Source organism: Hippea jasoniae (assembly GCF_000744435.1).
GTDB classification, from domain to species: domain Bacteria; phylum Campylobacterota_A; class Desulfurellia; order Desulfurellales; family Hippeaceae; genus Hippea; species Hippea jasoniae.
The window spans coordinates 1-115343 of the sequence record NZ_JQLX01000013.1; the positions used below are offsets into that span (position 1 = coordinate 1).

The following is a 115343-nucleotide window of genomic DNA, read 5'->3' on the forward strand; positions in this document are numbered from 1 at the left end:
CGGGTATCAAAACGTCTTGGACGATAACCGCTAAAATAGCTCTTTCGGTTACTATTATGCTCGTTCTTTTTTGCACCAACCTTCTGCTCTGATTCAATCTCCATCAATTGATCCATTACCCACTTCAACATACTCAGTATAGGGTCTTCTTCTGCCACAAATTTTGTTAGTAATTCTTTAAAAATTCTGCTATCTTTCCTCATGGGATAGGCTTCTCCTTTCCTTTTTTAGCTTACCGAGAAGTCTATCCTTTTCTTTTGGAGATTCAACAAAATTGCGAAGGTTTTTATACAATATCTAATGATTGATCCTATTAATAATAAAAATAGATATTTATATCTATTTTTTAAATTTTCTGTCCATATTAAGTTAGTTCGCTGAGCTAACAATATATTTCCAAATTTGTTTCCAGAGTTTGAAACAGGATACCAATTATTCAGACTTTCTGTATTTCCTTTGAACTTTTTTTCTCCATTGCTTATTTCTTCTGGAGTAGGCTCCTTAAAGAAGCAAATTTTATTTTTTTCTATGCCAAAAAGTTTTGTATCAAATTCTTCTTGAATTGCAGCTCCAATTGAAATATACCTTTTTTCAAAATATTTAAAAACAAAACTTAAAGCCACCCATAATAAGGAAATAGACACTACCCATGGTAATTTAACCCATGCGAAAGAATCTCTGTAATATTCAAATTCATTTAATAATTTCAATTTGGCAATTACAAAAAGAATTGGAATCAATATACTTATTAAAAATCTACCCATCTGCCATCTTTTTGCTACTTTATAATAGTATCTTTGAGCTTTTAATAGTTTTATAAATTCCTCATTATTCTGCTCTGGGAAAGCATAATTAATATTATCACTCATAGTCTGGAAACTCCGTTCCAAAAACTTCTTTAAGATTGCTTATAGCTTTTTTATGTTTTTGTTCTTTTTCAAATCTATCTGCTTCATAAATTTTTAATTTATCTGTTTTTGCTTTTTCAGAAACTTTATATTTAGTTTTAAAATCAAGATTATTAATATTCCCTTGAATTCCTTTAGGGTCATAAACTGGGTTATAGATAGCAGATTGAAGATAATCAAAAAACATACATAAATCTAATAAGTTATCATCTGTCAAATTTTTTTCTTCTAAGAAATTTAATACTATATTTTCAAATAGGTAAGAGCTTATAGAATTTAAATTTTTTCTCTTCCAATGTTTTAATAATCTTATGAATTCAAGAGCTTTACCATTTTGTTTTTGGTTTATATTTGTTACTCTTTCTTGGTCTATTCGTGGATCTGTTTTTTTCCAATTTCCATTTCCATCAGGTATTAGATAATAATTTCTTCCGTTTTCTTCCTTAACTGTAAAAAAAGCGGGAACAATATCAAAATTCCATGGATAAAAGGATAGCTTTAATGTAACTGCTTCTTGTCTTCTATGTATTTCTGCTTGACTATACTGTGGTATTTCAGATAAATAGGACTTTAATTTTTCTAATATTTTTCTTGAGTTAAGATATCCATTTTCGTCGCAGAATCTTCTTAAGGTTTTATGTTCTTCAGGGACAAAAATATAACAAGTTCCACTATAAGAATTACAACTATATGTTGCTCTATTACCTTCATCATCAGATGCTGAAAAAGTAATAATTAAATCAATATCATCTAAAGGTCTTATTTTTGTTCTTCTTGCAAAAGAACCAAATTTTATATGTCTTTCTTTGTATAAAAACGGAAAATCATCAAATTTAGAAGGTAGATTTTTATTTGTTCTATTAACCAATCTCTGCTATTTCTTGCCCTTTTTGTTTCTTCTGGGTCAAGATTTACTTTCGCTTTTATAAATTCTTCTAATGCTTGTTTAGTCGTTTTCAATTAACAACTCCTTATAGAAGTTCATACCAACTCCCCTCTAAATGCTTTATTTAAAATGCTTTCTTTTAGCTGTTTAAATTTTTCAAGTTGTATTTGTTGTAATTCTTCTAATTGTTTTATTTTATTATGCAAATTATCTAAATAAGCTGCAATTTGTTTTTGTTTTTCAAGGTCGGGTTGATTGTTTTTAATGGGGATTGGGATTAATCTTTTGATTTCCTCTCTTTTAGACAAATTTTTATATCCCTCCATATTTTTTAGCCATAGAGGATATTTAAACTTTAAGTAGAAAGCAACATATTTAACATAAATTTTATCTTTTAAAACAACTGCTAATATGTTCTGATTGGTCGTTATAGAAATTTTGTTAATACCAACTAGCCCTAAACTTCCTCCTATTGTTATAAGTAGAGAGTTTGGAGGAACCAACCATGTATTAGAATTTTCAAATCCTTCTCTTGTGATAATTTTCCTATATGAGGATATAAACATATTTTCAAAGTCATTCTTGTTTATGTCCAACCATGGATAAGTATTTTTATAGTCTACAAAACCATTACTTGCCCAATATTCTTTGATTTTAGTTGAAGGTGTTCCCCCTGCTTTTATTTTTTTTGCTATTTCCCCCAACTTTAACCACTTCCAATTATCCTTATCTTCCTCTGCTTCTTTGAAGATTTTATTTAATACACTTTCAAAGAGTTCTTTTGTTTTTTCTAATGCTTTTTGCCGAATTGTTATAGCTTTGTCTATTTCTTTAAAAATGGTTTCTATTTTTTCTACTATTTGTTTTTGTTTTTCAAGGTCGGGTTGGTTGTTTTTGAAGGGGAGGGGGATTAAAAGATTTTTTAAAATTTCTTTGTTTAAAGTTTTTCCTTTTATTGCTGTATTTAAATATTTTGAGTAATCTAATGTTGGCAGTATCCAATACAAATAATCTCTATAAATGTTTTCTTCTAGGAAAATGTGAATAATCGCTTCATTATGAAAAGCTGGAATATCCAATATAGCTGTTCTACCTATTGTTAATTTGAAACTCATCAATAAAGTTCCTTTTGGTATAAGTTTACCTCTAAAAATTTCATCAAAAGCCCTTTGTGAAACTTTTTCTTTAGTAGTTTTTATATACTTATTCTGCATATCCGAGATAGAAACCCAATAATATTTCCCATTTTCCCAATATTTTTTTTCACTTCTTTTCGGTGTTTTTCCCATTCCAAATTTAATAATCTCACCCAACCTTACCCACTTCCACCCTTCAGGCAAAGGATAAGGCACATTTTTTATTTCTTCAAATCTTTCTTTATTTTCAGCTTTTGCTTTTGTCTTACTCATTTTTTTTAATCCCTTAAACCATAGCTTTTATATCTTTTAAGATTTTTTCTATTTCATAATCTAAATTTTCTATCTCCAATAATATCTCTTTAGGCTCTTTATACTCAATTTCTTCTTTTTTATTTGGATTTTTGGCAGTTAAGTCATAGTCTCTTTTTATAATTTCATCAATAGAAACTACCCAGCTATTTTCTGAAATTTCTATTTTTTCTATCTTTTCTAATACATCTTTAAAATGCTCATCTTTTATTTTTTGGGTTTTTGTAAATTTTCCTTCAAGGTCATAATACCAAATCTCTTTTGTTGACTCTCCTGTTTTTTCAAAAAACACTAAATTTGTTTTAACTCCTGCTCCCATAGAGGAAAAAACACCCTGAGGAAGTGAAATAATAGCAAAAACATTAAATTTTTCTAAAAGTTCTTTTCTTATCTCTTCAAATTTTCCACTACCAAACATAATTTGTCCTTCTGGTAATACCATTCCAACCCTACCACCATTTTTAAGTTTTCTCATTATATATTGAAGTGCAAGAGCCTCTGTAGATGCTATTGGATAAGGAAAGTTATTTTGAACCTGTCTGTTTTCTTTTCCTCCAAATGGTGGATTTGTAATAATAATATCAAATTTTTCATCATCTTGAATATTATGAACATCTTCCATTAAAGTATTTTTTCTATAATAATTGGGATTTGTTATACCATGCAGAATTAAATTCATTGTTCCCAGCAAAAATGGTAAAGGTTTCTTTTCATGTCCATATAATGTTTTATTTTTTAAAATATCAGTATCTTTAACAGTTAAATTTTTATTATGTTCAATAATATATTTATATGCTTCTACTAAAAATCCAGCAGAGCCTCCAAATGGGTCAAGAATCTTTTCTCCTATTTTTGGTTTTATTACATTAATAATAAACCTTATTACAGGTCTTGGAGTATAAAATTCTCCTCCCCATCCTGCTTCTGAGCCCATTTCAAGTAGAAGCTCTTCATATACTTGAGATAAAATATGTGTATCTTCATAGTCTGAAAAATTAATTTTATTTATTTTTTCAATAACATCTAAAAGATTAAAAACAGATTTTATTTTATTTCCAGATATCTCTTTAAAAATTTCTGATATTTTTTCTTTTTCAGGTGTTCCAGAAAGATTTTTCAAATATGGAAAAAGTATATTATCAATAAAATGAATTAATGTATTTTCGGGATTTATGATTTTTTAAATTCTTCATCAACATCATCCACAAAATTTTTTAATGATTCTTTAGGTTTGCCTATCCAGTCCCTATTTTTAGCCCAATTTGACCATCTAAATTTTTTGTCAATTATAGGTTTATATTCTTCTCCTTCAAGAATAGCTAATTCTTTTTGTTGATTTTCAACATCTTCAAATATTCTTAAAAACAAAAGCCACGATAATTGCTCCATATAATCAACTGTTGCATTCGTTCCGTCATCTCTACGCATTATATCGCAAATGGTTTTAATTTCGCTCTTTACTATTTGTTCTTTTTTATTCATACTGAGCTCCTGATTTAATTTTTTATTACTCCAGTATTGTTTAAGATTACAATTTGCTTTTTGCATGGGGTAAATATTTTTTCTCTCAAGCCTCTGTTATTTTGAGTGTTTCGATGCTTGAAAAAATCTAATATGAGCTGTCCTATTTTTGAACGGAAGAAATTTAGAAGGTCGTCAGTATAATTCTGATGCTTTGGTCTTATTGCAATTAAAGTTTTAGTATCTGCATACCAAGTTTCAATTGCAAGTATGTTATCAATAACCCTTATTTTCGAATCTTTTTTCTTCCCCATGTAGATAATTATATCATAAAATTTAATATTGTTAACTATTTAAGTAATACAAGAATGATTGCACTATGTATTAATTTGAAAACTTTTTTACACCATCAACCCCTGATTATTATTTCACTTTTTCTTCTTTGATTTTTACTTCAAGTTCATTTCTGAAGTGTATATCGTTTTGCGGAAATGGAATCTCGAAGCCGTTATTTATAAGAGTTAGGTAAATAAATTTCAAAAATTGTGATTTTGTTCTTCTTGGAGTTCTTGCATATTTACCTTTTACCCACACAAATAATTCAAAGTTAAGGCTGCTGTTTCCCATCTCTATAAAAACGATTTTTGGGGATGTTTCCTCATCTTTGTTTTTAACAAAAGGCAGATTGGATTTTAAGAGGGCTTCTATTAATATTTTTTCCATTTTTTCGATATCTGTTGCATATGCTACCCCAAAGGGCACTCTGAATCTAACCAATTCATCGGTCATTGTCCAGTTTATAACCTGGTTCTGCACAAATGTTTGATTTGGTATAATCAAATTTATGTTATCGTTGGTTTTTAAAATTGTTGAACGCATTGAAATATCCATGACTTCTCCTCTTGTATCATTATCAATTTCAATATAATCTCCCACCTTTATGCTTTTTTCAAACATTAAAATAATGCCGCTTACAAAGTTGCTTACAATGTTTTGCAATCCAAAACCTATACCCACAGATAAAGCACCTGCAATAATGGCTAAAGAGCTTAAATCAAGTCCGATGACTTTTAGGGCTATTAGAAATGAGAGCGTGAGTATAAAATAATAACCCGTATTTGTTAAAAGGGTAAGAGTGGAAAAATTAATCTCGTATGTTTTACCTATGGATAGTATTATTTTTTTGTAGTATTTTCCTACTAACCACCCAGTTATTAAAATGAGTATAAAAATAATCAAATCAAAGGGTGTTATTTCCTTTTTGTTTACGCTAAAAAGCGGAAAGCTGAGAATGTGAAATATTTTTCTTATTACATTTTTAATTTCTTCAGATGAGTTGTATAGGTAATAGCTTTTTTTGAATGTTAATTTCTCAAAGTCTGAGGTGACATTACTAAAAGCCGCCTTAAAAAGCGGATCGGAAGTGTAGATTAACAGTGTTTGGGTATATTTAAATACACTCTTGTCTTTGTTTTTTAGTTTTTCAAGCCATATAATCAGAGAATTTTTTAAAAGGTTTAAGTTTATCTCTTTTCTGGTTTCTATGTATTTATTAATTAAATCATGTGTCTGATCGATCATATTTTTGTTTTCAAGTAATTCCCATTTTTGTAGGTCAATTTTGAGTTTTTCGATTTTTTTGTTTATTTCGAAAAGTTTTTTATTCCACTCAGAAATACCATGCAGGGCTGTTTCTAAATTAAAATTTATGTTTTTTAGCTGATTGTAGAGGGTTTTTTCCCATTCAGGTATGTTGTTTATCAGGTCGGTTTTTTGTTTTGTCAAGATTTTGAGGTATTGTGTGTAGTAAATTTTCTGTAGCTTTGCTATTGGAGTGTTTTCAAGTACATTGATTTTATCAGTGAGCTCAATTATTTTGTTGTTTAGATTATATATTTGCTTTTGAAGCCCAACTATCAGTAAAAACTTTTCTGCTGCTTGATTTTGATTTTTTATATTGCAGTTACATGTAATTTTAGCGGGTTTGAGTTGATTTATTTTATAAACCAGGATTTTTGCATACGAGTAATCCAGTGAATTTTTGTTTATTTTGTTAAGGATGTTGTTTAGGGAGGTATCTGCATGAGCATTTATAACAAAAAGCGATATTATGATGACAAACAGCAGTTTTCTTAGCTGAATCATTAAAACCTAACTATCACAGTTTTATAGGTTAGTCAATTTAAATAGACTGATGAGTAGTTTTGTTGGGTGGGATAAGAAGGAATTATTTTATGTAATCATAGTGTAACCTCACCAGGTGGTTAGTGTTGCTGATGGTAGGTTAAAATAGGAATTTTTGACGATTTAGGGTGTAACCATTGTGTAACTTCGTCGGCATTTTAAGGGGCTTAATCAATAAATTTTATTAATTAAGAGTTTTATTGTCTCCTTGAGATTGGCCTCAAATCAACAAAAAATGGTGCCGAGACGTGGAATCGAACCACGGACACAGGGATTTTCAGTCCCTTGCTCTACCGACTGAGCTATCTCGGCACCCGCAGAATATATACCCAAAGATAGCCAAAAAGTCAATAGCGTTTGTTAAATTTTTTGACATATTAATTTTAAATATTGAAAAATAATTACTTAATTGATAACATAAGACAATGAACAGAATTGTTTTAAAAGTATTATACGGCCTTACTTTTATACTAATGTTTTCCATATATTGTTCGAAAGCTTCTTATGCTATAGATACTGCTTCTTTTATACCGTCAACAAAGGAAATCTCAACAATATACAAAAGCAAATTTCATATTTCAAAAAACGATTTTTATCCATCATACACAAATATTGTTAAACCCGATTTTACGGGCTCTGCTGTTTTGCTAACCGACAACCACCACAGAATCTTGTATATCGAAGTTGGCAAATATAACGACATAGACAAAGAGTGGCAAAAAAGAAAAAAGATTGTGCAGGAGGTTGCTGGTAGAAATCATCAACATATATACCATCTGAATGTCGGGGATGATGGATTTAAAAAGGATGGCAGCTGGAGTGAGTATTATGCACGATATAAAGATTACCTAATCTGGGTTATGATGGATCAGTATTACGATGGGGAAATCCTTTTAAGAAAAATCGTTGATAATATTAAATACAACAAAAAAGCAAAAAGAGGCAAAACGCAGCTGGTTATTAAGGGTTTGTATTACGATAAATCAAACTGGCTTAAAAAGAAAAAGCTAAAGACAAGAATTGAGATATTCAAAGATTTTAAAAAGATTTACGATAAAACATTAAATGTAAAGGTTAATCTGAAAGATGAGGGCTCTGTATACACTCTAACTGTCTCTATCTTTGCGGATAAAAAATTAGAGGGAATTCTCAATAAGGGTGGGAAATTTTTATTCAGCCTCGGAATTGAAGGCTATAAACCGTTTCTTTTTTATGTTGACAGAAACGATATTTCTCATGCTCAAAACAATATTGTTATTTTTAAAAACCTCTCAGAAACTGGTGAAGTTTTTTCTCGACCAAATTATTGTAAAAAGAGTGGTAGCGTTTATAAAGCTGTAGTTCATAATATAAAAGAGCATAAATATTACTGGCTGGGGAAGGCTTTTTCTAAATATGTTTTGAAAGAATATAACGAAACAGATAACCTTGGCGGTGTAGAGTTTATAGAATCAGTTAAAGGATTATCAACGCCGCAGCTTGAGCTTTCTTCTGATGGTAGGCTCATTATAGTCGATTATAGCGGCATCTATAAAATAGAAAATGGATCTTTAAAATTACTCGATAAACCAACGCTTTACAACGGCAAGCCCGTGCCTTATGGCTTAAAAGATATCTATATTTTTAAAGGTGAGGTTATAGCAAACGGCGAATGGGCTGTTCCAACATATTTTAATGGAATTGATAAAAAACCCATTATGCGTTCTCAAAGCTTTAATTATAGCAGGCATTTTAACTGTGATGTTGAGCTTAAGCTAAAGTGTGGATCTACGATAAAAACAGTCAAAAGAACCGTTAAATTTGTAACCGAAGGCAGGATTATTCCTGACTGGAAAGGGTATAAAATAGAGGGTAATCTTGCAATGTATCCATCTATAGATTTTTCTAAACTATACGATAAAAACATTTGCAGCCTTGAAGATGAAACCCATGACTGCGGATTTGTTGACTATCTTGACGGCAGAAAGGTAAAGGAGTTTTCGGGCACTTCCGATTACCATGCTGGTATGGAGGATAAGGGTCCTTATGAGTTTAATATTCCTATAGATTTTGGTTTGAGGCTGCCGGTTTTTAAGATGGATCAGATTATCAATAGATTTGAAGGACCTTATAGAGTTTTGAAGCTGTGCAGGAGGACAGGTGAGGTTGTTGATTTTGAAGTCTATAATACAGGTTGGTTTAAATTTAAAAAAGCAAAAGAGGTAAAGCTTGATATCACTGTTTTTAAAAAGGGCTACTTGAAGCAGTCCAGTCAGTTTTTTGTTAGAGTAGACAATACATCAAAGCTTGTTATCTACGGCAGGGTATTTGACAAAGATAGCTCAAAACCGATAAAAGGCGCTATTGTAAAGATAAATTCACAGAAGGCTTTAACCAACGATAAGGGTTTTTATAGAGTTTCTTTAGCAATCAACAATAGCGGAAAGGTTAGCTTTGTAAGTCAGAGTTTCCATCTAAAGAAAAAAGCATCGTCGTTTGAGGTAAAGCTGGATACCCCGCCTCTTTATCCAGACAACAGGGATTATAAAATAAAACTTACACTCTTTGATGATAATGGAGCGATTAAAAACAGCCGTGTAGATGTGAAAGAGATAAAAAACTTTACAACAAAAGATGGCAAAAAAATTATTCTGTCTGGTGATAAAAAGTATATGCCCGTATATAAACAGGTTGTTACAAATCAGGCAGGAGAGGCTTTTGTAAATATCCATATTAGCGACATAAACATTAAAAAACTAAAGCAAAACCATACTGATTATTTTCCAGTTAAAGCTGATTTATATGTTTGCATCCATGAAACGGGTGTCTGCAGGAATGTTGAGCTAACCTTGCTTGATCCTGCCCCTGAATTTAGTTTGCGTATTCCGGGTGGTATTGAAGAAGGTATCTGGCAGGAAAAATCCAGCAGAATAGATATAAAAGACCCTGATAGTAGAGAGTTTGAGATAACGATTAAAGCCGTTGGCAGGATAAAGTCAAAAGGTGAAAATGATATATCCTCTGTGCATTTTCATAAAAAGATTCAATCTGATAGTTTTGAGTTTTTCTATGAGCCTGCAAAATTTGGCAGCGATATAAATGACCTTCCAGATGAGTTAAATGCATACTTTACAACAAACCTCAATGTGCTTTACGGCCTTGTGGGTTTATTTGGTGATAAAATCAGCGAAGGTAAGGTTGCAGGCATAATGCTCAAAAGCGAGGCTATGAAGAAAACACTGAAGTTTGGCGGAAGAAGCACAGCTTATCCGGCAATTTATCTTTCCACTCAATCGATGGCTCAAGGCACAATTAAGGCAGATGTTCCAACGGCGATTAATGTTATGGATTACAGTCTTGGAATGGTGGATTTTGTAAGTGGTGTGCTTAATGAAACAAAGGCAAGTAAATTGTTGGGCGAGAAGCAGTTTAGAATTATAAAGAACCTCAGATTAGGTAAACTAAAAAAGGTAGCAGATGCAGTTGAATTAAGTTCTATACCGATTGAGGTGTTGAAAGCTGTTTATGCAAATGCCAAAACAACCTACGATCTATTTGGTCAATACAGAGATATTGCCTATGCATACAGGGATATTATTTTTCTGCCTGTTGAGGTTGAGGTTGAAGATGAGCTTGGCTATAAAACAACGAAGGTGGTAAAGGTTGGTGTCAGGGTTTATAAGAAAAATAGCGAGTAGCTTTTTTATCGTCATACTGCTTGTTTCTGTGTCTTTTGCCAATCAAGATAGGTTTGTAAGAGTTGTTGAGGAATACTACCATGCCTGTCAGAATAAAGATATAAATAGCATAGCTGGTCTGCTTTCAAACTCAAATAATGGGTTTTATCATCAGTTGATAAACCTGCATCTTTTGATGTTTAAAAGCTTGAATATTGAGTATCGCGATTTTGCTGTTGATAGGATTGTGGTTTTGAAGGATCATGTGCTTGTTTTCACAAAGGCTAAACTTGTAGTCTATAATTTAGACAAATCTGATCATTTTAAAAGGGTTGCACAAAATGTTTTTGTTCTATCCAATACGGATAATCCCAAAATTGAAAGAATCTTTAATAAAACAAACTTTGATCTGCTGAAAAAAATGCTTATTTATGAAAAAGCGCTTAAAATGCTTAAAAAAGGCAGGATCGAGATTACACAGAACAGTAAACAGAAAAAGAAAAAAACTATCATTGATAGTTATTTTTCGCTGCATGATTGCCGAATTTATCAAAAGGGATCTCATACAGATAAAATTTTAAGCTCTATTAACAGAATAAACCTCACCTGCACAATGGAAAATGCACCCAGAGGCACATTTATTGTTGTGAGGTGGTATAAGGTTAATGAAGATAAAGATATGTTTTTGATAGCCCTGAAATTAACGGTTCAAAAATACACCAATGAGGGTAAAACAAATTTTGAAATTCACCTTCCTCAAAACAGCAAATGGCCTGAAGGCGATTATAAAGCCGTTGTGTATGTAAACGAAAAACCCTATACAGAATTGAAATTTTCCGTTTATTGAGTAATATCTATAAAAAATAAGGAGGCCATATATGATTGAAGCCCAGCTGAAGCGGATGGGTATTATTAATGTGCGTATCAAAAGAAACCTTGCATCTCCCATTCTTTATGAGGAGATTGTAAAAAATCAGGAGGGTCTTGTTGCCCACCTTGGCCCGGTTGTTGTAAGAAGCGGCAAATACACGGGTAGATCCCCTCAAAACAGGTTTATAGTAAAACAAAAGCCGTCAGAGGATTTTATATGGTGGTCTGATGAGAATAAACCGTTTGAAAAGGATAAGTATGAGATTCTTTATGACCGTGTGGTTGCCTATCTTCAAAATAGAAAGCTTTATGTGATGGATGGATATGCCATAGCTGACCCCAAATATCGCATGCCTGTGAGAGTTATTAGCAGGTGGGCGTGGCATTCACTGTTTGCCCGTAATATGTTTTTAAGGGAGCTTGATGAGCAAAAACTCAGCCGTTTTGAGCCTGAGATTAAACTGATTGTTGTGCCTGAATTTAACGCATCCCCCAACATAGATGGCACAACTTCGGAGGCTTTTGTCATCTTAAATATGGAAAAGAAAGAGGTTTTGATAGGTGGAACAGGATATGCTGGTGAGATCAAAAAAGCCGTTTTCAGTATGGTTAACTATTTTCTGCCACATAAAGGTGTTTTGACATTACATTCAAGTGCCAATATGGGCAAAGATGGTGATGTTGCTTTGTTCTTTGGTTTATCTGGGACGGGTAAAACAACACTCTCAAGTGATCCGGATCGATTGCTAATAGGAGATGATGAGCATGGCTGGAGTGATAACGGGGTTTTTAATATAGAGGGTGGTTGTTATGCCAAGGTAATAAGGTTATCAAAAGAGGATGAGCCGCTGATTTATGAAACAACAAGGAAATTTGGCACAATCCTTGAAAATGTTGTTATAGACCCCATCTCAAGGCGGATTGATTTGGACGACAATTCTATTACTGAAAATACACGGGCAAGCTATCCCATTACCCATATACCCAATATTGTTGAGGGTTCGTTTGCCTCTCATCCGAAAAACATTATTATGCTTACATACGATGCTTTTGGTGTTTTGCCGCCTGTCTCTGAACTGGATCCATCGCAGGCGATGTATCATTTTTTGAGTGGCTATACGGCAAAGGTAGCAGGCACAGAGGAGGGTGTAAAATCACCTAAAGCCACATTTTCCTGTTGCTTTGGTTCGCCCTTTATGACTCAGAAGCCCAATGTTTATGCTAAACTGTTAGGTGAAAAAATCAAAAAACATGGCGTAAAATGCTGGCTTGTAAACACAGGATACATAAAAGGCGGCTACGGTGAGGGAGAAAGGATTTCTATTGAGTACACCCGGGCGATAATTAATGCGATATTACAGGGCAGGCTTGATAGGATAGAAAGGGATATTTTGCCTGTATTTGGGCTGCGATATCCGCGCTACTGCCCCAATGTTCCAAACGATATTTTATCTCCTCAAAAACAGTGGAAAGATAAAGATGCATACTTAAAACAGCTAAAAAAATTGGCAATTGCATTTGTTGAGAATTTTAAAAAATTTGAGAAATATGTGGATGATGATGTAAAAAAGGCTCAGCCGGTTTTTTAGGAGGGAGCAATGGAGCTGTTTAGCTATCCAATAGATGAAAAATATTCAACAAAGGTTGCCTATTTTTCAATGGAGTTTGCCATAGATCAGGCACTTAAGACGTACTCAGGCGGACTTGGCTTTTTAGCCGGTTCACACATGCGCAGCGCAAACCATCTCAGACAGGCAACAATTGGTGTTGGTATGCTGTGGAGTTTTGGATATTACGATCAGGTTAGAAACGAAGATAATACAATGAAGGTGGATTTTAGAAGAAAATTTTACTATTTCATCGAGGATACTTCAGTTAAAGTTGAGGTTAAGATAAATTCAAAGCCTGTTGTTGTAAAATCCTACTTTCTGCCATCAAAGGTATTTGAAACAGCACCTGTCATTCTGCTTACAACAGATTGCTTAGAAAACGACTATCTTTCACGCACAATCAGTCATAAACTATACGATGTAAACGAAAATACGCGTATTGCGCAGGAGATTGTTTTGGGTATTGGTGGCGTTAAGATGCTTGATGCTTTAGGCATAAAAATCGATGTATATCACATGAATGAGGGGCATTCACTGCCTCTTGTCTTTGAGCTTATGAAAAAATATCCCGATCTGGATGAGTTAAAAAAACATGTTGTATTTACAACGCACACGCCAGAGAAGGCTGGCAACGAGGAACATAGCGCAGAATTACTTGAACAGATGGGGTTTTTTGGTGATTTTTCGTTGCAGGAGATTCAGCAGAAGCTCAATTATCATGAAAGTAATTTTTCTTTGACCGTTGCTGCTTTGAAGGTTTCAAAAAGGGCTAATGCCGTATCAAAAATCCACCATAAGGTTTCAAACGAAATGTGGGATTTTGTTAAGGATAGATGTGAAATCATCAGTATTACAAACGCACAGAACATGCATTACTGGGCTGATAAACATATGTTGACATACCTGCAGGAGCATGAGGATTATCAGCTTGTGGCATACAAGAAACATCTAAAAAAACTCCTCTTTGAAGAGGTGGCCGATCAAACAGGCAAACTGTTTGATCCCAATGTGCTTACCATTGTTTGGGCAAGAAGATTTGTTGAATACAAAAGACCGTGGCTGTTGATCCTTGATATGGACAGATTCAGACGGTTTGTTATGAATAAAGATTACCCTGTTCAGATTATCTGGGCAGGAAAGCCTTATCCTTACGATTACCGCGGTATCGGTATGTTTAATGAGATAGTGTTGATGAGTAAAGAGTTTAAAAATGTTGCCGTTTTGACAGGATATGAGCTGAGGCTTTCAAAGATGTTAAAGCAGGGTGCTGATATATGGCTGAATACGCCCAGGTGGGGCAGGGAGGCAAGCGGAACAAGCGGCATGAGTGCAGCTGCAAACGGGGCGATCCACTTTTCCATAGACGACGGCTGGCATGCAGAGTTTGAAAAGGATGGCATAAACTCCTTCACAATTCCCCATGCAGACCCAGGTTTGCCTGTTGAGGAGATCGACAGAAGGGATTATTTGAGAATGATGGAGAAGTTTGAAAATGTGATCGTGCCGATGTATTACGATGATCCAAACAGGTGGATTGAGATTGTAAAAAACGGTATGATCGATGTGATGAACTATTTTGATTCTGCCAGAATGGTTGATGAATATTATAAAAAGCTTTACGATTTTGGTTTAAAGTAAAGAACGCTTAATGGTGGCAGGTTTAATTGAGCTGAGTAGTTAAATCCATGATAGGAGATGGGTTGAGCCTGTAGGGTTCTTTGTTTGCTTTTATCCCATCCTCCAAACTGTAAAGACTGTGAGTTTAAAATTTCTATCCAGTCTGTGTTTTTTGAAAGTCCAACCCTGTAGTTTTGCTCAATCCCTGAAAAATTGCAGATTATCAGGATTTGCTCATCCTTAAAGATTCTCAAAAAGCTTAAGATGTTTGATGGGGCGTTGTTGACATCTATCCATCTAAAACCCTGAGGCCTTGTATCCCATTTATGAAGTGGTTTGAGTGTTTTATAAAGGGTGTTTAGGGTTTTTAAAAGTTTTCTTATGCCTTTGTGCTTGGGGTATTTTAACAGATGCCAGTCAAGGCTTTTTGCATAATCCCACTCAGAAAATTGGGCAAACTCAGATCCCATAAACAGTAGCTTTTTACCCGGATGGGCAAACATATAGGCAAATAAAGCTCTTAAGTTGGCAAATTTTTCCTCATAACTACCAGGCATTTTGTTTATGAGAGAGCCTTTCATGTGAACCACTTCATCGTGGCTTAAAGGTAAAACAAAGTTTTCACTAAACGCATACCAGATACTGAATGTGAGTTTGTTGTGGTGGTGAGCTCTGAAGATCGGGTCGTATTTGAAATAACTCAAAGTATCGTGCATCCATCCCATATTCCATTTAAAACCAAAGCCCAGTCCGCCTTCATGGACAGGATGGCTAACCTTAGGATAAGCAGATGACTCCTCAGCTATCGTCATTATGCCTTTAAATTCCGAATAAACGGTTTTGTTCAATGTTTGTAAAAATTCAATGGCCTCTAAGTTTTCTCGCCCACCGTATTTATTGGGAATCCAGCTGCCGTTTTCTCTGCCAAAATCGAGGTAGAGCATACTCGAAACACCATCAACCCTCAAACCGTCTATATGGTATTTGTCAAACCAGTAAACTGCATTACTTAAAAGAAACGCCTTTACTTCATATCTGCCGTAGTTGAATATTGCGCTTTTCCACTGGGGATGATAGCCAAGGCGGGGATCCTGATGTTCATACAGACATGAGCCATCAAAGTTCAATAAACCGTGGCCGTCCACAGCAAAGTGGCTAACTACCCAGTCAAGTATAACGCCGATGCCAAATTTGTGCATGATGTCAACAAAAGCCATAAATTCTTCTGGCCTGCCAAATCTTGATGTTGGGGCGTAATAGCCTGTGACTTGATACCCCCACGACCCATCAAACGGGTGTTCCATAATGGGCAATAGCTCAATATGAGTAAAGTTCATCTGTTTTAAATATGCGGCTAATTTCTCTGCTGCCTCGGTATACGATAGATAGGAGTTGTTCTTTTCAACCCTTCTGCGCCATGAGCCTAAATGCACCTCATATATCGATATGGGGTTGTAGATTGGTTGATATTTTTCTCTGTTTTTCATCCATTCCTGGTCATGCCATTTGTAGGTAGTATCCCATATGATGGATGCGCTTTTTGGTGGTGTTTCTGCATATATGGCAAACGGATCAGCCTTTAGCCTTGCCTGTTTATCTAAATTTGAGACGATGTAGTATTTATAAGTTTGCCCTTTGTGAGCGTTTTTTACCACACCCTCCCATATACCGCTTCCATCATTTCTCAAAGAAAGGGGATTTTTAGTTGGGTCATAATTATTAAAATCTCCGACAACACTGACATAGCTTGCATTGGGTGCCCAGAGTGCAAAATAAACTCCATCTTTTGTGATGTGTGAGCCCAATTTTTCATAAAGCCTTGTATGGGTGCCCTCTTTGAAAAGATAGATATCAAAATCGCTTAATAGGGATTTCATCTGCAGCAATCCGATAATTTTTTTGCAACAGTGGCAAATCTATAAACATCTAAATAATGCTCAGCTACCTTTTCCCAGCCAAAATTTAACTGCATTGCCCGTTTTTTTAATAAAGTGAATATATCGGGGTTTTTATAAACATCAAAAGCCCACAGGATTGTGTTTAGTAAAGCGGATGGACTAAATTCATAAAACTTAAAACCCCAGCCACTTTTGTCTGAAGGGGTAAAATTTTTAACTGTATCATCCAGACCACCCACAGCCCTTACTATAGGGAGAGTGCCGTATTTTAAAGAATATATCTGATTTAAACCGCACGGCTCAAAAAGGGATGGCATAACAAAGAAATCACTGCCAGCCTCAATCTTATGGGCAAGTTTTTCTGAGTAACCTATATGCACACCGACCTTGTACGGGTATTGAGCTTTTTTGCTTAAAAAGAACTCCTCAAACTCCTTTTTGCCACTTCCAAGCAAAACAAACTGAACATCCTCCTGCATAAGCCTATCGAATATATCGATAATCAGACCGATGCCCTTTTGCTCATAAAGCCTGCCGATAAAACCTATAATAGGGGCATCGTTTTGGCTAAGACCAAATTCTTCCTGCAAATCCTTTTTGCAAAGCTGTTTGTAATCCAATGTTTCAACTGAATAGTTCTTTGCAATAAATTTATCCCTCTGGGGATTCCATTTTTCGTAATCAACGCCGTTTAGAATGCCAAAAAGCTTTAAGTTTAAAGCTTTAAAATGCTCATTAAGTCCAAAACCAAATTGAGGTGTCTGGATTTCTTTAGCGTATTTTCTGCTGACTGTTGTGATAGTATCACAAAGGGCTGTTGCTCCCTTTAAAAGATTTAGATGCCCCAAAGCCTCAAACTGAAACGGATTGAAGTATTGCCAGCTGCAGTTTAAAAGTTCAAATCTATCCTTTTTAAAAAATCCCTGATGTTGAAGGTTATGAATTGTAAAAACCGTCGCTGTATCTTTAAAATAGTTGTCCTCTTTGATTTTTACTGCTGCTGCAGCTGTCTGCCAGTCGTTTAGATGAATAATATCGGGCTTAAATCCTATAACCTTTGCTGTTTCTAAGGCTGCAACACTGAAGAATATAAACCTTATGTCGTTATCTAAGAAACCTTCGCCGTTTTTATCTGTATAAGTGCCGTCTCTTCCAAAAAACTCCTCATAATCAACAAAATAGACCTCCACGCCGTCTATAATCTTTTTGTATATGGCAAAAAAGTATTGTTTATCTTTTAGATACACAAAGGGCAGGGCATCGATTCTGGTAAGCGTTGAAGGGTTAATTGAGTAGTAGCGTGGCATTATGACCTTTACATTTACATTTTTTAAAAGCGCCTTAGATAGACCAGCCACGGCATCTGCAAGACCGCCTGCTTTTGCAAGCCCCTCAAATTCTGCTGTCAGTATCAATACATTCATACCATACCCGCCAGAATTCTTGCTCCCTCCAAAGAGCCGTTTTTGAGTTTTGATAGTTCGATAGGTGTGTTGGATAGTGGTTTTATTGTAAGCTGTTTTACTTTTTCTTTAAGTCTTTTAACAATAAAACTGTTTGATTGAATAATGCCTCCTCCTAAAACGACAAGTTGGGGATTTAGCATGTTTATAACAATTGATATGGCAAAACTCAACGCCTCTATAAAATTTTCCACAATAATCGGTTTTTCTTTTTCTATTTCATTTAACTTAAAACCGTGTATATGGTAGTATTCTATCCACTTTTTTAAGCCGCTGCCGCTTGCAAACAGTTCGATACAATCGTTTTTGCCGCAGCCGCATACAAAGGGCGCTTTTTTAAAACTTATATGTCCAAGCTCACAGCTTATGCCTTTATCACCCTTTAAAAGGTGATTGTTAACCACTGCACCGCATCCAAGTCCGCTACCGCTGTAGATTGCTGCTATGTTTTTTGAGTTAAAATATTTAGACTCAGCCAAAGCTGCACAATTAAGGTCGTTTTCAAGAATGATTTCAGTATCCTTTTTTCCAATAGCCTCTTTTAAATTTATATTTTTTATGTTTATGTTTGGTGAGTCTATTATTGTCGTATTATACACATAACCTGCAAAACTTATTGCAATGGTGTTAATGTTGTATGTTTCTATGAGATTGTTTAAAAAATTCACTATTTTTATGTCTTTTGTTTTGATGGTTTTTTCTTCTGTGTTTTCAATTATGTATCGAGTGTATGTTGCACCAATATCAACGGCTGCCTTAGTCATACAGCTTTAAGTATTTTTGAGCAGTTTGAGCACACGAAAAATCGCACTTCATATTAAAGCGTCTAATTGAGAGGAGTTTCTGTTTGTTTTTGTATAGATCTAAAGCCTCATCTACTGCAGTTATTAATTCATCTTCAATCTGATTGTTATAAACGATGCCCATGCCACACTGTTTTTTATTGATAGGATGTATCGTCTGCTTTAGGCCTCCTGTTGCATGTGCAATAGGAATTGCTCCGTATCTAAAGGCTATCAATTGCACAAGCCCGCAGGGCTCAAAAACAGATGGTATTATGATGAAATCGCTTGCAGCATAGATTAATCGTGCCAAGCCTTCTTCATATTTTTCTATTAAAACAAAGTTTTCCTTTTTTATTGTGCTGAGTTTTGTGAAGTACTCACTGTTTCTGTCGCCAACCATAATGAAATTTAGGTCTTTTTTTAGCAGGTCCTCAATAGCATCGATAATCAAATCCAGCCCTTTCTGGTGCGTAAATCTGCCAATGAAGGCAAACAGCGGTAGTTTTTTATCTTCTAAAGAGAATTTTTTCATCAAAAAAGCTTTATTAAACCACCTGTTTTTTATATTTGCACTATCAAAGTTTTTCTTCAAAGCCTGATCTGTTTGGGGATTGAAATCGTCGTAGTCTATACAGTTTAGAATGGATGTGAGTTTGTCTTTATGAGATGATAAAAACCCCTCAAGCCCAAAGCCGCTGTTTAATGATTCTTTTAGAAATTCATCCGATGGAAAGACCACTTTGTCGCTGTAGGCTATGCCACCTTTTAGAAGATTGACTTTTGAGTAGTATTCAAATGTGGTTATATCAAAATCTTTTTTATCGATGCCTATGGATTCTGGTAAGCAGTTGCAGATGCCCTGATATGCAAGATTGTGAACGGTTAAAATCACTCTTTTTTTCATTGTCTTTTTTATCAGATATGCGGCAAAAGCTGTGTGCCAGTCGTTTAGATGAATAACATCGTGATTGTGTTTGAGGGCTATTGTGTAAATAGCTTTAGAGAAGATAATAAATCGCTCTACATCGTTGTCTGTATAAATTGTGTCAGTTGAAGAAAGCGTTTTTTCTTCCACGCATAGAAGCTCAACATCATCTAATTTGGCTTTATGCAGCAAAAATTCTTCGTAATCTTCCGTTGAGGCTATTTTGAGTTTGTTTTTTGCAAAATTATACAGAGGAACAACCACATCCACATCGATGTGTTTCTTTAGCTGTTTTGTTAAGGAATATGATATGTCAGCCAGACCGCCTGCTTTGGCATATCCCAGAAACTCTACTGTTGCAAACAGTAGTTTCATTAAAGGCCTCCTATTGATGTTTTAAGAAAATGTGCAGCCTCCTCAGGCGACACCGGATTTATAAATATGCCGCTTTCTATCTCAAACCCACCTATACCAAAGATACGAGGCGTTATGCGTATATGGAATCTGAAAAATTTTTCAAACAAACCAAAAAATTGCTCGGTTTCTTTAGTTTTATTTATGGGCGGAATGCAAAAAATCAGGTTGAAGTCAAAATCCTCAAGCTGTTTGTACATGGCAGTAATAACCGTTTTTAATATTTTTGCTAATTTGTTTAAAGCTGCATCGTTTAAATCGATGATTGATGGTGTAGAAGCTATTTTGCTTGCAATTATCACCTCGAATGCAAATTTTGAGGCAAAAGGTGCAAAAGCAATAAAGCATTCATTCTGGGTTATGAGTCTATCGTTTTCGGTTTCCCTTTCTATTATTAGATCGAATATGTTTTTTGAGTTATTTTTGAAGAAATTAAAGCAGTTATTGAGCAGATTTAACCTGCTTTTTGGCATCACAGGTGTTGCAATGAGTTGAGTATGAGGGTGGCTTTGGGTTGCACCGGCATAAAAACCGTGGTTTTTGAAAACCGAAACATGTTTAAGTTTTTTGTCGTTTTGCAGATCTGCCACTCTGCATTTTATTACATTAAGCCAGTTGAAGATTTCATCTTTTGTAAGTTTGTTAAGCTGGGTTATGTGTCTTGGTGTGTCGATTATAATCTCGTGTGCCCCGTATCCTCCAGCTGCTAAGTAGATTTCATCGTTTTTAAATGTAAGCGGTGTTTCTATCTGAACCGCTTTGTAAAGATTGGGAATAACACGCACCTTCCATCCTGCAGTGTTGGGTTGATTGTTTCTTATTGCATAGATCTCAGGCGGTGTGAGATGCTCATGCCCCTCACAAAAAGGGCATTTGCTTAATTCTTCTGATAGGTTTCTGTTTTGTTTTGAGTAGTAGTTGGGTCTGTGAAGCCTCTCAGGTGATATAATTACATAATCGTCATGGATAATGTCGTATCTTATTTCAGACATTTTCTATTTTTAACTCCCCTGATATTGATAACGATTGATTAAATGTTTCTTTAAATGCAAGACTGATACCCTGTGTCGTTAAATCAAAGCCTTTTTCGCTTTTTGATAGGGTTTTTAATAAGAAATAGTAGATTTGCATTGGTTTGTCAAAGTTGATTGACACTGTTTTTTTACTGAATTTATCAAAAATTCTGAGTGAAGTTGTTTTGAGTGTTCCTGTATCTTCTGCCTTTTTTGAGTTGATAAGGAAATCCTCTGCAAAGTGAAAATTAAATTCAACTATATAGGCAAATGTTTTTTTGGTTTCGCTGTTTATAAAAATGGAAAACTCTATGCCGTTTTTAATTGGTTTAAATACTTTTTTGAGTGTTGTGTTGTATTTTTTCTCATCGTAGATGCCGCCATCCCTTTTAAATATCACCCCATCGTTGTTTAAGGTGATTTCAAAGGGTTGATTTGCAAAATCTGAATATTCCTTAAAATTGCATCTGTAAAAGGAGTGTTGATCAAAGCTCTCATCGCTTATGTGATCGACAAAGGAATTCTTCTCATACCAGTCATAGATCAATGCATTTTTAAGCGTTTCGTTAACATTTGTGTTTATCTCATGAATAGATTTTACAGCTTCGCTGTCGTTATTGCCGCTATTTATTTGATGATAAACCTCTCTTTTTCTGGTCATTGTATTTTGGAAATTGAATTTATCTTCTATTGAGTCAAACTCAACAAGTTGTCCTGAGTATTTTGAATCAAAAATAGCTATGATTTTACCTGTTTTGAACTTTGCCTGTCTGTATCCTTCTAAAAATATATCCTCAACTGTTATTTTTTTCTCTTCTAACATGCTATCGCAGCTGATTATATACCTGTATGCGTTATCCCTTAAATTGGGTAGATATATGCCACCAAAGATTCCATGCCACAAAACATCGTTAGTCTGGCTTTTGTAGAGGTTTTCTTTAAAAACCCTGTTTTTTATCTGCTTTTTTGACATCTCAAGCATTCTTTTATGGATGCGGTTTGACTGAGGATATTTATTGAAGAAATTTTTCCAGTTGCCGTTTTTGATTAAATGTGAAATTTGCGGGTCGTTCTTTATGATATCTTGAGCCTTTTTTGAATCATCATAAAGCATGCTCCACAAACCCATCTCCTCGTAAGAAACATTGTTTGGATATACAAGCCCAAGCGGTTTATTTTTTTCATAAAACTCGCTGTAAAGTGCTGTTTTTACATCGCTTTTTAATAGAGCCTCTAAAAATCTTTCAAGCCATTTGTCTTTATAAACCCATTGATAGGTTGTGGGCCACAAGCCAAACTTTTCAAGGTCGTCAAATACAATAGCTGTTTCAAACGATTTTATGGTATCAATGGCAACATCGGGTTTGCTAAAAGGCAGGGTATATCTGAGTTTGCGATTAATGGGAAAAAGGGCTATTGTCTGGGTGTTGTATTCGCTTAAGTAATATCCGTTTAAATTTAGCTGGCTTAATCCGCTATTTATAAAGTGATTGTCATCAACCATAACATACTCTATGCCACATTGCTTCAGGGATGGTATAATAGCACCATCCCAGACCCTTTCTGCAAGCCATAATCCTTTCGGTTTATAGTTGAGCTGCTTTTTAATGAATTCGTTGAGGAGCTTTATCTGGCCTATGCGGTCTTTTTCGGGGATTGAAGCAAGAACAGGCTCATAAAAGCCACCGCTAAAGATCTCTATTCTGCCTGAATCACTCAATAGCTTTATTATTCCAAAAAGATCTTTGTATTTATCTTTTATTCTTTCAAATAGCCAGCCGCTTACATGAACCGAGAATCTAAAAGCATCGTATTTTAAAACGGTTTCAAAAAACGGCTTATAGCATTTATTGACGGCTTTATCCACCGCAAAATCAAAATTATCTACGGGTTGATGTAGATGAACGCCAAACAGCAGTGTTGTAGCCATCACACAAACCAGTTATGTGAAAAATCGTCTTTTATGTTTAGTTGAATCTCACCAACGCCGGGTAGTATCTGTATCGTTTTTTCATCAACAGATAACTCTATTCTCAAATTTACTTTGTCTTCATTAAAGAGTTTTTTGTTTAATGCCAATTCTATAATCTCATAAGCTGCAAGAAGCACATCTTTGTTGAAGATTGCAATGTTAAGCGGTAGCGATATTTCTTTTGTTAGCTGTGGACTTAAGATTTTTAAATAAGCTTTTCTTTTTAGATCTTCAATATCTCCATCAAGCCTTATGTAGATAAAATTTTTATCCATACCGTAGAATATTTTTTTTATCGGTTTAATTGATGTATCCATTGCAGAATAGCTAACCGCCTCATCAAAAAATCCACTACCCAGCCACTCAAAAAATGTTGTTATCTTGCCATCTATTTCGGGTTTTAGATAAAATTTAGGTCTTGTTGAGAAAGCCTCTATGTCCTTTGTATCGGTTATTGGTATAAACAACGCTTTTGGGGGTTCGATATCCATCAATTTGTAGATGTTGATAAGGTTTTCTCTAAAAAGTTCGTCAAAATCGTATTCATATTCACTGTGATGGCCGCTGCCATACCACCAGAACCAATCCGAAGCCTCTGCCTTTAAAAATAGCTCATCGATTTTATCGCATACATCATTATTTAATCGGGATTTGTTGTTTAGATAGTGCTGTTTTGCCTCAAATAACATCTCCCAGGCTCTGTTTTTCTTTGGATCTCCAACCCATGTTGAAAAATTGCCGTATATCCAGCTGCCCGCTTTTATCTCATTTAGTGTTTCTTCTGGATTGGTTTCTGAGATAGTTGTTGTTTCTATAAAGCTTGTACCAACCAGTCGCTCATATAACATATTCAAAAAATCCCATCCGTTGTTGGGGTAAAACTCCCATGCATTTTCTCCATCTAATATAACAAAAACTTCCGCCCCTGGAAAATTTTTTTCAATTTCTGATAATCTCTTTATAAAATCATCAACTGCATCCTCTGGTCTAATTGCCTTATAAACAAAACCTATAGCATCGCTTAAACCTTTATCTCTAAAAACAATTTTTAAACCTTCAAAGGAATAGCTTTTATAATGGTTTTTGTCGATTAAATCTTGATCTGTTGCAATCCATGATATACCAGCATCTTGAAAAAGTTTGATAGTTTTTTTATCAACGGCGCCCTCTGCTGGCCACATCCCTTTGGGTTTTTCTCCAAAGTAATTTGAAAATATCTCTATTGCTTTGAATATCTGTTTTTTTGCATCATCTATGAGGCTAAAGTGATTTTTGGGAACGGGCAGGTTAGCTGCTGCATTCATATCTATCAAAAGCGGTAAAATCGGGTGGGTGTACGGTGTTGTTGAAAGCTCTATTGTGCCTTGCCTGAATAGTTTTTTATAAAATGGAATAATTGTGTTTGTAAATTCTACTAACTCATCAACCAAAAGCAGTTTATCCTCGTAGGCAAACCTGTCTTTTTTTAATAAATCCTTTACTATTTGAGAGTTGTTTTTTAAAAAAATCCCGCAATAGCTTAAAAGAGACCACACCTGCAGGTTTTCTAACTCACTATCGGTATAGTTGTTTTTGTTGAATAGTTCTAAGTAGCCTTTTAGTGGTTTAACCATTGTTTCAAATACAGCCGATTTTGATATTTTAACAATAAATTTTCTCTCAGATTCACTTAAAGCAGATGCTTGCTTTAAAAGCAGTTTTATAAATCTATCGTGTTTTTTGGCATCTTTTGAGTAAACTGCAAGCTGATTTAAAAGCGTTGGTGTGATATTAAATGTGGCTTTGAGAGGATAGTTGCTTAAGATAAACGGCATATCATAGTAATCCTTAACTGCATGCAAAAAAACCCACGGAAGAATAATTTCACCTTCGCTATTTGTATAATATGGTTGATGCATATGCCACAAAATTGATAGCTTCATCTAATTCTCGTTTATCCAGTTCTGGATGAGCTTTTTGTAGTGTTTTAACAAAACTTCTCCTGCTTTGTTGTCTATCGCCTGGACATATAGGTTTAATTTTTCCTGATATGCATCGGGTAGAATCATAACCCAGTCGGTGTTTGTTTCGTTTATTTTGACACCATCGATGGTGGAATAGGGCTTATCCTTGGCGTGCTCTATAAAGCGTTTTAAGATTTTGCCTTTTTTAAGCTGCGGGCAGTCGATAGAGATATGCCTGTAGAAAAAGTTTTTTAGGTTAGATGAAAGCTTGGAAAGTTTTATTTTGTGCCTGCTTAATAATTCCATGATTTTGAAAGAGGAGAATACCGCGTCCCTGAATAAAGAAAAGCTCACAAATGAGCAGTTGCCATCTGTCTTGGCGATTAAGTCAAATTCTTTAAGCTGTTCTATTGTAAAAAACTCCATCCTGCCGCGCTTAATATCTAAAAACTCAAACTGATTATCTAAAAGATCAGCAGACCAGCTTGGCAGAAGCACCTTTATTTTTCTTGAGAGCCTTTTACCTTCTAAATTCATAAGATTCAATATGCAGTGAACGGCTGTTGATGTATCAAGTGGGTTGCCCTTCTCATCTATCAGTCTTAGTCTCTGGGAATGTGGATAGATCACAATGCCCAAATCAAAACCCAATTTTTTGACTATATTGCTCAGTTCATTTAGCGATTTTTTTTCGTAAAATTCAATGTTTTTTAGCTTTGATGGATCTGAGTAGGCGTTAAGCAGTATGTTTTCTATCTGCATTTGCGTTATAATGTAGGGGAAGATATCTTTCGCAATACCAAACATCAGATCTACAGCAACCCTGAAATGGGAATCCCTGATTAGTTTAAAATCTATCAAATGCTGAATAGCCGTTATGTAGTTGAGAAGTTTTTCTTCCTTTATTATTGAGTAGTCTATAATTTGCCCTATTTTGGATGGCTCAACCCGTCTGAATTCCTCTTTAAAATAACATTTATCAACGGCTTTTGAGCTGTTAGAACTGAGTTTTAAACCATGCTCGTTGAACAATAAAATCTCAATACTGTTTGGATCATATAATGCTCTTTTGATATATGCGCCACCGGCGATTTGAGGATCGTTTGCTATAGACCACCTCAAAAGTGTAGGTGGTGTTGCTTTAAAATCTATAACCTCAATTCCTGTTGCTAAAAGGCCGCTTACAAAAGCCCTTTTTATCATCCTTGGTGAGTTTTCATAATCCCTTCCTACAATAACCCTGCTACCTTCTGGTAGCTGAGAGCCAAAAGCCTCTCCAATTTTGCAGGCTATATCGCAGCTGATTTCCACATTACTTTTGCCCGTTATGATATTGTTTTCAAAAAGCGAATTTTTATGTCTGCTGCCCCAGATTACATTGTTTTTTACAATACTTGCCGCATCTATTTTTTTATTGGGCCATACAACCACATCCTGCTCAAATGTTGTTAGGTTACCAACCTCGCAGCTTTCCGATAATATTAATCCGTATTTTGCAACAACATTTGAGCCTATTTTGCAGTCGTTGCATATAACGGCGTTGTCTAAGATTGTATTACTTCCTATCGCGGTTTTTTGCCAGATAACGCTGTTTCTTATACTGCATGAGGAGCCTATAGAAACATTATCACCTATTGCTACATTGCTTAAAATCGCGTTTTTTTCTATTGTTACATTTTCGCCCAGAACAACCGTATCGATGATTTTTACACCCTCTGGTGGCTGTTGGTTTTCTGGCAGGTATAACACGCCATCGGGATATTCAATTTTTTTACCACTGAACTCTATATTGACCCTTCCGTAAAATATGTCATTGTGCACGGCTCTGTAGCTGTCTGGATTGCCTACATCACGCCAGTATCCTTCCATATTAATTCCCATCAGTTTTATGCCATTTCTCATAAGCAGTGGAAATAGATTTTTTGCAAAATCAAAGCTTTCAGATGTTGGAATGAATTTTAATATCTCAGGCTCAATAATATAAATACCTGTGTTTATTGTATCGCTTATGACCTCACCCCAGGTAGGCTTTTCAACGAATTTTTCGATTCTGCCTTGATTGTTTGTTATTACAACGCCAAATTGAAGGGGATTTTCAACGCTTGTAAGTGCAAGTGTTAAGGGAGATTGGTTTTTTATATGAAATTCAATAATGCGTTCATAATCGAAATCGCAAACAACATCGCCGCTTACCACTATAAATGTTGTATCCAAAAATTTTTCTGCCTGCTTTACTGCTCCTGCTGTGCCAAAATCCTTATCGGGTAAAACATAATTTATGTTAACGCCCCATTTTGAGCCATCTTTAAAATAGTTTTTTATAATCTCAGGCTTAAAATAAAGGAGAATAACAATGTCTTTTATGCCGATTGAGCTTAATCTTTTTATTGTATGTTCCATTATCGGTTTGTTTATAACAGGCACCATCGGCTTTGGTATTGAATAGGTTAAAGGCTGCAGGCGTGTACCAAAGCCACCTGTCATAATGACAGCTTTTATGTTTTTCATCTATCTCCCCGTTTGTTATATTTTATATAAATGTAGGATTAATTGTATACATTGTCAAGCTCTTTATATTGCTTTTTTTTGACCTTTTACTATACTTAACAAAAAAACAGGGAGGTTGGCCATGTGCGTATTTTGCGATATTGTTGAAGGGAAAATTCCATCAAGTAAGGTTTATGAGGATGAGAACTATCTGGCTTTCAAAGACATCAATCCAAAGGCACCTGTGCATATCTTGATTATACCCAAGAAACATATAGGTTATCTGTCTGAAGTTGATGAGTCAAATAAGCATATTATAGGAGATATGGCAGTTATCGCTAACAAGATTGCAAAGGATTTAGGTATTGCCGAAAGTGGTTATAGAATAGTCATAAACAATGGGCCTGACTCAGGGCAGGAGGTGTTTCATCTGCATATGCACTTACTTGGCGGCAAAAAGATGTCTTTCAGTGTATAAGATTTTGGAATTGAAACATGACAGATATTGAAATCAAGTTTTTAAAAGAAAAATACAACTTTGAACTGATTGAGACGCATATATCATGGGTTTTGCTGGGCGAGGATTATGTATACAAGATTAAAAAGCCGGTGGATTTTGGTTTTCTTGATTACACCACACTGGATAAAAGGCTTGAGTTTTGCAAAAAGGAGGTTGAGCTAAATAAAAGGCTTGCTGATGAGATTTATCTTGGCGTTAGCAGAATTGTTAAAAAGAATAACGAGCTTTTAATTGATGAGAATGGCAAAACAGTCGAATATGCGGTAAAGATGAAAAAAATGCCTCAGAACAGAATGATGGATGTATTGATTGAAAATAATAAAATTGAGCTATCTTATATCGATGCACTTGCTCTAAAAATAGCAAATTTTCACAAGACAGCCAGAACAGATGAGTATATATCATCCTTTGGAAGCGTTGAGGCCAACAAATTTAACACAGATGAAAATTTTAGTCAGACAAAAGGCGGAGTTGGCGAGTATATAACCCAGTTTCAATATGATGCAATAAGGCAGTACACAGATGAATTTTATAAAATTAACGCAGAGTTGTTTGAAAAACGGATCAGGGAAAAAAAGATCAGGGACTGCCACGGTGATATGTATTCAAAAAACATCTGTATAATTGACAGCGAGCATATCTATGTTTATGACTGTATAGAATTTAATGAACGGTTCAGGTACTCAGATGTTGCAAGCGATGTGGCTTTTTTGCTAATGGATTTAGAAAACTACGGTAAATGGGAATTATCAGAGGCTTTTTTGAATGCTTATTTAAACTATTCGGCCGACAAAAGCATGGCAGAGGTGCTTGATTTTTACAAGGTTTACAGGGCTTATGTGCGGGGCAAGATCGCTTTTTTTCAATCGAATGCTTTTGAGGCAAACAGGTATTTTGATTTAGCGTTTGGTTATCTACCTCAAAAGTATAAACCCACAGTGATTGTGATGTGTGGTTTAACAGGAAGCGGCAAATCTTTTATTGCTGAACATTTGAAAGAGAAGTTTAATCTTGCACATCTAAATACAGATATTATAAGAAAAGAACTTGCGGGTATAGACTCACACCAAAAAATAATTGTAGATTACAATAGCGATATATACTCCCAAAATTTTAGCAAAAAGGTTTATGAGGAAATGATAAATCGGGCTTATAATTTTGTTAGAGAGGGTAGGGGTGTTATCCTTGATGGCACATTTTTGATGGAGTCTTATAGAAAAAAGGTTTTTGATAGGTTTAGGCGCCTTGGTATTGAACCTGTTGTGGTTTGTGTTGAAATAGAAAAAAATGAGGCAATTAAGCATTTTGAACAAAGAAAAAAACAAAAATCGGTTAGTGATGGCAGACTTGAGATATTTGAAAAACAAAAAGAAATTTTTCAGAAACCCAAAGAAGCCATATTTGTCAACGGTAGCTGGAGTATAGATGAAATAATGAATGAAATTGAAAGTGGTTTAGGGGGTGGGGTATGAGGCTTGGCGTAAATATCGACCATGTAGCAACAATAAGGCAGGCAAGAAGAACGGTTGAGCCAGAACCCATTTATGCTGCCCTGCTTGTTCAGGAGGCTCTGGCAGATGGCATAACTGTGCATTTAAGAGAAGACAGAAGGCATATCCAGGATCAAGATGTTTATCAGATTAAAGAGATTATAAAGATTCCGCTTAATCTTGAGATGAGCTTAAATGAGGAGATTGTGAATATAGCCCTTGATGTTAAGCCGCATCAGGCTACACTTGTGCCAGAAAACAGACAGGAAATCACAACAGAAGGCGGTCTTGATGTCGATCAAAACTTTGACAGGGTGAAAAAGGTTGTTGAACGCCTGCATAAAAAAGGGATCATAGTCAGTTTATTTATCGATCCTGTTGAGTGGCAGATAGAGCAGGCAAAGCAGACAGGTGCAGATGCTATCGAAATACACACGGGAAGCTATGCAAACGCTAAAGTAGATAGGGAAAGAGAAATAGAGCTTGAAAAGATTATAAATGCTGCCAAATATGCCTCATCTCTGGGATTGCATGTGCATGCAGGACACGGCCTAACATATGAAAATGTTAAACCTATTGCAGCAATAAAAGAAATAGAAGAACTCAATATAGGTCACAGCATTATTGCAAAAAGTGTTTTTGTGGGCATAAAAGAGGCTGTGAGACTGATGAGGCAGTTGATTTATGAGGCAAGATGGAAGTTGGTATAGATATTGAAGAATTGCAGAGGATAAAAAGCGCATACGAAAGATTTGGCAGAAAATTTTTAGATAGGTTTTTGTCCAAAAAAGAGATCGAATACTGCTTATCAAAAAAAAGGATTATTGAATGTTTGGGCGGAAGGTTTTGTGCAAAAGAGGCCGTAATAAAAATTTATGATGGTAGGATTGGTTTTAAGGATATTGAAATTATCAGTGATGGAAAGCCTGTGGTGCTTGTTAAGTCTAAAAAATCAAATATAAAACTATCAATCAGCCATACAAAAAACTACGCAACAGCTGTTGCTATACTGCCATGAATGAAATTGAAGCCTTTAAAAAACTCAATGCTATCTTGGAAAACCTCAATCCTTATGCTATGGATCTTTCGCTTGATAGAATAAAACACTTTCTTGATAAAATCGGCAATCCGCAGAACAGGTTTGAAAGTATTTTGATCGGTGGTACAAACGGCAAGGGTAGTGTGGCAAAGATGCTTCATGATAGTTTTTTATGGGAGGGCTACAACTGCGCACTTTATACATCGCCTCATCTTGTTGAACTCAAGGAGCGGTTTGTAATTAACGGAAAGTTTGTTGGCTATGCTCAACTGCTTGAGTATGCATCGTTTATAGATAAACTCAATTTTGAGCATCTCACATACTTTGAGTTTCTTACAGCGCTTGCATTTCTTATTTTTAACGACATGCGGGTGGATTTTGCAGTGGTTGAGGTTGGGATGGGTGGGGAGTTTGATGCAACAAATGTGCTAAATCCCATTTTAAGCGTTTTGACATCGATTTCATTTGACCATACTGAGCATTTAGGTAAAACCATTTATGAGATTGCTTTAACAAAATCAAAAATTATAAAACGGCTGGGTGCTGTTTCGGATAGCTCAGAAGAGGTAAAAAAGGCAATTGCAGATAGCATAACAGCGCCTGTTTATTTTGTTGATGATGCTTATTTAGATGAAGCAAAACTCATAAAGCCCGATAGCATAAACTTTTCAAATACGGCTTTAGCGCTGCTTTGTATAGACCTTCTCAATAAACATTACGGTTTGAGTTTAAGTAAGCAACCTTTATCAAAGAGTTTCTGGCCCGGTAGATTTGAAGTGATTCTGCTTAACGGTAAACATATAATTTTTGATGGTGCACACAATCCTGCAGGCGTTGATAACCTTTTGAGTCTGCTTTTTGAAAGGGGCTATTTTTCAAAAGACGGGATATTGATATTTGCCGCCCTAAAGCATAAAAATTGGCGTTATGCAATTGATAGGCTAAAGGAATACTTTAAGGAAATTTTCTTGCCGCATTTAACTTACAGGCTTGCAGAAGACCCTTGCAGGATAAAAGAGCATCTAAAAGAAGAAGCTTTAGAGGCTAAAATATTTGATTGTGTGAATGGTGTAATTGACGAAGCTTTAAACCGCCACTGCGATTATTGTTTAATTACAGGCTCGTTATACCTTGTGGGGGAGGCTAAGGCATCTAAAATAATATAAAAAAGCCCGGGGGTAAGACCCTCAGGCTTATTCGCCGTATGCTATGCCGCATTCCTCTCTTTTGAGTAGCCACTCCCAGTGTGCATCAACCTGACGCTGGAACTCCTCAATTAAATGTTCGTTGCCTTTTTTGAAGAGGTGGGCAAATCTTCTCTGCGGTTTTAGATACTCCTCAACAGGTAGTTTTTTCTTTGGCTTGTAGTTTATAACCACTTTGCCTTTAATGACCTCATACAGCGGCCATACACATGTATCAACTGCAAGCTGAGCCATCTCTATGGCTTTATTTGGAGGAAATCCCCAGCCAGTTGTGCATGGCTCTATAACATTGATGTAGGTTGGGCCGTTTACATCCAATGCTTTTTTGATTTTATTCATCAGGTCTCGCCAGTTTGAAGGTGAAGCCTGAGCTATGTATTCAAGATGATGTCCCTCAAGAACACTTACTATGTCTTTTCTCGGTTGTTCTTTACCAAATTTTACAGTACCATTTGGCGATGTTGTGGTTGATCCACCAAACGGTGTAGCAGATGATCTCTGGTTTCCTGTATTCTGGTAGGCGTTGTTGTCATTACAGATATAGAGGAATTGATGCCCTCTTTCGATGGCTCCAGAAAGTGCCTGCAGACCGATATCGTATGTTCCACCATCACTTGCAACCGCAATAAATCTTATATCCTTATTAATTTTTCCCTTTTTCTTTAAAGCCCTATACATCGACTCAACGCCTGCAATTGTGCTTGCTGCGTTTTCAAAAGCCGTGTGAATCCAGGGAACATTCCAGCTTGTGTATGGATATAAACCTGTTGAAACCTCAAAACAACCCGTAGCAGCTGCCACTACTATGTCGTATTTATCTGTTTCTGCTGCTGCAAATACCTGTCTCATTATAACCGAGTGTGTACAACCCGGGCATAATCTATGTCCACTAACAAGACCCTCTTTTTTCTTTGCAAGTTCGTTTAACAGTGCCATATACTACCTCCATTCTCCCCTTAGGTTCAGACAATCGAACTGTTTTTCAATCTTACCCGTTTCAACTATTTTCTTCAGCGTTTCATAAACGGAGTTTATGTGTTTAGGCTGAGTGTCTCTACCGCCAAGTCCGTAAGTGTAATTAATTATCGGAGCCCTTGTGGATGTATCATACAGCGCACTTCTAACCTCACTAAAAAGTGGACCACCCTGTGCGCCTGCTGGTGAAACCCTATCTAAAACCGCTATGGCCTTTGCTGACTGAAGAGCCTCAGCGATTTCTCCAAATGGGAACGGTCTAAACAATCTTATTCTCAATAGACCTGCTTTAACTCCATTTTCACGCAGGTTATCTACCACATCTTTTGTTGTTCCACAAACTGAGCCTGCAGCCACTATTACATATTCTGCATCGTCAAGTTTATATGCCTCATACAAGCCGTATTCTCTTCCGAAAGCCTCTCCAAACTCCTTGCCAACCTGTTTAACCACATCCTTTGCATTAAGGAGTCCTTTTAACTGATTCATTTTATGCTCAAAATACCAGTTTGGTGGAGCCCATGCACCGTGCGTTATAGGCTCATCTGTATTCAAAAGTGGATATAAAGGCTCATAATCGCCAATGAATTCCTTTACTTTGTTATCGTCTTCAAGTTCCCATATCTCTATTGCATGGGATATATTGAATCCATCCTGTGCAACAAGAGCGGGTGTCATAACATCTTTATGTTCTGCGATTTTTACAGCCTGGATAAGTGTATCGTATGCTTCCTGAGAGTTTTCAGCTATTAGCTGTATCCAGCCTGTATCTCTACCACCCATGATATCTGAATGGTCTCCGTGAATATTTAAGGGAGCTGAAAGTGCCCTTGCAACAACCGACATTACGATGGGTAGTCTCATACCGCTGGCTATATATAACATCTCCCACATAAGAGCGTAACCATTTGCGCTTGTTGCCGTCATTACTCTACCGCCAGCTGCTGCTGCTCCTATACATGCGCTCATTGCTGAATGTTCACTTTCAACCGTAACAAGTTCTGTGTCCATCAAACCATCTGCTATGAACTGTGCAACTGCTTGAGGAATTGGGGTTGATGGAGTGATAGGAAAAGCTGCTATAACATCTGGATTTATCTGTCTTATGGCATGAGCTGCAGCCTCATTACCTGTTAATGCTACTTTTTTACCCATTTATCGCCTCCTGTTTTACTTTGAAAAAGCTTCTTTTCTAAGCTCTTTTAATGTTTTTCCTTTAGCCTCAGACTCAAGAATCATCTTTAGGGATTTTGGCTTGGTTGGGCACTGCTCAACGCAAATACCGCAACCCTTGCAGTGATCGTAATCTATGCCAGCCATTTTGCCGTTTTCGTCTACTAATATTGAGCTATCGGGGCAATAAACCCAGCAGAACATACATTGAATACATGTATCTGGATTCCAGACAGGTCTTTCAACTCTCCAAGAGCCTGTTTCATAACTTTTTGAATTACCCGGATCTTTGATTGTTGCTCCTATTAAAACCTCATCCCAGTTTAGTAGTTTTTCAGCCATTACTTTACCTCCTCATAGGCTACTTCTATTGCCTTTCTATTGCCCTCTATGATTTTTTCTGGAAATTTACCTGTTTCTTTTAGTAGTTCTACGACACCCTTTGATACATCTTCTTTGGAGAATAAACCTGCAACTTTTGCCAAAGCTCCGATCATAGGTGTGTTTGGAATAGCCCTTCCCAATGCTTCGATGCTTATTTTGTTTGCATCAAGTACATATACCTCATAGTCTTCAAGTCCCAGCTCTTTGACGACCTCATCCTTACTAAATGCTGTGTTTATTATAACCTTACCTGTTGGTTTCAATCCTTCTTTTACATCAACAAGTCCCATTAAGGTTGGGTCAAGTAGCAAAACAATATCTGGCTCCATATACTCTGAATGATCTCTAATCGGTTTTTCATCAACCCTTGTAAATGCAACAACTGGTGCTCCGCGCTTTTCAGCACCGTAAACTGCAAAACCCTGAGCATAAATTCCCTCTTCTTGGGAGATGAGTTCAGCTAATGTTTTAGCTGCAGTAACTGCTCCCTGACCGGCTCTGCCGTGCCATCTAATTTCTAATTTCTTGGTCATCTTCTAACCCCCAACGATTTTTTATAGCAATGTCCTTTTTGAGAATGCCTCTATAAGTGTTTTTCTGTCTATGTAATTAATGTTTGCCCCAACAGGAATACCGCTTGAGATTCTTGAAAGTTTTACATCGCTGTTTTTTAGTTTATCTTTTATATACTGAGCTGTTAAATCACCCTCTGTTGTTGAACTGATAACAAGTATGATTTCTTTAATATTTTCCTCTTTTACTCTACTAACCAAGTAATCGATCCTCTTTATAGCGGTTTCTATGCCGTATATAGGTGAAAAGAGCCCCCCCAATATAAAATATAGCCCATTATACACAGATGCCGTTTCAATTTCAAGGAGATTTTCAGTGGATTCTAATACGCAGATGGTTGTTCTGTCTCTTTCGGTGTCTTTGCAGATGTTACAGATTTCATCGGTATTTGTTGTGATATTGAAACATTTTTTACAGATTCTTACCCTGCTTATGATATTCTCCAAAGATTCCTTTATATTTAAGGCTACCTCTTTGTGGGTGGCAAGCCAGTAAGCATACTTTAAGGCATTTTTCTGACCCACGCCAGGTATATTTGTAAATTGTTGTGATAGATCATTTAATAATTTCTCAGATTCCATTAAAACATTCCGGGAATATTCAAACCTCCAGTTATAGCGGAGATTTTTTCTTCCATCTTTTCCTTTGCCTTTCTTATTGCCTCATTAACACCTGAGAGCACTAAATCCTCAAGTGTTTCGATATCGTCTGGATCAACTATCTCTTTTGAGAGTTTTATGTTAACCACCTCGCCAGCTCCGTTTGCCTCAACGGTTACCATGCCACCACCAACAGTTACCTCAACTGTTTCTTTTGCTGCTTCTTCCTGTGCCTGAGCTATTTGTTTTTGAATTTTTTTTGCCTGATTAAGTAGGCTGTTTAAATCCATTCCACCAAAGTTTTTTGCCATCTTGCACCCCTTTCTTCGATTTAATTATAGATTAATTTTTTATTTTTTCAATATTTACTATTTTACCCTTAAATATAGTAAGGACTTCATCTACTGTGGATTGATTGTTTTTTTGTGGGATATTGCTATGTTTTGATGTTTCTTTAAAAGAGGAGTTAATAGGCTCACTTGATGGTTTATTGTTTAATACTGCAGATGTTTCAAAACCTAAAAGCTTTTCTATAACCTTTTCTATACTCTCAAGCTCTGCAGCTGCAAAAGATTTATAAGTTGCTACGATCAATGCATCTAAGGGGTCAACTTTTCTTTTTATATCGCCCAACGCTTTGTAAAATATATTTAAAAGAGCTACCTTTTTTTCTAATGATATTTCCTGCTTTATAAGGTTTTCTATAATCTGGGAGCAAAACTGTTCAAGGTTTACCGAATTTTCATACAGTGTGTATATTAAATCAATTGCCGAGCGATTTTTGTTGATAACAAATTCGATAAATTCCTCTATTTTTTGTGTAGTGGAGATACCTGCTACTAAAGAGGCATCATCGGCTGTAATGTTGCCTTCTAATTTAAAGGCTATGCATCTATCAAGCAGGCCTTCTGCAACCCTCAAAGATCCCATACTTGCTTTAGCTATAAGCTTTATAGCTTCACTTTCTATGTCTATTTTTTCGTTTTGAGCAATTTGGGTTAGTTTTTTTTCAATTTCTTTTTCAGGAATTCTTGTTAGTGTCAATATTTGACATCTTGAAAGTATTGTTTCTGGAATTTTTTCAATTGCCGTGGTGGCAAAGATAAATTTTACATATTCTGGGGGCTCCTCAATGGTCTTAAGCATGGCATTGAAGGCTTCCTGAGTGAACATATGAATCTCGTCGATTATGTAAACCTTAAACCGTCTCTTTAGTGGTGGATATTTAATACTTTCTATGATTTCTCTTGCGTTTTCAATTTTTCTGCTTGATGCACCGTCGATTTCAATAACATCAATATCTCTGCCTTTCTGTATAGCGATGCATGCTTCGCATTGATTGCATGGATCTGTTGTAGGCCCTTTTTCGCAGTTGATTGATTTTGCAATAATACGCGCAAGAGAAGTTTTGCCCACTCCCATCGGGCCTGATAGAAGAATGGCATGATGCAATTTATTTGATTGGATTGCGTTTCTTAAGATTGTTGTGGCAACAGGCTGACCAATAACTTCATCTAACTTTGTAGGTCTGTATTTTCTGGCTAATACCTTGTACATCGTTTCCCCTTAGCGATGCTCATCAGGGCAGGACACTGAACGCTCACACAACCAGACCTACCGTTGCTCCCTTCCGGGCCTGGCGGGGTTCAGCCTGGCGTGTGTCGCCCAGGCCCACCCGATGAACATCGCTAAAAGAAAATGGCGCGCCCAAGAGGATTCGAACCTCTGACCCCAAGAACCGCAATCTTGTGCTCTATCCAACTGAGCTATGGGCGCCCCTTGTTCTTTTTAGATGGCGGAGAGGGCGGGATTCGAACCCGCGGTAGAGCTTGTGGCCCTACACACGATTTCCAATCGTGCTCCTTCAGCCAGACTCGGACACCTCTCCGACTGCGCTTTGATACTAACACATTTTTAAAAAAAGTCAAGATGGCTTAAGAGTATATGCTATCTGCGAATTCTACAGCATCAAGGTAGCAGGAGTTTATGCATCCTGTATCTATGTTAAGAGAGGTAGATATTTTTTGGGCATCCTCGAAATTGGCTTTCTCGTATTGCTTTATAAAGTTCAATAAATTTAAATATGGTGATGGTTTGTTCAATAATGCATTCCTGATTTCTTCATCAAGAAAATTTAATTCTTTTAAAATTTTATTCATCGGTTTAGAAAGCATTGTATCCATCAGTGAAAATAGCCCTGTAAAGTAGGCTTTTTCTTTATCGAGCTTAAAATGGTCTGAAAGGTTTTGAGCAAATTTTGCCCTTATTGTTGCTAAAACGGCCAACTCTTGAGGTTTTTCTTCGGCTAATTTTGACATGTAGATGATGTTCAGCCATTCTTTAATTTTCTTTTCACCCAAAAGATCGACAGCCTGTTTTATGGAGGTAACCTTTCTTTTTAAGCCGTAAAAGGGGGAATTTATTAGCGATAAGAGTTTTGTTGAAAGGTAAATGTCTCCGCTGATTAGTTTAATCAATTCCTCTTTGGATGTGTTTGGGCCGTTTATGACTTTGATAGCTTTGATAATTGTTGTCTGATACGGTGCAATATCTTTTTTTACTTCTATTGTAGGTTTTTCAAAAAAGAACCCCTGAAAATACTCAAAACCCAACTGTTTGGCAAACTCAAAATCCTCTTTTGTTTCAACCTTTTCTGCTAAAAGTTTTAATTTATACGGTTTATAAAGCTCAACCTCTTTTTTTATCTTTTCCTTTGATAATTCCAAAAAATCAACCTTTATAATATCTGCAAGTTTCACAAGCTCTGAGAGATTTTCCTCAAAAACAAAATCATCTAATGCAATTAGATAGCCTTCTTTTTTTGCCTCTTTTAGCGCCTCAACGACTTCCTTGTCTGCTTTTACATCCTCAAGTACTTCAACCACTATTCTTTCTTTAGGTAGAACATCAAAAACCCTTTCTGTAATTAAATCTTTTGTGAAGTTTATAAATAGTCTGCCTTTTTTTGCTATTCTATCAAGACCGATATTTAAAAATGCGTTAATTATAACCCTCTTTGTTGAAACTTCACCATCAAAACTGGTTGTGCTTACATTTTTTGATTTGTTTTCTCTGTATAATAATTCATAACCAAATGTTTTGCCGTTTGCTTTAAGTATCGCCTGTCTACCGATAAGAAAGTCCATTTATTTATTTCTCCTTTAAGGCGTTGAGAGATACTCTTTAAGGCTCATTGTTTTGTATGCTTTTGTGTCGACATACGATAACACCTTAACAAAAGTGTCAGGCGGCAAATATCCTGGAACAATGGCTATAGCCTTTAGGTTTTTATCCGTTATAACAACATAAGGCGTTGAGCCCATAAAACCATACATAATAGCTAAATCTATCGCTTTTAGTTTTAATTGTCCATTTTTTGAGGGTATTAGATATTTTTTGTTTTCGTCTGTATGGATAAAATACACGCTCATTTTTTTGAGGTATTTTTTCTCTATTTTAGAATGTTCAAAATCGTTTTTAAGCTTTTTGCAGTAAGGGCATGTTGTTGAATCAAACACTAAAACCGTATATCTGCCCTTTGTTTCTATTTTTACTGTTTTTGATGCGTGATTGCAGGATGATAACACTACTGCAAATGCAAATAAAGCAAGAAAAATTAAAAACCTTCTCATAAAACCTCCAGGAATAAATTTTATCACAAAACTAATTTGTGTCAAAAGAAATAATGAAACACCCAATCAAGCCTGCCATGCTTTAAAAAGTACATTCCGCTAAATTTCATAACCTCCTTAATTTTCAGTCTCATTTGTGGCTTGTAGCAATGGATTTTGCAGTGTTTGCATTGAGGTTTGGGATCAAGAGGGCAGGCATATAACCTTTGAAGCGAATACTCAAGTAGTTCATAACATTCCTTACAATAGCCATCTTTATATTCTTTTCTGCCTTTTCTTAGATGATTTTCCCTGCAATAGACAGCTATAAACTTTTTTAATATCTTTTCATCTTTTTTTATGCGTTTCTGTTTGTTCACAGATACTTATATGCTTTATTGCCTATGTCTTTTCTATAGTGCATTTTATCAAAATGAATCAGTTTTATAGCCTCGTAGGCTTTTTGCTGGGCTTTTTTAAACTCTTTATCAATAGCAACAACATTCAAAACCCTGCCGCCGCTTGTTAAGATTTTGCCATTTTGCATTTTTGTGCCTGCATGAAATATTATAATGTCATCTAAATTTTGTACCTCTGTCAATCCTTCAATGGGTATATTTTTTTCATATTTCAGTGGATAGCCTCCGCTTGATATAACCACGCATACAGCATAGCTGTCTTTCCATTTAAGGTTTATTGAGTTTAGTGTGCCTTCTGTTGATGCAAGCATAACCTCAAGCAGATCACTTTCAAGTAAAGGCAGTATGGCCTGGGTTTCTGGATCTCCAAATCTGCAGTTAAATTCAAGGACATAGGGGTTATTATCTTTTATCATTAAGCCTGCATATAGCACGCCTTTGTAGGGAGCACCTTCATTTTTTAAGCCGTTGATTGCTTTAAGCATTATTTCATTTATGATTCTTTCTTTTAATGTGTCGTTGATGATGGGGGCTGGTGCATATGCACCCATTCCGCCAGTATTTGGACCCTCATCATTGTCAAATACAGGTTTATGGTCCTGTGCAGCTATCATTGGCACGATATTGTCTCCATCACTAAAAATCAAAAACGATGCCTCTTCACCTTCTAAAAATTCCTCAACAACGACTCTTTTGCCTGCATCACCAAATCTTTTATTTATAAATATTTCCTCTAAAGCTTTTATAGCTTCCTCTGTGCTTTTTGCTACAGTTACGCCTTTTCCAGCTGCAAGACCATCTGCTTTAACAACAATGGGGGCGCCTTTTTTTACCACATACTCTTTTGCTTTGTTAAAATCCTCAAAAACCTCGTATTCTGCTGTTGGTATATTGTATTTTTTTAAAAAGTTTTTGGTGAAGGATTTACTTGCCTCGATTCTTGCTGCCTTTTTGGTTGGTCCAAACGCCTTTATACCTGCTTTGTTTAGTTCATCTACAATGCCTTCTGCTAAAGGATTTTCTGGACCTATAACAACATAATCTATTGTTTCTTCTTTGCAAAATTCCACTATGCCGTTTATATCCTCTGCCGAGATAGGAATATTTTCAGCTATAGATAAACTGCCTGCATTCCCAGGTATGCAATATAGCTTTTTACATAGCGGTGATTTGCTTATTGAGTGGGCTATTGCATGCTCTCTGCCGCCTCCGCCAACGATAGCAACCTTCATTTTTCCTCCTACAATTTTTATAGAGTATGCTTTTTAGAGTTTAAATTTATTTACCTCCTGAGAAACCTTTTCAGCTATCTCTTTTAGCTCAACCGATGCTCTTGATACATCCTCTGCTGCTTTAGCATTTTCCCTTGCTGCCTCAACAACCTCTTTGACCTGAGAGTCGATCTCTGCCACTGTTGCTGAAATCTCCTCAATGGCAGCGGATGTTGAGTTTATCTCATCAATTGTTTTGTTGGTTCTATCTACAACATCGTTGATATGGTCTTTGTTTTTCTGAATGGCGTTTGCCTCAGATAGTATGCTTTCTTGCGTTTTTTTGGTTTTTTCAATGGCTTTTTCAACATCAGCCTGCATCTTTACAATCATGTTTCTTATCTCTTCTGTTGAACTCTGCGTCTTTTCTGCTAATTTCCTAACCTCATCTGCAACCACAGCAAAGCCTCGTCCTGCCTCACCGGCTCGTGCTGCCTCAATTGCAGCATTTAGAGCAAGCAGATTGGTTTGATCAGCGATTTCACTAATCACATCAACAATTTTTCCGATACCTTGAGATGATTCGCCAACTATATTGATCTGCTCCATTGTCTCTTCTGCTAATTTTGCATTTTTATCCATATTCTTTACACGCTCTTCTATATCATCAATCATCTTTTCGTTTACTTCTCCAATTGCATTTGCAAGGTGGGTTACATTTTCTGCAGCCCTTGCAATATCATCGATTGCCTTTGCAGTATCGTTGATGGCGTTTACTATTTCATCCATGCTGCGCGTGGTTTGTTCGTTTGTTGCTGCCATTTCTGTGGCGGCTGATGATAGGCTTGCAGAATGGGAAACCATAACATCAGAGGCGTTTTTAATATCCTGCACCATTTTTTGCAGTTCTTTTGCCATATCGTTGAGGTCCCTTTTTAGTTTGCCGATCTCGTTGTTTTCTATCGACTGAAATCTTATATTTAGTTCCCCATGTTTAAATCTTTCAATAATAATTGAGACTTCTTTTAGAGGTTCTAATAGATAATTTTTTACACTAAAGAATATAATTAAAACAATTCCAAAAAGAATGATATAAATTAAGACCATTACCATATCTGTGGTTTTAAAAGAGTTTTCAAGCTTTGATATTGTGTTTTTTACCAAAGCTATTCTGCTGTCTGTTAGAGATTCTATCTCATTTTCGATTTGGATAGTTTTACTATCTATTTTGTTAATATCGGCTGTATTGTTATTTTCTATTGCTTTTTTGATTTCATCTGCTGCGATAACAAGTTGCCTTTGAATGAGGGAGTTCAGGTTTCTCAATCTTTCAACTTCAGAGTTAGATAGAGTTTCTCTGTGATGCGAAAGGTCTTTATTGATCAGGTTTGCTATAGTAGAGAAATTATTTTTTGCCCTTTCTAATAAGTTGGAATCTTTTAAAGAAAATGCTTTAAACAGAAGTTTTTCACCTTTTGCAAAATTGCTTTCTATTTTGTGGTATAGACTCAGCTGTGCAAGATCTCTTTTATAAACCCTATCAAGGTGTCTTTGGTAAGATTTTAATACAGAAAATGTATAAGCAGAAGCAATGAGTAAACCTACAAGTATCAGCAGAACCCCACCCAGACTCAATGTTTTGACCGATAAATTTCTCATTGCTCACCTCCTTTTTTTGCCTTAATAAATAGTCCAGCTTTTTTAGCTTTCAAGCCTAAAATCCCCCGTTGTAGATTAAGTATGCGCCAGCTATCATTAATAAAACACCGGATATTTTTTGCAGTAGATCCAGTCTTTTGAAGGTTTTTGAGATTTTAAAAAAGTAGTTGATTGAGAATGCAAAAATAAGAAATGGAAAACCTACACCTAAGGAATAGATGAGCAACAAAAGACTGCCCTGTTTCACAGAAGCTGTGTCTGCTGCAAGAATTAAAATAGAGGAAAGCATCGGCCCTACACATGGACTCCATCCAAAGGCAAAAATCACACCAAAAATAAAAGAGGATAGATAGCCAGGTGTTCTATTACAGGTTGTTAGTCGTTTTGTTCTATTTAGAAAATCGATTTTTATTACCTCAGATAGCTGCAATCCAAAAAGAATAAGAATAACACCAGAAATCCTTGCAAGTATAACTTTATTGGAGAGCAAAAAAATACCTATGGAGCTTGAAGCTGCACCCATTGTTATAAAGATTAAGGAGAAACCAAGAATAAACAGTGTCGTTTTGATAAAAATTATATGTGGCTGGGTATTTGCCCCGCTTTTTAACTCCTCAAGCGTATGTCCTGTAACAAAGGAAAGATAAACAGGGATTAAGGGGAAAATGCAGGGTGAAAAAAAGCTTGCCAAGCCGCCAAAAAAAGCTCCCCAGATTAAACTTAAACTCATCAGCCTCCTCCAAACAGCGACGCAAAGAAACGCGCAATGGGATTTTCTCTGACTTTTAAATTCTCTTTAAACATTGCATTTATAAACTTTTTCATCGATATTGTAAAGTTAGAGTTGGGATAAAGCTCAGCAATGAGTTTTTGGGATTTTACTGCCTGCAGGAGATTTTTATCATACAAAGCCCATCCCATGGGTTTAAACTCTTTTTCTATAAATTTTTTGGAGATTTTGTTTATGTTTGTAATTGTATTTTCTGCTTCCTGCGGATTTTTTGCCATATTGACAAAAATATATAGGTTTTCTTTTTTATAGTTCTTTGAAAGAATTTTAAGTATGGCATAGCCGTCAGCTATAGCTGTTGGCTCTGGTGTTGTGATAACAACGATCTCTTCTGCGTTTTTTAAAAAGAATGTTACTTTTTTAGATATACCTGCGCCTGTATCGATTAGTAAAACATCCGTTTCTTTGGCGATATCTAACAGCTCATCCTTGATCTTTGAAAAAATAGGTTCTGTGATGTTTGCTATCTCCTCTATACCGCTTCCAGCAGGAATCACCTTGAAGTTATCGTTGACTTTGATCATGATATCTTTCATCTTTTTGCCGTTTTTTATTACATCTATTAAAGAGTGTTTGCTTTTTAAGCCCATTAAAATATCGATGTTTGCAAGCCCTAAGTCTGCGTCAAACACAACAACCTTTTTGCCAATACTACTTAAAAGGTATGCCACATTGGCCACAATGTTTGTTTTACCAACACCGCCCTTTCCACTGGTAAATGCAATTACACGCGATTTTTTCTTGCTTTTTTCTTTTACCATCTCTCTCAATTTCTCAGCCTGATCAGCCATTTTTTACCTCTCCTTTGATAATTAAAGAGGAGATTTTGAGTGGTTCTGCCTCGATTATATCCTCAGGCACATCCTGACCGTAAGATACATAGAATATAGATTTTTTTGTTTTTACTGCTATGTTTAACATACTGCCTGGTGTTTTTGTTTCGTCTACTTTGGTAAATATAATGTCGTTTATGGGTAGCTTTGAAAACTCTTTAAAACTGTTGAGATTGTCTTCCTCTTTGATATTTGTTGCCATAACTAAAGAAAAGTGTAGGGCAGGTTGACCTTTGAAGATTTCAAATAGCTCTATCAATCTTTTTATATCGCGCGGGCTTCTGCCTACTGTGTCAACAAGCACGATGTCTCTGTCTTTTAAATCTGTTAGAGATGATTTAAAATCTTCCTTTGTTATACTAACAACAGCGGGAATATCCATGATTTTTGCATAATTTAGAAGCTGATCCACTGCGCCGATTCTGTAGGTATCTGTTGTAATTATGCCCACTTTTTTGTCTTTCTTTAATTTGTAGATGGCAGCAAGTTTTGCCAGTGTTGTCGTTTTTCCAACACCTGTTGGTCCAAGGAGGATTATGGTTTTTTGAGATGGTCTGCTTTGTTTGAAGAATTGGGATATAACAAGAGATAGATATTCCTTAACATATTCATCGTCGTTTAAGCGGTTTTTATCAAGATTTCTGTAAACACCCAGAGCAATTTTGTATGCATATTTCTTTTTTATTCCCAGTGAGCACATATATGCAAAATATCTGTTCATGCCAAGTGGAATTTTTGAAATATCGACTTCTGTGTCCTTTTTTGCCTGTGTAATGGCTGTTTTTAAGTCGTTAATGTCTCCTTTTATCTGCTGAATGAGTTTTTCAAATGCATCATCCTTTACAGTTAGAAGCATCTGCTCTAACTTTTTGACCCTTTCTTCAAGCTCTGCTTCTTTGGGTTTCTCTTTTGAAATGGATGAGTATTGCTCTATAGCCTGTTTAAATTTTTGTTCTTTTTTTGGTGGTGTGTTGTCGATAGCTGCTGTAACCTCATAGACCTCTTTTTTGAAAAACGAAAAAAATCGACCTTTCTTAACCTTCTTTGATGAGACTATGAATGCATCATCACCCAAATCAGCCTTTATCTTTTTTAAGGCCTCTTCAAAGGTTGCTGCAGTGTAGGTTTTTAATATCATAACTCGATACTGCCTACGGTTTTAATTTCGACCCCTTCTGCTATCTCCGCATAGGAGATAACGGGAATTTTTGGAAAAAACCTGCTTATAAACCCTTTAAAGTATCGTCTAATCCGTGGAGATGTCAAGATGATAGGCTCAATGCCTTTGCCTGCCACATCGGATATTACCTGCTGGACTTTTTCTATGAGTTTTTCTGAGATATTTGGAGGCAGATCCAGATATGTAATACCGTTTTGCTCCTTTAGATTGGCGTTAATGACACCTTCAACATTGCTACCCAGCGTTATAACATGGATTACATTGTTTTCATCCTTATACAGATTGGTGATATGTTTTGCTAAAGCCATTCTAACATATTCAGTTAAAGTGTCTGGGTCTTTTGTGTATGCCGCATAGTCAGAAAGTGCTTCTGCTATTGTTATCATATCTTTTACGGGTATGCCATCTTCAAGCAGATTTTTCAAAATTTTATGTATGGCACCAAGCGAGAGTTGCTGATTGAGTTCTTCGACGATTTTTGGATAATCCTCTTTGATAGCATCAAGCAGTTTACTTGCATCCTGTCTGGTAAAGATATCTGAAATATGGGATCTTATAATTTCTGTAATGTGTGTTATGATTACGGTAACAGGGTCAACAACTGTGTATCCTTTAACGATTGCCTCGCTTTTTAGGTTGTTGTCTATCCATATAGCATCAAGTCCAAAAGCTGGTTCTTTTGTTGGAATACCCTCTATATCTTTGCCTCCACCGGGTTTCATGGCAAGGAATTTATCGGGATAGACCTGATAGCGTGCTACCTCTATACCTTTTATGAGAAAAACATACTCGTTTCTGTCTAAGTTTAAATCATCTCTGATTCTTATTGAAGGCACTATAACACCAAGCTGACCTGCAATCTGTTTTCTCATAAGCTTTATGCGTTTTATTAAAGAGCCATCTGCTTTTTCATCAACAAAACCTATCAGCCCGTAGCCGATTTTTAGCTCAAGTAAGTCAACCTTTATAGCCTCTTCTATATCCTCCATTGTAATTTCTTCTTCAGTCTGCTGGGCTTCCTTTTCCTCTTCAAGCTCTTTTTCTTCCTCTTTTTTCTTCTGAGATGAGATTGAGTATGCAATTCCAGCAAGAATGGCTGCAAGAATTACAAGATGCCATGTAGGCATACCGGGAATTAAAGACATAACTACAAGCACCACTGCGGCAATATACAGGGTTTGATATTGATTTATTAGCTGATTAACAATGTTGGTTGATAGGTTTATCTCTTCAGAGCTTCTTGTAATTATGATACCAGCTGCTGTTGATACAGTTAGAGCTGGAAGCTGACTGACAAGCCCATCTCCAATGGTTAAAACAGTGTATCTGCTTGCTGCAGCAGATAAGCTCATATGGTGTTGTAAAACGCCAATTATTATACCGCCTATAATGTTAATAGCGGTAATTAAAAGACCTGCAATGGCATCACCTCTAACAAATTTACTTGCACCGTCCATTGCTCCGTAGAAGTCGGCCTGCCTTGAAATCTCTTCCCTGCGCCTTCTTGCTTCCTTTTCATCTATTATGCCTGCATTTAGGTCTGCATCGATACTCATCTGTTTGCCTGGCATTGCATCCAGAGTGAATCGTGCGGCAACCTCAGCAACTCTGCCTGCACCTTTTGTAATAACAACAAAGTTGATAATAACAAGAATAATAAAAACTATTAAACCAACAACATAGTTGCCGCCAACAACAAAATATCCAAAGGTTTCTATCATTTTTCCTGCTGCCTCAGGGGTTTGAGCACCATTTAATAGAATCGCTCTTGTTGTTGCCACATTTAATGATAACCTGAACAGTGTTACAGCCAGTAAAACAGAAGGAAAAGTAGAAAACTCAAGCGGTTTTGGCACATATACGCTAACAAAAAAAATCAAAAGCGCAAGTGCAAAGGATGTTGATACTAAAAAATCGATAATAAAACCGGGTAACGGTATGACTAAAACAGCAAATATCAAAATGACCGTTATAACTACGCTAAAATCGCTGAGCTTGATGCCTCTAATGTGGCCCTCCGATACAAAAAAATCGCTTAATTATACCGATAAGTTGGTTTTTTTACAAATGCATTTATTGTTGGGTTTTTGTTTGGGTATGTGTATAATTTATCAAAGAGGTGTAAAAATGAAAACGGTATCGTTGGTTTTAAGCGGTGGTGCAGCAAGAGGTTATGCACACATCGGTGTTATAAAGGTGCTTGAAGATATGGGTTTTAAAATAAATGCAATTTCTGGCTGCTCTATGGGTGCTTTAATAGGTGGTCTTTATGCAACAGGCAAACTTGAGGAGTATGTAGACTGGGTTAGTAATCTAAGTAAGTTTGATATGGTAAGGTTGCTTGATTTTACAATCTCTGGTGGCTTGATAAAGGGGGATAAAATCTTTGAACATTTACGCAGTATTGTAGGTGATGTTAAGATAGAAGAGTTGCCCATTAAGTTTACTGCTGTGGCTGTTGATATAACAAAGAGGAGGGAGTTCTGGTTTCAGGAAGGGGATCTACTTGAGGCTGTGAGGGCATCTGTTGCTATTCCTTCTGTTTTTACACCGGTTGAAATTGGTGGACATCTGTTTGTAGATGGCGGTGTTTTAAATCTTCTGCCCATTGCGCCGCTTATGTCTGTGGCAAGTGATTATATTATCGCTGTCAATGTAAATGCTCCAATTGAATGCAGGTTTAGGGCTGAAGATCCGTTGCATATAGAACATTCCAGCAAACTCAAGCAGTATTTTGTAGATGTATTCTCTAAACAGAAGAAAACAGATAGTATATTTGATATAGCGTCTGTTTCGGTTGAAATTATGCAAGATGCAATAGTGAATTATAGAGTTGCAGAGTATAAGCCTGATGTTGTAATAAATGTTTCAAAGGAAGCCTGCGATCTGTATGACTTTCACAAAATATTAGAGATGATTGATATTGGAAAAAAGGCAGCCAGAGAGGAGCTTTCAAAATTAAGTTTTTAATTTTGATTGAGTTTGAGCTTGCACTCTTTTTGACTTGAGTATACACCCACACCGTATGATAAAATATAACTTACCACAACGCATGTTGTAAGAGGGATAATTAAATCCGTTTGGCTGATTTCAAGCACTAAAATAATTGCTGCAAGCGGGGTTTTGGCAGAGGCACTTAAAAAGGCTGCCATGCCACTTAAGGCAAACAGTGTAGGATTTAGATTAAATATTGATGCAACGCCGTTTCCTATCAGCGCACCTATGATGAGGCTTGGCAGAATAAGGCCTCCTGATATACCAAAACCAACAGTAAGGCTAACAAGCAGCATTGTAGCTAAAATCAAAAGAATTGTTTTATTTATCGGGATAAGCTGAATGGAGAGCTTTGTTAAAGCAAGGTAGTTTACACTTGCTGAAATTAGATGAAGATTATGCTCATGTGCAAGTGTAACGATTATAGGTAGTGCCAGCAGGACACCAACTAAAGGTCTAATAGTGGTTTTTAGGTAAGCGCTGTTGCATTTGGCAAAATAGTAAAGTGATATAAAGATGTATGAGGCAACTGCTATAAATATGCCTGTAAGCACAAGGTAGATAAGCGTTGGAATGTGCCAGTTTAGGTTGCCGTTTATCGTTAGAAGGCTGTGTTTGCCCCTCAGGAATGCAAAAACAGAATAGCTTACAATCGATGCTATAAGCACCTGGGGAAAACCTTCATACTCCATGTCGTTTACATATCTTATCTCAAGCACAAAAACTGCAGCACCCAAAGGGGCTTTCAAAAGGGCAGCGGTAAAGGCTCCAGCCCCAATCAAGCCAACGATTCTTTCAAATTTCTCACTAATTTTAAAAATATTTGCTGTTGAGGATGATAAATAAGAGCCAAGAAAAAACGAAGGACCCTCTCTTCCTGCCACAAAAACTCCGGCCAATGCAAACAGGCTTAAAATCGTTTTTTTGATAAAGCTAACAAAAGTTATATCATTTTTATCTCTTGATAAAATATAGTTGATGCCAGGCCCCATCATCCTTTCGTCGTTTTTTGATAAAATGCCTGTTAAAGTCGCGACGAATAAAGCATAAAGAATAATAATTGCTGTGTGGTTTGAAATAAGTGCGTTTATCTTGATCAATGCAAGGTCAAACAGGGATGCCACGATGCCTACAATAAGGCCGACTATAACAGAAAAAGGAATCCATTTAAACAGATAGGCATTTATCTCTATCCAGTTTAGATGAATACTTTTAATCTGCTGAATGCAGTTTTTAACGATATCTTTTGGATTTATTTTCGACATAGGTTTTTACTAATACATCAGCGACAGATATAATCACAGGACCAACGATAATGCCTATTGGGCCAAAAACGATAATCGAACCCAGTATGCCAAAAAAGAGGATCATAGGATGGATGTTGATTTTTGAGCTTATTATGATGGGTCTTATGTAGTTATCCACCATGCCTATGGCAACAACACCCCAGATGCTTAAAAAGATGCCCTTCAAAATATGGCCGTCTATAAACAGATAAACAGCAGCAGGCACCCAGATTATTGCCGTGCCAACAAGGGGGACAAATGAAAATAAAGCTATCAAGAACATCCACATAAAAAATGCATTGAGTCCAACGATTAAAAATCCCACTGCCCCTACAATGCCCTGAATAAATGCCGTTAAAACACCACCAAGCACAGTAGCATTAATGCTATCCCTTATTGATTTAAGAATTCTGTAGAAGCTTTCTTTGTCGTCTATCATGCTTGAGATGTAGTTTAAAAACTTCTCATTGTCCCTGATTAAATAAAACGCAATAATGAATGAAAAGATAAAGTTTGCAACGATGTTGTAGGTTTGAGAAAAGATAATACCAACATTTTTTGTTATTAAAACGCCAGTATTTTGCAAAACGCTAAATAGAGCCTGATCGAGTTTGTCTAAATACGGCGTTAAGATTTTTAGCTTTGAGATTGAATGGATTTTGGCAACGATAGTTGAGAAGGCTAACTTAATCTGCCCAATATTTTCCAGGAACTTTTCTGTTTCATTGACCATAATATAAACAGCCAATGTTATGGGCATTGCAATAATAACAAGAACAACAAAAATGATTACGATGGATGAGATGTTTTTGTTTTTAAAAATTTTTTGAGCTTTTTCAAATAGGGGATAGAAAACTATTGCAATGGTGATACCCCAGACGATGGATTTCCAAAACGGCAACATTATGGCAAAAAATGCTATAGTGGCAAGAAACAGAAAAAATGCAATAATACTTGACCTCATATCTTATGATACACCTTTGAGTAGAGTTTTGCCACAAATGGTTTGGAGTATATGTTAAGCCGTTTTTTTAGCCATGATGCAGGTGCTCTAACCTCAACCCTTGGCAGAAGGAAAGGGTATGAGTTCTTATCAACCAAACCCACATTGAGCGTAACAGCTGCCTTGTATCCGCTTTCTATAACTTCATATACGCTTTCAACATCATAATCCCCCCACGGATAGCAAAATAAATCAATTTTTGTGTTTAGTTTATCCTCAAGGATTATTTTTGAGTTAAGAATCTCCTGCTTTAGTCGTTTCTGTCTATCACTTTTTTCTTCTTTAAATACTTTCAAGGGGTGTTTTTTGACAAAGCGCTTGAATTGTTTTTTTAAAATCTTCATTGCGTTGGGCTTTTTGAAAAATAAAACGCCGCCGTTGTTTTTTACAAATTCCGCAAGATAATTATTGACTTCTGTTGAGATTGTTATGCAATCTGCAGCGCAGTTCCATTTTTTTGAATAAATCGGAACACCCAATCGTCTATCGTTTGTCAGTTCTAAAAACCATTCAATGGAGTTGTCTTTGTTGAATTTAATAACTTCCGGGGCATCAAAACAGGCTTTGTGGTTTAGGGAGTGGCTGCCTACTTCGAAAATGCCGCTTTCAATCATTTCCTTTAATTCTTCCCAGCTAACAAAAGGGGATTTTTTTATAAGTTCATTGACACTTTCTGAAATACTTAAACTTTTAAGCTCAAAAGCTGTAGCCCGTTTAATGCCCTCAGAAATCTTTGAAACAACAGGAAATATAGTGGCATAAAAGCCGTGTTTTTTTAAGATAGGGTAAGCATAAATATAATTATCCGCATAGCCATCATCAAATGTTATATGAACGGTTTTTCTGGGAGGTTCCTTTTTGTTTTCAAGATAGTTGATCAGCTCAGAAAATTTTATCGGTTTAAAGCCCGCAGTTTTAAGTGTTATAAGGTTTTCTTCAAAAATTTCAGGTGTGATTCTTTCGTTATAGTTTATGTGGTGATAACAAAGAATCAAGGTTGCCATATATTAATCATCACCATCCAAGAATCTTCCTATACTGCCAAGTATTGAACCTTCACCCTTGGAGCTTCCACCTATTTTTGGAGCGTTTTCTATAATTCTATCTGCAAGGCGTGAGAATGGTAGACTCTGCAGATACACCGTGCCTGTGCCAGATAGGGTGGCTAAAAACATACCCTCCCCGCCAAAGAACATCGATTTTAAGCCGCCAACAAGCTCGATAGAGTAGTCTATAGACTCATCAAAAGCCACAATACAGCCCGTATCCACCCTTAAAATTTCATTGTGCAACTCTTTTTTGATTACTGTTCCACCTGCATGGATAAACACCATACCATCGCCTTTCAGCCTTTCAAGTATAAATCCTTCACCGCCAAAAAGGCCTGTGCCAAAGCGTTTTGTAAATGCGATATCGATTTTTGTTCCATAGGCTGCACACAAAAAAGCATCTTTCTGGCATAAAAGATCGCCCTGCAATGACCCTAAATCCACAGGTATGATTTTGCCGGGATAGGGTGCAGAAAATGCCACATGTTTTTTACCCGAGGATACATTGGTAAAGTGAGTTATAAACAAAGACTCCTGAGCTAAAGCCCTTTTGCCAGCCTGAAATAGTTTGCCCAGCAATCCGCCTTCCTCTCTGCCGTCGCCCAATTTAGCTTCAAATTTTATGCCATCCTCCATGTAGTTCATTGCACCTGCTTCTGCAATAACCGTTTCGTTTGGGTCTAACTCTACCTCAACAATTTGCATATCATCGCCAATAATCTTGTAGTCTATCTCGTGACTTTGCATACTTCACCTCCTTTTTTAAAAAGATTATTATTTTTTGACAAGAGGGTCAACTTTTATTAGGCTTAATGCGAAAGGAGAAGGCGGTATGTTTTCGATTGGCACACCCGAAATGATTGTTATAGCGGTTATTGCTATCTTTATTGTGGGGCCAAAAAGGTTGCCTGAGATTTTAAGGGGTGTTGCGTATATCTATAAAAACATAAAAAAAGCTATTGATGAATTGCAAAGAGAGCTCAATGAAGATTTAGAGACAATTGATGAGATTAACCCAAAAAAACAGATAGAGAAAAAATGGGAAGAATTTTTAAAGGATGAGGATGAAAAGAAAGAGGAAGATCAAAAAAGACCCCAATGAGATGACGCTCCTTGAGCATATCGAGGAGCTAAGAATCAGGCTTTTATGGATAATCGGTGGAATCTTGGTTGCCTTAATTGGCACACTTTCCTATTCCGAAAAAATTATAAATATAGCTATAGCTCCTTTAAAACAGGCGCTTCCTACAGGTAGCAAGATAATCTTTACAGGTGTTACAGAGGCTTTTTGGGTAAGGATTGAAGCAGCCGTTGTGGCAGCTGTAATAGTTTCCATACCTTTTACATTTTATCAAATCTGGCTGTTTGTTAAGCCGGGTCTTAAAGAAAACGAAAAGAGATTTGCAATTCCCTTTGTCCTTGCCTTTAGTTTTTTCTTTATAAGCGGTGCTGTTTTTGCATATGAAGTCGTTTTGCCTTTGGGTTTTAAGTTTCTTTTAAGATACGGCGGCAAAGAGCTTTCTGCCATGCCTTCAATAAAGCAGTATATGTCGCTATTTTTGAAAATGGTGATGTCTTTTGGGCTTGTTTTTGAGCTACCTGTTGTATCTTTTATACTTGCACGAATGGGTATTATAAACGGCAAAGACCTTCTTAAACGATTTGATTATGCGCTACTTATAATCTTTATCGTTGCAGCAATTCTTACACCTCCTGATATTTTTACTCAGTTTCTTATGGCAACACCTTTAACGCTGCTCTATGTTGTAAGTATCATTGTTGCATCTATTTTTACGACAAAAAGAAATGATTGATATAGCCGTTGTTGTTTTTGGTCTTGTAATTGGCAGTTTTTTAAATGTATGTATCTATAGAATTCCTCGTGGTGAGTCTATAGTTTATCCACCCTCTGCCTGCCCTGTATGTAAAAACAGGATAAAGTGGTATGATAATATACCTGTTTTGAGTTTTGTGCTTCTAAAAGGCAGATGCAGGTATTGCAAAAGCCCAATTTCTGTTGTTTATCCAGCGGTTGAGATGTTAACAGCAATATTTACCTACCTTGTTTATAGAAAATTTGGTATCTGTCTTGATCTTGCAGTTTATCTTATTTTTGGTTATGCGTTAATTGTTGCATCGTTTATAGATTTGAAGCATTTTATTATTCCAGATAGAATCAGTATCGGTTTGATCGTTGTGGGCTTGATTTTTGCACTTTTGCAACACAGGGTCGTTGATAGTTTAATTGGTGGTGCGGCTGGTTTTTTGATTCTCTATGCTGTGGCTGTTTTTGGTAAGCTTATCTTTAAAAAAGAGGCGATGGGTGGTGGCGATATAAAGCTTTTATCCGGCATTGGCACTTTTATTGGCTTAAAAGGTGTTTTGTTTAGCCTTTTTGTAGGTTCTTTTGTTGGTGCAGCTGCAGGTATCGGGTATATGCTGATCTCTAAAAAGGACAGCGATAGTCAGATTCCCTTTGGCCCTGCTTTGAGTTTTGCTGCCGTATTGTATATCTTTGTTGGTAGCTATTTTGTTAGATATTTCTGGGGTTTTTGATGCTAAAAAGGGTTGATTACTATATACTCAAAAACCTTGCGCTTTCTTTTGTTGTTTCATTTTTAATCATTACACTGATAATGATTATCGGGGATATTGTTAAGATTTATGATATACTGTTTTCTGAAGGCTCATCGCTGGGTTTTATCTTTAAAGTTTTATTTGATACGGCTGTCTTTTTGAGTGTTTTTACAATCCCTATGGCTTTAACAATTGCTGTAAACTATGTCTATTCAGATATGTCGCTGAATTCTGAGATTACAGCATTTCGCAGCAGTGGTATTTCACTTGTTAGGGTTTATTTTCCTGCATTTCTTTTGAGTTTGTTTGTTTTTGTGTTGATGATTTACGATATAGGCTTCCTTGCAAACAGCTCAAAGTTTAACTACAAAACCGAGCTTACAAAGGCTTTAAAGGGAAAAATATACCTTGCTCTAAAACCCAATACATTTTACGACAAACTTGATGGGGTGTTGTGGGCTAAAGAGCTATCAGCCGATAGAAAGAAACTAAAAGAGGTGTTTTTTTCCAATAAAAATCAGGTTTTTGTAGCAAAGAGGTCTGTTTTGAGTGATTTAAACAACGGGATTCTTGCCACATTCTTTGATGTCAAAATGTACTCTGAGAAAAAAGGAATTGTTGAGTATGGATCTTTTGATGTCTATAAGGTGGCGTTTCTTGTAACAAAAAGTAATATTTATAATAAAAATGAGCCACGATTTATGAATGTAGTTGAACTCTATAATCTTTTTAAAAAAACGCATAATCCCGAAGCTTTGTTTGAAATTCACAGAATGATTGCTCTGTCTTTGAGCGTGTTTATGCTATCTCTTGTTGCTTTTGGCTTTGGTATAAACTTTGCACGCAGCGGCAAAAGTGCAGGGATTGTGTTGAGTCTGTTTATTTTCTTTGCATACTATATCTTGTATTCGATAGCAAAAACCTTTTATCATGCCCATCATATTTTCTGGCCACTTTATCTGCCTGATATTATTCTTGCCGCTTTGGGTTTTTATATATTCTTAAAGAAAATAAGAGTATAGCTGCAATTACCAATAAATAATCAAATAGATAGCCAAGTCTATCGTAGATTGTTGAAGCAAAGATCTCTATTTTATTAACTTTCAAGATAGATCTCTGATCAACTTTTAGCTGTTTAACTATTGCTCCGTTTTGATTGACGATAAAGGTTTTGCCAGTATTTGCGGCTCTTATTACAAAAATAGAGTTTTCTATCGCCCTGTAGATGTCACTTCTTGGAAAAAGCTCAAAAGTAGGAGTTTTGTCAAACCACGCATCGTTTGTAAAAACGGCTATCACATCCGCACCTTTTAGCTTATATTGGCGTGAAAGCGAAGAAAAGTTTTCCTCATAGCAAATCAGGGGTGCGATTTTTAGTTTATCGGCAATAAAGATTTTTAAAGAAGAGCCTTTGTTGAAACTATAACCATTTAAACCTATAAGGTTTGAGAATGGTATAAATTCAGCAAACGGAACCAGCTTTTGTTTATCGTAGAAGTGAAATAAGCCGTTTTTGTATTCTATAACACTGTCGTAATAGTTGTTACTGTCTTTTCTGACTGCTCCAAAAATATATGTTGTTTGATTATCAAAGTTTTTTGAAACATAGGATGAGTATTTAGGTGAAAATAGATAGGGGTAGGCAGACTCTGGCCATAAAACTACCTTTGATGAAGCTTCTTTTGAAAGTTTTAAGTAAATTAATAGATTTCTCTGTAAAAACTCATCTGCCCATTTTTCATTCTGCGGTATGTTGCCCTGAATAACGGCAAGTGAGCTGTTTTTTGTTTCTATTTTTTCTGGCTTAAAGATAAACCCTGCAACAGTTAAAGCTGCCACAGCCGCTATAATTAACACAGCAGGTTTGGCGGCTTTTCTAATCAAAAGAAAAACTGCAAGATTGATATACAGAATCTTTAAATCCTCTATCATACTGCCAAAGATTGAAGCATCCTGAATAAAAAAATTGATGTTATAGGTGAGTATGTTTATATTGCCTACGGGAAAACCAAAAAGCAGTATATTTCTTAAGATCTCAAAAGCTGTAATAAAAACAGGCAAAAAATATATTCCTGTGTTGGATTTTTTGAAGACATAAAAACCCGATAAAATAAAAATAAGGCTATATAAAGCAACTCCAAAAACAGCCAAAACGCCCAGTATCGCATTTAGTCCATAGTAGATATGCACGCTTTTGTAGAGTCCAGAAAACAGAAATAGATAAAAAAGCCCAAACCCAACGGCTATGTCTTTTAGATTATTTTTTTCATCAAACAGCCAGACAAAGGCAAAAAAACTCAAGAAGGGAAAGTAGAATGAGGCAATAGGCAGTATAAATAGGGCGTATTTAGCCGATTTTTTCACCTTTATTAAACTTATACCCTGCTAAAAAGGCTGCAATATCCATCACCTTCTTTGATTGGGGCTGGATTTTTTTTATTGAGATTGCATCCTCCCTGCAGCCGATTATAAGGCTTTTTTTTGTGCACTCAACAACCTCTGCTGGCTTTGGTTGTTCTAATTTAACAACATCTGCATCAAAGACTTTGAACATTTTATTCTTATGGTAAAAGTAAGCAGTAGGCCAGCTATAGAAGGCTCTAATTTTGTTTCTTATCTGTGTGGCCGTCTGGTTTTCAAAATCGATTTTGCCATCCTCTTTTTTTATGATTTGTGTGTATGTTGCAAGCATTTCGTTCTGTGGTATTGGCTTTAAAAACTTAAGGTTTTCAAGTGTGCATAAAAGCATCTTTGCACCAATTTGACTTAGCCTATCATGTAGGGTAGGGTAGTTGTCTGAGTCTGATATTTTTTCGATCCATTGCATATAAACGCCGCCAGCATCAACTTTTTGTGTCACTTCTATTATTGATACGCCTGTGTAGCTGTCGCCGTTTAAAAGGGCTGTATTAATGGGTGATGGCCCTCTATACAACGGTAAAATCGATGGATGAATGTTTATACTGCCCAGCTTTGGAATGTCTAAAATCTCTCTGGGAATTATTTTTCCATATGAAACAACAACAAATATATCTGCACCAAAAGAGGCTATTTTGTCAATAACACTCTTCTCTTTTAGCTTTTCTGGCTGAAAAACCTCATAAGAGAGCTGCTCTGCCAGCTCTTTTACAGGTGGTTTTATGAGCTTTTTGCCCCTTTTTCCCCTTGCATCAGGTGTTGATATGACTCCTGCTACCTCAAACTGTTTTGAATTATGCAACGCCTCAAGCGGTTTTATGCCAAACTCGCTTGTTGAAAAAAACAAAACCTTCATCTGTTTTCCTTTGCCTTTTTCTTCCACTGTTTTTTAAAAAGTTCCTTTTTTGTTGGTGGTAGATGATCTATAAACAGTTTGCCGTTTAGATGGTCTATTTCATGTTGAATAACAACACTTAGGAATTGGTCGGTTTCAAGCTCCTTTTCATTTTCGTTTCTATCCAAATACCTTACCTTTATCCATTTTTTTCTATCTTTAACAACATCGTAATAGCCCGGCACACTCAAGCAACCCTCTTCATGTTCTTCATAGATACCCTCACTTGCAACAATAACCGGGTTGATAAGCTCTATCAAATTGTTTTTATCGTTTTCCCTTAAATCTATTACGACCAGCTTCTTTGTTAAACCGATCTGCTCTGCTGCAAGGCCTATGCCGTTATACTTATACATTATTTCTGCCATTCTGTTGAGCATTTCTATAATGTTATCATCTATTTTTTCAACATCTGTTGCTTTTTTTCTTAAAATCGAATCAGGGTAAACCTTAACCTCGCCCATTTTTACCTCCCACAAGGATGATAATCTCAGCTTGTTGAAAAATCAATATTTTCTTTTAGGTATTGATAGATAAAACCCAGCGTCCTTTTTGCTATAGCCTTATGCATAAAGTTTTTATTGCCCATGTATCTTAGCCGTGTTTGATAGGAGTCTTTGTGAAATTTGATAAACAGTTCAAATTCGTTACCTTTAAGATTGAAAGGTTTTGCAATAATGTCAGCATCTGTATTACACAACGGTTTATTTATGCAGCTTGCAACAAAACAGCTTTTGTCGTGCATAAGATATGCTAAATAGCCCGCTGTTATTGTTTCTTCAAATGCTATTGTTAGGTTGAGCCTGTTTAATGTTTCAGACAAAACATCTTCGATTGAGCGGTTATTAAAAGAATAAACCTTATAGCCGAATTGTTTTTTAATCTTGTTTGATAAATTTTCTATTATTTCTTTGCTGCCAGCTCTAATTCTAACGGCAAGTTCACCCTCCATAGCGTTTAAAATCACCTCACCATCATCGGGGATTTTGTCTTTAAGGAATTTGTCCATATCCGATTCAGGCACACCTATGAGTTTTATGTCTTGACTAAATAGTTTTTGTGATGGGATTATCGTTGATATAAAACTTATCACTTCATTGACCATAGATTTCATTTCACTTGGCACACCAGGCAGAGCAGCAAAATATGCATTGTTACATTTAACGATAAAACCTGCAGCCGTACCGTGGGGATTTTTTATGATTCTGCAGGGGTAGGGCAGGTATGCCTGTTTTGAATGTGAGGGCTTTAACTCAACGCCTTTTGCTTTTACCTTTTTTACTATGTCAAAATATACATCTCTGTTTAGTTTAACTCTTAGGTTGCAGGCTTTTGATAGAGCCAGAGTTGTGTTATCGTCAAATGTGGGTCCAAGACCGCCTGTTGAGATAACAAAGGCGTTTTTTAAAGATAGATTTTGAAAAAGTTCGGTAAGCCTATCTATATCATCGCCTGTAGCCATTATGCCGTTTACTTTGTATCCGTTTTGTTTAAGAAGCCTTGCCATGAAGTTGCTGTTTGTGTCAACTATAGAGCCCTCAAGGATTTCCTCTCCCACAGAAACTATATAAAACTCCATCTAAAACCTCTAAAAAAACATCAGTTTAATGGCAAAGAATACTAAAATAACAAGCAAAACACCCCTTATGAACTTATCACCTTTCTTGATTGACAGATGTATTGCAGCTTTTGCTCCAAGGATACTGCCAGCACCCAAAAAAATGCCCACCAGGAGGTTTACCTGATGAGAGATAAAGAATATCGGCAAAATCAGTATCGTATAAAGTGTGATGAGAAAGACCTTTATGGCGTTGGCCTCAACCATACTGAATCCGCCCCATACAGATGCTGCAATAATAAAAAAACCCACGCCAGCCTGAATAAAACCACCGTATATGCCTATAAAAAAGAATGCAAGTAGTATAAAAAACCAGTTTTTTTTGTTTAGCGGCTCCTTTTTGGCAAACCTTTCAGGTTTGTAGATGGTTATTAAGCTTATTAGAACCATCAGGATTGCTATAATTTTTTTTAAAAGTTCATTTGGTATATGAACGGCTATAAAACTACCAAGCAAGGCTCCAATTAGAGTGGGGATTGCAACGGCTAACCCAAAACGCGTTTTTAATATATTGAGTTTGTAGAATTTAAAGGATGCAAAGCTGTTCTGCAAAACAAGGCCAACCCTGTTTGTGCCGTTTGCAACATTGGGTGGTAGACCTATGGCGATAAGAAACGCCAGTGTTAAAAAAGAGCCCCCACCGGCTAAAACATTTATCAGCCCCACTATGCAACCTATGAAGAATGCCGCTATTAAATGAAGAACACTCGCATCCATAGGTTTAATTTTACACCTGCTTGTAAATTTGGCAAACATAAATTGATTTTTTGCATTTGTTCATAATAAACTTGCACCAATATAAATAAATTGATATGCTTAATTTAATTCAAGGCAAAAGTTGTTGCATATCTTTAAAGAAGTGGAGGGTGTTATGAAGTATTTTGCTTATGGTTCCAATATGAACCCAGAAAGAATGAGGGATAGGGGTGTTTTGTTTAAAGACAGGCAGTATGCAGTCTTGAAAGGATGGAAACTTGCATTTAACAAGATGGCATCAGATGAAGGTGTGGGTTATGCCAATATTGTTAAGGATGAAAGCGGTGTTGTTGAGGGTATTGTTTATGAAATAGATCAATCTGGTATTGATAGACTTGATCAGGCTGAGGGTTGCCCGACGCACTACTATAGGGATATAGTTGTTGTTAAGCTTGATAGCGGAGCAGAGGTTGAGGCTGTTGTGTATATTGCAAACGAAAACAAGATAGACAACAATTTAAAACCAACAAAGGCTTATCTAAAACATCTTTTGAAGGGGTGCGACCTGTTAACTAAAGAGTATTGCGAAAAGCTCAAGAAGATAGAGACTGTTGATTGATGAATGGTTTTAAAAGACTGCTGATTGTTGAGGCATCTGCTGGAAGCGGCAAAACATACAGCCTTGCAAGGCGATTTATAGATCTATTGACAGGTCTTTCTAAAGATAAGCTTTCAAGTATCATTGCCATAACATTTACCAATAAAGCAGCAGCCGAGATGCGTGAGCGTATTATCTCTATCCTTGAGGCTATCGCAAATAAAAACGGAAATGTTAATTTAAATGATTTTGCCCTACATTCTGCTAAAAGTCCCGAAATTGAAGCAAGAAATATATTAATAGATATTCTTAACAACTATTCAGATTTCAATGTTTCAACTATAGATTCATTTATGAACAGGATCTTAAGAAGCCTCTCTGTTATGCGTGCAATAAGACCCGATTACGAGGTTAGTTTTGATAAAGAAGAACTAATTGATCTATCTTTTTCTGAAATGCTGCTTGATAAAAATAACCATGAAGGGCTTTTGAAGTTGCTTGAGGAATACCTAACTTTAAATCCCAAAAGGTATTCTTTAAACCCCATCTTTATCCTGAAAAGCCTTCTTTTAGAAAATACTAATATTAGCAGTGCAGATTGGCAGCTGAATGGTTTTAAAAAATATGTCGAAAATAGATTGATGCTTAATTGCAACGGCAACTATAGATGCATTGAACAAGCCTTAAAAAGCCGTTTTGAAAATATGATTAACCAGATAGCAGATATCATCAATAGTAGCGGTGGTGTTTTTAACGCTAATAAAGCGGGAATATTCACCAGACAAAACAGCATCGATTACTATTTAAGTGATGAAAAAAGGATCGAGAAGCTTAAAAGATGCGCAAAAGATGTAGGCGAGCTATACAAAAAAAATAAAAGTTTAAGTGATGAAATTGAAGATAACTTTAAAGAACTTGTTAAAGAAGCCTTCAGGGTGATTAGAATTTTTTATCTATTGAAAAAAATGGCAGAAATTGATCAGACGATCAAATTTACAACAAAGTTGAATAAAAATATTGAGTTAACCAAAAAGAGGTTGAATGTAGTTTTTGGTGATGAGATTTTGAGGATTGTTGGTGATATTTTAAAAAGTAATAGCTACAGCTACAACTTTATCCAGCTTGCAGAAAAACTAAGGCATTATCTCATTGATGAGTTTCAGGATACATCATCTGAGCAGTTTAAGGCTTTGAAGTGTTTTATTGATGAAATAGAAAACTCAACAGATGGCAGTATTTTTGTTGTTGGCGATAAAAAACAGGCAATTTACGGCTGGCGCGGTGGTGATTTTAGACTATTTAACAAGTTTGGAAATAATTACAAAAAAGAGACTCTTGATACAAACTACCGCTCTTGTAGGAATATTGTTGAGTTTAACAATGAACTATTCAGTTATAAAAACATTGAAAACTTTGCTCAGTTATACGATTTTGGTGGTGTTGGTGCAATTTATGAAAATGTTAAACAGAAATGCAGTAAGAATTGTGAGGGTTTTGTAAAAGTTGTTGTAGGGAGCTTTGAGAAAGAAAACGAGGATGATTTTTACGAACAACAGCTGAAAGATACTATTGATTTTAGTATCAGTCAAGGTGAATCCTATTCAAACATAATGGTTCTTTTAAGAAGAAACAGCGACATAAAAAAAACCATTGCCATAATTAAGAAGCATTTTCCTGAGGTTCCCGTTGTTAGTGAGGATTTTTTGATTGTAACATCGCTTGTTGATATAAAAAAAATTCTTGCACTGGCAAGTTTTGCTATTGAAAGGGATGGCAAAGAAACCCTTGAGGTGCTTGATATAAATTTAAGCGACGAAAAGCTAAATGAGCTAAAACAACAGGTTTCAGCGTTCAACCCGTATGAATTTTTTGCATATCTGATCGATTTTGCTCATCAGAAGGAAATAATAGAGTTTACAGATAACCGCTCCTATTTTGAGAGTTTTCTTGATGCTGTTTTTGAGTTCACCCAAAAAGGAATGGGGCTTTATGAGGTGTTGGATTATTTCTTAAAAAAGGGCGATGTTTCTGTTTCTGTTTCAGAAAATGTTGATGCCATAAAGGTTATGAGTATCCACAAAGCAAAAGGGCTTGATAGCAATACGGTTATCATTCCTTATTACGATTGGAACTTTACAACAAATGATAGCATCTACGGCAGCTTTGATATTGCTGATCTGATTGGAAAGAAAAAAAATGCGTATGTAAAGATCGACAAAAAACTTGCAATAATGTTTGATGCTGCAGGCGATATTTACAAAAGACATAAAGAAAATGTTTTTGTTGAAGCGCTAAATCTGATGTATGTGGCAAATACACGCCCAAAAGGCAACCTGTTTATTATAGGCAATCTACCCCCAAAAAAGAGTGGTAAAAATAACGACAAACCCTTAAACGCTATAGATTTTATTATTAGAAGCTTGAAAATGGATGTTAAAGAAAACGGTGCGGTTTATAAAGTAGGGCAGTTTAGGGGTGAAAAACTAAAAACGGAGCAGAAAGAAGCGATTAAATCAACCTTTAGGGGTAATTTTACAAACCGCCTCAATATATTCTCAAAGGTAGATATTGAAGGCGATGTTGAAAAAATAAAATTGGGTGATGTTTTTCACGAGATTATGTCAAAAATTGATAAAACTAATAATATTGATAATCTTGTGGATGAGGTCTGTATGGTTTACAACATCCCAGATAACGATAAAAAAACGCTAAAGCAGTGGGTAAAAAATACGCTTGAGGATTTAAGTGACTATTTTTATAGCGTAGATGCCGTTTATGTGGAAAAGGAGTTTGTTGATAGCCAGGGTAATATTCTAAGACCCGACAGAATTGTTATCAAGGATTCAGTTGTTTATGTAATCGATTATAAAACAGGTATTGCTATGGATCATCATAAAGACCAGATAAAGAGTTATACGGCTTTGTTTGAGAAGGCAAAAGGTTTGCTTTATTATGTCAAAGACAGGAGAATTGTTGATGCAAGCTGAATTCTATCGCATAGATGTTGGCTGCAATTTAGCAAAAAAAGCCTCAGAAATCATAAAAAATGAGCTTAAAGATAATAAAAAGGTTATTTTTGTTTCGGTTAACAGAAGGTTTAATCGGTTTGTTCAGAAAAATTTAAATACAACAGAGCAATTGAGCTGTGAATTTTTTGCCATAGATGATTTTGTTAAAAAGATAGTGATGGATGGTAATGATTATATTCTGCACTCTCCTGTTGAAAGACATCTGTTTTTTTATGAGCTTTTGAAATCTGTTGATAAGATAAAATCGCATTTTAAAGGCAATCATGTAGCGTTGCTGAAATGGGCAAAGCTGGTTTCTGAGTTATTTGATGATGTTGAGCTACAGGATAAACAAAAAGAGATTAAGAAATTCAGAAGTGCTACTTATTATGAAACAGTCAAAGAGGCGCATGTTATTTTAGAACATCTACCAGAGCTGTTTGAAGAGTATGAAAATAAATACAAAAATTACATTTATCGTGGAAAACTCTACAACATAGCCTCAAAACTACATTTTAGCGATTTTGGTTTTGATAAGAATACAACCTTTATATTTGCAAACTTAGTTGTTTTGTCTGAATCGGAAAAAAACCTTTTGAAAAATATTGCAAACCACTCAAAGCTGATTGTGTTAGCCCATGATGATTTAAATGAAAGAGATAAATATTTTGATGGTTTTGGAGCAATAAAGCAGCTTAGGAAGCAATTGGAAGGTTTTGCAGAGATTAAAGATATTAATTGTAATTTTGAAACACCCGAGATAGAGTTTTATGAGTTTTCAAATCTCCATACAGAGGCTGCTTTTGTTGCAGATAGAATTAAAGCGTTAAAAAACAAAGAATTGGGTGGCTGTGCTGTTGTTCTTGCCAATCAGGATGTTGTGTTTGGAATTTTAGGGTATCTTGGAACAAAACCCTCAAGTGTTAATGTGACGATGGGCTATCCGCTTAAACTCACAGCCGTAGGGGAATTTTTTAGATGTTTATTTGATGCTGCAGTGGATTATAAAATTAGACATCGAAGCGGTGTTAGTGTTGTGATTCTGGATAAACTTTTAAGCAACCCGCTTGCCAATACTCTATTTGGTATTGAGCCAAAAAAGCAGTTGATTGGCATGCCAACAAAAACCTATTTAAAAGAATATGGGAAATTTCAATCTGTTTTTAAGCTGCTTGATAGACTTTGTAGTGTGGGCAATACGTCTGAACTTTATGAGGTTCTTAAATCTATCGTGCAAAAAATCGATATGCAAAAGCTTAACCGTTATATGTTTCAGCTTATCAATATCTTCTATAACGAGGTTGTTGAAAAACTCAAAAAACTTGACCACCCAATAAAGGATATTGAGTTTGCAAAAGAGCTTTTTGATGAGGTGTTTGGTGGTATTTTAATTCCGTTTGAGGGATACCCTCTAAAAGGCGTTCAGATTATGGGCATGCTCGAGGGCAGGGGGCTAAATTTTGATGAGAAGTTTATCGTTGATGCTGTGGAGGGTGTTTTGCCTGCCACAGAGAAGGTTGACCCCCTGATGCCGATAGATTTAAAAGAGGCTTTGGGGCTTACCTCGTATAAAAAGAAAGAGCTGCTTGCTAAGTATTTTTTCTTCAGAGAGGTATTCTCATCAAAAAAAACAACAATTCTATACAGAAACACGATATCAAATAACGAAAAACTACTGCCCAGTAGATTTGTTTATCAGTTGCAGTTTTTATGCAATCAGAATAGCTGGAAGTGTAATAAAAAGGTTATCAATCCTGCATTTAGCTTTTCTGGGGCAGAAGAAGAGATAAAAAATAATCTTAAAGAGACGCTAAAGGATTTTATATTCTCACCGTCTGCTGTAGATACATACCTAAACTGTCCCTATAGATTTTATCTTAAGTATGCCAAAAAAATTGAGGTAAAAGAGGATGCCACAGATGAGATTGATCCTATGGAGATAGGCATTATTGTGCATGAGCTGCTTAAGGATAGCTTTGGGAAGTATGTGGGAAAAGAAGTTGGCAAAAATGAGCTTGAGATTATAAAAAACAGTGCCATTAGCAAGGTTAAGGATATTGAGCGTTTAAACAATAACGCGATTAAAGAAAGAATAAATAAATTAAAAAATCTGTATGGTGGCTTTCAGCTTGAGGCTTTAAAGATTATCTTAAAAAAGAAGCTTGAAGACCTGTTTGAAGAGGAAAAAAAGCAATATAGTTTTTATCTTGTTGGTGTTGAGCAAACAATAAAAGCTACATTTAAAGGCTATAATATAGAAGGAACAATCGATAGACTTCAGAAATACGATAACGGAGTTTACAGGATTATCGATTACAAAACAGGCAATATAAAAAAACCAAAAGTCAAAAAATTAAGCAGAGTTTTAGATGATTTTGATTTTAACGAATACGACAGGCAACAGCTACTTTTGCTTCACGATTCAATAGGCTCAGTGCAGATGCCGTTTTATGGGATTCTGGTTAAAGAAAACTTTAATGATGTTAAAGCTACTGAGGCGTTTTATATAGAGCTTAAAAACTCAGAGAAGCTATTCAACGAGGTTAAACTTGATGGCAATTTAGATTACAAACAACTCATAACATACATCTTAAACCACATAAAAAATTCAGATGAGATATTTCCACTTGCAGGTGAAAACTGCCTTGGCTGCCCTTTCAGGCATATATGTAAATTTTCAGCTGTCTAAAAGTTTTATGAGTTGTGGCAACGACTCAGTTACCTCTGTTATAACAACCTCATCAGCATAGATGGATATACCCGAATAATCAATGTTAAATTCAGCCACAAACCTGCCCATATCGTGAGCGATCTTTGGCAGACTTGCTGCAGGTTGCACAGCCCCGCTTGTGCCGATACATAAAAATACATCACTTGTGGCCGATTTAATCGCCTCATCAAGCAGGTCTCTATCTAAATTTTCACCAAACCACACAACAAAAGGCCTCAAAAGCCCGCCGCAGTGTTTGCATTTTGGCGGTAGCTCTTCCTCGCTATAGATTTTATCATCTACATAAACTCTATCGCATATTGTGCATTTGACTTTGAAGATATTGCCGTGCAGTTCAATAATATTTCTGTTGCCTGAAAGGTAATGCAGATTGTCGATGTTCTGTGTGATGAGTGTAAAGTTTTCTTTGAAGCGTTGTTCCAATTCTGCCAAAGCTTCATGTGCTGGGTTTGGTTTTGCCTGTTTTATGATTTTTTTTCTATAGTTATACCACAACCAGACCTCTTTGGGGTTTTTTCTAAACGCCTGATATGTTGCAAACTGAGAGAACGAAAACTTTTTCCATAAACCATCTTTGTCTCTAAAAGTGGGGATGCCGCTTGCCTTTGAAATGCCGGCTCCTGTTAAAACGGCCACACTTTTTGCCTTTTTTATTTCATCTGCTACCCTTTTTAGCCTTTCAAACATCTTTTGTTCCATCTTCAACCCCCAGAAAGATTCTTGCTGAGTTTTCCAAAGCGCTAACAAGCTGCAAAGCCCCAAAAAGCGTATCGGATATAGCAAAAACGCCATGCCCCTTTGCGATCACTACTTTTTTGTTTGTATCCTTAAAGTATTGAGGGATTTCCTCCTTTGCAAGCTGCCAGTTGTTAAAGGGAATATCGATGATATCGACATTTTTAAGAAACAAACTGCCTTCGTAATCTATCGGGGTAAAGCTTTTATACCCTTTTAGCGATAAAATAATGGCGTTTGTGGGGTGTGCGTGTATTATAGCTTTTGCTGAATCGATGGTTTTGTAGATATTTACATGGATCTCTACCTCGCTGGATGCTGCATTCCACCTGATATCCCTTTCAAAGCCGATTTTAACAATATCCTTCATCCTTAAGTTAAATAAACTCCTGCCTGTTTTTGTTATCCATATACCATCCTTTGTTAATGCACTCATATTGCCGCTTGAGGCATCAACAAGATGACTTAAAAACAGCATATTGCCTACGCGTCTGAATTCACCTATCATGTTCTTCTCCTGTTTAATTTGATATAAACAAAAATAATAATACCACTTGCCAGAAATATATACAGATAAGCATTGTGTATTGCAGCTTTAATTAACTGCGGGTTGTTGCCTATTGTGTAACCCACGGCTGCCAGTATTGATACCCATATAGATGCACCAAGCAGCGTAAAGATGCTGAATCTTACAATGTTCATTTTTGCTATCCCTGCAGGAAGAGAGATGTATTGCCTTATAGCAGGCAAAAGTCTTCCTATAAATGTTGTTATTTCTCCATGTTTTAGAAAAAAGTCGTTTGTAATCTCAAGCCGTCTTTTATTTAAACCCACATACTTACCGTATTTTTCCAAAAATGGATAGCCTAATTTCATCGAAAGGTAGTAATTGAATATTGCACCAGCCAGGCTGCCCATACTGCCTGTTAAAATAACCACAAACAGATCCATCTTACCCTTTGCTGCAAGGTATGCCGCAGGTGGTATAACGACCTCGCTGGGAAACGGAAAAAATGAACTCTCTAAAAACATCAATATAAATATGCCTGTGTAACCGCCGTATCCTATGGCATTAAGGATAAACTCAACCACTCCACTCACTAACAACCCCTTTTAATTTTGAAAATATTTCGTTGTATTTTTTAAAGTTTTCTTCTGTTGGCTCTTTTTTAATAATATTTTGCATTATTTTTAGCTGTTTTTTGAGGTTTTTTATCTCAAACTGCTTTAAAAGATATATAAGCACCTTTCTTCTTTCGTATCTTTGTTGCATCTGCATCTGCTGAAGCTGCAGTAGCCTGTAGGCTATCTTTTTTTCATCTTCTGTCAAATTAACCTCAAATTTTGATATGTCAAACTCCTCGCCGCTTAAATAGTAGCTAACAAGCTTTAGATATATCGATTTATAGATGCCCTCTAAGTTATCGGCAAACCCTTCTAAATCCTCAACCCACGCCAGAAGTTCTATATCACCTAAAACTATACTTAAAAAAGCCTCCTGAGGTGTCAGTGTTGAAGGTATTGAGATCTCTTTGGATGGATTTAGAAAGATATTTTCAGATACATTAAACAATGACGCTGTTTTTGATATATATGAAGCCTTAAGGATCGGGTCTGAAATACTAAAGATAATCGGTTTTATCTGTTCAATCGCTTTAAGTTTTGATGATGGCTCATCTAAGTCGTATCTGTTTTTCAAAAACTCAACGATATAGTTAAAATACTCTTTTGCATTTTTTAGTTTATCTATATAGGCATCTTTGCCGTATTTTTCGATGAAGCTATCTGGGTCTTCGTCTTTGTCTAAAACCACAACAAAGGCCTTTGTTTTTGAGGATAAAACAATCACTGCAGAACGCATCATCGCTTTAAAACCTGCCTCATCAGCATCGTAGTTTAGATAAACGGCCTCGCAATAGCGTGATAGGTTGTTTATATGAAATTTGGATAAAGCCGTGCCCAGCGTTGCAACGCTGTTTTTGATGCCTTTTGAGTGTAGTTTTATGCAATCCATATAACCTTCTGTAATGACTGTAGCCTTTTGTTTTTTGATCTCATCTTTTGCAAAATTTAAGCCAAACAGTGTTTTCTGCTTTGAAAAGATCACCGTCTCTGGTGAGTTTATATACTTTGCCGTATTGTTTGAGTTAATCACCCTTCCGCCAAAGGCAATAACCCTATCTGATACATCAAAAATCGGAAATATTATCCTGTTTCTAAACCTATTTATAAGCCCTGTTTTTGAGTCAAAGAATATGCCGCTGTTTAGAAGCTGGTTTTTATTAAAACCTTTCTCGATTAGTATTTTTTCAAGCTGCCTGCTGTCTGGTGCAAAACCGATTTTAAATGATTCTATCGTATTTTCAAAAATACCCCTTTTTTTTAAATATTCTAACGCCTGTTTGTTTTCAAGCAGTTTTTCTTGAAAATATGCAGCAGCAATTGAATGAATCTCGTATAAAAAATCGTGTTGGGTTTTCTCTTCAAATGAAATCGGTATATTGTATCTTCTTGCAAGCTCTTTTATGGCTTCTTTGAAGGTTAAATTTTCTATTTTCATCAAAAATGTGATGACATCGCCACTCTCACCACATCCAAAGCAGTGAAAAAACTGTCCTTTAGGGTTAACCGAAAAAGAAGGCGTTTTCTCGTTGTGAAACGGGCATAAACCAAAATAGTTTGAGCCACGCTTTTTAAGCTGCACATATTGCGAGACTACATCAACTATATCGATCTGGCTCTTTAAAAACTCAGCAACATCCCCCATCGCAATAAATATACCATTTTATGGGTCATCTAACCACTGTTTTTGAGGTCTTGACAAATTCGGGGGGGGATATATATAGTTGCCAAAACAACTATTAGGAGGTGGTAAAATATGGAAAATGTGCGATTGACAAAGTTATTCTTAGTTTCAACATTGGTGGTATTGATAACAGCTATCGTTGTAATCGGTGGCAATGTAGTTATATCACTCAGTAATCGTTCTAAAATAGGTAAGGTTGAGATGGTTGATATTGTTAGTTTAAAACACTACAACAAGGCAGCTATAGATCTTGCAAAATGTAAGGATTATTTTATTAGATATGCATTTATGGATGATGAGTCTGCTTTGGTTACTGCAAAGAATTTTTGTTCTGAGGCTATTTCTTTGATAAACAAAACCATAAAGCTGAACAGAGCAAACCCTTCCTTGGTTTCAAATCTGAAAGATATAAGGCGGTTGCTTGAGGATTTTTATCAATCCGGAGTTGCTTTTGCACAAGAATTTAAGGAAACGCACAACATAAGTGAGTCAACTAAAAATAAATTTTATACTGCATTTGATGTCATAGCAAAAAGAATCGCTATGCTTGTTGAGACATCGAATAAGGATGTAAAGGAGTGTATGGAAGGCATTAAATCCCGCAGTGTCAATCTTTTAATTTTAGTTAGCGTAGGAAACTTAATTGTTATAGCCCTTATAGTTGGTTTGTATTTTGTGGTTAAATCATATATTATTCACCCCCTACTTACAGCTGTTGAGAAAACAGAATATTTAGCAAAAGGCGATTTAACTAAAAGATTTGATGTTATTACAGGTAATGAAATAGGAATTTTAAAAAGTGGAATTAACAAAGTTATCGATTCAATGAGAAATATAGCTATACAACTCCATAAAGAAGCCGATGAATTAACAGAACAATCAAATACACTTGCATCCTCTGCAACAGAAATATCGGCAACCATTGAAGAAACGACAAGAAACACAGAAGAGATGGCGCATGCGGTTAGTGATACCGTTGAGGCTATAAATAATGTGGCTGAAGCTACAGAGAAAGTTAATATGCTTGCTCAGGAAGTGGGAGAAGTTAACCGTGAGATGATGGAGGATATAGAGGATAGATTAAAAAGAATGGAGGAAAATGCAAAGTTGGCTAAGGAAGCTATCGAACAGATTAACACCGTTGGAGATGCAAGTAAACAAATTGGCCAAATAATTGGTGTTATTAATGAAATAGCCGATCAAACAAACCTGCTTGCCCTAAATGCTGCAATTGAGGCAGCAAGAGCCGGTGAGGCTGGACGAGGCTTTGCTGTGGTTGCAGATGAGGTTAGAAAATTAGCAGAAAAGACGCAAAGGGCTACAGAGGAGATAAGAGAAATGATTCAAAAAATGCAGTCTGATACTCAGATCGCCATTCAAAAAACAGATACCGCAGCAAATATGATTTTAAGTGAAAAAGAAAAAGCCAATGAGGATAAACAGCATATAGAAAGTGTGGTTAATAAAACTTCTAATGTTATAGAAGAACTCAATACGACCTCGGCTGCTATTGAAGAGTTGTCTGCAACAGCAAACGAAATTGATGCTCAGGTTAAAGAAGTTGTGCAGGCTGCAGAAGATAACGCAAAAGCTGTGACAGATATTGCACGTATCTCAGAAGAAGTAAAATCTATGGCCGATAGAATTAACAAGCTTGTAAGGGTATTTAAGGTTGAGTGAGATTGATATGTTAACGGGTGTAGGGCTATGAGCCCGAGCCCTTCAACTTAAATATGTAAACCATAAATCCCACCCTTATCATCAGATATGTTTTACCAGATGTCAGCTGCCCTTTAAAACTTCTTTATTATTCCATCTCGATAATTCTTATTTGTTCTTTTTTAAAAAGGTAACATAGCTTATTGGTATTAAACAGTTTTCTGCTTTTTATGGCTTGTAATGCTTCTTTATCTGTTTCATTTCCTGCGGGCATATTTATTACAAGCTCTTTAAAGAAATCAGGCGTATATGAGTCTGAGAATAATAACTCACATTCAGATAAATTACCTTTGCTGTCTATATGAAAGATAAAATGGCCAAGGTTACTGGTAATCATAAACATATCATTCCTAAAAATATCACTTTCTTTGGTGTGGGATAGATATACAGAAGAACACACATAATCATGAACACTATTACATCTGCATCTATCAATTATCTTATATTCAGCTATTTTTTGTTTAAAATAGTCTTCTTCTATATCCATACCAAGCAAGCTTTCTTCGAAGTTTATATCCTCTTTTTCTATCTCTTTGTTATAAAACTGCCTTTTTTGATCTTTGTAATGAAGATAAATAATACAGGCTATAAAGTTGTATAAGCCTTCAAACACTTAAAACTCCTAAATTTTTGGTTTCCTCTGTCAAAATAGCTATATATTTTTTCTGTCAAATAACCTCTTTTTGTTCTATTTTGCAGCCGAACTTAGGTGATGTCAAATTATTTAGGAATTGGGAAAATGAAAGTGGTGTAGTTGATGATAAAAACCTCAAATATTATTATACTTGTAAAATTATATAATTTTTGTACTATTTTTCTGTGTCAGAGAAAAGGGTAGAAAGTAGGATTTCTATTTTTTTTAGGCTTTTAAGAATAAATCAATATGTAAAAAATTTTTATATATTTGTGCCTTTTATATTTGCTTTTCGTGTTCCTAATAGTGATGTTTATATTTCCTTTTTATTATTCTGCTTTTTGACAAGTTCTGTTTATATTTTTAACGATTTAATTGATTATGATTTTGATAGATTTCATCCGGTTAAAAGATTTAGACCTATAGCAAGTGGAGCCGTTTCTAAAAGTTTAGCTTATAAAATTTTTGCTATATTTGCTGTTTTTTCTCTTTTTGGTGCTTTTGTATTTGCATATAAAGTTTTTTTTATTTTTCTACTTTATTTTTTTCTTAATATTTTATATTCATTGCGTTTAAAACATATACCCGTTATAGATATTTTTGTTTTAGCCTCAGGGTTTGTAATTAGGTTGTATATAGGGAGTTTTTCTGGTTCAATAGAGTTGTCTCGCTGGATTGTTATAATGACTTTCCTTTTATCTTTGTTGGTGGCTTTAGGCAAAAGGAGAGATGATTTAATAGCAATTGAAGATGGGGTATGTGTAAGAAAAAGTATTAAAGGATATAATCTTAATTTTATAGATGCAGCGATGGTTTTTATGAGTTCCGTTATAACTGTTTCTTATATATTATATACTTTCTCTGAGGATGTTAAGCAACATTTTCATTCAAAAAATCTTTATTTAACTACTTTTTTTGTTTTGATGGGTATTTTCAGGTATTTGGAAATAGCTATGGTTGAAAACAAAAGTGGAGACCCTACCTCTCTTATACTTAAGGATAGGTTTCTCCAAATTACTGTTTTTTTGTGGCTGATTAGTTTTCTTTTTATTGCTTATGGGTTTAAAATACATTTTTAAGAAGTAGCATTCTCCTTTTGGCAAAAAAGGTATGGTTTTGTAATATTTGTTTTTAATCTCTTCCAGAAAAGAGGTTTTATATTTCTGATAATTTAAGTTAGAGCATTTGCATATATAGAAAGTAGCTTTATTTACAGTAAACTGGGTGATAGTTGCAAACTTAAAATATTTCTTTATCTCATTAAATTTAGATTTTTTCTTTAGGAATATATAAATAGTGCTTCTCTTTATTTTTTTTACATCAAATAACCTATCGAATTCTCTTCCATATTTTGAGTCATTAAAAATCATAAATACATTTCTGTTGCAATGGTAGGATAATATAGAGGCAGATGTATATCCCGTAGTAAAAAGAAGATGATCTGAGTATCTATTATTAATAATTGAGCATATTTGCTTTGTGTTTGTGAATAAAATCAGGGATGGGTATTTTTTGTTTTTGTAAAAAAGATTTTTTGGAATAGCTATAGCTACAAAAAGTATAAATGCATGAAAAAGAGAAAAATAGAAAGAAAGTTTTAAAAATTTGTTTATGTACTCAGTATTTATGTTATCAAAAAGTAATACAAATAATGGTATGTCAATAAGAAACCAATGTAAACCTATTTTTACTTTAAATGAAGCTATTGTAAATATTACGATAAGTGGAGAAAGAGTTATAAAGATGAATTTTGTTAGTTTGTTGTATTGTTTGTTTTTTAGGCTTTTTATAACATAATAGATTCCCCAGGGAGTTAGAATATAAATTATCATTAACAGATAGATTGTAAAGTGGCTTAAAGAAAAGGTTAGGTGTCTGGTTCTTGCAAAGAAGTTAAAGATTATGTTATTCCAGCAGGAGATATAATTAAAATAAAGATTTTCAAGTATAGATGGTAGAGTTCCTAATAGAGAGAAAAATATAACTTTGTAAGATTTTTTCTTATTCTCAAATATTGCATATAGATATAAACCCATAATTAAAAGACCGCTTAAGTACTTACTCAAAAATGATAATCCTAAAAATAATCCTGAAACAAAAGCTTTTGTTTTCCATAATTTATTTTTTTCTATTGAGGATATAAAAAAATACATACCTATACTACCAAACAAGAAAAGAGGTATGTCGTTAGTTATTAATGAGGTTAGAATATCTATAGGGGATAAGAGTAAAAAAAGTGGAGCTATGGAAGACTTAAATTTGTCTTGAGTGAATAAAAATCCAATCTCATACAAAATGTAAGCTACAGTTATCGTAGATAAAAATGCAAAAAGCCTGTAAAAAACATACGAATGGGAAAAAAAATTTAAAAAATAAATAATCCACCCTATCATTGGAGGGTGATCGTAATATCCTAACTGTAGATGTTTGCCCCATACAGTAAAATATGCCTCATCACCAGTAAGTGGAAATAGAGAAATTAGTACTAATTTTAAAAAAATTACTATAGCCAGTTGTGTTCTAAAATGCATAAATAAACTTTTCTTTTCCATTACCTAAACATTATAGCACAATTTTGTATTGACACAAATATGTGTTGAGTTTAAGTGGTTAAAAATGTAATATAGGATCGCTATGTTTAGAAGCTGGGGAAATTATCCTAAATTTAAAATCTATAATGCATATTATCTGCATGATTACTCAAATCTTAAAACCTGGTTAAAGAAAAAAAGAAATATTATATGTTATGGTAATGGAAGAAGCTATGGGGATAGCTGTTTGGCTGAAAATGTGATTGTAACCAAACCTTATGATTTTTTTGTAAGGTTTGATAAAAACAAGGGTTTTCTTGAGGCCAATGCAGGAGTTATGCTAAAAGATATACTTGAAACGATAGTGCCAAATGGCTGGTTTTTACCTGTTACGCCGGGTACTAAATTTGTTACACTTGGAGGAGCTATTGCTTCTGATGTTCACGGCAAAAATCATCATATCGATGGAAGCTTTAGTGAATGGATTGAGTGGTTGGATTTAATGTTGCCGGATGGGAGCATAAATAGGGTTTATAAGAATGATGAACTATTTAAAGCTACTTGCGGAGGTATGGGGTTAACAGGTGTTATACTTTCATCTCGTATTAAATTGAAAAAGATACAATCATCGATAATAGATGAGATAATAATTAAAGTGGAAAACTTGAGAGAAATGTTTGATGTATTTGAAAAATATTCGACATATCCTTACTCTGTAGCTTGGATAGATTGTCTTTCTGAGTCTAAGCATTTAGGTAGAGGATTAGTTATGATTGGTAGATTTATGAATAATGGTATTTTGAAGTATGAACAAAAAAAAAGAAAAAATATACCATTAAACTTACCTTCTTTTTTTCTTAATAGCATATCTGTTTCTATTTTTAATGAAGTTTACTATAATAGATTCCTTGATAAAATTATTCATAATACTGTTTCAATAGATGAATTTTTCTATCCATTAGATGCGATTAATAACTGGAATAGAATTTATGGTAAAGGTGGTTTTTTGCAGTATCAATTTATCATACCCAAACATTACGGATATGATGGGGTATCTGAGATACTGAGGTTAATATCCAAAACCAAAAAGGGTTCTTTTTTAGCGGTTTTGAAGCTATACGGTAAAGCAAATAAAAATTATCTTACATTTCCCCTTGAAGGTTATTCTTTGGCATTAGATTTTAAATATGAAAGAGGAATATTGGAGTTTCTTGATAAGCTGGATGAGATAGTTGTTAAATATCATGGAAGAATATATTTAGCTAAAGATGCAAGAATGAAGAGGGAAGTTTTTGAAAAAGGATATCCTTATGTTGAGGAGTTTAGAAAAATAAGAAGATTTTACGGTATGATAAATACATTTAATTCATACCAGAGTATTAGATTAGGGATATAGGAGAGTTAGCGGTGAAACTGCTTATTGTAGGAGCAAATAGCGATATAGCAAAGGCCACAGCAAGAATTTTTGCAAAGAATGGTTTTGACTTAATTCTTGCGAGTCGAAATACAACGGAATTAAAAAGAATAAAGGATGATATCGAAATAAGAAGCTCTGTTGATGTTAGAATATTTAAATTCGATGTTTCAGATATAAGAAATCATAAAACTTTTCTAAATGCTGTGGGTGATTTTGATGGTATTTTGGTAGCAAGTGGAATAATGTACGATCAATTAGCAATAAAAGAAGATTTTAATAAAATGATTGAAATGAATAATATAAATTTTATGGGACCTGTTAGCTTAATAAGTTTAGTTGCGGAGTTGTTTAAGAAGAAGAGAAAGGGATTTATTATAGGTATAAGCTCTGTAGCAGGAGATAGGGGTAGAAAAAAGAATTATTTTTATGGATCAACTAAATCTGCATTTAGTTGTTTTTTAAGTGGTTTAAGAAATGCTTTATCAAAATATAATATTCATGTTATAACAGTAAAACCAGGATTTGTTTATACAAAAATGACAGCACATATGAAGCTTCCTGCTTTTTTAACAGCATTACCTGAGGAAGTTGCTGAAGATATATGGAATGCATATATTAAAAAAAATGATATCGTTTACACAAAATCAATATGGAAAATGGTAATGTGTATTATAGTACATATTCCTGAAACTATATTTAAAGGATTGAGTATTTGATTGAATAGCATAGCTTTTTTTGATTTTGATGGAACGCTAACTTTTAGAGATACTTTTTTAGAATTTTTAAAAGATAGTGTTGATGTTAATAGTTTAGCAAAAAAAAGTCCGAGACTGTTTTATTATCTTTCTCTTTTTGAATTTAAGGTCATATCTAATTCTGATTTTAAACTATTTGTAGTAAGAGAGCTGTTTAAAAGCGAAGATTATTTCAGGTTGAGCGCCCAGAGATTCTCTAAAAAGATTTTTAAGTTTTTAAAAAGTAAAGCTGTTGCAAGGCTTATGTATCATAAAAAAAATGGTGATAAGGTGGTTATAGTTTCTGCTTCATTTGAAGAATATTTAAAGGATATCTCAAAACAGTTATGCGTTGATTTAATTGCTACAAAAATTACTTTCAAGGATAATGTGGCATATTATGATCCGGCAAATTGTTATGGAATTGAAAAGTATAAAAGAATTATTTCTATATATAGACTTGATAAATTTAAATATATTTATGCTTATGGGGATAGTAGAGGCGATTATTACATGTTGAAAATAGCTGATTATCCATACTATAGAGTTTTTTAGAATTACTCAAACTCCACTATGGTTGCACCGTCGCCGCCTTCGGATGGATGAGCAGGGTAGAATTTTCTAACATAGGGAAGCTGCTTTAGAGTTTCTCTTACCATATCTTTTAAAATGCCGTTGCCTATGCCATGGATAATGCGGGCTGATTCAACATTTTCCTTTGATAAAGAGTCAACGAATCTCAAAAGCTCATAATATGCCTCATCGCGTCTTTTGCCTATAAGGTTTAATTCAAGCGATTTAAGATTTTTTGCAGCAAATATGTTTATTTTCTTTTCTTTATCCTGTTTTGTTTGAATTTTTTTGAGTTTTGATGCATCTACCTTTATCGCTTTTCCGTCAACCTCTATTGTGGCTTTATTCTCTTTGATGGAAACAACAACGCCCTCTAAATTATTAAAGCTAACTCTATCGCCTATCTGTATGAAGTGGGGTTTATCCTCTTTTTTTTCTGTGTTGAATAAACTTTGAGCTTGTTTTGAGATTTCGTTGAGTTTTTTGTGCGCTTTTGAGATGTTTTTACTCTTTAGAAGATTTTTTAGCTCATGCTTTATCTCATCTAAAAGTTTTTCGTATTCTTCCTTCTTTTGTTCTTTTAATTGGTTGAGTTCCTCTGTTAATTTTTCCTTAAACGCCTGTTCATTTTTTATAAGCTCAAGGTAGCGTTTTTTTGTGCTTTCTAATTCGATGGCCTTTTGTTGCATGATTTTTGTTTGTCTTTGTAGCTGTTTTTCAACTTTTGAGATCAGGGTTTCATTCATGCTTAGGAATTTTTCTGCATCAAATACGATTTTTTCATCAACTGATAAGGTTTTTAAAATCTCGATGCCGTAGCTTCGCCCAATTCTGTCGTAAATCAAACGATATGTGGGTTTAAGCGTATCTATGTCAAACTCAAAGGCAGCTGTTCTAAAACCCTCGTTTTGCAGCGTGTAAGCTAATTTTTTGTAATGTGTTGTTGCAACGATTATGCTTTTTTTGGCAGCATTTTTTATTATTGCGTAGGCTATTGCCTCTCCCTCATCAGCGGCAGTGCCAGAGCCTATCTCATCAAGCAATAGAAGCGTTTTGTCTGTAGCTTTTGAATAGGCTTTTTTAAATGCAATCATCTTTGCAGAAAAACCGCTTAACGATTCAAATATATCCTGCTGATCACCTATTACAGCAAAAACATTGTCAAATTCACCAATTTCTAAATACTCTGCATTTATCGGTATCGTGGAATAAAAGCTTAATGCAATTAAGCCTACAGTCTTTAAAAATACGGTTTTTCCACCTGTGTTTGGTCCTGTTATGATAAGGTTTTTTGAGCTTTTTAGGTCAATATCTACAGGCTTTGTTTCTTTTATCGTTGCAAGAACAGGATGTCTTGCGTTTTTTGCAAACAGAATCGGTTTTTTTGAATATTCTATTTCGCAGTCAGGAAGTGTTTTTGAATAGGCGTATTTAGCGCAATTTAGATCTAAAAAACCCAATTTTTTCTCGTTGTATCTTAATCTTTTTGCGTTTTCTCTAACAAGCTGTGTGAGCTTTTGAAGTATCCGTTTTCTTTCTGCCTCCTCTTTGGCTATGAGCTCCTCTAACTTTGAGTTTTCTTTATAGACTGCATCAGGTTCAACAAACATGCCACCGCTTCTTGCAACCTCGATAATTCTGCCGCTAAAGTATTCTGAGTAGTTGGGTTTAACAAGAATTGTGTAGCGGGAGCTTTTTAAAAAAATTGCAGTATCCATTATCACATCGCGGGCTTTTGAGTGCATAATCGATTTTAAGATTCTTGTGATGTTCTGGGATGTGGCTTTTTTATTCTGTCTGATTTCAAAAAGATGCGCTGTTGCCGTATCCTTTAGTAAGCCGTAGTTATCTATAGCTTTTTTTATCTCATCAAACAGTTGGTAGGGTATGTCAAATTCGATGTATTGATACACCTCCTGTTCATGACTTGTTAAAAACTCCCTTATCTGTGTGAGCTGGCCAATAAAATCGCCAATCTTTTTGAGCTCTTTTTCATCTAACATACCATCAAAAGCACTTTTTACTATTGGTGTTATGTATATATCATCGATTGCAATATCTCCCCAGCGGATAAAGTATTCAAAAAACTTTAACATTATTTCGTATTGTTTTTTTGCTTTCTCTAAATTAAATTCAGGTTCGATACTTTTTAAGGTTTCTTTGCCGTAGCGGGTTTGTATATGCCTGCCAATAGTCTCTTTTAGACTGTCAAACTCAAGCAGCTGCAGCGTGTTTTTCATGATTTTACGCTGAAGCATTTAACAAACGCTTCAAACATCTCCGTGCCGAATTCTCTTATTAAAAAATCTTGATTTTCTTTTAATGCTTCAAAAGTTGTTTTGGGCGGAGTGTTTTTATATTCCCTTTTTGATGTGATGGCATCGAATATATCGCATATTGCACAGATCTGAGCAAAGTGACTAATCTGGGTTTTATGGTAGGGGTATCCGCTACCATCTTTTCTTTCGTGGTGTTCTAAAACGATTTTTTCAATTAAAGGTGAGTGTATTTTGAGCTGTTCTTTTAATATTTCAACGCCGTATATCGGATGTTTTTTGATTTCCTCATATTCCTCTTGAGAATATTTACCCTTTTTTAGAAGGATATTTTTATCTATCTTTAGCATGCCTATATCGTGTAGAAAATACCCTTTTGCCACCTCTTCAAGCTTTTTAGTTGAAATATCACTATACATCTTTTTTGTTAGCATAGATGCATAGACACCCACATTAAACATGTGAACGGCTAAATTGTTTATGTCGTTTTTGATAAATGTCAAAAAGGTTGTGATCGATGATGCATCGTTGAGCGTGTGGGCAACAAAATGCGATATATCTTTTGAAAGGGTAGGCGAAATGTTGAGATTGCTGTTATTTACAAGCTCCTCCATATTGTTTATCATCGAGATATATATAGCATAGAGCTTATTTTTCTTTTTTGTGTTGGGGTCGTTTAGGATATCGTCAATGTTTTTTGCTATGTATCGCTTGTATGCATTCAATTGGTTGATCGGTATATATGCAATAAAATTTTCATTATGCTGTAGAATGGGGCTGTTTTTTTCAAGTGGGGCGTTTTTGCTCAACAATAATAAGGGTTTTGTTTCTTCAAATATATAAACATCAAACTCTCTACTTTGTGATGGACGTAGTAATTTTATGCGTATAGGCACAAACTTTTTGTTCATCTATTTTTCTATTCCAACCCTCGCAATAACGCCTTTTTGATAATAATGCTTTATCTCTTTCATCTCTGTGACAAGGTCTGCCTTTTCAATAACCTTGTCTGTTGCATATCTGCCTGTGATCACAAGCTCTGTGTTGGGTGGCTTTTTATCCATAAGTTTGAGCAGGTCATCCTCACTAAATAGATTAAAGAATACGGCAATATTTGCCTCATCGAGTATTACCACATCGTATATACCTTCATCAAAGGCTTTGAGGACAAATTCATAACCCTCTTTAGCTTTATCGATGTCTGCCTGTTGAGGCTTAGAATGAATAAACCCCTCTCTACCAAACTGTTTTATGGTGATATTATCAAAACGGGATAAAGCCTTATGCTCGCTGTAGGGTAGGCCTTTTACAAACTGAGCAAACAGCACCTTTAAACCTGCACCTGCTGCCCTTATTGCAAGACCGATGGCAGCTGTGGTTTTACCCTTGCCGTTTCCCGTATAAACCTGAATGTAACCCTTTTCATTCATTGAGCACCTCTAAATTTTTCTTCTCTTTAACTAAAAATGTTTCTCCGATTTTTGATAAAGCCCTATAAAACAGAGGGGTTTGTTCATATTTTATTACATCATCAAAAAAATTAAAAATCCAGCTAAAGAGGTGATCAACGAAGAATTCTTTTATGATTGGTTTACATCCTTCACTATTTTCTATTAGAAAGGCTGCAAACTCAAGCTCAAATATCAAATAATCGGGAAACTCCCTTTCGTCAAATATCTCAAGACCGCAGGATTGATACAGCTCATTAACCCTATCTGCAGTTGCACCAGAAATAATGCCTTCTTTGTAAAACGACTCATAAGGATGCAGAGGTGTTTTGGGATAGTTTGATATAAACAGGCTTGTGTAAATGCCCTGCCACTCTTCAAACTTGAGCGATTTTAGCTCTTTCAAACCCTTTTTTAGATCTCTTATGCCGCTGATTTTATAGCCGTTTTTATTTAAGTTGCTGTAGGATGGATTTACAAGCTCTATGGCTTTTTCGATGATTTCTGAGTAGTTATCTTCAGGATAGGTAAATCCTATACTTAAAAATCTATACAAAGATGCCCTGTCTTTTTCCATTGTTTTCTCCTTTACATTAGGCAGAATTCATATATGGCCATTCTGGCAAAAACGCCGTTTTCTACTTGCCTTGTGATTAAGATTTTATCGTTTTCTTCATCAAATAAAGATGAGCTTAGCTCAACATTTCTATTAACAGGTCCGGGATGCATAATATAGCAGTCTGGCATATTCTTTTTGTTTATTCCAAAAAACCTTGCATACTCCTTCAAAGATGGTATGTTTTGGCCACTTTCCCTCTCAAGCTGAATCCTCAAAAGCATGACAAAGTCTTTGTTTTTTAGAGCTTCGTTGAGATTTGAGCAGATATGCATATGCGAAAGCCATTTTTTTTCAGGTAGCATCGTTTTGGGACCAAAAAATGATAGCTCCCAGTTGAACTTCTCTGCAAGCCACATATGGCTTTTTGCAACCCTGCTGTTTATTATATCGCCAATAATGCAAACCTTTAAGTTGTCAAGCCTGCCGGTTATTTCAAACATCGTCATAGCATCCAGAATTGCCTGAGATGGATGCTCATTTGTTCCATCACCTGCGTTGATAATGGGAATCTGTGTAAATTGACTTAAAAAATAAGGATAACCTGAGTGGTAATGCCTGATTACAAAGGCATCAGGTTTTATAGCCGATAGGTTTATAATCGTGTCGTAGTCGGTTTCACCTTTTTTTATACTTGATTGGTTGTGGTCTATGTTTATAACCTTTGCCCCCATTCGTTTGGCTGCCATCTCAAAGGATGTTCTTGTGCGCGTGCTGTTTTCAAAAAAGATCGTAATGATTGCCTTATCTTTTAAAATGTTGTTATAACTTGATCTGCCTGTTTTAAATGCTATCGCCCTCTTTACTATTAATTCTATCTCATTTTTTGAAAATTCCTTTATGCTTAAGAAATGGCGCATACAATCACCTCATTTTTCTATATCTCTATGCAAAACCTTACAATCGTATCCTTTAGCGTTAAACCACTCTTTAAAGTATTCCACAATGGCAACAGATCTGTGTTTGCCCCCTGTGCAACCAAATGACACCGTTAAATAACTCTTGCCCTCCTTTTTATACAAAGGCAAAAGTGTATTAAAAAAGTCCTCTACAAGTTTCAAAAAGGGTTTTGTCTGATTTTGAGCCAAAACAAATTCATATGTCTTTTTATTCAGACCCGTTGTGTTTTTATATTCGTCTATGAAATAGGGGTTTGTGATAAATCTAACATCAAAGATTATATCGCTTTCTGTGGGGATGCCATATTTGTATCCAAACGATAATAGCTGGATCATGATTTTTTTCTGTGATTTGATAAAACGCGAAAATATAAACTCCCTTAGAGATGTTGGTGATAGGGTTGATGTATCTATGACTGTATCTGCCCGTTTTTTTATTTCTGCTAATATTTTTTCCTCTTCCTCTATTGCATCCTTTAATGATAATCCTTTTAAAAGGCTTAAAGGGTGGTTTCTGCGTGTCTGCTCAAAACGCTTTAGAAGGGAGTTTAGGTTTGCCTCTAAGTATAAAAGCTTAATCTGGCAGTTTTGCTTGAGTCTGTCTATTACAGAGATGCTGCCAGTGATGTTTGGGTCTCTAGCATCGCAAACAATTGCCAATTTGTTTATTGTGGTATTTGAAAGCTCAAAAACATCAACGATTTTTTCAATAACGCTTAAAGGCAGGTTATCTATGCAAAAATAGCCACTATCTTCAAAGGCACCAAGTGCTGTGGTTTTTCCACTTCCCGATAAGCCACTTATTAAAATTATCTCCACTTTAAGCCTTTAGCTGATTTTCCTTTTCTATAATAATATCCATTACCTCTTCTTTGTCTTTTGCCTGAATGATTCTTTCTTTCAATTTAGCATCTTTAAATATCTTTGCTGCTTTTGCTACAGCTTTAAGCAGAATTGATGGTTTTATAGCCGGTGCCAAAATTACAAAAAAAATCTGAGAGGGCATCCCATCCAATGATCCAAAATCTATCGGTTGTTTTGTTGTAAAGATGCCCCCGATTAAACTATCGATTGAATCCATTTTTGCATGTGGCATGGCAAAATAATCGCCTATGGCGGTTGACCCAAACCTCTCCCTTGCCCTCAAAAGTGCAAAAATCTCATCCTCATTTAGGCCGTTTTCTTTTGATAGGACATGAGCCATTTTTTTTAAGCACTCTTCTTTATCGCTGCAGTCTATATTCAGCTCAACGGTTTTTATAAAATTTGAAATTCTGTAATCTTTCATCGTGTTACAATATAGCCGTAGTCGCCATTTTTCTTTTTATAGATGACGCACACCTTGCCATTTTCTGAGTTGTTGAAAACAACAAAGTGTTTATCTTCTTCGTTTAACTTCAATATCGCCTCCTCAGGCGTCATCGGTTTGGGTATAAATTCTTCTTCCACTATCACAGGTTCTCTTTCTGTTGGTTGAGATACATATTCGCTCTGAGAGCTCTGTCTTCTTTTTGATTTGTAGAGTTTATCTTTCATTTTTTCTATCTGCTTTTCAAGCACCTCATAAACCAGATCCACAGATGAATACATATCCTTGCTGGATTCTGTGGCTTTCATGATTTCCCCATCTATGTTGAGCTTTACATCGGCTATATGTCTGTATCTTTCAACACTCAAAACAACCTCGGCACTAACAGGTGAATCCAATTTTCTTTCAAGCCTGCCGATTTTCTTTTCCACATAGTTTTTGATCGAATCGGTTAGCTGCGTGTTTTTCGCTGTAATAGTGATTTTCATAAAACCTCCTTTTTAATGGTTATGGTGGTCGCAAACCTCTTTGTAGCTGACATCTAACTTATTTGCAATAAAATCCTCTACAATTGAGCGCGCATCTTTTGGCACCACATTTGTAATAACCCTTATACCCTTTGACTCAAATATCTCAACGGCTTTTGGGCCAATACCTGCAACAATAATAACATCAGCGTTTTTTGATGCTATCCAGTTTGGAAAACTGCCTTCAAAATGCTCAGGCGCCGGTTCTATCTCAACAGTCGTGATTTTTCCATCCTCTATCTCAAAAAATGCAAATTTAGAGGCATGGCCAAAGTGCTCAGATAGATTATCATTCTCAAGTGGCATGGCTACCCTTATCATTAAACAAAACCTCCTTTAAAAAAACCTTTTTCTCCAGTTTTCGTAGTAGTTGTTTTTATCTTTTTCCATTTTGTATTCCTCTTCAAATCGTTCAAGATCTTCCAAAGAAAGCGTATAGAATTTTACACTATCTATGTCGAGATCTTTCTTTGTTAAAATTGCATAGGCTGTATTGATATCTTTAAACAGATCGGATGTTTTAGGGTTTATATCTGGATGGTACTGCTTGGCTAATTTTAAGTAGTTATGCCTTATAATCCATACTGGGTCTGTTTCTTCAACGCCTAAGATTTTTCGGGCTGCTATTTCGTATAGTTTTATTTTTTTAAAACGCTGTTGAAACGAAAAATCGTATATCACAGCTCAATGATCTCCCTCGGGTATCTTGTTAATGATTCAACACTGTTTTTTCTAACAACATAGGTGTTCTCTACACCAACTGCACCTTTTCCGTAAAATGCAACCTTTGGTTCGAATGCAAATGTCATACCCTCTTTTAGCTCAAAGTCAAGGCCCTTTGCTATAAATGGATATTCGTCAACCTCAAGCCCTATGCCGTGGCCTACAAACGGTACTTGATTGTCCCTTGCCCCCATAAAGTTTTCCTCATAACCTGCCTCTTTTGCCATTTTTATGCAGTGGTTGTATATAGATAGTGTTGATACACCCTCTTTTGCGTTTTCCTCAAGATAATTCATTACTTCCATACAAAAATCATAAGCTTTTTTATATTCATTATCAAGTTTTCCTACAACAAAAACCCGTGTTTCGTCTGTGTGATATCCTTCATAGTTTCCTAAAAAATCAACAATGATAGGGGTATTTTTTTCTATTTTGTAAAATGATGCCCCATCTGGAAAAGATGGATAGATACCGTATCCCGTTGTGGGTTTCAAAAATCCCGAAGGATATGCACTTCTAAAGCCTGAATGAACATGACCCATCAGCATTTCGCCGTTAAATCCTCTCATTCTGCAGCGACCCTGATGCCCCCTTTTTCTTGCTCGATACTCAAGTGTGGCACTGATATAGATCTCTGTTAGTTCAGGCTTTATTATCTCTTTTGCATCTTCCATTGTGCAATCAAGAATCCTTGCAGATTCCCTCATCAACGAGATCTCATATTCACTCTTTATGGCTCTCTGGCTTCTTATTAGGTGTGAGATATCAACAATTTCTGCGTTATTGAATGTTTTTTTAATTCTAAAATACATATCTACTGGCAGAACATCCATCTCAATGCCAATTCTATTGGATCTGATACCAAAATCACTAAATAGATTTGCTAATGCAGAGATGCCTTTAACAGCAACCAAATTTTTAAGCGGTGTTTCCTCTTTTGCCCTGTCAAAACCTTTTCTGATAGCAAAAAAGTGGGTGTTATCGTTTGAGATAACAAGCATACCCGAAGGCATTGTGCCTGAGTAGTAGTAAACATCGCTATTTTGCATAATGATGGCAGCATCAATACCGTTTTGAGCAAGTGTTTTTGAAAATACTTCCACCCTTTTTAAAATTTCTATGTTTCTATCCATAACTCACCCCCTTAAGCTAATTATACAAAATTGGAATAGCTTTTAAAGTATTTGTTTTATTTGACATAGCATACAAGATTATTTAGATTTTGTCTGTGGCAAAAAAAAGTATTTATGTATGCACAAATTGCGGCTATACCACGCCCAAATGGTATGGAAAGTGTCCAAACTGCTCAAGCTGGGGAACGCTTGTAGAAAAGCAGGATTCAAAAAACACATTTGTTGATGCAAAAAAGCCTGTTGCACTGGGTAGCGTTAATGTTAAAGAGAGTTTTATAGAGATAAAGGGTGAATTTGGGGATTTTTTTGGTTTTAAACTCTCAAAAGGCGGTGTTTATCTTGTCTCAGGCACACCCGGTGTGGGCAAATCCACTTTTCTTCTGCAACTCTCAAGGGATTTAAAAAAATCAAATCACAGGGTTGTCTATATAACAGCAGAGGAGAGCCTTTCTCAGATCGCTATCAGGGCAAAGAGGCTTGATGCTTTAGATGTAGAGGCTGTCAGTAGTGCCGATATAGATGAAATTGTGGAGATTTTAAAGTCAAATAAGCCCGATGTGTGTATAATCGATTCTATTCATACAATTTTGAAGAAGGATTTAGATTATGCGGTTGGCGGGATTCAGCAGGTAAAGTATTGTCTTGAGATGCTTGTTGAGGTTGCAAAGAGTCTTGGCATCGTCCTTTTTGTTGTTGCTCATATAACAAAGTCTGGCTCAATAGCAGGTCCAAAAACGCTTGAGCATATGGTGGATGTTGTTTTTTTGATAGAGGGTGAGAAAAAAAGCAACTTCAGGGTTGTTAAGTATCTAAAGAACCGTTTTGGCTCAACCAAAGAGGCGTTGATTTTGGCTATGAGGGAAAACGGGCTTGAAAAAATCAAAGACCCCACCTGGCAGTTTATATCTTCTACAACACATGAGGATGGTGTAGCCTACGGTATAACAATAGAGGGAAACTACCCGATAGCCCTTGAGGTGCAGGCGTTGTGTGTGAACTCTCAGCTTGGCATACCAAGAAGGGTTGCTGTAGGGTTTGATATAAACAGGTTGAATATGTTGCTTGCCGTTTTAGAAAAGAGGTTGTCTTTGCCTATTTACTCCTACGATGTTTATCTTAATATAGCAGGCGGCATAAAGGCATCATCCACCCTGATTGATGCTGCTGTTGTTGCTGCAGTGATTTCATCAGTTAAGAAAAAACCTATTGAGGGTGATATTGTTTTTGCATCAGAGATAGATTTAAGCGGCAATCTGAGGTTGTTTGAAACAGATAGGTTAGTGCTTGAGCAGATTTCTAAAGAGTATAAGGTATTAACGGCAAAACAGGTAAAAAACATTGCCAGGCTTTACGAAATGATATGAGTTGTGGTAAAATTTAAAATATGAGTAAGCATTTTTTTATTGCCGGACCTTGTGCTATAGAATCGGAAAAAATTACCTTACAAACAGCAGAAAAACTTGCCAGAATAACAGAAAAATACAAAATTGAATTGATATTTAAATCTTCCTTTGATAAGGCAAACAGAACAAGGCTCTCTTCTTTTAGAGGTGTGGGTCTGGATGAGGGTTTGAGGATTCTTCAAAAGGTAAAAGAGTTATTTGGTTTTAGTTTGACAACGGATATCCATCTGCCAGAGCAGGCAAAACCTGTTTCAGATGTTGTTGACATTATTCAGATCCCAGCCTTTTTGTGCAGGCAAACAGATTTACTTGTTGCAGCAGCAAAAACTTCAAAGACTGTTAATATAAAAAAGGGGCAGTTTATGGCTCCCTGGGATATGCAGTATGCTGCAGAAAAGGTTATTTTATCGGGTAATGATGATGTATGGATAACCGAAAGGGGCGTTAGTTTTGGCTATAACAACCTTGTTGTTGATTTTAGATCTTTGAGAATTATGAAACCTTTTGCTAAAAAGATAGTCTACGATGTTACTCACTCTATGCAGATTCCCTCACGAGGTGGTAAAAGTGGTGGAACAAAGGAGTTTGCTGGATGGCTTGCATTTGCTGCAGCTGCAGTGGGCGTGGATGGGTTGTTTTTTGAGGTTCACCCAAATCCTCAAGAAGCACTTTCTGATGCCTCTGTTATGCTTTCTTTAGATGAATTTGAAAAAGTCATAGAGCCTATTTTGGCACATTGGGATATAACCGACAGTTATGAAAATAATCCATAGATATATCGCATCAAACTTCTTAAAAACGCTTGCAGTAGCGGTTCTTTTTTCAACCCTGCTTTTTGTAATTTCCGATTTTTTATCTACTCTGTCAGTGCTTATAAAGGGCAGCGTGAGTATAAAAAAGGTTTTGGAGTATTACTACTTCTATACGCCGTTTTTAATATACTTCACATTTCCGTTTGTGTTTGGTTTATCGGTTTTGATTAGTCTGGGTTTGCTTTCTGCAAGAAACGAGATTATCGTTATGCGTGCAAGTGGTTTAAGTATATTTAAGATTGCAAAGCCTGTGATATACAGCGCTGCTATAGCTGTTGTTGTGATGTTTCTGCTTAAAGAGGGTTTTATAAACTACGGTCTTGAGAGGGCATCGTTTATAAAGCACTACTATTTAAAAAATAAGGATTACAACGGCTTTTATATGAAAATAGGCAACTTTTTTATTAAGGCTAAGAGCTTAGATGCAGATAAAAAGACCTTTATAGATGTTGTTGCCTATAAGGTAGAAGGGGATTTTTCAGGTATAAACGAAGTTATAAAAGCAAAAAGGGTTATTATAAAAAAGGGTAGGGCTGTTTTTGAAGATGGAAACAAAATGCTTTTGAAAACCAAAAAAACCCAGAGTTTTAATAAAATTGCAATACCGTTTAAAGGCTCATTTTACCAGCTTGTTAGTTTATCAAAGTTTAAAGAGCCATCTATCTTTTATCTTTTTTCTCATCTATACTCATCCAAAGGCAATTTTGACTTCTATCTATCAAAAATCCTTTTTAGGATCTTTTACCCCTTTTCGGTTGTAATTTTGACATTAATTGCCCTTGTATTTGTTCTAAAAACAACACCACGAAGGGGAGGTCTTGTAAAAAATATCTTTGTTGGCTCGGTAATTTTTATTGTTTATATCGGCACTTTTGAACTGATTAACTCGATGGGCAAATACTCGATTATTAATCCCTTCTGGTCTTTAGCTATTTTTATCCTTTTCTGGCTGGTTGTTTCTTTGTATAATCTCTTTAAGCTTGGCGTTTGAGGTGTTTGATGGCAGAAAAAAAGTTTATTTATCTTATCTCTGACGGCACAGGAGAGACGGCATCAAAGATTGCAAGGGCGTTTTTGGTGCAGTTTAGGTATCCTGATGTTGTTCAAAGGAAATTTATAGAGGTGCGAGAAGAAGAGCAGATCGATGAGATTGTAAATAAAGCAATCGAAGAAAAACCGCTTGTAATTAGCACTATTGCTGATAAAAAACTGAGGGATTATGCAAATGATAAGTTTAAAGCAGTTGGCATTGAGGTGCTTGATCTATTTGGCTATTATATAGAAAGGTTTGAGAAGTTTTTTGGTCAAAAGGCACGCAATATTTCGGGTCTTTTGCATAAGATTTCAGACCAATATTTTGAAAAGGTTAAAGCTATTGAATATACTGTGGAACATGACGACAACAGAAGCAGCAGGCGTCTTGATGAGGCAGATATTATACTTGTAGGGTTATCACGAACAAGCAAGACGCCCTTAAGTATTTATCTTGCTCAGGAAGGGGGCTATAAGGTAGCCAATTTTGCAATTGTAAAGGGTGAAAAACTCCCCGATGCGCTATTTAAGGTTGATCAAAACAAGATTGTAGGATTGACAATAGACCCGATGAGGCTGTATGAAATCAGAAAGCAGAGAGCGAAGAAATTAGGAATTGAAAATTCATCATATGCATCACTAAGCAGGATCTACGAAGAGGTAGAGTATGCAAATTCAATTTTCAGGCAGCATCCTCAATGGTTGATTATCGATGTAACAAACCGCTCGGTTGAGGAGTCTGCCAGCGAAATAGTTTCAAAACTATTTGGAAGAAAACTTTAAGTTTAGGAGGTTTTAGATGGAAACATTAGCACAGTTGTCTTTGGTTGTTATTGGTTTGGTTTATGCAGGTCTTGCTATAGCAGGTCTTGTAGGGATTATTGTTCTAATCAAGCTTTACTCGGATATGAAGAAAAAGCTTGACGATGTTGTAAAGCAGGTTGAACCCTATCAGTCAAAGCTTGATGATATGCTGTATAAAACACAGCAGCTGCTTGCAGTAGCAGAAGGATTGGCTGAGGATGTAAAGGAGTTAAGTTCAAAAGCAAAAGATACAGGTATTGAGGTAATGGATAAGGCAAAAGAAACATCGTTTGAAATTATGGATAAAACAAAGGGTACAGTAGTTGAAGTTACATCACTTGTTGTGGATACAAAAACGAGGGTTGAAAATCACACAAATTATATATTCAATAGGGTTAAAACAATTGAGGAGAAATTGGATAACATCTACGCATTCTTAACGGGAATCAGTAATTTTGTTTCAAAACTTGTAAAATAAGGAGGTCAGCAATGAAAAAGGGTATTTTTCTGGGATTGGCAGCTTTAGCTTTAGTAGGTGGAGGATATTTCTTATTAAAAGAGTATTTAGAGGATGAAAAGGTTGAGGAGATTAAAAATAAACTTGCTGTTGTTAATGATTTTATAAGCGAAAAAGACTTATCGATTGAGAAGTTAGCATCCCTGACAGAAAGAATTACACAGCTAACTAAAGAGGTTATGGATAAATCTTCAGAATTTGCAACGCAGAAGAAAGAATCACTGTTGAGCCTTGTTGATGAGGCAAAAAAAGCGATAGAGGAGGAAAAACAGCGACTAAAAGAGCTAAGGGAGTCTCTTGATAAACCAAAAGCAGATTTGTAGATTATGAATCCAAAACATTCCGGATTGTTTGAGTATATAATTTTTATAACATTTTTGATGGCGGGTGTTTATCTGTTATTTTTTAAGTTGACTTTTGTAACGATTGTTGTGTTTTTATCCTACCTGATTGCCCAGATTTCATACCCGGTTGAAAATTTTCTGATTAAGTTCAAAATACCGCGCTGGCTGGCTGGTTTGTTTGTTTTAAGTGTAGTAATGGGTTTGATGGTGTTTGTGATAACCATAACAATACCGGCTTTAGTAAACCAGATTATGTTGATAAAGGGTCAGATTCCTGCGTTTGTTTCAAGTATAAACGGCTACATCAACAGGATCTATGAAATCATAGGCAATAAGTTTGGCAGCAGTGGCGATATGGCAAAGATAACATCTGCTGCAATGGAGTCGCTAAAGAGTTACCTTGTGAGTTTTGCCGTAAGTAGCCTTGGAGGGCTGCTTAAGGGTGTTTCTGCCCTTGTAGCCCTCCTTTTGATACCGATTCTGTCGTTTTTTATGATTATTTACAGGCAGCGTTATCAGGCTATCATCAAAAATGTTGTATTTACAATTTTTGGTGAGGATTATTTAGCTGTGTTTAGCGATATCCACAATGTGATCATAAGCTACATAGTGGGCTTATTTATACTGATGATTGTTGTTAGTTTTTTGAGTGTTGTTGGTCTTTATATAGTCGGGATAGATTATGCGCTTCTGTTTGGTATATTTGGTGGTGTGATGTATATTATCCCCTACATTGGCGCTATTGTTTCGTTTATTCCGCCTATTATTGTATCTATTTTTGTTCATCATAGTTTTATTATGACGATTGAGGTGCTTTCTGTTTTGTTGTTTATCCATTTTATCTCGGGCAACATTATAGCTCCATATATCTACTCCAAACAGCTTGAGCTTGATCCACTTGCCGTTTTGCTTGCTATTTTGTTTTTTGGTAAGCTACTTGGCGTGTGGGGTGTAATTTTATCTGTGCCTCTTTTAGGAATTATCGTTGTTAGTTATGAAAAATTGGTGCCAATTTTACTTAAAAGGAGAGAGGAATGATCACCTACAAAGATTCAGGTGTTGATATAGATAAGGGCAATAGATTTGCTCAAAAGATAAAAGATTTGGTGGCTGTTTTGCCAAAAAAGGGTGTAATTGATTCGATAGGCGGATTCAGTGGCATTGTTGATAGTTCTATATTTGGTGACAATCTTCTGCTTGCCTTATCAACAGACGGTGTGGGAACAAAGATCGATATAGCTATTAAAGCTAAAAAACACGATACAATAGGCATTGATCTTGTGGCAATGAATGTAAACGATATTATAGCCTCAGGAGCAATACCTGCATTTTTTCTTGATTATATTGCTTATTCAGATCTATCAGACGGTGTGCTTGAGGATATTATGAAGGGCATAGTTAATGGCTTGAAGCAGGCTTCTGCTGCACTTGTTGGTGGTGAAACAGCCCAGATGCCCGATATCTATAAGAAGGGTTATTACGATCTTGCAGGTTTTTGTGTGGGTGTGTTGAAAAAAGAGGAGTTATTGCCCAGGGTGCTTAATGAAGGTTTAGTGCTTATCGGTTTTGCATCAAGCGGTTTTCATTCAAACGGATACTCACTGTTGAGGAAGTTGTTTTTTGAGAAGAATAACTATAGTCTTGATTCGATTGAAGCTGGCAAACCGTTGGGTGAGATACTGCTTAAACCAACCAGGATATATGTTTCTTTGTTTAAAAAAATCAGGCAGTATGTCTTTGCTGCAGCCCATATCACTGGTGGTGGGTTTTACGACAATATAAACAGGGTGCTTGGTAAAAAATTTGATGCGGTAATTGAAAAGGATAAACTGCCTGAGGTTGAAGTATTTAAAGTTGTGCAGGAGCTTGGTGGGATAAGCGATAAAGAGATGTACAGAACATTCAATATGGGTGTGGGTTTTGTTGTGGCGGTTGATGAAAAAGACAAAACAGCTGTTATCGATATATCAAAAGAGGAAGGAATAGAAGCCTTTGAGATAGGCTATATAGCAAAGGGTAAGGGAGAGGTAAACATTGTATAGACTTGCTGTTTTACTATCCGGTAGAGGGTCAAACTTTGAGGCGATTTTAAAGGCTATAGAATCAGGCTTTATCACAAACGGCAAAATTACAGTAGTGGTAAGCGATAACAGACAGGCAAGGGGATTGGAGATAGCAAGAAAGCACAACATAGAGGCTGTTTTTTTTGATCCTAAAGGCAAAAGCAGAGAAGAATACGATAGAGTTGTTGTTGATTATTTAAAGCAAAGGGATGTGGATTTTGTGCTGCTTGCTGGTTATATGAGGATTTTATCTGAGTTTTTTGTCAGGTCGTTTAAAAATCGAATTCTCAATATCCATCCAGCCCTTCTGCCGTCGTTTAAGGGTTTGCATGCACAAAAACAGGCTTTGGAGAAGGGCGTTAAAGTTGCGGGTGCCACCGTGCATTTTGTAACTGAGAATTTAGATGACGGTCCCATTATTGTTCAGTCTGTTGTGCCTGTGTTTGATGACGATAATGAGGAGTCTTTATCTAAAAGAATATTAAAAACAGAACATAAAATTTATCCCTATGCGGTGAAGCTTTTGGTAGAGGGTAAACTTAGTTTGAAAGATGGTAAAGTTTACATAAAAGATACCAAAAAAGAAGAGTTTTTTGTCAGTAATCCAGCAATTGGAGGTAGTGATGGAGTATGAAGCCGTTATAGGCCTTGAGGTTCATATACAGCTGTTGACCAAAACAAAGATTTTTTGCAGTTGCTCCACAGATTTTGGAGCGCCCCCAAATACTCATGTCTGCCCGGTGTGTCTGGGTATGCCAGGGGTTTTGCCTGTATTGAATAAACAGGTGGTTGAATTTGCAATAAAGCTTGGTCTTGCTTTGAATTGCAATATAAATAGATTCTCACGCTTTGCCAGGAAAAACTATTTCTATCCAGATCTACCCAAAGGTTATCAAATTTCGCAATATGAGCTACCAATTCTAAAGGGTGGTTTTGTCGAGATTATGACGGATGAGGGTTTGAAAAGAGTAGGGCTTGAGCGCATCCACATGGAGGAGGATGCAGGAAAAACGATTCATAAACCTGATGGCAGTTATGTTGATTTCAACAGAGCCGGTGTTCCACTGCTTGAGATTGTTTCGTTGCCTGTAATGCATACACCAGAAGAAGCCGGTGAGTATCTACGCTCTTTAAGAAGGATTGTCAGGTATCTGGGTATATGTGATGGCAATATGGAGGAAGGCTCCCTCAGATGCGATGCTAATGTCTCTGTAAGGAAAAAAGGAGAGACAAAACTTGGAACAAAAACCGAGCTAAAAAACATGAATTCATTCAAGCATGTAGAAAAAGCCCTTGAGTATGAGATTCAAAGGCAGATTGAGGTGATAGAGGACGGTGGAAAAGTAATTCAGCAAACCCGCCTGTGGGATGAGAAAGAGGGTATAACAAAGCCCATGAGGTCTAAAGAAGAGGCTTTTGAATATAGATATTTTCCCGATCCAGACCTTGTGCCTATTTTGATAGATGATAGCTGGATAGATGCTGTTAGAAAGGAGATGCCCGAGCTACCTTTTGAAAAACTTGAGCGTTTCGTAAACGACTATGGTATTAAAAGGGAGGATGCAAGGCTTCTGATAGAGGAAAAACAGCTTGCCGATTATTTTGAGGCTGCAGCTTTGAACAGCAAGAATCCTCAGGCAATAGCAAACTGGATTTTATCTGAGCTTTTGGGGTATTTGAATAAGGAGAATAAGAATATAGAGGATACATTAATTAAACCTGAACATATAAGAGAGCTTGTTGAGTTGATCGATAAAGGCACTATAAGCGGCAAGATAGGAAAGCAGGTGTTTGCTGAAATGTATAAAACAGGCAAACAGCCTGAGGTTATCATAAAGGAAAAGGGGCTTGTTCAGATTACAGATCCATCTCAGATTGAACCTATCATAGATGAGATCATTAAAAACAATCCAAAAGCTGTGGATCAGTATAAGTCTGGCAAAAAAAATACGCTGGGCTTTTTTGTGGGACAGGTTATGAAGGCAACAAAGGGGAAAGCAAATCCTCAACTTGTCAATGAGATTTTGAGAAAGAAATTGGGGGATGTATGAGGAAGGTTATACGAAATGGATATGTTATCGCTCCATCAACGGGTTTTGAAGGTTTTGCCGATATTTCGATTGTAGATGGATTTATCGAGATTGTTGGAGATGTGGAGGGTGTTAGCATAGATGAAGAGGTTGATGCAACAGGTTTGATTGTTGCACCGGGTTTTGTTGATATCCATGCTCACTTAAGGGATCCAGGCTTTAAGCATAAAGAAACCATAGAAACAGGGCTGAGGGCTGCTGTTAAAGGCGGTTTTACATCTGTTTGCTGTATGCCCAACACAAATCCCACGATAGATAGCGTTGAGATTGTGGAGTATATAAAAAACAAAGCTGAGAAGCTTGATATCTGCGATCTGTATCCAATCGGCACTATTACAAAAGGCGAAAAAGGGGAACAGTTAAGCGATATGGCATCGCTTAAAGAAGCAGGTTGTGTTGCGTTTTCTGATGATGGCAGGCCTGTTATGAACGCCAATGTTTTAAGAAAAGCGCTTATCTATGCTGAAGATTTAAATCTACCTCTGACTTTGCATGAGGAGGATTTAAACTTAAGCGGTGATGGTGTTGTAAATGAGGGCAGGATAGCCTTTGAATTGGGACTTAAAGGAATCCCCAATATCTCTGAGTCAAGCATAATAGCGCGCGATATAGAGATTGCTAAAAGCACAAAGGCACATTTGCATATCTGCCATGTTAGCACAAAAGAATCTGTTGAGGTGTTAAAGAAGGCAAAGTTAGACAATGCCAATGTAACATTTGAGGTTACACCGCACCACTTATCTTTAACAGATGAAATGATTAAAGATTACAATACTTTTGCCAAGGTTAATCCGCCTTTGAGGTCAAAAGAGGATGTTGAGGCGATTCATAATGCCTTTGCTATGGGTATAGTTGATGCAATAGCAACAGATCATGCACCGCATGATGAAGACTCAAAAAAATGCACAATGCAAAAGGCTGCATTTGGCATCAGCGGTTTTGAAACGGCTTTTGGTGTCGTTTATACATATCTTGTTCAGACAGGTGTTGTTTCACTTGCCGATGCTATTTCACTAATGAGTTATAAACCCGCCAGGTTGTTTAACCTTGAAGGTGGTAGTCTTGAGGAGGGTAAAAAGGCAAATATCGTGTTGATTGATAAACATAAAGAATGGGTGGTGGATAGACATAAATTTGTTTCAAAAGGCAAGAACACGCCATATCACGGTATGAAGCTAAAAGGGCTTGTTGTTAAAACTTTCTATAAAGGCAAAGAGGTATATTCAGGAGAGTAGTATGGGAATATTGAGCAGGCTAAGAGGCAAAAAAAAGAAGAAGGATGAAAAGTGGGTTCAGTGCAAAAAATGCAACGAGACATTCTATATTGATGAGTTGAGAAATAATTTCTGGGTATGTCCAAGATGCGGATATTATTTCAGGGTTTCTGCCAAAGAACGCATCGCCATGACAGCTGATGAGGGAAGTTTTAAGGAATTTGATTCCCGTATAACCACAAAAGACCCTTTGAATTTTGTTGATCTAAAACCTTATAAGGATAGGCTTAAAGATGCGATGATAAAAACCGGCTCAAAAGAGGCGGTTATTAACGGGACATGCACAATAAAAGGTGAGCCATGCGTGTTATCGGTTATGGATTTTTCGTTTTTGGGTGGTTCTATGGGGTATGCAACAGGTGAAAAGATCGTAAGGGCAATAGAAAAGGCTATAAAGTTGAGAGTAGGGCTTGTAATTATTAGTTCATCCGGTGGGGCAAGGATGCAGGAGGGTATTTTATCCTTGATGCAGATGGAGCGCACAGCAGCTGCCCTTACAATGCTTGCTGGAAAGGGTTTGCCTTATATCTCGGTTTTAGCCGATCCAACAACCGGTGGGGTTGCAGCAAGCTTTTCTATGCTGGGTGATGTGATTATAGCAGAGCCGCATGCCTTAATAGGTTTTGCAGGACCGAGGGTTATTGAACAGACGATAGGGCATGGCTTACCTGAAGGCTTTCAGAGGTCTGAGTTTTTGCTTGAGAAGGGTTTTGTGGATGTTATTGTTGAAAGGAAGGATATTCCAGCATATATTGCAAAATTTTTAAGGATGTTTGACAGTAATGTAAAAAAACATGGATGATGATTTAGAGCTTTATGGTGTTAAAGCAACTTCACATATTGAAAAAATCAGTGGATTTAAGAAACGCAGCAAGGGTTTTAAAAGACATAAGCAAAGGCAAAGCAAAAAACACCCCAAGGACAGTTTCAAAGAGGATTTTATCAGGCGATTTGGGCTTGATGAAGATAAATTTTTGATTAATTTAGTCAAGGTGGAAGATAGCTGGATGGTTGAGATTTGCAACAAGAAAACAGGCAGGTGTGTTTATCATAACTACGATGTTGTGTGTGGGTTGATGGATAGAGCATGTAAACTACCCGATACAGTTGGGTATAATGTAAATATAGAGGTGTAGCCATGAAGCCAAAGGTTTTAATAACAAGGCTTATTCCAAAAAACGGTATAGATATGTTAAAGGATGAATTTGAGCTTATTATAAATACGCAAAACAGAAACATGAGTTATGATGAGATTCTTAAAGCCTCAAAAGATGTATTTGGCATAATAAGCATGGTTTCAGATAAAATCGACTCCACAATTATTAAAAAGGCTCAAAAGCTCAAGATTATTGCCAATTACGGTGTTGGCATAAACAATGTTGATATAGATACAGCCACTCAAAACGGCGTGTTGTTCACAAACACTCCCGATGTTTTAACAAATGCCACAGCAGAGCTTGCCTTTGGTTTGATTATGGCACTGGCAAGAAGGATTCCAAAGGCAGATAAGTTTTTAAGAAGCGGTAGCTTTAGCGGCTTTGACCCCGTTCTTTTTTTGGGTGAGGAACTTTATGGTTCAACTATGGGCATTATAGGTATGGGCAGAATCGGCTCCACTGTTGCCCGTATTGCACGATTTGGTTTCAATATGAGAGTTTTGTATTACAATAGAACCAAAAGCCCCAATGAAAGACTGATTGATGCTGAAAGGGTTGAGCTTGATGAGCTTTTGAAAAATAGCGATGTAGTTGTTGTAACAGCTCCACTGAATGATGATAGCAGGCATATGATTTCAAAAAAAGAATTTGCCCTGATGAAGGATGATGCGATATTTGTCAATGTGGGAAGAGGAGAGGTTGTTGATACCGACGCTTTAATTGAAAAGGCAAAAACTGCCCCGCTATTTAAAGTTGGTCTTGATGTGTATGAAAATGAGCCGAATTTTGATGAAAGGCTTCTTGAGTTAAAAAACTGCATTCTTCTGCCGCATATTGGCTCAGCAACAAGAAAAACACGCATGAAGATGGCAGAAATTGTTGCCACAAACATGATCAGGGTTAAAAACGGCCAATGCCCGTTGTATGCTGTAAATGGAGGTCAACTATGCCGTGCAAACGACTGAGAATTACAGGTGTTGTGCAGGGTGTAGGATATAGAGCGTGGGCAAAAAGGCTTGCCGATATGCTTAATGTGAAGGGTTATGTGAGAAATATGGATGATGGTAGCGTAGAAATGGTTGTGTGTGCGGATGATAATATTATCAATGTTATGATTAATGCTGCAAAAAAGGGTCCTGCTGCAAGTGTTGTTAAAGATGTTGAGGTATTTGATAGCGATTTTGTAGCCAAATCTGAGGGGTTTGAAATATGGATGTAAAGAAAAAAAGCGAAGAGTTGCTTCAATACGGAATAGAAAGCTTTCTTAACAATAGATTTGATAAATCCAAAATGTTCTTTTCTATGGTTTTATCGATGGAGCCTGAAAACAAGATAGCACGCTTTGGTGTGGTGTGTATTGATGCCATCGAGGATGGGCTTGTTGAGGCAAAAGAGATGTTTAGCGTATTTGTGTTTTCTGACACACGCCAACAGGATGCAATTATGGAGGTGTTTGAGCATTACCAGAACAGTATAAACTCTCCAGAAAGTGATGTGGATTACCTCTACGATGTATTATCGCTTTACAATGTTAAAGCCACAACAATTGGTGAGGATCTATATCTTTCAAAGATCGAACCTGATAAAAACAAAACTGTTAACACAAATATGCTGCTTGGCAGGGTGTATGAAAAGATGGGAGATTATTCTAAGGCGATAGACCATTTTGCAAAGGCGTTTAAGATGAAGCCGTTTGATGAAGATTTAATGAAAGAACTTATTGAGATGGTGAGAAAGACAAAAAAAGATGAACAGAAAGATACTTGAAGCATTAAAAAGGGCTGTTGCTTCAGAGCTAAAGGGTATTGAAGCTTTATTTAGAAGGATTGATGATAATTTTGTAAAAGCGGTTGAGCTGATCGATAGCTGTTCTGGCAGAGTGATATTCTCCGGTATGGGTAAATCGGGTCTTATAGGCAAAAAGATATCATCAACATTTTCAAGTATCGGTGTGCCTTCTATGTTTGTGCATCCAGCCGATGCTGCACATGGTGACCTTGGGATGATAACAAAAGACGATATTGCAATACTTCTATCTAATTCTGGCTCAACACCTGAGGTTTTATTCATATTGCCTGTTTTGAAACGATTTAGCATGCCCGTTATATCGATTGTGGGCAATGTAAACTCAGAGCTTGCCAGACGCAGTGATGTGGTGCTTGATGCCACAGTAGAAGAGGAGGCAACCCCCATAAGCCTTGTGCCCACTACATCAACAACCGTAGCCTGCGTTATTGGTGATGCTTTAGCGGCGGGTTTAATCGTTAAAAGGAATTTTAAAGAAGAAGATTTTGCGTTTTTTCACCCAGGAGGTAGCATAGGCAAAAAGCTCCTTGTTAGGGTTGAAGATCTGATGCATACAGATAATGAGATTCCATCCGTTGATAAGAGTACAGGTTTTGAACAGCTCATTTATGAGATTTCATCAAAAAGGCTGGGTATGACAACGGTTGTGGATGAAAATAAAAAATTAGTGGGCGTGATTACAGATGGGGACTTAAGAAGGGCGATTGAGCGTTTTTCTGATAAGTTGTTCAATATTAAAGCAGAGGATATAATGAGCAGAAACCCCAAAACGATAGATAGGTTTTCACTTGCTGCAAAAGCCGCTGCAATAATGGAAAACTACTCCATAACAAGCCTTGTTGTGGTTGATAGTGATAACAACATAGAGGGCATAATCCATCTACATGATATCTTAAAGGCCGGTGTTTTGTGATGATTAAGTTAATCATAATGGATGTTGATGGTGTTTTGACAGATGGAAGAATCATTCTTGATGACAACGGCGTTGAGTATAAGTTTTTTGATGTGAAAGACGGGCATATATTTCACATAGCATTCAATTTTGGTATAAAAATAGCTCTTATCAGTGGCAGATATTCAAAGGTTACACAGATTAGAGCAGAGCAATTGGGTGTTGAAGATGTTTTTCAAAATCAGCACAACAAGATGGATGCATACAGACAATTAAAGGGCAAATATGGGCTTAAAGATGATGAGATTGCCTACATTGGCGATGATGTTATCGATATCCCGCCCATGATTGCCTGTGGTTTTGCTGCATGTCCTGCTGATGCTGTTGAGGAGGTTAAAAAAGTCAGCGATTATGTGTCTCCTTTTGGTGGCGGAAGGGGAGCAGTTAGAGATATTGTTGAGTTGATTTTTAAAAAGAACGGTCTGTGGGATAGAATGATGGAGAAATATCTAAATCCGGATAAAAATGGCCTTTTATAAAAAACTCACCCTTTATCTGGGTTATTTTTCTTTGGCTTTACTTTTTGGCGTGGTAGCCTTTGTGTTTGTAGGTTTTATGCAGAAGGATGCTGTTATTAACACATCTGTTTCGTTTAAAATAAAAGAGAAAGCAAAAGGCGTTGATATCTACAGAAAGGCAAAAAGAACATACCATATCAAAGCAGTGTCTATGGAAAAACTAAAGAACAATGTCGTAAGATTGTATGATCCAAAGTTGTGGATAATGCCGCACGATAAAGAGCCTATAACTTTTATTAAAGCCAGATACGCCCTGATTTATCCAGATAACGATGTTTATGCCTATGGCGGTGTCAGCTTAAAAAGAAGCGATCTAAATATATTTTCAAAAGATGCCCGTTTTGATGCACAAAAAGATGTTATTTATTCAAAAAATCCTTTCAGTGGTTATAATAAAAGCTCTGTTTTTAAGGGTAAAAGCTTTAAATATCTAACAAAAAACAGTGAGCTTATTGTATGGGGAGTTGATATATGGCTAAAACAAAAACATTAAGACCCGCAAGCGATAAATCGATCTCTCACAGGGCTGTTTTGATTCCATCACTTGCTAAGGGCAAGACGGTTGTAAATAATTTTTTATTTTGTGAGGATACACTTAAGTCTATTAAGGCCATGCAGGCAATGGGTGTTAAAATAGAGATGGATTACAATCGTATTGTGGTTTACGGTAGCGCAAAAAAACTGAGTGAGCCTGATGATGTAATTTATCTGGGCAATTCAGGAACATCGATGAGGCTTATAAGTGGTATTGTTGCTGGTGGTGGTTTTATGAGTGTTTTAACCGGTGATGCCTCTCTAAGAAAGCGTCCTATGCAGAGGATTATTGAGCCGTTAACAAGAATGGGTGCTTCTGTCTTGTCAAAAGAAGGCGGTTATGCTCCACTTGCCATAAAGGGCTCAAAGGATCTAAAACCCATCAGGCATATTTCTAAAATCGCCTCAGCTCAGGTAAAATCGGCAATTCTTCTGGCGGGTTTATTTTCTAAAGAAACAGTTGAGGTTGTTGAACCCATTAAGTCTCGCAACCATACGGAGAATATGTTGAAATTCTTTGGCGTTGATGTGGTTGATGTGTCAAACAGTGTAGCATTGGGTAAAAACAGAGAGCCTGCTGGCGATGTTGAAATCAATGTTCCTGCGGATATATCCTCAGCTGCATATTTTATGGTATATGCTGCCATGAAGCCTTTTAAGTCGGTTTTGCTAAAGGATGTCAATATAAATCCAACAAGGGACGGCATTGTAGAGATATTTAAACAATGCGGGATAGATTTTGAGATAGTCAACAGAAGAGTAGAGGGGTTTGAAGAGGTTGCAGATATTGTAGTAAATTATACATCAAAAATAAAACCGTTTGTGATAGACAAACCGCTTATACCAAAACTGATCGATGAAATTCCGATTCTGTCTGTTTTAGCGCTTAAGGCAGATGGTGTTAGTATAATAAGGGATGCAAGAGAACTCAGAAAAAAAGAAAGTGACCGCATAAAAGCGATGGTTGAAAATCTCAGAAGAATTGGTGCAGAGGTAGAGGAGTTTGAGGATGGTTATGCCATCAGACAAGCCACAAACCTCAAACCCTCATACATAGAAACATACAACGATCACAGGATTGCTATGAGTTTTCTCATTTTAAGGGAGGTGTTTGATTTGCCTCTCAATATTAAAGAAACCCGCTCCATTTTGACATCGTATCCCAATTTTACAGAGCATCTAAATTACCTGAATTTTTAGAAATTTTTGTAGTTTTTTATGTTCAAAATAGAGCTTGCCTGCTGTGTAGGCATTAAAACCATATCCTCCACACAGACATGCTGCGGTAGATTTACACTGAAAAAAACTGCCTCTGCTACATCCTCTGCCGTTAGAGGTTTTATATTCTCATAAACCTTTTTTGCCTTTTCTTTGTCGCCTTTGAATCTTACTATAGAAAACTCTGTCTCCACCATACCAGGGTCGATGCTTATAACCCTGATATCATAACCTAAAACATCCATCCTTAAGGCTTTTGATAGATGTTTGACGGCTGCTTTGGTAGCACAGTAAACATTGCCTCTTGGATAGGTTTCATGACCTGCAATTGATGCTATGTTGACAATTGTCCCGTAATTTTTCTCTACCATTTTTGGTAAAATTGCCCTTGTGACATAGAGCAAACCCTTTATGTTTGTGTCGATCATAACCTCCCAGTCATCCACATCACCTTCCTGAAAAAAACTCAAGCCAGCGGCAAGCCCTGCGTTGTTTATAAGAATATCGATATCTGAAAAATCATCTGGCAAATGGGATAGATACTCAAATACATCATCCCTTTTTCTTACATCAAGCTGAACTGGCAAAACCCTGACATTGTAGTTTTTTTCAAGTTCATCTTTGATTTGCATAAGCCTTTCAAGCCTTCTTGCAACCAAGACAAGGTTTATGTTGTTTTGAGCAAATTTTTTAGCCACAGCAAGTCCGATACCGCTTGATGCACCAGTAATTAATGCGGTTTTAGCCATTTTTTTCCTCCCTGTATCTTACTACCATATTTTTACCTTTGCTTTTAGCAATATAAAGCGCTTTGTCTGCAAGTTCAATAGCTTCGTATATATCCTCTGTATCCCTTGGAACCATCGCATATCCAATGCTTGTTGTAATCTTTATTGTGTGGTTGTTGTATTTTATTCTTTCCTGTTCTATCGATTTTCTAAACCCTTCAAGCAAACCAAACACCTCATCATCGTCTATATCTTGTATTAAAACCAAAAACTCCTCACCTCCATATCTGATTATTAAGTCTGAACCGCGTTTGAAATGCTCTTTTAGATGCTCAGCAAAAGCCTTTAAAACCTTATCGCCTGCAACATGACCATAGGTGTCGTTTATCTTTTTGAAATCATCAAGGTCTAACATAGCAACTGCGATATTAAACGAGTGCCTTTTTGCCGATGCCGTTAATGTTTGGAGTGTTTCTTCTAAAAATCTTCTGTTGTAAAGTCCCGTTAGGTTATCGTGAAGCGATAGCTCCTTAAGTGATGCTGTAAGTTTTTTTATGTTGATGTTATGAGCCATACTCTGAAAATATCTGTTAAGCAGCTTTTTTAACCGCATGCTTTCTTTGGTCTTATCAAGCGTTAACTCTACTGCTGCAACGACATTTTTGTTTGATATAATGGGATAGCAAAGGTAAGTGCATGCTTGATTGCACTGCTTTTCAACAACAACGCCTTTTTGAGCATATTCTAAAGCTGAGTAGTTGCAGGGGATTACACCTTTTGAAATAACTTTTATCAATTTACCATCTCTATTAGTATATATGTTGTAATTTTCTATATTAAATTCGTCCAATAACTCTTTTATCAGATCAAAGATTTGCTCCTCATTATCGGCTAACTCCAATAATTCTTTAAGCTTAAGCATGCGGGATGTGTGCTCTATGTATGCGTTTGTGTTTGTAATGAGTTTTCCTATTGCACCCCTTGAGATTACAGGCAGCTGCATCTCGATGCTTGCCTCACCCTCTAAGAGTTTTTCCGATATCTTTGCAACATCTTCAACAGATTTCATCATCTTTACGATCAATAGATAGAGGATAATAAGCGATATTGCTGATGAGAGTATGCCAGGAATTAAGCTTTCTATAAAACTTTCTATGAGCTGTTTTTCTTCTTTTTCCTTTAGGATGTTAAGTTGATCGTTTATCTCTTTTAGATAAAAGCCGCTGCCTATTATCCAGTTAAGCGATGGTATGACCTTGACATAAGATATCTTTAAAAACAACCTATTGTCTATCCCGGGATAGAACCATTTATATTCAATGTAAGAGCCATTTTTTAATCTTAGCTGCTCTATTACATTTTTCAAAGATACATACGGCATTTTGTTTAATTTAAATATATTTTTGCCGATTAGCTCAGGTTTGGGAGGGTCAACCAATAAAACGCCATCTGTAGTTATACACCACACATACCCAACCCTGCCGTATTTGACTGTATTGATGTTATCTATTGCTAATTCTTTTGCAGCTTGTGGTGATATTTTTCCCTCCAAAGCTAAATTTTGAGATACGGTTATTATATTACTTGCAACCTCAACGGCTGTTTTTGCCATATCTTTATACTCTCGCATAAGTAGTTTTCTTTGGTTGTTTATCTGTTTATCCATAGCGTTGAGCTGTGAGAAGAAAAAATATCCGTATCCTGTGATACCGATGATCAAAAGCCCTATGATGTATGTTATCAGTATTCGTGTTTTAAATGATGCTTTTTCAAACCAATTGATCATTTCTAATTGCCACTTGAATTTCTTCATTCATAAATAATACAGTCAAACGACCTTAAGTCAAGTGAACCTTATTTTTATTAAAACTTTTTTACAAAAAACATAAAAAAGTTAACCTAATTTATAAAAAATATCTACTAACTTGAAAAATGAATTCAAATGTACATTTAGAGTTATTTTTTTCTTGACAAAAAATAGAATTAAGCTAAAATTTTAATTAGTTTAAGGGGGAGTTATGTCAGAGATTGATAAATTCTTTATCAAACATGAAATTATAAAATTAAAATTAATCGAGCAGGTTATAGAAAATCCATCAGCAAAGCTGCCACCTGCAAGGGTTATTGCTAAGGAAAATGATGTTAGTGAATTAACGGTTAAAAAGGTTGAAAAGGAGCTTGCCACAAAGGGTTATCTGAAAAGCAATAAAAAGGGTGGCACAAGGGCATCAATAAAATTTGCTAAACAGCAGATAGCTGCATTTATTACAGCCAAAGAGACATTCAGAGGTATTGTTGAGAATCTTCTTAAAGAGGGTTTTTCTTCTGAGGATGTAATGGCTTTAATCTACGATGTTTTGAGTAAGATTAAGGATATATCATCAAACCTGATCTATACAGAAAGGGACGAAAATATAGCAATTTTTGCCAAAAGAGAGCTTGAAGATGCCTTAAAGCTGAAAATTGTTTTTAAACCGTATGAGACTTTGAGGGTTGAGCTTTCAAATAGAATGCTACAGAATAAAATTATTGCTGTGCCGTTTTTCTGCTCACCACCCCTTGAAGAACTAAGCTACGATGGTGTCAAAATCATTCCTCTAAGGGCAAAACATCCGCTTGAGGGGTTTAGCCAGGCAGGTGATATACCGTTTAACAGCAGGGTGTTTTATATAGCAGCATCAAAGATGGATAAGGAAAATTCAATATCTATCTATCAGGATATTTTAAGGCGAAAATTTAAACTATACATTTATACGCAGGATGAAATTATAGCCAATAAACATCTGCTTGGTTTTGCAGATATTGTTGTTGGATATAAATGGATTATCAGGGCAAATAGCTACATATTCAAACAGGTTAGGCGTGTTGTTGAGGTAGATAGAATCGATGATAAAGAGGGCGTTAAGCTTTTGAGCTATTACATTGAAAGAATGCTGGAGGAGCAAAGTGGAACTGATAGGCGTTGACACGGGCGGGACATTTACAGATTTTATCTATAAAACCGAGGATGGCAAATGGGGTGTATATAAAGTTTTATCCACACCTTCCAATCCGGCTGAAGCTGTGCTTGAAGGGATAAAAAAAATCGCAAAGAGTGAACAATTTAAGGTTATTCATGGCTCCACGGTTGCCACAAATGCTATCCTTGAAAGAAAGGGTGCCTATACCGCACTTGTTATAAACAAAGGTTTTGAGGATATAATTGAAATCGGCAGACAGAATAGAACGAGGCTATATGATCTGTTTTATAAGAGAAATAAACCGCTTGTGCCGCCTGAGTTGAGATTTGGCGTTGATTGCAGAATTAACTCAAATGGCGAAATTGTTAAAGATATCGACGATAAAGACTTAGATGACCTTATAAAAAAAATAGAAGACTCAAAGGCTGAGTCGGTAGCTGTTTGCTTTTTATTTTCCTACTTAAACCCCGACCATGAAGTTAAGGTAAGAAATGTTATAAAACGGTTGGGTTTGCCTGTTTCTTTATCCTCTCAGATTTTACCAGAGTTCAGGGAGTTTGAAAGGGCAAGTACAGTTATAATAAACGCCTATGTTTCCCCAAAAATGAAACGATACATCCAGAGCTTGATCGATGAGCTTGGTGATAATGAGTTGAGGATTATGCAATCAAATGGCGGCAGTATCTCTGCTGAAACGGCAATGGAGGAGTCGGTCAGAACAATTCTTTCAGGCCCTGCAGGTGGCGCTGTAGGGGCTTTGGAGATTGGCAGACTCGCAGGTTTTGAAAAGCTTATAACATTTGATATGGGTGGAACAAGCACCGATGTATCGTTAATTGATGGCAAACTTCCTTTAACATACGAATCTCAGATTGCCGGTTTCCCCGTTAAAGTACCCATGATAGATATTCATACAGTTGGTGCTGGCGGTGGTTCTATCGCATATATCGATAGCGGCGGTTCGCTAAAAGTGGGACCAGAAAGTGCAGGAGCTGATCCGGGTCCAATCTGTTATGGAAAGGGTGAGAAAATCACAGTAACCGACGCAAACCTTTTCCTTGGCAGACTTGTTCCTGAGTTTTTCTTAGGCGGCGGAATGAGGCTTGATAGAGATAGACTGGATATATACTTTACTGAAATGGCAAAGAGATTATCGATGGATGAAATAGAGCTTGCAGAAGGCATTCTAACCGTTGCCAATGCATCGATGGAAAAGGCAATCAGGGTGATCTCTGTTGATAAAGGCTACGATCCGCGTGAATTTACTCTGTTTTCGTTTGGCGGTGCTGGTGGTATGCATGCGGCTTTTCTGGCAAGACTGTTGCATATACCAAAGGTTTTCGTGCCCTTGAATCCGGGTATTTTATCTGCAATTGGAATGCTACTGTCTGATGTGATTAAGGATTACTCAATCACTGTAATGATAAAAAGCGATGAAACAAATTATGAGAAGCTGTCTGATTTATTTGAGCCTTTAAAGAATAAAGGTGTTGAGGATTTAACAAAAGAAGGTTTTGAAAAAGACAGTATAAAGCTTGAGTGCTATCTTGATATGCGCTATCTGGGTCAATCTTATGAGATTACAGTACCGTTTGAAACAGATTATGTTGAAAGATTTCACAATTTACATGAAATGAACTACGGATATTGTGATAAAACAAAACGGGTTGAGGTTGTTAATTTAAGGGTTAGAGCCATAGGCAGCCCTGAAAAACCTGAATTTGCCAAAATTCAAAAGGGCGAGCATATTTTAAAGGATGCTATAGCCGGATATAGAGATGTTGTGTTTGATGGAAAATTCCACCGTGCAACGATTTATAATCGTGATAAGCTGTTAGCGGGTAATGTTGTTGAAGGTCCTGCAATTGTGGTGGAGTATTCATCGACTATTGTGATTCCTCCATTTGCAAGGGCAAAGGTTGACGACTACGGCAATCTAATCGTTGATATAGAGGGGGAATAGGATGAAAGTCAATCCAATAATGCTTGAAGTGTTTAAAAATAAATTGAGCTCTGTGGCTGAGGAGATGGGTGTTGCCTTAAACAGAACGGCGTTTTCTCCAAATATCAAAGAGCGCAGGGATTTTTCATGTGCTGTGTTTAACAAAGAAGGCGATATGATTGCTCAGGCTGCCCATATTCCCGTTCATCTTGGTTCAATGCCTATGTCTGTAAAGGCAGCGATTGAGGAGATTGATATAAAAAGGGGCGATATGGTTATTTTAAACGACCCCTTCAAAGGAGGCACGCATCTGCCCGATATCACGATAGTAGCCGGTGTTTTTGTTGATGGCCATGATAAGCCTGTATTTTATGTGGCCAACAGAGCCCATCATGCCGATGTGGGTGGTATGAGTTCTGGCTCAATGCCTCTATCAACCAATATTTTTCAGGAAGGTGTTATTATTCCCCCAATGAAGCTGGTTGAAGCAGGCAGGATAAACGAAAGCGTGATGAAACTGATTCTTAATAATGTCAGGACGCCGTATGAGCGTGAGGGTGATTTTAAAGCCCAGATTATGGCAAACATGACAGGTATCAAGCGGATGGAGGAGATAATCGATAAATATACGCTTGAAAAGGTGATTTTTTATGCAGATGAGCTTATCAACTATTCAGAGAGAATAATGAGAAAAACGATTCTTGAAATACCTGATGGCAGTTATTCGTTTGTGGACTTTTTAGATGATGATGGTATATCAAAGAAGGATATAAGGATTGAGTTGAATCTCACAGTCGATGGTGATAAAGCTGTGCTTGATTTTTCCAATAGTGATAAACAGGTTGAGGGTAGCATAAACGCTGTTTATGCCATTACGCTTTCTGCATGCCTGTATGTGTTTAGATCTTTGGTTGATGAGGATATACCGACAAATACGGGTTGTCTAAGACCGATTGAGCTTATAACAAAAAAGGGTAGTATTGTAGATGCTGTATTTCCTGCAGCGGTGGCAGGTGGAAATGTTGAAACATCTCAAAGGATCGTTGATGTGATTTTGGGTGCCCTTGCAAAGGCGATACCAGAAAAAATTCCTGCTGCCAGTCAGGGAACGATGAACAATATAGCCATAGGTGGTGTTGATCCATTCAGCAATGAGCCGTTTGCCTATTATGAGACGCTGGGTGGAGGTATGGGTGCATCACCTGTATCGCACGGGGAAAGCGCTATTCACTCACACATGACAAACACGCTGAATACTCCCATTGAAGCTTTGGAATACACATATCCGTTTGTTGTTAAGTCATACGGCATAAGGAAAAATTCAGGAGGCAGAGGCAAATTTGTTGGTGGTGATGGTCTGATTAAAGAGATTGAGCTATTGGGTGGAGCTGAGGTTACCGTGATCTCAGAGCGCAGAAGGCTTTCGCCCTACGGTTTAAAAGGGGGAGAAGATGGTGCAAGGGGCAATAATCTGATTATTTCTGGTGGTGTGGTGAAACAGATGCCGCCAAAGTTTTCTGCAAAGCTCAAAAAGGGTGATGTTTTGAGGATAGAAACACCCGGCGGCGGTGGCTATTTTAGGTTTAAAGGATAAAAATTTACAGGAGGTGGTTTATGAAAAGGGTAGTGGGTTTATTTGTAGCATTGCTGTTTGTGGCTTTTGCGTTTTCTGCAAAGGCGGATGTCTTTAAGATGAACCTCAATGCAATCTATGGGCCAAAAAGCATCCACACATTGGGCGCCATGAAATTTGCAAAGCTGGTTAAAAAGTACACCCATGGACAGGTAGTAATTACCGTTTACCCCGGTGGTAGTCTGGGATTTAAAGGCCCTGAGCTTTTGAGGGTTGTGCGGGATGGTCAGGTGCCTATGTCTGATATCCTGATGGGTGTTGTATCAGGCAGCGAACATGTATTTGGCATAAGCTCCCTTCCAAGGCTTGTAAAATCCTACAAAGAGGCATGGAAACTCTATCAAGCATGCAAACCGCTTTATGAAAAAGCTGCTCTTAAGTGGCATCAAAAATTCCTCTATGCTGCACCATGGCCTCCCAGTGGTCTTGTAACAAAGAAAATGATTAAAACAAAAACAGACCTTAAGGGTATTAAAATCAGAACATACGATAGAAACGGTGCAGAGTTTTTAAGATTACTGGGTGCAAATGCTGTGTCTATGCCGTGGGGAGATGTTTATCAGGCTTTGAGAACCAACCTTATAAACGGTGTGTTAACAAGTGCTGAATCAACAAAAAACGGTAAATTCTGGGAGGTTTTGAAGTATTTTGAGCCGATTAATTATGCATATCCTCTAAATATGGTAACAATAAACCTTGATTACTGGAATGCTTTGACGCCTGCTCAGAAAAAGGCTATGCTAAGAGCCGCAAAAGAAACAGAAAAAGCCCAGTGGGCCTACTCTGAGAGAATCAACAGCGAGGATTTAAAGATTATTAAAGAGCATGGTATGAAAGTTGTAAAACCAACAAAAGAGTTTGAAAACCAGATGGATGCTGCAGCTAAGGTATTAATTGATGAGTTCTTAAAGAAAGCCTCACCGCAGGAGAAAAAAATCATCGAGGGGTTTGTTGGTAAATAATGGAAAAGATAATAAGCTGGATAGATAGGTTAAGCGATTATGCTGCCTATCTGTCTGGCTTGCTTTTAATTGTTATAGTTCTTTTGATCCTTGCCAATGTTTCATTGATGACTTTTTTCAATAAATCGATAATGATTACAGATGAATATTCGGCATATATGTTTGCTGCCTTTGTTATGTTTGGTCTTGCCTATACTTTAAAAGCCAAAGGTCACATAAGAATCAATGTTTTAACATCAAGACTGCCTAATAGCATAAAAAGATTTTTTGAGATTTTTGCAATTGTAATAGCCATGGTTTTAACAGCATTTATGTTTTATTATGCCATTTTGATGGTAAAACAGGCCTATATTTACCAGATGCGGTCAGATACGGTGGCTCAAACGCTTCTGTGGATTCCGCAGTTGTGCTTACCTATAGGCTTTTTTAGCCTGCTTTTACAGTTGATAGCAGAGTTTTTTAAGGTGATAAAATGATTTCAGATCCGATGATACTATTGATTTTTATGATAGCTGCCTTGTTTTTCTTTTTATTGAGTGGTCTGTGGATCGGTTTTTCTTTGTTTGCCACAGGCGTTGCTGTTATGCTTGCATACAAATTTACACTGCCGCCCACAATATCGATCTGGTCAAAAATCGGTGGTCTGATTGTTAATTCCTCATGGAACAGCCTTGATTCCTGGTCTTTGGTGGCCTTGCCTTTGTTTGTTTTTATGGGTGAGATTTTGTATCACACAGATATTTCAAACAGGCTGTTTAACGGCCTTTTGCCGTGGTTTTCAAAGATTCCTGGCAAGCTTTTGCATCTAAATGTTGTTGCCTGTTCTTTATTTGCTGCAGTTTCAGGTTCATCTGCTGCAACCACTGCAACGGTTGGTAAAATAACGCTTGCTGAGTTAAGAAAAAGGGGATATTCAAAGAGTTTATCGGTTGGATCTTTGGCTGGTGCTGGAACGCTTGGTTTTTTGATTCCTCCAAGTCTTATTATGATTATCTACGGTGTTATGAGTAATGTTTCTATAGGCAAACTGTTTATGGCTGGTGTGATTCCGGGGCTTCTGCTTGGTGGTTTATACTCGCTGTATATTGCTATTGCTGCGATAGTTAAACCTTCTATTGTGCCCAAAGATGAAGAGAAATTTACATTAAAGGATAAAATTGGATCTTTAAAGGATATTGCACCTGTATTTACATTGATTTTGATTGTGCTTGGCAGTATCTATCTGGGTTTTGCAACACCTGTTGAGGCAGCTGCACTGGGCGTTGTGTTTTCTTCTTTGATGGCTGTAATATTTAAAACAATGAATATTAAAAATATGTCTGTGGCCATAAAAAACACCATAAAAACCACCGTTATGATTGCATTTATCATGATGGGAGCAGCATTTCTATCTCAGGTTGCAGGTTTTAGCGGCATAACACGTGCCCTGAGTATGTATGTGGCTCAGTCTCATCTTACACCTTATCAATTGCTTGCGATTGTGGGTGTGATGTATCTGTTTTTAGGCGCTATTTTGGATGGTGTGTCTATGGTTGTTATGACAACACCTATAATTTTGCCGATAATGCAGCAGGCTGGTTTTGAGCCTCTCTGGTTTGGCATATTCCTTGTCATAATGGTTGAACTTGCCCAGATTACGCCACCTGTTGGGTTTTCGTTGTTTGTTATTGAAGGGATCTCTGATGAGAATGTTGCAAATATCATCAAATACAGCTTTCCTTTTTTTCTGATTATGATTTTTGTTGTTGCAATTCTGGCTGCCTTTCCCCAAATTGTTTACTTTTTGCCTGCTCATATGATAAAATAAAACTGTATGGACAGATTGAGTGAGGCAAAAGCATTAATAAAAGAAACAGAAAAAGATAAAATAGTTGTTTTTTCTGGTGCGGGAATTTCGATTGCAAGCGGTATCCCTCCATTTAGAGGCAAGGATGGACTGTGGAGCAAATACGACCCAACTGTGTTTGATATTGACTTTTTCTTAACCCAGCCTGCCAAAAGCTGGCATTACATCAAAGAGATTTTTTATAGTTATCTTTTGAAGGATGTTAAACCCAATGCGGCTCATTATGCCGTTGCAAAACTTGGCTGTCCTGTTATCACACAAAACATAGATGGTCTGCATCAGGCTGCAGGCTCAAAAGAGGTTGTTGAGTTCCACGGCACAGCTGAAACGCTTGTCTGTGTTGATTGCAAGAAACGCTACAACCGCAAAGAGGTTAATCTAAATGTAGAAATTCCCAGATGTAGATGCGGTGGTATTTTGAAGCCTGATTTTGTGTTTTTCAAAGAGCCTATACCTCAGCATGCGTTTGATCGTTCCATAGAGCTTGCTGAAAACTGTAAGGTAATGATTGTTGTAGGAACAACGGGAGAGATTATGCCAGCAAGCAGGATTCCTTACCTTGCCAAAAGACACGGTGCTAAAATTATAGAGGTTAATGTTGCTGCATCCAATTTCACATACGAGATAACAGATATTTTTCTTAAAGGCAAAGCAGAAGAAATTTTACCTTTACTTGTTGAGGAGTAGAAATGCCTGATAAACCATCAAAAAATTTTATAGAAGAGATAGTTGAGAAAGACCTGGATGAAAATAGGTATGAGGGTAGGGTGCATACACGTTTTCCACCAGAGCCAAACGGTTATCTTCATATAGGCCATGCAAAGTCTATCTGTTTAAATTTTGGTATAGCCGAAAAATACAACGGCAAGTGCAACCTGAGGTTTGATGATACCAATCCTTTGAAGGAAGGCAAGGAGTATGTCAAATCGATTATTGAGGATGTGAAGTGGCTTGGTTTTGACTGGGAGGATAGGCTGTTTTTTGCCTCTGATTACTTTGAAAGGATGTATGAACTTGCCGTTGAATTGATAAAGAAAGGCAAGGCGTATGTATGTGATTTAAGCAATGAAGAAATCAGACAATACAGGGGCACATTGACACAGCCAGGCAAAGAAAGCCCCTACAGGAATAGAAGTATCGAGGAAAATTTAGATCTATTTGAGCGCATGAAAAACGGTGAGTTTGAAGAAGGCTCAAAAACCCTCCGTGCAAAAATTGACATGGCCCATCCAAACCTCAATATGCGTGACCCTGTAATGTATAGAATTATCAAAAAACCGCACTACAGACAGGGTAATAAATGGTATATCTATCCGACTTACGACTGGGCTCACTGTCTTGAGGATTCCTTTGAACTCATAACCCATTCGCTGTGCACACTGGAGTTTGCAGACCACAGGATTTTATATGAGTGGTTTCTGGATCAGCTTGAAATATATAAACCTCAACAGATCGAATTTGGAAGATTGAATCTCACATATACTGTATTGAGTAAAAGAAAGCTATCTATACTTGTTAAAGAGGGTTATGTTAACGGCTGGGATGATCCTCGAATGCCCACAATAGCAGGTCTAAGAAGAAGAGGTTATACGCCCGAGGCAATTAGGGATTTTGTTGAGAGAACCGGTGTGTCAAGAACCGACTCTGTTGTTGATTATGCTCTGCTTGAGCACTGCATAAGAGAGGATCTAAACAAAAGGGCAAACAGGGTTATGGCTGTGCTAAATCCTGTTAAGGTGATAATAGAAAACTATCCAGAGGATAAGGTTGAGTGGCTTGATGCAGAAAACAACCCTGAAGATAAAAATGCAGGCTTTAGAAAAATACCATTTTGCAGAGAGATTTACATAGAAAGAGAAGATTTTATGGAAGATCCTCCAAAGAAATACTTCAGGCTTGCACCGGATAGAGAGGTTCGACTAAAACATGCCTACTACATCAGATGCGTTGATGTTAAAAAAGATGAAAACGGCGAAATCAAAGAGATTATCTGCAGATACGATCCAGACTCAAAGGGTGGATGGAGCAAAGATGGCAGAAAGGTTAAAGGAACATTGCACTGGGTAAGTGCAAGGCATTGTATAGATGCTGAGGTCAGGCTTTATGAACATCTATTTACAAAAGAAAATCCCGATGAGGATGAGGATTTCCTGCAAAATATAAACCCGAACTCATTAGTTATGCTTAAAAACTGCAAGCTTGAGCCCTCATTGAAGGATGCAAAGGTTGGCGAGAGGTTTCAGTTTTTAAGAAAGGGATATTTTTGTGTTGACAAAGACTCAACAGCTGAAAAACCCGTATTTAACAGAATCGTAACGCTTAAGGATAGCTGGGCGAAGATAAAGAATAAACTGACCTAAAAAAACAGTTTATAAACAAAAAATCCGTAGAATATAACGAGTATGAAGCCGATCCAGCGTGAGCTGTTTCTGTTTTTCAGTATAAAACCAAGCAGTATGGTTGCAGCAACCAAAAAGGGTATAGCGTATGTTTTTGTTGGCTGGTCGATATTTAGTTGACCAAACAACGATGAAAAACCTAATACACCCAAGGCGTTGAAGATATTTGATCCAACAACGTTGCCAACGGCTATC

At 36.4% G+C, this 115343-nt stretch carries 110 protein-coding genes, 3 tRNA genes, 1 other RNA gene and 1 pseudogene (1 of these 115 running past the window's edge); 50 read left to right on the forward strand and 65 right to left on the reverse strand.

Annotated features, from left to right (window positions below; translation table 11 throughout):
* The 9 genes from EK17_RS04890 to EK17_RS04925 form a co-directional block, all read right to left on the reverse strand.
* The coding region (locus EK17_RS04890) for a transposase (protein WP_035588119.1) at nucleotides 1–203 on the reverse strand (203 nt) is incomplete at its 3' end.
* A gap of 24 nt (nucleotides 204–227) precedes the next feature.
* A complete protein-coding gene (locus EK17_RS09015; RefSeq protein ID WP_051904438.1) occupies nucleotides 228–869 on the reverse strand; it encodes an S-4TM family putative pore-forming effector in 642 nt (213 codons plus the stop codon).
* Nucleotides 862–1776, reverse strand: a complete 915-nt coding sequence (locus tag EK17_RS04900) for a hypothetical protein (protein ID WP_198018148.1) — start codon at nucleotides 1774–1776, stop codon at nucleotides 862–864. The genes EK17_RS09015 and EK17_RS04900 overlap by 8 nt, the downstream gene beginning before the upstream one ends.
* A 113-nt stretch (nucleotides 1777–1889) precedes the next feature.
* On the reverse strand, nucleotides 1890–3203 hold the full coding sequence (locus EK17_RS04905; protein WP_035588121.1) for a restriction endonuclease subunit S: 1314 nt from the start codon (nucleotides 3201–3203) through the stop codon (nucleotides 1890–1892).
* Between the two features lie 13 nt (nucleotides 3204–3216).
* Nucleotides 3217–4362 carry an HsdM family class I SAM-dependent methyltransferase gene (locus EK17_RS04910; protein WP_198018149.1) on the reverse strand — a complete coding sequence of 382 codons (1146 nt, stop codon included), beginning with the start codon at nucleotides 4360–4362 and terminating at the stop codon, nucleotides 3217–3219.
* Between the two features lie 50 nt (nucleotides 4363–4412).
* On the reverse strand, nucleotides 4413–4724 hold the full coding sequence (locus EK17_RS09405) for a type I restriction-modification system subunit M N-terminal domain-containing protein (protein WP_198018150.1): 312 nt from the start codon (nucleotides 4722–4724) through the stop codon (nucleotides 4413–4415).
* A 14-nt stretch (nucleotides 4725–4738) separates the two neighbouring features.
* Nucleotides 4739–5017 (reverse strand): hypothetical protein, encoded by a 279-nt coding sequence (locus tag EK17_RS04915; RefSeq protein ID WP_035588124.1) that lies wholly within the window; start codon nucleotides 5015–5017, stop codon nucleotides 4739–4741.
* Nucleotides 5018–5126: 109 nt separating this feature from the next.
* Nucleotides 5127–6848 carry a mechanosensitive ion channel family protein gene (locus EK17_RS09020; protein WP_051904439.1) on the reverse strand — a complete coding sequence of 574 codons (1722 nt, stop codon included), beginning with the start codon at nucleotides 6846–6848 and terminating at the stop codon, nucleotides 5127–5129.
* Between the two features lie 275 nt (nucleotides 6849–7123).
* Nucleotides 7124–7199: transfer RNA gene (locus EK17_RS04925), tRNA-Phe, on the reverse strand.
* A 113-nt stretch (nucleotides 7200–7312) separates the two neighbouring features.
* On the opposite strand from EK17_RS04925, the gene EK17_RS04930 reads away from it, so the two are divergent.
* From EK17_RS04930 to glgP, 4 genes are read left to right on the forward strand one after another with little or no spacing between them, the layout of a single operon-like run.
* Nucleotides 7313–10564: a hypothetical protein gene (locus EK17_RS04930; RefSeq protein WP_035588127.1), complete on the forward strand. Its 3252-nt coding sequence runs from the start codon at nucleotides 7313–7315 to the stop codon at nucleotides 10562–10564.
* Complete coding sequence (locus EK17_RS04935; protein WP_035588130.1) at nucleotides 10533–11390, forward strand: hypothetical protein; 858 nt, start codon at nucleotides 10533–10535, stop codon at nucleotides 11388–11390. The genes EK17_RS04930 and EK17_RS04935 overlap by 32 nt, the downstream gene beginning before the upstream one ends.
* Before the next feature lie 31 nt (nucleotides 11391–11421).
* Nucleotides 11422–13002 carry a phosphoenolpyruvate carboxykinase (ATP) gene (pckA, locus tag EK17_RS04940; RefSeq protein ID WP_035588133.1) on the forward strand — a complete coding sequence of 527 codons (1581 nt, stop codon included), beginning with the start codon at nucleotides 11422–11424 and terminating at the stop codon, nucleotides 13000–13002.
* A 9-nt stretch (nucleotides 13003–13011) separates the two neighbouring features.
* Nucleotides 13012–14661, forward strand: coding sequence for an alpha-glucan family phosphorylase (gene glgP, locus EK17_RS04945; protein ID WP_035588136.1), 1650 nt, complete (start codon nucleotides 13012–13014; stop codon nucleotides 14659–14661).
* Here glgP and glgB read toward each other — a convergent pair.
* Genes glgB through EK17_RS04985 form a run of 8 tightly spaced genes read right to left on the reverse strand, consistent with a single transcriptional unit; the run spans nucleotide 14640 to nucleotide 27561 of the window.
* Complete coding sequence (gene glgB / locus EK17_RS04950) at nucleotides 14640–16517, reverse strand: 1,4-alpha-glucan branching protein GlgB (protein ID WP_035588139.1); 1878 nt, start codon at nucleotides 16515–16517, stop codon at nucleotides 14640–14642. The genes glgP and glgB overlap by 22 nt on opposite strands.
* Nucleotides 16514–17962, reverse strand: coding sequence for a glycogen synthase (locus EK17_RS04955; RefSeq protein ID WP_035588142.1), 1449 nt, complete (start codon nucleotides 17960–17962; stop codon nucleotides 16514–16516). Before EK17_RS04955 ends, glgB begins: the two co-directional genes overlap by 4 nt.
* Nucleotides 17959–18765 carry an ROK family protein gene (locus EK17_RS04960; protein WP_051904440.1) on the reverse strand — a complete coding sequence of 269 codons (807 nt, stop codon included), beginning with the start codon at nucleotides 18763–18765 and terminating at the stop codon, nucleotides 17959–17961. Before EK17_RS04960 ends, EK17_RS04955 begins: the two co-directional genes overlap by 4 nt.
* The gene (locus tag EK17_RS04965) at nucleotides 18758–20086 is read right to left on the reverse strand and encodes a glycogen synthase (protein WP_035588146.1); all 1329 of its coding nucleotides are present in this window, start codon (nucleotides 20084–20086) and stop codon (nucleotides 18758–18760) included. The genes EK17_RS04960 and EK17_RS04965 overlap by 8 nt, the downstream gene beginning before the upstream one ends.
* The gene (locus EK17_RS04970) at nucleotides 20086–21117 is read right to left on the reverse strand and encodes a galactose-1-phosphate uridylyltransferase (protein ID WP_035588149.1); all 1032 of its coding nucleotides are present in this window, start codon (nucleotides 21115–21117) and stop codon (nucleotides 20086–20088) included. Before EK17_RS04970 ends, EK17_RS04965 begins: the two co-directional genes overlap by 1 nt.
* Nucleotides 21110–23068, reverse strand: coding sequence for an alpha-amylase/4-alpha-glucanotransferase domain-containing protein (locus tag EK17_RS04975; protein WP_035588151.1), 1959 nt, complete (start codon nucleotides 23066–23068; stop codon nucleotides 21110–21112). Before EK17_RS04975 ends, EK17_RS04970 begins: the two co-directional genes overlap by 8 nt.
* Nucleotides 23068–25032 carry a hypothetical protein gene (locus tag EK17_RS04980; protein ID WP_035588154.1) on the reverse strand — a complete coding sequence of 655 codons (1965 nt, stop codon included), beginning with the start codon at nucleotides 25030–25032 and terminating at the stop codon, nucleotides 23068–23070. The genes EK17_RS04975 and EK17_RS04980 overlap by 1 nt, the downstream gene beginning before the upstream one ends.
* The gene (locus EK17_RS04985) at nucleotides 25033–27561 is read right to left on the reverse strand and encodes a sugar phosphate nucleotidyltransferase (protein ID WP_051904441.1); all 2529 of its coding nucleotides are present in this window, start codon (nucleotides 27559–27561) and stop codon (nucleotides 25033–25035) included.
* 121 nt (nucleotides 27562–27682) lie between these two features.
* On the opposite strand from EK17_RS04985, the gene EK17_RS04990 reads away from it, so the two are divergent.
* From EK17_RS04990 to EK17_RS05010, 5 genes are read left to right on the forward strand one after another with little or no spacing between them, the layout of a single operon-like run.
* A complete protein-coding gene (locus EK17_RS04990) occupies nucleotides 27683–28018 on the forward strand; it encodes a histidine triad nucleotide-binding protein (RefSeq protein WP_035588156.1) in 336 nt (111 codons plus the stop codon).
* Nucleotides 28019–28035: 17 nt separating this feature from the next.
* Nucleotides 28036–29532, forward strand: a complete 1497-nt coding sequence (locus tag EK17_RS04995) for a bifunctional aminoglycoside phosphotransferase/ATP-binding protein (RefSeq protein ID WP_051904442.1) — start codon at nucleotides 28036–28038, stop codon at nucleotides 29530–29532.
* Nucleotides 29529–30260, forward strand: coding sequence for a pyridoxine 5'-phosphate synthase (locus EK17_RS05000; RefSeq protein WP_035588158.1), 732 nt, complete (start codon nucleotides 29529–29531; stop codon nucleotides 30258–30260). The genes EK17_RS04995 and EK17_RS05000 overlap by 4 nt, the downstream gene beginning before the upstream one ends.
* Complete coding sequence (gene acpS, locus EK17_RS05005; RefSeq protein ID WP_035588160.1) at nucleotides 30245–30568, forward strand: holo-ACP synthase; 324 nt, start codon at nucleotides 30245–30247, stop codon at nucleotides 30566–30568. The genes EK17_RS05000 and acpS overlap by 16 nt, the downstream gene beginning before the upstream one ends.
* Nucleotides 30565–31755: a bifunctional folylpolyglutamate synthase/dihydrofolate synthase gene (locus EK17_RS05010; RefSeq protein WP_035588162.1), complete on the forward strand. Its 1191-nt coding sequence runs from the start codon at nucleotides 30565–30567 to the stop codon at nucleotides 31753–31755. Before acpS ends, EK17_RS05010 begins: the two co-directional genes overlap by 4 nt.
* Nucleotides 31756–31782: 27 nt before the next feature.
* Here EK17_RS05010 and EK17_RS05015 read toward each other — a convergent pair whose 3' ends face one another.
* From EK17_RS05015 to flhA, 19 genes are all read right to left on the reverse strand, one after another.
* Nucleotides 31783–32730 (reverse strand): thiamine pyrophosphate-dependent enzyme, encoded by a 948-nt coding sequence (locus EK17_RS05015; protein ID WP_035588164.1) that lies wholly within the window; start codon nucleotides 32728–32730, stop codon nucleotides 31783–31785.
* Nucleotides 32731–32733: 3 nt separating this feature from the next.
* Nucleotides 32734–33924 (reverse strand): pyruvate ferredoxin oxidoreductase, encoded by a 1191-nt coding sequence (gene porA, locus EK17_RS05020; RefSeq protein ID WP_035588166.1) that lies wholly within the window; start codon nucleotides 33922–33924, stop codon nucleotides 32734–32736.
* A gap of 15 nt (nucleotides 33925–33939) precedes the next feature.
* Nucleotides 33940–34284, reverse strand: a complete 345-nt coding sequence (locus EK17_RS05025; RefSeq protein ID WP_035588168.1) for a 4Fe-4S binding protein — start codon at nucleotides 34282–34284, stop codon at nucleotides 33940–33942.
* Complete coding sequence (locus tag EK17_RS05030) at nucleotides 34284–34859, reverse strand: 2-oxoacid:acceptor oxidoreductase family protein (RefSeq protein WP_035588170.1); 576 nt, start codon at nucleotides 34857–34859, stop codon at nucleotides 34284–34286. Before EK17_RS05030 ends, EK17_RS05025 begins: the two co-directional genes overlap by 1 nt.
* Before the next feature lie 21 nt (nucleotides 34860–34880).
* Nucleotides 34881–35480, reverse strand: coding sequence for a recombination mediator RecR (gene recR, locus EK17_RS05035; RefSeq protein ID WP_035588172.1), 600 nt, complete (start codon nucleotides 35478–35480; stop codon nucleotides 34881–34883).
* A complete protein-coding gene (locus EK17_RS05040) occupies nucleotides 35480–35809 on the reverse strand; it encodes a YbaB/EbfC family nucleoid-associated protein (RefSeq protein ID WP_035588174.1) in 330 nt (109 codons plus the stop codon). Before EK17_RS05040 ends, recR begins: the two co-directional genes overlap by 1 nt.
* 31 nt (nucleotides 35810–35840) lie before the next feature.
* The gene (gene dnaX / locus EK17_RS05045; RefSeq protein ID WP_051904443.1) at nucleotides 35841–37055 is read right to left on the reverse strand and encodes a DNA polymerase III subunit gamma/tau; all 1215 of its coding nucleotides are present in this window, start codon (nucleotides 37053–37055) and stop codon (nucleotides 35841–35843) included.
* Between the two features lie 21 nt (nucleotides 37056–37076).
* Nucleotides 37077–37176, reverse strand: an RNA gene (gene ffs, locus EK17_RS09255) — signal recognition particle sRNA small type.
* Between the two features lie 21 nt (nucleotides 37177–37197).
* A tRNA-Arg gene (locus EK17_RS05050) sits at nucleotides 37198–37274 on the reverse strand.
* 17 nt (nucleotides 37275–37291) lie between these two features.
* Nucleotides 37292–37386, reverse strand: a tRNA-Ser gene (locus EK17_RS05055).
* A gap of 46 nt (nucleotides 37387–37432) precedes the next feature.
* Nucleotides 37433–38644: an EAL and HDOD domain-containing protein gene (locus tag EK17_RS05060; protein ID WP_035588176.1), complete on the reverse strand. Its 1212-nt coding sequence runs from the start codon at nucleotides 38642–38644 to the stop codon at nucleotides 37433–37435.
* Nucleotides 38645–38659: 15 nt separating this feature from the next.
* On the reverse strand, nucleotides 38660–39130 hold the full coding sequence (locus tag EK17_RS05065) for a thioredoxin family protein (RefSeq protein ID WP_156957525.1): 471 nt from the start codon (nucleotides 39128–39130) through the stop codon (nucleotides 38660–38662).
* Between the two features lie 41 nt (nucleotides 39131–39171).
* A complete protein-coding gene (locus EK17_RS05070) occupies nucleotides 39172–39489 on the reverse strand; it encodes a nitrous oxide-stimulated promoter family protein (protein ID WP_035588180.1) in 318 nt (105 codons plus the stop codon).
* A complete protein-coding gene (purD, locus tag EK17_RS05075; protein ID WP_035588182.1) occupies nucleotides 39486–40760 on the reverse strand; it encodes a phosphoribosylamine--glycine ligase in 1275 nt (424 codons plus the stop codon). Before purD ends, EK17_RS05070 begins: the two co-directional genes overlap by 4 nt.
* A gap of 33 nt (nucleotides 40761–40793) precedes the next feature.
* The gene (locus EK17_RS05080) at nucleotides 40794–42398 is read right to left on the reverse strand and encodes a methyl-accepting chemotaxis protein (RefSeq protein WP_035588184.1); all 1605 of its coding nucleotides are present in this window, start codon (nucleotides 42396–42398) and stop codon (nucleotides 40794–40796) included.
* A 55-nt stretch (nucleotides 42399–42453) separates the two neighbouring features.
* Nucleotides 42454–43128 (reverse strand): cytochrome c biogenesis CcdA family protein, encoded by a 675-nt coding sequence (locus EK17_RS05085; protein ID WP_035588186.1) that lies wholly within the window; start codon nucleotides 43126–43128, stop codon nucleotides 42454–42456.
* Nucleotides 43128–43979 (reverse strand): MinD/ParA family protein, encoded by an 852-nt coding sequence (locus EK17_RS05090; protein WP_051904444.1) that lies wholly within the window; start codon nucleotides 43977–43979, stop codon nucleotides 43128–43130. The genes EK17_RS05085 and EK17_RS05090 overlap by 1 nt, the downstream gene beginning before the upstream one ends.
* Entirely contained in the window at nucleotides 43972–45159 is a 1188-nt protein-coding gene (gene flhF, locus EK17_RS05095) for a flagellar biosynthesis protein FlhF (protein WP_035588188.1), read from the reverse strand. The genes EK17_RS05090 and flhF overlap by 8 nt, the downstream gene beginning before the upstream one ends.
* A complete protein-coding gene (flhA, locus tag EK17_RS05100) occupies nucleotides 45156–47210 on the reverse strand; it encodes a flagellar biosynthesis protein FlhA (protein WP_035588190.1) in 2055 nt (684 codons plus the stop codon). The genes flhF and flhA overlap by 4 nt, the downstream gene beginning before the upstream one ends.
* Nucleotides 47211–47328: 118 nt before the next feature.
* Between flhA and EK17_RS05105 the strand changes: the two genes are divergently transcribed.
* Nucleotides 47329–48171: a patatin-like phospholipase family protein gene (locus EK17_RS05105; protein ID WP_035588562.1), complete on the forward strand. Its 843-nt coding sequence runs from the start codon at nucleotides 47329–47331 to the stop codon at nucleotides 48169–48171.
* Here the strand turns inward: EK17_RS05105 and EK17_RS05110 are convergent.
* The 4 genes from EK17_RS05110 to EK17_RS05125 are packed head-to-tail and all read right to left on the reverse strand — an operon-like array spanning nucleotide 48168 to nucleotide 52280.
* Nucleotides 48168–49460 (reverse strand): chloride channel protein, encoded by a 1293-nt coding sequence (locus tag EK17_RS05110; protein ID WP_035588192.1) that lies wholly within the window; start codon nucleotides 49458–49460, stop codon nucleotides 48168–48170. The two genes, EK17_RS05105 and EK17_RS05110, sit on opposite strands and share 4 nt — an antisense overlap.
* Nucleotides 49429–50445 carry an AI-2E family transporter gene (locus EK17_RS05115; protein ID WP_035588194.1) on the reverse strand — a complete coding sequence of 339 codons (1017 nt, stop codon included), beginning with the start codon at nucleotides 50443–50445 and terminating at the stop codon, nucleotides 49429–49431. Before EK17_RS05115 ends, EK17_RS05110 begins: the two co-directional genes overlap by 32 nt.
* Entirely contained in the window at nucleotides 50442–51488 is a 1047-nt protein-coding gene (locus EK17_RS05120) for a polysaccharide deacetylase family protein (protein ID WP_035588196.1), read from the reverse strand. Before EK17_RS05120 ends, EK17_RS05115 begins: the two co-directional genes overlap by 4 nt.
* Nucleotides 51489–51491: 3 nt before the next feature.
* Nucleotides 51492–52280 (reverse strand): TIGR00266 family protein, encoded by a 789-nt coding sequence (locus tag EK17_RS05125; protein ID WP_035588198.1) that lies wholly within the window; start codon nucleotides 52278–52280, stop codon nucleotides 51492–51494.
* Nucleotides 52281–52365: 85 nt separating this feature from the next.
* Between EK17_RS05125 and EK17_RS05130 the strand changes: the two genes are divergently transcribed.
* The 4 genes from EK17_RS05130 to EK17_RS05145 are packed head-to-tail and all read left to right on the forward strand — an operon-like array spanning nucleotide 52366 to nucleotide 55132.
* Entirely contained in the window at nucleotides 52366–52635 is a 270-nt protein-coding gene (locus EK17_RS05130; RefSeq protein WP_035588200.1) for a twin-arginine translocase TatA/TatE family subunit, read from the forward strand.
* The gene (gene tatC / locus EK17_RS05135) at nucleotides 52598–53347 is read left to right on the forward strand and encodes a twin-arginine translocase subunit TatC (protein WP_051904445.1); all 750 of its coding nucleotides are present in this window, start codon (nucleotides 52598–52600) and stop codon (nucleotides 53345–53347) included. The genes EK17_RS05130 and tatC overlap by 38 nt, the downstream gene beginning before the upstream one ends.
* Nucleotides 53340–54089 (forward strand): prepilin peptidase, encoded by a 750-nt coding sequence (locus EK17_RS05140; protein ID WP_035588205.1) that lies wholly within the window; start codon nucleotides 53340–53342, stop codon nucleotides 54087–54089. The genes tatC and EK17_RS05140 overlap by 8 nt, the downstream gene beginning before the upstream one ends.
* A complete protein-coding gene (locus tag EK17_RS05145; RefSeq protein ID WP_035588208.1) occupies nucleotides 54089–55132 on the forward strand; it encodes an LptF/LptG family permease in 1044 nt (347 codons plus the stop codon). Before EK17_RS05140 ends, EK17_RS05145 begins: the two co-directional genes overlap by 1 nt.
* On the opposite strand, the gene lnt is transcribed toward EK17_RS05145, so the two are convergent.
* Genes lnt through EK17_RS05170 form a run of 5 tightly spaced genes read right to left on the reverse strand, consistent with a single transcriptional unit; the run spans nucleotide 55080 to nucleotide 59758 of the window.
* A complete protein-coding gene (lnt, locus tag EK17_RS05150) occupies nucleotides 55080–56474 on the reverse strand; it encodes an apolipoprotein N-acyltransferase (protein WP_035588213.1) in 1395 nt (464 codons plus the stop codon). The two genes, EK17_RS05145 and lnt, sit on opposite strands and share 53 nt — an antisense overlap.
* Nucleotides 56458–57384: a methionyl-tRNA formyltransferase gene (gene fmt / locus EK17_RS05155; RefSeq protein ID WP_035588564.1), complete on the reverse strand. Its 927-nt coding sequence runs from the start codon at nucleotides 57382–57384 to the stop codon at nucleotides 56458–56460. Before fmt ends, lnt begins: the two co-directional genes overlap by 17 nt.
* The gene (gene def, locus EK17_RS05160) at nucleotides 57381–57887 is read right to left on the reverse strand and encodes a peptide deformylase (RefSeq protein ID WP_035588215.1); all 507 of its coding nucleotides are present in this window, start codon (nucleotides 57885–57887) and stop codon (nucleotides 57381–57383) included. Before def ends, fmt begins: the two co-directional genes overlap by 4 nt.
* A 26-nt stretch (nucleotides 57888–57913) precedes the next feature.
* A complete protein-coding gene (locus EK17_RS05165; RefSeq protein WP_035588217.1) occupies nucleotides 57914–59002 on the reverse strand; it encodes a competence/damage-inducible protein A in 1089 nt (362 codons plus the stop codon).
* A 9-nt stretch (nucleotides 59003–59011) separates the two neighbouring features.
* The gene (locus tag EK17_RS05170; protein WP_035588220.1) at nucleotides 59012–59758 is read right to left on the reverse strand and encodes a sulfite exporter TauE/SafE family protein; all 747 of its coding nucleotides are present in this window, start codon (nucleotides 59756–59758) and stop codon (nucleotides 59012–59014) included.
* 154 nt (nucleotides 59759–59912) lie between these two features.
* On the opposite strand from EK17_RS05170, the gene EK17_RS05175 reads away from it, so the two are divergent.
* Genes EK17_RS05175 through EK17_RS05185 form a run of 3 tightly spaced genes read left to right on the forward strand, consistent with a single transcriptional unit; the run spans nucleotide 59913 to nucleotide 66032 of the window.
* Nucleotides 59913–60356: a gamma-glutamylcyclotransferase family protein gene (locus tag EK17_RS05175; RefSeq protein ID WP_035588223.1), complete on the forward strand. Its 444-nt coding sequence runs from the start codon at nucleotides 59913–59915 to the stop codon at nucleotides 60354–60356.
* Nucleotides 60356–63322 (forward strand): UvrD-helicase domain-containing protein, encoded by a 2967-nt coding sequence (locus EK17_RS05180; RefSeq protein ID WP_035588227.1) that lies wholly within the window; start codon nucleotides 60356–60358, stop codon nucleotides 63320–63322. The genes EK17_RS05175 and EK17_RS05180 overlap by 1 nt, the downstream gene beginning before the upstream one ends.
* A complete protein-coding gene (locus EK17_RS05185; RefSeq protein ID WP_035588230.1) occupies nucleotides 63312–66032 on the forward strand; it encodes a PD-(D/E)XK nuclease family protein in 2721 nt (906 codons plus the stop codon). The genes EK17_RS05180 and EK17_RS05185 overlap by 11 nt, the downstream gene beginning before the upstream one ends.
* Here the strand turns inward: EK17_RS05185 and EK17_RS05190 are convergent.
* Genes EK17_RS05190 through dnaG form a run of 4 tightly spaced genes read right to left on the reverse strand, consistent with a single transcriptional unit; the run spans nucleotide 66021 to nucleotide 69576 of the window.
* Nucleotides 66021–66773 carry an SIR2 family NAD-dependent protein deacylase gene (locus EK17_RS05190; RefSeq protein ID WP_051904447.1) on the reverse strand — a complete coding sequence of 251 codons (753 nt, stop codon included), beginning with the start codon at nucleotides 66771–66773 and terminating at the stop codon, nucleotides 66021–66023. The genes EK17_RS05185 and EK17_RS05190 overlap by 12 nt on opposite strands.
* On the reverse strand, nucleotides 66754–67317 hold the full coding sequence (locus tag EK17_RS05195) for a class II aldolase/adducin family protein (RefSeq protein WP_035588233.1): 564 nt from the start codon (nucleotides 67315–67317) through the stop codon (nucleotides 66754–66756). The genes EK17_RS05190 and EK17_RS05195 overlap by 20 nt, the downstream gene beginning before the upstream one ends.
* The gene (locus EK17_RS05200; protein ID WP_232229308.1) at nucleotides 67314–67910 is read right to left on the reverse strand and encodes a DedA family protein; all 597 of its coding nucleotides are present in this window, start codon (nucleotides 67908–67910) and stop codon (nucleotides 67314–67316) included. The genes EK17_RS05195 and EK17_RS05200 overlap by 4 nt, the downstream gene beginning before the upstream one ends.
* On the reverse strand, nucleotides 67894–69576 hold the full coding sequence (dnaG, locus tag EK17_RS05205) for a DNA primase (protein ID WP_051904448.1): 1683 nt from the start codon (nucleotides 69574–69576) through the stop codon (nucleotides 67894–67896). The genes EK17_RS05200 and dnaG overlap by 17 nt, the downstream gene beginning before the upstream one ends.
* A gap of 111 nt (nucleotides 69577–69687) precedes the next feature.
* Between dnaG and EK17_RS05210 the strand changes: the two genes are divergently transcribed.
* Nucleotides 69688–71295, forward strand: coding sequence for a methyl-accepting chemotaxis protein (locus tag EK17_RS05210; RefSeq protein ID WP_035588238.1), 1608 nt, complete (start codon nucleotides 69688–69690; stop codon nucleotides 71293–71295).
* A gap of 127 nt (nucleotides 71296–71422) precedes the next feature.
* Here the strand turns inward: EK17_RS05210 and EK17_RS05215 are convergent, their stop codons facing one another.
* A complete protein-coding gene (locus EK17_RS05215) occupies nucleotides 71423–71947 on the reverse strand; it encodes a hypothetical protein (RefSeq protein WP_035588241.1) in 525 nt (174 codons plus the stop codon).
* A gap of 206 nt (nucleotides 71948–72153) precedes the next feature.
* On the opposite strand from EK17_RS05215, the gene EK17_RS09565 reads away from it, so the two are divergent.
* Nucleotides 72154–73047: a UbiA prenyltransferase family protein gene (locus tag EK17_RS09565; protein WP_332248572.1), complete on the forward strand. Its 894-nt coding sequence runs from the start codon at nucleotides 72154–72156 to the stop codon at nucleotides 73045–73047.
* A gap of 897 nt (nucleotides 73048–73944) precedes the next feature.
* Here the strand turns inward: EK17_RS09565 and EK17_RS09570 are convergent.
* Nucleotides 73945–74520: pseudogene (locus EK17_RS09570) on the reverse strand (ArnT family glycosyltransferase); the annotation flags it as partial.
* Nucleotides 74521–74602: 82 nt separating this feature from the next.
* Between EK17_RS09570 and EK17_RS05225 the strand changes: the two are divergent.
* From EK17_RS05225 to EK17_RS05235, 3 genes are read left to right on the forward strand one after another with little or no spacing between them, the layout of a single operon-like run.
* Nucleotides 74603–75895: an FAD-binding oxidoreductase gene (locus EK17_RS05225; RefSeq protein ID WP_035588243.1), complete on the forward strand. Its 1293-nt coding sequence runs from the start codon at nucleotides 74603–74605 to the stop codon at nucleotides 75893–75895.
* A gap of 11 nt (nucleotides 75896–75906) precedes the next feature.
* Nucleotides 75907–76632, forward strand: coding sequence for an SDR family oxidoreductase (locus EK17_RS05230; protein WP_035588246.1), 726 nt, complete (start codon nucleotides 75907–75909; stop codon nucleotides 76630–76632).
* Nucleotides 76633–77205 (forward strand): HAD-IB family phosphatase, encoded by a 573-nt coding sequence (locus EK17_RS05235; RefSeq protein ID WP_035588249.1) that lies wholly within the window; start codon nucleotides 76633–76635, stop codon nucleotides 77203–77205.
* Between the two features lie 2 nt (nucleotides 77206–77207).
* Here the strand turns inward: EK17_RS05235 and EK17_RS05240 are convergent, their stop codons facing one another.
* From EK17_RS05240 to EK17_RS05290, 11 genes are read right to left on the reverse strand one after another with little or no spacing between them, the layout of a single operon-like run.
* Nucleotides 77208–79481: an endonuclease MutS2 gene (locus EK17_RS05240; protein WP_084675089.1), complete on the reverse strand. Its 2274-nt coding sequence runs from the start codon at nucleotides 79479–79481 to the stop codon at nucleotides 77208–77210.
* Nucleotides 79460–80410 carry an HD-GYP domain-containing protein gene (locus EK17_RS09025; RefSeq protein ID WP_051904450.1) on the reverse strand — a complete coding sequence of 317 codons (951 nt, stop codon included), beginning with the start codon at nucleotides 80408–80410 and terminating at the stop codon, nucleotides 79460–79462. Before EK17_RS09025 ends, EK17_RS05240 begins: the two co-directional genes overlap by 22 nt.
* Nucleotides 80411–80929, reverse strand: coding sequence for a cob(I)yrinic acid a,c-diamide adenosyltransferase (locus EK17_RS05250; RefSeq protein ID WP_035588255.1), 519 nt, complete (start codon nucleotides 80927–80929; stop codon nucleotides 80411–80413).
* On the reverse strand, nucleotides 80922–81524 hold the full coding sequence (locus EK17_RS09030) for a TorD/DmsD family molecular chaperone (protein ID WP_051904451.1): 603 nt from the start codon (nucleotides 81522–81524) through the stop codon (nucleotides 80922–80924). Before EK17_RS09030 ends, EK17_RS05250 begins: the two co-directional genes overlap by 8 nt.
* Before the next feature lie 11 nt (nucleotides 81525–81535).
* Nucleotides 81536–82423 (reverse strand): aspartate carbamoyltransferase catalytic subunit, encoded by an 888-nt coding sequence (locus EK17_RS05260; RefSeq protein WP_035588257.1) that lies wholly within the window; start codon nucleotides 82421–82423, stop codon nucleotides 81536–81538.
* Between the two features lie 9 nt (nucleotides 82424–82432).
* The gene (gene rapZ / locus EK17_RS05265) at nucleotides 82433–83281 is read right to left on the reverse strand and encodes an RNase adapter RapZ (RefSeq protein WP_035588260.1); all 849 of its coding nucleotides are present in this window, start codon (nucleotides 83279–83281) and stop codon (nucleotides 82433–82435) included.
* A 1-nt stretch (nucleotide 83282) separates the two neighbouring features.
* Complete coding sequence (locus EK17_RS05270; protein WP_035588262.1) at nucleotides 83283–83750, reverse strand: PTS sugar transporter subunit IIA; 468 nt, start codon at nucleotides 83748–83750, stop codon at nucleotides 83283–83285.
* Nucleotides 83747–84259: a ribosome hibernation-promoting factor, HPF/YfiA family gene (gene hpf / locus EK17_RS05275; protein WP_035588265.1), complete on the reverse strand. Its 513-nt coding sequence runs from the start codon at nucleotides 84257–84259 to the stop codon at nucleotides 83747–83749. Before hpf ends, EK17_RS05270 begins: the two co-directional genes overlap by 4 nt.
* Before the next feature lie 12 nt (nucleotides 84260–84271).
* Nucleotides 84272–84619: a NifB/NifX family molybdenum-iron cluster-binding protein gene (locus EK17_RS05280; RefSeq protein ID WP_051904452.1), complete on the reverse strand. Its 348-nt coding sequence runs from the start codon at nucleotides 84617–84619 to the stop codon at nucleotides 84272–84274.
* Between the two features lie 15 nt (nucleotides 84620–84634).
* Nucleotides 84635–84979 (reverse strand): J domain-containing protein, encoded by a 345-nt coding sequence (locus EK17_RS05285; protein ID WP_035588268.1) that lies wholly within the window; start codon nucleotides 84977–84979, stop codon nucleotides 84635–84637.
* Nucleotides 84976–86154 (reverse strand): M24 family metallopeptidase, encoded by a 1179-nt coding sequence (locus EK17_RS05290; protein ID WP_035588272.1) that lies wholly within the window; start codon nucleotides 86152–86154, stop codon nucleotides 84976–84978. The genes EK17_RS05285 and EK17_RS05290 overlap by 4 nt, the downstream gene beginning before the upstream one ends.
* A gap of 95 nt (nucleotides 86155–86249) precedes the next feature.
* Between EK17_RS05290 and EK17_RS05295 the strand changes: the two genes are divergently transcribed.
* Genes EK17_RS05295 through aroA form a run of 20 tightly spaced genes read left to right on the forward strand, consistent with a single transcriptional unit; the run spans nucleotide 86250 to nucleotide 102660 of the window.
* A complete protein-coding gene (locus EK17_RS05295) occupies nucleotides 86250–87518 on the forward strand; it encodes an ATPase domain-containing protein (protein ID WP_035588274.1) in 1269 nt (422 codons plus the stop codon).
* Between the two features lie 20 nt (nucleotides 87519–87538).
* Nucleotides 87539–88330: a 3-deoxy-8-phosphooctulonate synthase gene (gene kdsA, locus EK17_RS05300; RefSeq protein ID WP_035588276.1), complete on the forward strand. Its 792-nt coding sequence runs from the start codon at nucleotides 87539–87541 to the stop codon at nucleotides 88328–88330.
* Nucleotides 88314–89360 carry an LptF/LptG family permease gene (locus tag EK17_RS05305; protein ID WP_035588278.1) on the forward strand — a complete coding sequence of 349 codons (1047 nt, stop codon included), beginning with the start codon at nucleotides 88314–88316 and terminating at the stop codon, nucleotides 89358–89360. The genes kdsA and EK17_RS05305 overlap by 17 nt, the downstream gene beginning before the upstream one ends.
* A gap of 8 nt (nucleotides 89361–89368) precedes the next feature.
* Complete coding sequence (locus tag EK17_RS05310; RefSeq protein ID WP_035588280.1) at nucleotides 89369–90184, forward strand: pyruvate, water dikinase regulatory protein; 816 nt, start codon at nucleotides 89369–89371, stop codon at nucleotides 90182–90184.
* Between the two features lie 16 nt (nucleotides 90185–90200).
* Entirely contained in the window at nucleotides 90201–90683 is a 483-nt protein-coding gene (locus tag EK17_RS05315) for a DUF948 domain-containing protein (RefSeq protein ID WP_035588282.1), read from the forward strand.
* 11 nt (nucleotides 90684–90694) lie between these two features.
* The gene (locus EK17_RS05320; protein ID WP_035588284.1) at nucleotides 90695–91045 is read left to right on the forward strand and encodes a hypothetical protein; all 351 of its coding nucleotides are present in this window, start codon (nucleotides 90695–90697) and stop codon (nucleotides 91043–91045) included.
* A gap of 3 nt (nucleotides 91046–91048) precedes the next feature.
* Entirely contained in the window at nucleotides 91049–92104 is a 1056-nt protein-coding gene (locus EK17_RS05325; RefSeq protein WP_035588287.1) for an AI-2E family transporter, read from the forward strand.
* On the forward strand, nucleotides 92101–93108 hold the full coding sequence (purM, locus tag EK17_RS05330; protein ID WP_035588289.1) for a phosphoribosylformylglycinamidine cyclo-ligase: 1008 nt from the start codon (nucleotides 92101–92103) through the stop codon (nucleotides 93106–93108). Before EK17_RS05325 ends, purM begins: the two co-directional genes overlap by 4 nt.
* The gene (gene purN / locus EK17_RS05335) at nucleotides 93101–93763 is read left to right on the forward strand and encodes a phosphoribosylglycinamide formyltransferase (protein WP_035588291.1); all 663 of its coding nucleotides are present in this window, start codon (nucleotides 93101–93103) and stop codon (nucleotides 93761–93763) included. The genes purM and purN overlap by 8 nt, the downstream gene beginning before the upstream one ends.
* The gene (gene gatB / locus EK17_RS05340) at nucleotides 93753–95180 is read left to right on the forward strand and encodes an Asp-tRNA(Asn)/Glu-tRNA(Gln) amidotransferase subunit GatB (protein WP_035588293.1); all 1428 of its coding nucleotides are present in this window, start codon (nucleotides 93753–93755) and stop codon (nucleotides 95178–95180) included. Before purN ends, gatB begins: the two co-directional genes overlap by 11 nt.
* A complete protein-coding gene (locus EK17_RS05345) occupies nucleotides 95177–96454 on the forward strand; it encodes a dihydroorotase (protein WP_035588296.1) in 1278 nt (425 codons plus the stop codon). The genes gatB and EK17_RS05345 overlap by 4 nt, the downstream gene beginning before the upstream one ends.
* Before the next feature lies 1 nt (nucleotide 96455).
* Nucleotides 96456–97295, forward strand: a complete 840-nt coding sequence (accD, locus tag EK17_RS05350) for an acetyl-CoA carboxylase, carboxyltransferase subunit beta (RefSeq protein ID WP_035588298.1) — start codon at nucleotides 96456–96458, stop codon at nucleotides 97293–97295.
* Nucleotides 97288–97629 (forward strand): hypothetical protein, encoded by a 342-nt coding sequence (locus EK17_RS05355; protein WP_035588300.1) that lies wholly within the window; start codon nucleotides 97288–97290, stop codon nucleotides 97627–97629. The genes accD and EK17_RS05355 overlap by 8 nt, the downstream gene beginning before the upstream one ends.
* Before the next feature lie 2 nt (nucleotides 97630–97631).
* Nucleotides 97632–98615, forward strand: coding sequence for a 2-hydroxyacid dehydrogenase (locus EK17_RS05360; RefSeq protein WP_035588302.1), 984 nt, complete (start codon nucleotides 97632–97634; stop codon nucleotides 98613–98615).
* Nucleotides 98597–98869, forward strand: a complete 273-nt coding sequence (locus EK17_RS05365; RefSeq protein WP_035588304.1) for an acylphosphatase — start codon at nucleotides 98597–98599, stop codon at nucleotides 98867–98869. The genes EK17_RS05360 and EK17_RS05365 overlap by 19 nt, the downstream gene beginning before the upstream one ends.
* Nucleotides 98860–99417 (forward strand): tetratricopeptide repeat protein, encoded by a 558-nt coding sequence (locus EK17_RS05370; protein ID WP_035588305.1) that lies wholly within the window; start codon nucleotides 98860–98862, stop codon nucleotides 99415–99417. The genes EK17_RS05365 and EK17_RS05370 overlap by 10 nt, the downstream gene beginning before the upstream one ends.
* Complete coding sequence (locus tag EK17_RS05375; RefSeq protein WP_035588307.1) at nucleotides 99398–100369, forward strand: KpsF/GutQ family sugar-phosphate isomerase; 972 nt, start codon at nucleotides 99398–99400, stop codon at nucleotides 100367–100369. Before EK17_RS05370 ends, EK17_RS05375 begins: the two co-directional genes overlap by 20 nt.
* On the forward strand, nucleotides 100369–100887 hold the full coding sequence (locus EK17_RS05380; protein WP_035588308.1) for a KdsC family phosphatase: 519 nt from the start codon (nucleotides 100369–100371) through the stop codon (nucleotides 100885–100887). Before EK17_RS05375 ends, EK17_RS05380 begins: the two co-directional genes overlap by 1 nt.
* Nucleotides 100874–101419: an LPS export ABC transporter periplasmic protein LptC gene (gene lptC / locus EK17_RS05385; RefSeq protein ID WP_035588309.1), complete on the forward strand. Its 546-nt coding sequence runs from the start codon at nucleotides 100874–100876 to the stop codon at nucleotides 101417–101419. Before EK17_RS05380 ends, lptC begins: the two co-directional genes overlap by 14 nt.
* Nucleotides 101398–102660, forward strand: a complete 1263-nt coding sequence (gene aroA / locus EK17_RS05390) for a 3-phosphoshikimate 1-carboxyvinyltransferase (RefSeq protein WP_035588311.1) — start codon at nucleotides 101398–101400, stop codon at nucleotides 102658–102660. The genes lptC and aroA overlap by 22 nt, the downstream gene beginning before the upstream one ends.
* Here aroA and EK17_RS05395 read toward each other — a convergent pair.
* Together EK17_RS05395 and EK17_RS09035 are read right to left on the reverse strand one after the other, a co-directional pair.
* Nucleotides 102657–103427, reverse strand: a complete 771-nt coding sequence (locus tag EK17_RS05395; protein ID WP_035588312.1) for an SDR family oxidoreductase — start codon at nucleotides 103425–103427, stop codon at nucleotides 102657–102659. The two genes, aroA and EK17_RS05395, sit on opposite strands and share 4 nt — an antisense overlap.
* On the reverse strand, nucleotides 103420–105219 hold the full coding sequence (locus EK17_RS09035; protein ID WP_084675091.1) for a diguanylate cyclase: 1800 nt from the start codon (nucleotides 105217–105219) through the stop codon (nucleotides 103420–103422). The genes EK17_RS05395 and EK17_RS09035 overlap by 8 nt, the downstream gene beginning before the upstream one ends.
* Before the next feature lie 205 nt (nucleotides 105220–105424).
* Between EK17_RS09035 and EK17_RS05405 the strand changes: the two genes are divergently transcribed.
* From EK17_RS05405 to EK17_RS05440, 8 genes are read left to right on the forward strand one after another with little or no spacing between them, the layout of a single operon-like run.
* Nucleotides 105425–106372, forward strand: coding sequence for a GntR family transcriptional regulator (locus EK17_RS05405; RefSeq protein ID WP_035588313.1), 948 nt, complete (start codon nucleotides 105425–105427; stop codon nucleotides 106370–106372).
* Nucleotides 106353–108329, forward strand: a complete 1977-nt coding sequence (locus EK17_RS05410) for a hydantoinase/oxoprolinase family protein (protein WP_035588314.1) — start codon at nucleotides 106353–106355, stop codon at nucleotides 108327–108329. The genes EK17_RS05405 and EK17_RS05410 overlap by 20 nt, the downstream gene beginning before the upstream one ends.
* Before the next feature lies 1 nt (nucleotide 108330).
* Nucleotides 108331–109902 (forward strand): hydantoinase B/oxoprolinase family protein, encoded by a 1572-nt coding sequence (locus EK17_RS05415; RefSeq protein WP_035588316.1) that lies wholly within the window; start codon nucleotides 108331–108333, stop codon nucleotides 109900–109902.
* Nucleotides 109903–109922: 20 nt separating this feature from the next.
* The gene (locus tag EK17_RS05420; RefSeq protein ID WP_035588318.1) at nucleotides 109923–110903 is read left to right on the forward strand and encodes a TRAP transporter substrate-binding protein; all 981 of its coding nucleotides are present in this window, start codon (nucleotides 109923–109925) and stop codon (nucleotides 110901–110903) included.
* Nucleotides 110903–111379, forward strand: a complete 477-nt coding sequence (locus tag EK17_RS05425; protein WP_035588321.1) for a TRAP transporter small permease subunit — start codon at nucleotides 110903–110905, stop codon at nucleotides 111377–111379. The genes EK17_RS05420 and EK17_RS05425 overlap by 1 nt, the downstream gene beginning before the upstream one ends.
* A complete protein-coding gene (locus tag EK17_RS05430) occupies nucleotides 111376–112710 on the forward strand; it encodes a TRAP transporter large permease (RefSeq protein WP_035588323.1) in 1335 nt (444 codons plus the stop codon). Before EK17_RS05425 ends, EK17_RS05430 begins: the two co-directional genes overlap by 4 nt.
* Before the next feature lie 6 nt (nucleotides 112711–112716).
* Nucleotides 112717–113436, forward strand: a complete 720-nt coding sequence (locus EK17_RS05435; RefSeq protein WP_035588325.1) for an SIR2 family NAD-dependent protein deacylase — start codon at nucleotides 112717–112719, stop codon at nucleotides 113434–113436.
* A 2-nt stretch (nucleotides 113437–113438) separates the two neighbouring features.
* On the forward strand, nucleotides 113439–115109 hold the full coding sequence (locus EK17_RS05440) for a glutamine--tRNA ligase/YqeY domain fusion protein (RefSeq protein WP_035588328.1): 1671 nt from the start codon (nucleotides 113439–113441) through the stop codon (nucleotides 115107–115109).
* Here EK17_RS05440 and EK17_RS05445 read toward each other — a convergent pair.
* Nucleotides 115106–115343 carry the 3' portion of a calcium/sodium antiporter gene (locus EK17_RS05445; protein ID WP_084675092.1) on the reverse strand. The gene runs 680 nt beyond the window's last position, so only the last 238 of its 918 coding nucleotides appear in the window; its start codon lies beyond the right edge, outside the window — the gene reads right to left on this strand; it ends in the stop codon at nucleotides 115106–115108. The two genes, EK17_RS05440 and EK17_RS05445, sit on opposite strands and share 4 nt — an antisense overlap.

Coding starts and splice junctions, on each gene's coding strand:
- EK17_RS04975 (WP_035588151.1), bottom strand. CDS start 23,068: ATGGCTACAACACTGCTGTTTGGCGTTCATCTACATCAACCCGTAGAT.
- EK17_RS05180 (WP_035588227.1), top strand. CDS start 60,356: ATGAATGGTTTTAAAAGACTGCTGATTGTTGAGGCATCTGCTGGAAGC.
- EK17_RS04915 (WP_035588124.1), bottom strand. CDS start 5,017: ATGGGGAAGAAAAAAGATTCGAAAATAAGGGTTATTGATAACATACTT.
- recR (WP_035588172.1), bottom strand. CDS start 35,480: ATGGAATCTGAGAAATTATTAAATGATCTATCACAACAATTTACAAAT.
- pckA (WP_035588133.1), top strand. CDS start 11,422: ATGATTGAAGCCCAGCTGAAGCGGATGGGTATTATTAATGTGCGTATC.
- EK17_RS05415 (WP_035588316.1), top strand. CDS start 108,331: ATGAAAGTCAATCCAATAATGCTTGAAGTGTTTAAAAATAAATTGAGC.
- EK17_RS09020 (WP_051904439.1), bottom strand. CDS start 6,848: ATGATTCAGCTAAGAAAACTGCTGTTTGTCATCATAATATCGCTTTTT.
- EK17_RS05010 (WP_035588162.1), top strand. CDS start 30,565: ATGAATGAAATTGAAGCCTTTAAAAAACTCAATGCTATCTTGGAAAAC.
- EK17_RS05270 (WP_035588262.1), bottom strand. CDS start 83,750: ATGAAAGATTACAGAATTTCAAATTTTATAAAAACCGTTGAGCTGAAT.
- EK17_RS05420 (WP_035588318.1), top strand. CDS start 109,923: ATGAAAAGGGTAGTGGGTTTATTTGTAGCATTGCTGTTTGTGGCTTTT.
- EK17_RS05125 (WP_035588198.1), bottom strand. CDS start 52,280: ATGCAAAGTCACGAGATAGACTACAAGATTATTGGCGATGATATGCAA.
- EK17_RS05310 (WP_035588280.1), top strand. CDS start 89,369: ATGGCAGAAAAAAAGTTTATTTATCTTATCTCTGACGGCACAGGAGAG.
- EK17_RS05375 (WP_035588307.1), top strand. CDS start 99,398: ATGAACAGAAAGATACTTGAAGCATTAAAAAGGGCTGTTGCTTCAGAG.
- EK17_RS04965 (WP_035588146.1), bottom strand. CDS start 20,086: ATGAAACTACTGTTTGCAACAGTAGAGTTTCTGGGATATGCCAAAGCA.
- EK17_RS05365 (WP_035588304.1), top strand. CDS start 98,597: ATGCCGTGCAAACGACTGAGAATTACAGGTGTTGTGCAGGGTGTAGGA.
- EK17_RS05355 (WP_035588300.1), top strand. CDS start 97,288: ATGGATGATGATTTAGAGCTTTATGGTGTTAAAGCAACTTCACATATT.
- EK17_RS05000 (WP_035588158.1), top strand. CDS start 29,529: ATGAGGCTTGGCGTAAATATCGACCATGTAGCAACAATAAGGCAGGCA.
- EK17_RS05185 (WP_035588230.1), top strand. CDS start 63,312: ATGCAAGCTGAATTCTATCGCATAGATGTTGGCTGCAATTTAGCAAAA.
- EK17_RS05105 (WP_035588562.1), top strand. CDS start 47,329: ATGAAAACGGTATCGTTGGTTTTAAGCGGTGGTGCAGCAAGAGGTTAT.
- glgB (WP_035588139.1), bottom strand. CDS start 16,517: ATGAAATCCCTATTAAGCGATTTTGATATCTATCTTTTCAAAGAGGGC.
- EK17_RS09015 (WP_051904438.1), bottom strand. CDS start 869: ATGAGTGATAATATTAATTATGCTTTCCCAGAGCAGAATAATGAGGAA.
- EK17_RS04960 (WP_051904440.1), bottom strand. CDS start 18,765: ATGACTAAGGCAGCCGTTGATATTGGTGCAACATACACTCGATACATA.
- EK17_RS05315 (WP_035588282.1), top strand. CDS start 90,201: ATGGAAACATTAGCACAGTTGTCTTTGGTTGTTATTGGTTTGGTTTAT.
- EK17_RS05280 (WP_051904452.1), bottom strand. CDS start 84,619: ATGATAAGGGTAGCCATGCCACTTGAGAATGATAATCTATCTGAGCAC.
- EK17_RS05435 (WP_035588325.1), top strand. CDS start 112,717: ATGGACAGATTGAGTGAGGCAAAAGCATTAATAAAAGAAACAGAAAAA.
- EK17_RS05290 (WP_035588272.1), bottom strand. CDS start 86,154: ATGGATAGAAACATAGAAATTTTAAAAAGGGTGGAAGTATTTTCAAAA.
- kdsA (WP_035588276.1), top strand. CDS start 87,539: ATGAGTAAGCATTTTTTTATTGCCGGACCTTGTGCTATAGAATCGGAA.
- EK17_RS05080 (WP_035588184.1), bottom strand. CDS start 42,398: ATGAGAAATTTATCGGTCAAAACATTGAGTCTGGGTGGGGTTCTGCTG.
- EK17_RS04985 (WP_051904441.1), bottom strand. CDS start 27,561: ATGAAAAACATAAAAGCTGTCATTATGACAGGTGGCTTTGGTACACGC.
- EK17_RS05250 (WP_035588255.1), bottom strand. CDS start 80,929: ATGAATGAAAAGGGTTACATTCAGGTTTATACGGGAAACGGCAAGGGT.
- EK17_RS05370 (WP_035588305.1), top strand. CDS start 98,860: ATGGATGTAAAGAAAAAAAGCGAAGAGTTGCTTCAATACGGAATAGAA.
- EK17_RS05425 (WP_035588321.1), top strand. CDS start 110,903: ATGGAAAAGATAATAAGCTGGATAGATAGGTTAAGCGATTATGCTGCC.
- EK17_RS05165 (WP_035588217.1), bottom strand. CDS start 59,002: ATGGAGTTTTATATAGTTTCTGTGGGAGAGGAAATCCTTGAGGGCTCT.
- dnaX (WP_051904443.1), bottom strand. CDS start 37,055: ATGTACAAGGTATTAGCCAGAAAATACAGACCTACAAAGTTAGATGAA.
- porA (WP_035588166.1), bottom strand. CDS start 33,924: ATGGGTAAAAAAGTAGCATTAACAGGTAATGAGGCTGCAGCTCATGCC.
- gatB (WP_035588293.1), top strand. CDS start 93,753: ATGGAGTATGAAGCCGTTATAGGCCTTGAGGTTCATATACAGCTGTTG.
- EK17_RS05130 (WP_035588200.1), top strand. CDS start 52,366: ATGTTTTCGATTGGCACACCCGAAATGATTGTTATAGCGGTTATTGCT.
- EK17_RS09035 (WP_084675091.1), bottom strand. CDS start 105,219: ATGAAGAAATTCAAGTGGCAATTAGAAATGATCAATTGGTTTGAAAAA.
- aroA (WP_035588311.1), top strand. CDS start 101,398: ATGGCTAAAACAAAAACATTAAGACCCGCAAGCGATAAATCGATCTCT.
- EK17_RS05405 (WP_035588313.1), top strand. CDS start 105,425: ATGTCAGAGATTGATAAATTCTTTATCAAACATGAAATTATAAAATTA.
- EK17_RS05145 (WP_035588208.1), top strand. CDS start 54,089: ATGCTAAAAAGGGTTGATTACTATATACTCAAAAACCTTGCGCTTTCT.
- EK17_RS05380 (WP_035588308.1), top strand. CDS start 100,369: ATGATTAAGTTAATCATAATGGATGTTGATGGTGTTTTGACAGATGGA.
- fmt (WP_035588564.1), bottom strand. CDS start 57,384: ATGAAGGTTTTGTTTTTTTCAACAAGCGAGTTTGGCATAAAACCGCTT.
- EK17_RS04930 (WP_035588127.1), top strand. CDS start 7,313: ATGAACAGAATTGTTTTAAAAGTATTATACGGCCTTACTTTTATACTA.
- EK17_RS04990 (WP_035588156.1), top strand. CDS start 27,683: ATGTGCGTATTTTGCGATATTGTTGAAGGGAAAATTCCATCAAGTAAG.
- EK17_RS04905 (WP_035588121.1), bottom strand. CDS start 3,203: ATGAGTAAGACAAAAGCAAAAGCTGAAAATAAAGAAAGATTTGAAGAA.
- EK17_RS04980 (WP_035588154.1), bottom strand. CDS start 25,032: ATGAAGCTATCAATTTTGTGGCATATGCATCAACCATATTATACAAAT.
- tatC (WP_051904445.1), top strand. CDS start 52,598: ATGAAAAGAAAGAGGAAGATCAAAAAAGACCCCAATGAGATGACGCTC.
- EK17_RS05325 (WP_035588287.1), top strand. CDS start 91,049: ATGAATCCAAAACATTCCGGATTGTTTGAGTATATAATTTTTATAACA.
- EK17_RS05015 (WP_035588164.1), bottom strand. CDS start 32,730: ATGGCACTGTTAAACGAACTTGCAAAGAAAAAAGAGGGTCTTGTTAGT.
- EK17_RS04955 (WP_035588142.1), bottom strand. CDS start 17,962: ATGAATGTATTGATACTGACAGCAGAATTTGAGGGGCTTGCAAAAGCA.
- acpS (WP_035588160.1), top strand. CDS start 30,245: ATGGAAGTTGGTATAGATATTGAAGAATTGCAGAGGATAAAAAGCGCA.
- EK17_RS04995 (WP_051904442.1), top strand. CDS start 28,036: ATGACAGATATTGAAATCAAGTTTTTAAAAGAAAAATACAACTTTGAA.
- EK17_RS05345 (WP_035588296.1), top strand. CDS start 95,177: ATGAGGAAGGTTATACGAAATGGATATGTTATCGCTCCATCAACGGGT.
- flhF (WP_035588188.1), bottom strand. CDS start 45,159: ATGATATTAAAAACCTACACTGCAGCAACCTTTGAAGAGGCCTTAAAA.
- EK17_RS05395 (WP_035588312.1), bottom strand. CDS start 103,427: ATGGCTAAAACCGCATTAATTACTGGTGCATCAAGCGGTATCGGACTT.
- EK17_RS05065 (WP_156957525.1), bottom strand. CDS start 39,130: ATGAGAAGGTTTTTAATTTTTCTTGCTTTATTTGCATTTGCAGTAGTG.
- EK17_RS05140 (WP_035588205.1), top strand. CDS start 53,340: ATGATTGATATAGCCGTTGTTGTTTTTGGTCTTGTAATTGGCAGTTTT.
- accD (WP_035588298.1), top strand. CDS start 96,456: ATGGGAATATTGAGCAGGCTAAGAGGCAAAAAAAAGAAGAAGGATGAA.
- EK17_RS09030 (WP_051904451.1), bottom strand. CDS start 81,524: ATGGAAAAAGACAGGGCATCTTTGTATAGATTTTTAAGTATAGGATTT.
- EK17_RS05110 (WP_035588192.1), bottom strand. CDS start 49,460: ATGTCGAAAATAAATCCAAAAGATATCGTTAAAAACTGCATTCAGCAG.
- EK17_RS05320 (WP_035588284.1), top strand. CDS start 90,695: ATGAAAAAGGGTATTTTTCTGGGATTGGCAGCTTTAGCTTTAGTAGGT.
- EK17_RS04970 (WP_035588149.1), bottom strand. CDS start 21,117: ATGTCTGAAATAAGATACGACATTATCCATGACGATTATGTAATTATA.
- EK17_RS05240 (WP_084675089.1), bottom strand. CDS start 79,481: ATGCTTCAGCGTAAAATCATGAAAAACACGCTGCAGCTGCTTGAGTTT.
- lptC (WP_035588309.1), top strand. CDS start 100,874: ATGGCCTTTTATAAAAAACTCACCCTTTATCTGGGTTATTTTTCTTTG.
- EK17_RS05060 (WP_035588176.1), bottom strand. CDS start 38,644: ATGGACTTTCTTATCGGTAGACAGGCGATACTTAAAGCAAACGGCAAA.
- EK17_RS05040 (WP_035588174.1), bottom strand. CDS start 35,809: ATGGCAAAAAACTTTGGTGGAATGGATTTAAACAGCCTACTTAATCAG.
- EK17_RS09025 (WP_051904450.1), bottom strand. CDS start 80,410: ATGAACAAAAAGTTTGTGCCTATACGCATAAAATTACTACGTCCATCA.
- EK17_RS05305 (WP_035588278.1), top strand. CDS start 88,314: ATGAAAATAATCCATAGATATATCGCATCAAACTTCTTAAAAACGCTT.
- EK17_RS05430 (WP_035588323.1), top strand. CDS start 111,376: ATGATTTCAGATCCGATGATACTATTGATTTTTATGATAGCTGCCTTG.
- dnaG (WP_051904448.1), bottom strand. CDS start 69,576: ATGGGGGATGTTGCTGAGTTTTTAAAGAGCCAGATCGATATAGTTGAT.
- EK17_RS09405 (WP_198018150.1), bottom strand. CDS start 4,724: ATGAATAAAAAAGAACAAATAGTAAAGAGCGAAATTAAAACCATTTGC.
- EK17_RS05120 (WP_035588196.1), bottom strand. CDS start 51,488: ATGGCAACCTTGATTCTTTGTTATCACCACATAAACTATAACGAAAGA.
- hpf (WP_035588265.1), bottom strand. CDS start 84,259: ATGAAAATCACTATTACAGCGAAAAACACGCAGCTAACCGATTCGATC.
- EK17_RS05025 (WP_035588168.1), bottom strand. CDS start 34,284: ATGGCTGAAAAACTACTAAACTGGGATGAGGTTTTAATAGGAGCAACA.
- def (WP_035588215.1), bottom strand. CDS start 57,887: ATGGGCGAGGTTAAGGTTTACCCTGATTCGATTTTAAGAAAAAAAGCA.
- EK17_RS05195 (WP_035588233.1), bottom strand. CDS start 67,317: ATGATAGGTGAATTCAGACGCGTAGGCAATATGCTGTTTTTAAGTCAT.
- EK17_RS05440 (WP_035588328.1), top strand. CDS start 113,439: ATGCCTGATAAACCATCAAAAAATTTTATAGAAGAGATAGTTGAGAAA.
- EK17_RS05190 (WP_051904447.1), bottom strand. CDS start 66,773: ATGGAACAAAAGATGTTTGAAAGGCTAAAAAGGGTAGCAGATGAAATA.
- EK17_RS05360 (WP_035588302.1), top strand. CDS start 97,632: ATGAAGCCAAAGGTTTTAATAACAAGGCTTATTCCAAAAAACGGTATA.
- purD (WP_035588182.1), bottom strand. CDS start 40,760: ATGAAGGTTGCTATCGTTGGCGGAGGCGGCAGAGAGCATGCAATAGCC.
- EK17_RS05090 (WP_051904444.1), bottom strand. CDS start 43,979: ATGGCTGATCAGGCTGAGAAATTGAGAGAGATGGTAAAAGAAAAAAGC.
- EK17_RS05225 (WP_035588243.1), top strand. CDS start 74,603: ATGTTTAGAAGCTGGGGAAATTATCCTAAATTTAAAATCTATAATGCA.
- EK17_RS05030 (WP_035588170.1), bottom strand. CDS start 34,859: ATGACCAAGAAATTAGAAATTAGATGGCACGGCAGAGCCGGTCAGGGA.
- EK17_RS05260 (WP_035588257.1), bottom strand. CDS start 82,423: ATGCGCCATTTCTTAAGCATAAAGGAATTTTCAAAAAATGAGATAGAA.
- EK17_RS05170 (WP_035588220.1), bottom strand. CDS start 59,758: ATGGATGCGAGTGTTCTTCATTTAATAGCGGCATTCTTCATAGGTTGC.
- EK17_RS05175 (WP_035588223.1), top strand. CDS start 59,913: ATGAAGTATTTTGCTTATGGTTCCAATATGAACCCAGAAAGAATGAGG.
- glgP (WP_035588136.1), top strand. CDS start 13,012: ATGGAGCTGTTTAGCTATCCAATAGATGAAAAATATTCAACAAAGGTT.
- EK17_RS05085 (WP_035588186.1), bottom strand. CDS start 43,128: ATGAGTTTAAGTTTAATCTGGGGAGCTTTTTTTGGCGGCTTGGCAAGC.
- EK17_RS05115 (WP_035588194.1), bottom strand. CDS start 50,445: ATGAGGTCAAGTATTATTGCATTTTTTCTGTTTCTTGCCACTATAGCA.
- EK17_RS05210 (WP_035588238.1), top strand. CDS start 69,688: ATGGAAAATGTGCGATTGACAAAGTTATTCTTAGTTTCAACATTGGTG.
- purM (WP_035588289.1), top strand. CDS start 92,101: ATGATCACCTACAAAGATTCAGGTGTTGATATAGATAAGGGCAATAGA.